The 115,343-nt window shown below is 58.3% G+C and carries 96 protein-coding genes and 3 pseudogenes (1 of these 99 running past the window's edge); 57 read left to right on the forward strand and 42 right to left on the reverse strand.

Annotated features, from left to right (window positions below):
* Together BLP23_RS34125 and BLP23_RS27955 are read left to right on the forward strand one after the other, a co-directional pair.
* Nucleotides 1-181 (forward strand): annotated as a pseudogene (locus tag BLP23_RS34125) (IS30 family transposase); the annotation flags it as partial.
* Between the two features lie 116 nt (nt 182-297).
* Nucleotides 298-1,467: pseudogene (locus BLP23_RS27955) on the forward strand (ISNCY family transposase); the annotation flags it as partial.
* A gap of 57 nt (nt 1,468-1,524) precedes the next feature.
* Here the strand turns inward: BLP23_RS27955 and BLP23_RS27960 are convergent.
* The 9 genes and pseudogenes from BLP23_RS27960 to BLP23_RS28000 all read right to left on the reverse strand — a co-directional run bounded on the left by BLP23_RS27960 (nt 1,525) and on the right by BLP23_RS28000 (nt 10,787).
* Nucleotides 1,525-1,809 carry a type II toxin-antitoxin system RelE/ParE family toxin gene (locus tag BLP23_RS27960; RefSeq protein WP_092587997.1) on the reverse strand — a complete coding sequence of 95 codons (285 nt, stop codon included), beginning with the start codon at nt 1,807-1,809 and terminating at the stop codon, nt 1,525-1,527.
* On the reverse strand, nt 1,806-2,054 hold the full coding sequence (locus tag BLP23_RS27965; protein ID WP_092587998.1) for a CopG family ribbon-helix-helix protein: 249 nt from the start codon (nt 2,052-2,054) through the stop codon (nt 1,806-1,808). Before BLP23_RS27965 ends, BLP23_RS27960 begins: the two co-directional genes overlap by 4 nt.
* Nucleotides 2,055-2,214: 160 nt before the next feature.
* Nucleotides 2,215-2,444, reverse strand: a pseudogene (locus BLP23_RS27970) (hypothetical protein); the annotation flags it as partial.
* A gap of 324 nt (nt 2,445-2,768) precedes the next feature.
* Nucleotides 2,769-4,625, reverse strand: coding sequence for an adenylate/guanylate cyclase domain-containing protein (locus BLP23_RS27975; protein WP_092587999.1), 1,857 nt, complete (start codon nt 4,623-4,625; stop codon nt 2,769-2,771).
* A 475-nt stretch (nt 4,626-5,100) separates the two neighbouring features.
* On the reverse strand, nt 5,101-6,381 hold the full coding sequence (locus tag BLP23_RS27980) for a DUF3422 family protein (RefSeq protein ID WP_092588000.1): 1,281 nt from the start codon (nt 6,379-6,381) through the stop codon (nt 5,101-5,103).
* A gap of 355 nt (nt 6,382-6,736) precedes the next feature.
* The gene (gene minE / locus BLP23_RS27985; protein ID WP_022717827.1) at nt 6,737-6,997 is read right to left on the reverse strand and encodes a cell division topological specificity factor MinE; all 261 of its coding nucleotides are present in this window, start codon (nt 6,995-6,997) and stop codon (nt 6,737-6,739) included.
* Nucleotides 6,994-7,809 carry a septum site-determining protein MinD gene (minD, locus tag BLP23_RS27990; protein ID WP_022717826.1) on the reverse strand — a complete coding sequence of 272 codons (816 nt, stop codon included), beginning with the start codon at nt 7,807-7,809 and terminating at the stop codon, nt 6,994-6,996. Before minD ends, minE begins: the two co-directional genes overlap by 4 nt.
* A 32-nt stretch (nt 7,810-7,841) precedes the next feature.
* Complete coding sequence (gene minC, locus BLP23_RS27995; protein WP_092588001.1) at nt 7,842-8,564, reverse strand: septum site-determining protein MinC; 723 nt, start codon at nt 8,562-8,564, stop codon at nt 7,842-7,844.
* Nucleotides 8,565-8,657: 93 nt separating this feature from the next.
* Nucleotides 8,658-10,787 (reverse strand): bifunctional diguanylate cyclase/phosphodiesterase, encoded by a 2,130-nt coding sequence (locus BLP23_RS28000; protein WP_092588002.1) that lies wholly within the window; start codon nt 10,785-10,787, stop codon nt 8,658-8,660.
* A gap of 274 nt (nt 10,788-11,061) precedes the next feature.
* On the opposite strand from BLP23_RS28000, the gene BLP23_RS28005 reads away from it, so the two are divergent.
* Nucleotides 11,062-12,975, forward strand: coding sequence for a diguanylate cyclase (locus tag BLP23_RS28005; protein ID WP_092588003.1), 1,914 nt, complete (start codon nt 11,062-11,064; stop codon nt 12,973-12,975).
* 392 nt (nt 12,976-13,367) lie between these two features.
* Here BLP23_RS28005 and BLP23_RS28010 read toward each other — a convergent pair whose 3' ends face one another.
* Nucleotides 13,368-14,123: a hypothetical protein gene (locus tag BLP23_RS28010; protein WP_092588004.1), complete on the reverse strand. Its 756-nt coding sequence runs from the start codon at nt 14,121-14,123 to the stop codon at nt 13,368-13,370.
* Between the two features lie 278 nt (nt 14,124-14,401).
* Here BLP23_RS28010 and BLP23_RS28015 point away from each other — a divergent pair, with 278 nt between their 5' ends.
* Together BLP23_RS28015 and BLP23_RS28020 are read left to right on the forward strand one after the other, a co-directional pair.
* Complete coding sequence (locus BLP23_RS28015) at nt 14,402-15,802, forward strand: sensor histidine kinase (RefSeq protein WP_092588005.1); 1,401 nt, start codon at nt 14,402-14,404, stop codon at nt 15,800-15,802.
* Nucleotides 15,799-16,449, forward strand: a complete 651-nt coding sequence (locus BLP23_RS28020) for a response regulator (RefSeq protein WP_092588006.1) — start codon at nt 15,799-15,801, stop codon at nt 16,447-16,449. The genes BLP23_RS28015 and BLP23_RS28020 overlap by 4 nt, the downstream gene beginning before the upstream one ends.
* On the opposite strand, the gene BLP23_RS34130 is transcribed toward BLP23_RS28020, so the two are convergent.
* Nucleotides 16,439-16,894, reverse strand: coding sequence for a hypothetical protein (locus BLP23_RS34130; RefSeq protein ID WP_208603210.1), 456 nt, complete (start codon nt 16,892-16,894; stop codon nt 16,439-16,441). The two genes, BLP23_RS28020 and BLP23_RS34130, sit on opposite strands and share 11 nt — an antisense overlap.
* Nucleotides 16,895-17,276: 382 nt before the next feature.
* On the opposite strand from BLP23_RS34130, the gene BLP23_RS28030 reads away from it, so the two are divergent.
* The 3 genes from BLP23_RS28030 (at nt 17,277) to BLP23_RS28040 (ending at nt 19,968) form a co-directional block, all read left to right on the forward strand.
* Complete coding sequence (locus BLP23_RS28030; protein ID WP_092588008.1) at nt 17,277-17,864, forward strand: hypothetical protein; 588 nt, start codon at nt 17,277-17,279, stop codon at nt 17,862-17,864.
* A gap of 271 nt (nt 17,865-18,135) precedes the next feature.
* Nucleotides 18,136-19,326 (forward strand): helix-turn-helix domain-containing protein, encoded by a 1,191-nt coding sequence (locus tag BLP23_RS28035; protein WP_233426837.1) that lies wholly within the window; start codon nt 18,136-18,138, stop codon nt 19,324-19,326.
* A 420-nt stretch (nt 19,327-19,746) separates the two neighbouring features.
* The gene (locus BLP23_RS28040) at nt 19,747-19,968 is read left to right on the forward strand and encodes a hypothetical protein (RefSeq protein WP_022717815.1); all 222 of its coding nucleotides are present in this window, start codon (nt 19,747-19,749) and stop codon (nt 19,966-19,968) included.
* A 145-nt stretch (nt 19,969-20,113) separates the two neighbouring features.
* On the opposite strand, the gene BLP23_RS28045 is transcribed toward BLP23_RS28040, so the two are convergent.
* The gene (locus BLP23_RS28045) at nt 20,114-20,776 is read right to left on the reverse strand and encodes a GntR family transcriptional regulator (protein WP_092588091.1); all 663 of its coding nucleotides are present in this window, start codon (nt 20,774-20,776) and stop codon (nt 20,114-20,116) included.
* 437 nt (nt 20,777-21,213) lie between these two features.
* Here BLP23_RS28045 and BLP23_RS28050 point away from each other — a divergent pair, with 437 nt between their 5' ends.
* From BLP23_RS28050 to BLP23_RS28075, 6 genes are all read left to right on the forward strand, one after another.
* Nucleotides 21,214-22,425, forward strand: a complete 1,212-nt coding sequence (locus BLP23_RS28050; RefSeq protein ID WP_092588092.1) for an NRAMP family divalent metal transporter — start codon at nt 21,214-21,216, stop codon at nt 22,423-22,425.
* 11 nt (nt 22,426-22,436) lie between these two features.
* Complete coding sequence (locus BLP23_RS28055) at nt 22,437-23,201, forward strand: LamB/YcsF family protein (protein WP_092588010.1); 765 nt, start codon at nt 22,437-22,439, stop codon at nt 23,199-23,201.
* Between the two features lie 21 nt (nt 23,202-23,222).
* Nucleotides 23,223-24,029: a putative hydro-lyase gene (locus BLP23_RS28060; protein WP_092588011.1), complete on the forward strand. Its 807-nt coding sequence runs from the start codon at nt 23,223-23,225 to the stop codon at nt 24,027-24,029.
* A gap of 7 nt (nt 24,030-24,036) precedes the next feature.
* Nucleotides 24,037-25,662, forward strand: a complete 1,626-nt coding sequence (locus BLP23_RS28065; RefSeq protein ID WP_092588012.1) for a 5-oxoprolinase subunit B/C family protein — start codon at nt 24,037-24,039, stop codon at nt 25,660-25,662.
* 9 nt (nt 25,663-25,671) lie between these two features.
* A complete protein-coding gene (locus BLP23_RS28070; protein WP_092588013.1) occupies nt 25,672-27,417 on the forward strand; it encodes an acetyl/propionyl/methylcrotonyl-CoA carboxylase subunit alpha in 1,746 nt (581 codons plus the stop codon).
* A gap of 289 nt (nt 27,418-27,706) precedes the next feature.
* Complete coding sequence (locus BLP23_RS28075) at nt 27,707-28,801, forward strand: GGDEF domain-containing protein (RefSeq protein ID WP_092588014.1); 1,095 nt, start codon at nt 27,707-27,709, stop codon at nt 28,799-28,801.
* Nucleotides 28,802-28,853: 52 nt separating this feature from the next.
* Here the strand turns inward: BLP23_RS28075 and BLP23_RS28080 are convergent, their stop codons facing one another.
* Genes BLP23_RS28080 through bcsN form a run of 5 tightly spaced genes read right to left on the reverse strand, consistent with a single transcriptional unit; the run spans nt 28,854 to nt 37,708 of the window.
* Nucleotides 28,854-31,121 (reverse strand): cellulose synthase, encoded by a 2,268-nt coding sequence (locus BLP23_RS28080; protein WP_092588015.1) that lies wholly within the window; start codon nt 31,119-31,121, stop codon nt 28,854-28,856.
* Nucleotides 31,118-32,164, reverse strand: a complete 1,047-nt coding sequence (locus BLP23_RS28085) for a family 8 glycosyl hydrolase (protein WP_092588016.1) — start codon at nt 32,162-32,164, stop codon at nt 31,118-31,120. The genes BLP23_RS28080 and BLP23_RS28085 overlap by 4 nt, the downstream gene beginning before the upstream one ends.
* Entirely contained in the window at nt 32,161-34,602 is a 2,442-nt protein-coding gene (locus BLP23_RS28090; protein WP_092588017.1) for a cellulose biosynthesis cyclic di-GMP-binding regulatory protein BcsB, read from the reverse strand. Before BLP23_RS28090 ends, BLP23_RS28085 begins: the two co-directional genes overlap by 4 nt.
* Complete coding sequence (bcsA, locus tag BLP23_RS28095; protein WP_092588093.1) at nt 34,602-36,791, reverse strand: UDP-forming cellulose synthase catalytic subunit; 2,190 nt, start codon at nt 36,789-36,791, stop codon at nt 34,602-34,604. Before bcsA ends, BLP23_RS28090 begins: the two co-directional genes overlap by 1 nt.
* 53 nt (nt 36,792-36,844) lie before the next feature.
* The gene (gene bcsN, locus BLP23_RS28100; RefSeq protein ID WP_233426838.1) at nt 36,845-37,708 is read right to left on the reverse strand and encodes a cellulose biosynthesis protein BcsN; all 864 of its coding nucleotides are present in this window, start codon (nt 37,706-37,708) and stop codon (nt 36,845-36,847) included.
* On the opposite strand from bcsN, the gene BLP23_RS34765 reads away from it, so the two are divergent.
* The 7 genes from BLP23_RS34765 to BLP23_RS28130 all read left to right on the forward strand — a co-directional run bounded on the left by BLP23_RS34765 (nt 37,686) and on the right by BLP23_RS28130 (nt 45,004).
* Complete coding sequence (locus BLP23_RS34765; RefSeq protein ID WP_233426839.1) at nt 37,686-37,895, forward strand: hypothetical protein; 210 nt, start codon at nt 37,686-37,688, stop codon at nt 37,893-37,895. The genes bcsN and BLP23_RS34765 overlap by 23 nt on opposite strands.
* A gap of 420 nt (nt 37,896-38,315) precedes the next feature.
* Entirely contained in the window at nt 38,316-40,007 is a 1,692-nt protein-coding gene (locus BLP23_RS28105) for a putative bifunctional diguanylate cyclase/phosphodiesterase (protein WP_092588018.1), read from the forward strand.
* A 91-nt stretch (nt 40,008-40,098) separates the two neighbouring features.
* Nucleotides 40,099-40,557 carry a ubiquinone biosynthesis methyltransferase UbiE gene (locus BLP23_RS28110; RefSeq protein ID WP_092588095.1) on the forward strand — a complete coding sequence of 153 codons (459 nt, stop codon included), beginning with the start codon at nt 40,099-40,101 and terminating at the stop codon, nt 40,555-40,557.
* Nucleotides 40,554-41,732, forward strand: coding sequence for a class I SAM-dependent methyltransferase (locus BLP23_RS28115; protein ID WP_092588019.1), 1,179 nt, complete (start codon nt 40,554-40,556; stop codon nt 41,730-41,732). The genes BLP23_RS28110 and BLP23_RS28115 overlap by 4 nt, the downstream gene beginning before the upstream one ends.
* On the forward strand, nt 41,729-44,089 hold the full coding sequence (locus BLP23_RS28120; protein WP_092588020.1) for a SpoIIE family protein phosphatase: 2,361 nt from the start codon (nt 41,729-41,731) through the stop codon (nt 44,087-44,089). The genes BLP23_RS28115 and BLP23_RS28120 overlap by 4 nt, the downstream gene beginning before the upstream one ends.
* Before the next feature lie 4 nt (nt 44,090-44,093).
* Nucleotides 44,094-44,648, forward strand: coding sequence for a slr1658 superfamily regulator (locus BLP23_RS28125; RefSeq protein ID WP_092588021.1), 555 nt, complete (start codon nt 44,094-44,096; stop codon nt 44,646-44,648).
* Nucleotides 44,649-44,665: 17 nt separating this feature from the next.
* Entirely contained in the window at nt 44,666-45,004 is a 339-nt protein-coding gene (locus BLP23_RS28130) for a slr1659 superfamily regulator (protein WP_022717797.1), read from the forward strand.
* Between the two features lie 250 nt (nt 45,005-45,254).
* On the opposite strand, the gene BLP23_RS28135 is transcribed toward BLP23_RS28130, so the two are convergent.
* From BLP23_RS28135 to BLP23_RS28150, 4 genes are read right to left on the reverse strand one after another with little or no spacing between them, the layout of a single operon-like run.
* Entirely contained in the window at nt 45,255-46,133 is an 879-nt protein-coding gene (locus BLP23_RS28135; protein ID WP_092588022.1) for a carbohydrate ABC transporter permease, read from the reverse strand.
* Nucleotides 46,123-47,061, reverse strand: a complete 939-nt coding sequence (locus tag BLP23_RS28140; RefSeq protein ID WP_092588023.1) for a carbohydrate ABC transporter permease — start codon at nt 47,059-47,061, stop codon at nt 46,123-46,125. Before BLP23_RS28140 ends, BLP23_RS28135 begins: the two co-directional genes overlap by 11 nt.
* 27 nt (nt 47,062-47,088) lie before the next feature.
* Nucleotides 47,089-48,309: an ABC transporter substrate-binding protein gene (locus BLP23_RS28145; RefSeq protein ID WP_092588024.1), complete on the reverse strand. Its 1,221-nt coding sequence runs from the start codon at nt 48,307-48,309 to the stop codon at nt 47,089-47,091.
* Nucleotides 48,310-48,359: 50 nt separating this feature from the next.
* The gene (locus BLP23_RS28150; RefSeq protein WP_407691813.1) at nt 48,360-49,688 is read right to left on the reverse strand and encodes an alpha-L-fucosidase; all 1,329 of its coding nucleotides are present in this window, start codon (nt 49,686-49,688) and stop codon (nt 48,360-48,362) included.
* 205 nt (nt 49,689-49,893) lie between these two features.
* Here BLP23_RS28150 and BLP23_RS28155 point away from each other — a divergent pair, with 205 nt between their 5' ends.
* Nucleotides 49,894-50,901 carry a LacI family DNA-binding transcriptional regulator gene (locus BLP23_RS28155; RefSeq protein WP_092588025.1) on the forward strand — a complete coding sequence of 336 codons (1,008 nt, stop codon included), beginning with the start codon at nt 49,894-49,896 and terminating at the stop codon, nt 50,899-50,901.
* A 90-nt stretch (nt 50,902-50,991) separates the two neighbouring features.
* On the opposite strand, the gene BLP23_RS28160 is transcribed toward BLP23_RS28155, so the two are convergent.
* The 3 genes from BLP23_RS28160 to BLP23_RS28170 form a co-directional block, all read right to left on the reverse strand.
* The gene (locus tag BLP23_RS28160; protein ID WP_092588026.1) at nt 50,992-52,329 is read right to left on the reverse strand and encodes an ATP-binding protein; all 1,338 of its coding nucleotides are present in this window, start codon (nt 52,327-52,329) and stop codon (nt 50,992-50,994) included.
* A complete protein-coding gene (locus tag BLP23_RS28165) occupies nt 52,326-53,066 on the reverse strand; it encodes a response regulator (protein ID WP_092588097.1) in 741 nt (246 codons plus the stop codon). The genes BLP23_RS28160 and BLP23_RS28165 overlap by 4 nt, the downstream gene beginning before the upstream one ends.
* Before the next feature lie 127 nt (nt 53,067-53,193).
* The gene (locus BLP23_RS28170) at nt 53,194-54,246 is read right to left on the reverse strand and encodes an alpha/beta fold hydrolase (RefSeq protein WP_092588027.1); all 1,053 of its coding nucleotides are present in this window, start codon (nt 54,244-54,246) and stop codon (nt 53,194-53,196) included.
* A 347-nt stretch (nt 54,247-54,593) separates the two neighbouring features.
* On the opposite strand from BLP23_RS28170, the gene BLP23_RS28180 reads away from it, so the two are divergent.
* Nucleotides 54,594-56,369, forward strand: coding sequence for a cytochrome c biogenesis protein DipZ (locus tag BLP23_RS28180; protein WP_167364011.1), 1,776 nt, complete (start codon nt 54,594-54,596; stop codon nt 56,367-56,369).
* Nucleotides 56,370-57,089: 720 nt separating this feature from the next.
* Nucleotides 57,090-57,368, forward strand: a complete 279-nt coding sequence (locus BLP23_RS28185; protein ID WP_092588030.1) for a DUF982 domain-containing protein — start codon at nt 57,090-57,092, stop codon at nt 57,366-57,368.
* A gap of 88 nt (nt 57,369-57,456) precedes the next feature.
* Here BLP23_RS28185 and BLP23_RS33925 read toward each other — a convergent pair whose 3' ends face one another.
* A complete protein-coding gene (locus tag BLP23_RS33925) occupies nt 57,457-58,056 on the reverse strand; it encodes a GGDEF domain-containing protein (protein WP_167364012.1) in 600 nt (199 codons plus the stop codon).
* Between BLP23_RS33925 and BLP23_RS33930 the strand changes: the two genes are divergently transcribed.
* Nucleotides 58,024-58,791 (forward strand): hypothetical protein, encoded by a 768-nt coding sequence (locus BLP23_RS33930; RefSeq protein WP_167364013.1) that lies wholly within the window; start codon nt 58,024-58,026, stop codon nt 58,789-58,791. The genes BLP23_RS33925 and BLP23_RS33930 overlap by 33 nt on opposite strands.
* A 45-nt stretch (nt 58,792-58,836) precedes the next feature.
* Here the strand turns inward: BLP23_RS33930 and BLP23_RS28195 are convergent, their stop codons facing one another.
* The gene (locus BLP23_RS28195; RefSeq protein ID WP_233426841.1) at nt 58,837-59,607 is read right to left on the reverse strand and encodes a transporter substrate-binding domain-containing protein; all 771 of its coding nucleotides are present in this window, start codon (nt 59,605-59,607) and stop codon (nt 58,837-58,839) included.
* Between the two features lie 518 nt (nt 59,608-60,125).
* Between BLP23_RS28195 and BLP23_RS28200 the strand changes: the two genes are divergently transcribed.
* The 3 genes from BLP23_RS28200 (at nt 60,126) to BLP23_RS28210 (ending at nt 63,208) form a co-directional block, all read left to right on the forward strand.
* Nucleotides 60,126-61,085, forward strand: a complete 960-nt coding sequence (locus BLP23_RS28200; RefSeq protein ID WP_092588033.1) for a helix-turn-helix domain-containing protein — start codon at nt 60,126-60,128, stop codon at nt 61,083-61,085.
* Between the two features lie 155 nt (nt 61,086-61,240).
* Nucleotides 61,241-62,749, forward strand: a complete 1,509-nt coding sequence (gene adh / locus BLP23_RS28205) for an aldehyde dehydrogenase (RefSeq protein ID WP_092588034.1) — start codon at nt 61,241-61,243, stop codon at nt 62,747-62,749.
* A gap of 72 nt (nt 62,750-62,821) precedes the next feature.
* Nucleotides 62,822-63,208: a DUF779 domain-containing protein gene (locus tag BLP23_RS28210; RefSeq protein WP_092588035.1), complete on the forward strand. Its 387-nt coding sequence runs from the start codon at nt 62,822-62,824 to the stop codon at nt 63,206-63,208.
* Between the two features lie 67 nt (nt 63,209-63,275).
* On the opposite strand, the gene BLP23_RS28215 is transcribed toward BLP23_RS28210, so the two are convergent.
* The 3 genes from BLP23_RS28215 to BLP23_RS28225 all read right to left on the reverse strand — a co-directional run bounded on the left by BLP23_RS28215 (nt 63,276) and on the right by BLP23_RS28225 (nt 65,251).
* Entirely contained in the window at nt 63,276-63,659 is a 384-nt protein-coding gene (locus tag BLP23_RS28215; RefSeq protein WP_092588036.1) for a VOC family protein, read from the reverse strand.
* A gap of 76 nt (nt 63,660-63,735) precedes the next feature.
* Nucleotides 63,736-64,968, reverse strand: a complete 1,233-nt coding sequence (gene chrA, locus BLP23_RS28220) for a chromate efflux transporter (protein ID WP_233426842.1) — start codon at nt 64,966-64,968, stop codon at nt 63,736-63,738.
* Nucleotides 64,940-65,251, reverse strand: a complete 312-nt coding sequence (locus tag BLP23_RS28225; RefSeq protein WP_092588037.1) for a PadR family transcriptional regulator — start codon at nt 65,249-65,251, stop codon at nt 64,940-64,942. Before BLP23_RS28225 ends, chrA begins: the two co-directional genes overlap by 29 nt.
* A gap of 477 nt (nt 65,252-65,728) precedes the next feature.
* Here BLP23_RS28225 and BLP23_RS28230 point away from each other — a divergent pair, with 477 nt between their 5' ends.
* From BLP23_RS28230 to BLP23_RS28335, 21 genes are all read left to right on the forward strand, one after another.
* The gene (locus BLP23_RS28230) at nt 65,729-68,290 is read left to right on the forward strand and encodes a GcvT family protein (RefSeq protein WP_092588038.1); all 2,562 of its coding nucleotides are present in this window, start codon (nt 65,729-65,731) and stop codon (nt 68,288-68,290) included.
* Between the two features lie 312 nt (nt 68,291-68,602).
* A complete protein-coding gene (locus BLP23_RS28235) occupies nt 68,603-69,301 on the forward strand; it encodes a CerR family C-terminal domain-containing protein (protein WP_092588039.1) in 699 nt (232 codons plus the stop codon).
* A complete protein-coding gene (hlyD, locus tag BLP23_RS28240) occupies nt 69,298-70,308 on the forward strand; it encodes a secretion protein HlyD (RefSeq protein ID WP_092588040.1) in 1,011 nt (336 codons plus the stop codon). Before BLP23_RS28235 ends, hlyD begins: the two co-directional genes overlap by 4 nt.
* Nucleotides 70,305-72,047: an ATP-binding cassette domain-containing protein gene (locus BLP23_RS28245; RefSeq protein ID WP_092588041.1), complete on the forward strand. Its 1,743-nt coding sequence runs from the start codon at nt 70,305-70,307 to the stop codon at nt 72,045-72,047. The genes hlyD and BLP23_RS28245 overlap by 4 nt, the downstream gene beginning before the upstream one ends.
* Nucleotides 72,044-73,192, forward strand: a complete 1,149-nt coding sequence (locus BLP23_RS28250) for an ABC transporter permease (RefSeq protein ID WP_092588042.1) — start codon at nt 72,044-72,046, stop codon at nt 73,190-73,192. The genes BLP23_RS28245 and BLP23_RS28250 overlap by 4 nt, the downstream gene beginning before the upstream one ends.
* Before the next feature lies 1 nt (nt 73,193).
* Nucleotides 73,194-74,306, forward strand: coding sequence for an ABC transporter permease (locus BLP23_RS28255; RefSeq protein ID WP_092588043.1), 1,113 nt, complete (start codon nt 73,194-73,196; stop codon nt 74,304-74,306).
* A gap of 61 nt (nt 74,307-74,367) precedes the next feature.
* Nucleotides 74,368-74,685 (forward strand): transposase, encoded by a 318-nt coding sequence (locus tag BLP23_RS35400; RefSeq protein WP_407691814.1) that lies wholly within the window; start codon nt 74,368-74,370, stop codon nt 74,683-74,685.
* Between the two features lie 117 nt (nt 74,686-74,802).
* Nucleotides 74,803-76,128 (forward strand): ABC transporter substrate-binding protein, encoded by a 1,326-nt coding sequence (locus tag BLP23_RS28265; protein WP_092588044.1) that lies wholly within the window; start codon nt 74,803-74,805, stop codon nt 76,126-76,128.
* Nucleotides 76,129-76,229: 101 nt separating this feature from the next.
* The gene (locus BLP23_RS28270; protein WP_208603212.1) at nt 76,230-77,195 is read left to right on the forward strand and encodes a carbohydrate ABC transporter permease; all 966 of its coding nucleotides are present in this window, start codon (nt 76,230-76,232) and stop codon (nt 77,193-77,195) included.
* Nucleotides 77,192-78,145: a carbohydrate ABC transporter permease gene (locus tag BLP23_RS28275; RefSeq protein WP_092588046.1), complete on the forward strand. Its 954-nt coding sequence runs from the start codon at nt 77,192-77,194 to the stop codon at nt 78,143-78,145. The genes BLP23_RS28270 and BLP23_RS28275 overlap by 4 nt, the downstream gene beginning before the upstream one ends.
* The gene (locus tag BLP23_RS28280) at nt 78,142-78,354 is read left to right on the forward strand and encodes a hypothetical protein (RefSeq protein WP_092588047.1); all 213 of its coding nucleotides are present in this window, start codon (nt 78,142-78,144) and stop codon (nt 78,352-78,354) included. The genes BLP23_RS28275 and BLP23_RS28280 overlap by 4 nt, the downstream gene beginning before the upstream one ends.
* Before the next feature lie 3 nt (nt 78,355-78,357).
* The gene (locus tag BLP23_RS28285) at nt 78,358-79,455 is read left to right on the forward strand and encodes an ABC transporter ATP-binding protein (protein WP_092588048.1); all 1,098 of its coding nucleotides are present in this window, start codon (nt 78,358-78,360) and stop codon (nt 79,453-79,455) included.
* Nucleotides 79,448-80,455, forward strand: coding sequence for an ABC transporter ATP-binding protein (locus tag BLP23_RS28290; RefSeq protein WP_092588049.1), 1,008 nt, complete (start codon nt 79,448-79,450; stop codon nt 80,453-80,455). The genes BLP23_RS28285 and BLP23_RS28290 overlap by 8 nt, the downstream gene beginning before the upstream one ends.
* 52 nt (nt 80,456-80,507) lie before the next feature.
* Nucleotides 80,508-82,163 (forward strand): dihydroxyacetone kinase subunit DhaK, encoded by a 1,656-nt coding sequence (locus tag BLP23_RS28295; protein WP_092588050.1) that lies wholly within the window; start codon nt 80,508-80,510, stop codon nt 82,161-82,163.
* Between the two features lie 28 nt (nt 82,164-82,191).
* Nucleotides 82,192-82,806: a dihydroxyacetone kinase subunit DhaL gene (gene dhaL, locus BLP23_RS28300; RefSeq protein WP_233426843.1), complete on the forward strand. Its 615-nt coding sequence runs from the start codon at nt 82,192-82,194 to the stop codon at nt 82,804-82,806.
* A complete protein-coding gene (gene dhaM / locus BLP23_RS28305; RefSeq protein ID WP_074071798.1) occupies nt 82,803-83,204 on the forward strand; it encodes a dihydroxyacetone kinase phosphoryl donor subunit DhaM in 402 nt (133 codons plus the stop codon). Before dhaL ends, dhaM begins: the two co-directional genes overlap by 4 nt.
* The gene (locus BLP23_RS28310; RefSeq protein WP_092588052.1) at nt 83,204-83,548 is read left to right on the forward strand and encodes an HPr family phosphocarrier protein; all 345 of its coding nucleotides are present in this window, start codon (nt 83,204-83,206) and stop codon (nt 83,546-83,548) included. The genes dhaM and BLP23_RS28310 overlap by 1 nt, the downstream gene beginning before the upstream one ends.
* On the forward strand, nt 83,532-85,139 hold the full coding sequence (locus BLP23_RS28315) for a putative PEP-binding protein (protein WP_092588053.1): 1,608 nt from the start codon (nt 83,532-83,534) through the stop codon (nt 85,137-85,139). The genes BLP23_RS28310 and BLP23_RS28315 overlap by 17 nt, the downstream gene beginning before the upstream one ends.
* A 1-nt stretch (nt 85,140) precedes the next feature.
* Nucleotides 85,141-85,551, forward strand: coding sequence for a hypothetical protein (locus BLP23_RS28320; RefSeq protein ID WP_092588054.1), 411 nt, complete (start codon nt 85,141-85,143; stop codon nt 85,549-85,551).
* 59 nt (nt 85,552-85,610) lie between these two features.
* Complete coding sequence (locus BLP23_RS28325) at nt 85,611-86,606, forward strand: dihydroxyacetone kinase subunit DhaK (RefSeq protein ID WP_092588055.1); 996 nt, start codon at nt 85,611-85,613, stop codon at nt 86,604-86,606.
* A gap of 878 nt (nt 86,607-87,484) precedes the next feature.
* Complete coding sequence (locus tag BLP23_RS28335; RefSeq protein WP_092588056.1) at nt 87,485-87,856, forward strand: transposase; 372 nt, start codon at nt 87,485-87,487, stop codon at nt 87,854-87,856.
* Between the two features lie 137 nt (nt 87,857-87,993).
* Here BLP23_RS28335 and BLP23_RS28340 read toward each other — a convergent pair whose 3' ends face one another.
* From BLP23_RS28340 to BLP23_RS28365, 5 genes are all read right to left on the reverse strand, one after another.
* Complete coding sequence (locus tag BLP23_RS28340; protein WP_092588057.1) at nt 87,994-88,419, reverse strand: pyridoxamine 5'-phosphate oxidase family protein; 426 nt, start codon at nt 88,417-88,419, stop codon at nt 87,994-87,996.
* 624 nt (nt 88,420-89,043) lie between these two features.
* The gene (locus BLP23_RS28350) at nt 89,044-90,486 is read right to left on the reverse strand and encodes a lipopolysaccharide biosynthesis protein (RefSeq protein WP_167364014.1); all 1,443 of its coding nucleotides are present in this window, start codon (nt 90,484-90,486) and stop codon (nt 89,044-89,046) included.
* Nucleotides 90,487-90,542: 56 nt separating this feature from the next.
* On the reverse strand, nt 90,543-91,541 hold the full coding sequence (locus tag BLP23_RS28355) for a glycosyltransferase family 2 protein (protein WP_092588060.1): 999 nt from the start codon (nt 91,539-91,541) through the stop codon (nt 90,543-90,545).
* Nucleotides 91,541-92,575: a UDP-N-acetylmuramate dehydrogenase gene (murB, locus tag BLP23_RS28360; protein WP_092588061.1), complete on the reverse strand. Its 1,035-nt coding sequence runs from the start codon at nt 92,573-92,575 to the stop codon at nt 91,541-91,543. Before murB ends, BLP23_RS28355 begins: the two co-directional genes overlap by 1 nt.
* Nucleotides 92,572-93,885, reverse strand: a complete 1,314-nt coding sequence (locus BLP23_RS28365) for a UDP-N-acetylglucosamine 1-carboxyvinyltransferase (RefSeq protein WP_092588062.1) — start codon at nt 93,883-93,885, stop codon at nt 92,572-92,574. The genes murB and BLP23_RS28365 overlap by 4 nt, the downstream gene beginning before the upstream one ends.
* Nucleotides 93,886-94,177: 292 nt before the next feature.
* On the opposite strand from BLP23_RS28365, the gene BLP23_RS28370 reads away from it, so the two are divergent.
* From BLP23_RS28370 to BLP23_RS28380, 3 genes are all read left to right on the forward strand, one after another.
* Nucleotides 94,178-95,530 (forward strand): polysaccharide biosynthesis/export family protein, encoded by a 1,353-nt coding sequence (locus BLP23_RS28370; RefSeq protein WP_139187129.1) that lies wholly within the window; start codon nt 94,178-94,180, stop codon nt 95,528-95,530.
* A gap of 70 nt (nt 95,531-95,600) precedes the next feature.
* A complete protein-coding gene (locus tag BLP23_RS28375) occupies nt 95,601-96,302 on the forward strand; it encodes a PIG-L deacetylase family protein (RefSeq protein ID WP_092588064.1) in 702 nt (233 codons plus the stop codon).
* Nucleotides 96,303-96,352: 50 nt separating this feature from the next.
* Nucleotides 96,353-97,528, forward strand: a complete 1,176-nt coding sequence (locus BLP23_RS28380) for a DegT/DnrJ/EryC1/StrS family aminotransferase (RefSeq protein ID WP_092588065.1) — start codon at nt 96,353-96,355, stop codon at nt 97,526-97,528.
* Between the two features lie 87 nt (nt 97,529-97,615).
* Here BLP23_RS28380 and BLP23_RS28385 read toward each other — a convergent pair whose 3' ends face one another.
* Nucleotides 97,616-98,980 (reverse strand): pectate lyase family protein, encoded by a 1,365-nt coding sequence (locus tag BLP23_RS28385; protein WP_167364015.1) that lies wholly within the window; start codon nt 98,978-98,980, stop codon nt 97,616-97,618.
* A gap of 387 nt (nt 98,981-99,367) precedes the next feature.
* On the opposite strand from BLP23_RS28385, the gene BLP23_RS28390 reads away from it, so the two are divergent.
* A complete protein-coding gene (locus tag BLP23_RS28390) occupies nt 99,368-100,423 on the forward strand; it encodes a glycosyltransferase family 4 protein (RefSeq protein ID WP_324613833.1) in 1,056 nt (351 codons plus the stop codon).
* Nucleotides 100,424-100,737: 314 nt separating this feature from the next.
* Here BLP23_RS28390 and BLP23_RS28395 read toward each other — a convergent pair whose 3' ends face one another.
* The 4 genes from BLP23_RS28395 to BLP23_RS28410 all read right to left on the reverse strand — a co-directional run bounded on the left by BLP23_RS28395 (nt 100,738) and on the right by BLP23_RS28410 (nt 108,189).
* Nucleotides 100,738-102,396: a GumC family protein gene (locus BLP23_RS28395; RefSeq protein ID WP_167364016.1), complete on the reverse strand. Its 1,659-nt coding sequence runs from the start codon at nt 102,394-102,396 to the stop codon at nt 100,738-100,740.
* A 587-nt stretch (nt 102,397-102,983) separates the two neighbouring features.
* The gene (locus tag BLP23_RS28400) at nt 102,984-104,261 is read right to left on the reverse strand and encodes a glycosyltransferase family 4 protein (RefSeq protein ID WP_233426844.1); all 1,278 of its coding nucleotides are present in this window, start codon (nt 104,259-104,261) and stop codon (nt 102,984-102,986) included.
* Between the two features lie 108 nt (nt 104,262-104,369).
* Nucleotides 104,370-106,517 carry a polysaccharide biosynthesis protein gene (locus BLP23_RS28405; protein WP_407691816.1) on the reverse strand — a complete coding sequence of 716 codons (2,148 nt, stop codon included), beginning with the start codon at nt 106,515-106,517 and terminating at the stop codon, nt 104,370-104,372.
* Between the two features lie 691 nt (nt 106,518-107,208).
* Nucleotides 107,209-108,189, reverse strand: coding sequence for an acyltransferase family protein (locus BLP23_RS28410; protein ID WP_092588069.1), 981 nt, complete (start codon nt 108,187-108,189; stop codon nt 107,209-107,211).
* Between the two features lie 501 nt (nt 108,190-108,690).
* Between BLP23_RS28410 and BLP23_RS28415 the strand changes: the two genes are divergently transcribed.
* Nucleotides 108,691-109,494 (forward strand): class I SAM-dependent methyltransferase, encoded by an 804-nt coding sequence (locus tag BLP23_RS28415; protein WP_092588070.1) that lies wholly within the window; start codon nt 108,691-108,693, stop codon nt 109,492-109,494.
* A gap of 71 nt (nt 109,495-109,565) precedes the next feature.
* Here the strand turns inward: BLP23_RS28415 and BLP23_RS28420 are convergent, their stop codons facing one another.
* Both BLP23_RS28420 and BLP23_RS28425 read right to left on the reverse strand, forming a co-directional pair.
* The gene (locus BLP23_RS28420; protein WP_407691817.1) at nt 109,566-110,117 is read right to left on the reverse strand and encodes a sugar transferase; all 552 of its coding nucleotides are present in this window, start codon (nt 110,115-110,117) and stop codon (nt 109,566-109,568) included.
* A 237-nt stretch (nt 110,118-110,354) separates the two neighbouring features.
* Nucleotides 110,355-111,488: a glycosyltransferase gene (locus BLP23_RS28425; RefSeq protein ID WP_233426845.1), complete on the reverse strand. Its 1,134-nt coding sequence runs from the start codon at nt 111,486-111,488 to the stop codon at nt 110,355-110,357.
* A 147-nt stretch (nt 111,489-111,635) separates the two neighbouring features.
* On the opposite strand from BLP23_RS28425, the gene BLP23_RS28430 reads away from it, so the two are divergent.
* The 3 genes from BLP23_RS28430 to BLP23_RS28440 all read left to right on the forward strand — a co-directional run bounded on the left by BLP23_RS28430 (nt 111,636) and on the right by BLP23_RS28440 (nt 114,315).
* Nucleotides 111,636-112,556 (forward strand): methionyl-tRNA formyltransferase, encoded by a 921-nt coding sequence (locus BLP23_RS28430; protein WP_092588071.1) that lies wholly within the window; start codon nt 111,636-111,638, stop codon nt 112,554-112,556.
* Between the two features lie 63 nt (nt 112,557-112,619).
* Nucleotides 112,620-113,600, forward strand: coding sequence for an ATP-grasp domain-containing protein (locus BLP23_RS28435; RefSeq protein ID WP_092588072.1), 981 nt, complete (start codon nt 112,620-112,622; stop codon nt 113,598-113,600).
* Nucleotides 113,593-114,315: an HAD family hydrolase gene (locus BLP23_RS28440; protein ID WP_167364018.1), complete on the forward strand. Its 723-nt coding sequence runs from the start codon at nt 113,593-113,595 to the stop codon at nt 114,313-114,315. Before BLP23_RS28435 ends, BLP23_RS28440 begins: the two co-directional genes overlap by 8 nt.
* Here BLP23_RS28440 and BLP23_RS28445 read toward each other — a convergent pair whose 3' ends face one another.
* Nucleotides 114,316-115,343 carry the 3' portion of an O-antigen ligase family protein gene (locus BLP23_RS28445; RefSeq protein ID WP_139187130.1) on the reverse strand. The gene runs 301 nt beyond the window's last position, so 1,028 of the gene's 1,329 nt are visible here — the last part of the coding sequence; its start codon lies off the right edge, out of view; its stop codon occupies nt 114,316-114,318.

Genomic DNA, 115,343 nt, shown 5'->3' on the forward strand with positions numbered 1-115,343 from the left:
CACCAATGGCCGGGTTCGCAAATGGCTTTCGCGAGAGGTGGATCCCCTGTCGATCAGCGACGGCGAGCTGAGAGACATCTGCGACCGGCTCAACTCGACGCCGCGGAAGTGCCTGGGCTACCGAACGCCCGCGGAAGTCTTCCGCAAGAAACTGCTCGCGCAAATGCGACGTGTCGGTTAGCGTCACACGTGCAGGTCGCAATTCGGCTTGAACTCACACCGCAAAGTTAAAGTGTCCTGTTTCTGCAAAGTAAGAATGTCACTCTCCCCGGGTTTTGATGACCTGGGAGATTGCGGATGGGACTGATTGCGATGAGCGAGCGTGATCTGCAGCGGATCGAGATTTTGTTGAAAGTGATCGACGGCCGCATGACGCTGGTGTCGGCGGCGCATGTGCTGGATCTGAGTACGCGCCAGGTGCGTCGTCTGCTGGAGCGGATCAGCACTGGCGGTGCGGCATCGATCCGGCACAAGGCGATCGGTCGGCCGTCGAACAACCGGATCAGCGACGGTGTTCGGGATTACGCCGTGACGCTGGTGCGCGAACGGTATGCGGATTTCGGTCCGACGCTGGTGGCCGAGAAGCTTGCCGAACGCGATGGATTGCGGGTGTCGCGCGAGACGCTGCGCACATGGATGGTGGATGCTGGCCTGTGGCTATCACGCAAGCAGCGGCGGACGTTTCATCAGCCGCGCTTGCGGCGTGAAGCCTATGGCGAACTGGTACAGATCGACGGGTCCGAGCATCGCTGGTTCGAGGATCGTGGTGATCCGTGCTCGCTGCTGGTGTTCGTCGACGATGCGACCGGCAGGTTGATGCAGTTGCGCTTTGTCCGCTCGGAAAGCGCCTTCAGCTATTTCGAGGCGCTGGCGCTTTATCTGAAGCATCACGGCGCGCCTGTGGCCTTCTATTCCGACAAGCATTCGGTGTTTCGGGTGGCGAAGAAGGACGCCAAGGGTGGCCAGGGCATGACCCAGTTCGGGCGTGCGCTTTCAGAGTTAAACATCGAGATTCTTTGTGCAAATTCGAGTCAGGCCAAAGGTCGCGTCGAGCGGATGAACCGGACGCTGCAGGATCGGCTGGTCAAGGAATTACGGCTGGCGGGCATCTGCGACATGGAGACTGGCAATGCGTTTTTGCCTGGTTTCATGGAGTACTATAACCAACGCTTCGCAATCGTCCCTGCCCGGTCCGAAGACCTGCACCGGCCGATGAATCTGGCACCGGAGCGGCTACAGGAGATCCTGTGCAAGCGTGAGCAGCGTTATGTCGGAGCGCAGCTGACGTTCTCGTTCGAGCGCCAGCGGATCATGCTGGAAGAGACCGAGGTGACGCGCGGCCTGGCGGGTCGCTATGTCGAGACCTATGCCTATGCCGATGGTCGATTGGATGTGCGCTGGAAGGGGCATTCCCTGCCCTACACGACATTCGACAAGGACCAGCGGGTGACACATGCGGCGATCACCGGGCAGGCTGATGAGCGGATCATCGCTCATCGCGTCGACGCGTTTTGTTGGTCGTGACTAGAGAACCTGCGGCCATTGCTGGTGGGCGTGCATGACGGTGAGGATCTCGACGTCTCGACTTATGCGGTAGGGAATGATGTAGGGAATGTCGGCCAGCACGAGCTCGCGCGTGCTCTTGATACGACCAGGCCGCCCACTGGTAGGGTACTCCGTTAACGCATCCACGGCAGTGACAATCCGCGCCACGACGCGAGCCGCCGGATCCGGATCGTCTTTCTCGATATACGCGCCGATCTCATCAAGTCGCCGCAACGCCCGCAGCGTCCAACGAATACGCTTCATGATTGGCGGGCAAATTTGACGTACTTCCTGACGACTTTCGCCACATCTTCATCGCTGGCGAACTCACCCCGGTCGGCATCGGTCAACCCGGCTTCAATCTCGGCAAGCTGCCATTCCTGCTGCTCAACGAAAGCTTCGATGGCCTCTGCAGCCATATAAGAGCGGGACCGATCCAGCTTCTCAGCGAGCTGATCCAGCTTGCTCGCGGTTTCATCTTTTACACGCACGGTAAACGCAGCGGTCATGGGATCTAACCTTCCTTGGTTCACTTTGATTATCGATGAACCGCACTGGTGCGTCAAGGTTCAAAACACTTCTTCAAAGCATCCGCTACGCGACTGATCCGGTTTTTCTGTGCTTAGAAACGTGCTGGTGGGGCCTGTAGCTCAATGGTTAGAGCCGTCGGTCGCTTTCATTGAGCACCTTGTTCATGCTGTAGAGGTCGTCGGCTGTGAATCCTGGCCAGAGGAAGTGCACAGCGGCCCAATGCACGAACTTGCGGTTCATGGCGCCGGTCGCCGTCAAACCTATGCCACCTCTTCGTCAGCATAGGCCACCGAAAGAAGCATGCCGCGAAGAAGTGGTGACAGCGCGGCGACATCGACGTCACCTTGCAGGTTGATTTCCGGAAGCATCGTGCGGCTTTGTTCCTACCCCGCCCCATTCAGGTGGAAGTGAGTATCAACCGGCGACGGAACAATTGCTACTGAGAAAGCTAAAGCCGAAGGGGTGCCTCTCACCCGCCCCCGCTCCGCCCTTTCAACCCGGCCCAGCCGGTCGGATCGGGGGCTGACCGGCAGAGCGAGCCGCGTGCCAGTGTCGCGTTTCTAACTGGCTGGCGAACTCGCAGCCCTATTCAGCCTTGACATGGGTGTAGCCAAAAAAAAGATAGTGTGCTCAGTTCGCCAAACTTGTTAGTTGATAGCGCCCAAGCTCGGCCAGATTCGCATGCGAATGTCCTACGGACTACTCGGAAGACCGGCGCGCGCAAGGTCTGCGGCGGCTTGATCGAGAATGGAAGTATCTCGGAAGTTCCAGGTCTGCCGCCACGACTGGATCGTCGCCCCCGGAGCTAACTTGAGCATCTTCTCGACGGCAGCTCGAGCGTCCGCTTGGCGCCCGAGACGCATGTACGCGATGGCTAGTTGCAATGGAGCGTCAGCGAATTCCGTGGTCTTCAGCGCCTCAACTGCGTCTTCGTTCTTACCAAGCACGATAAAGATGAAACCTCGCACGTAATTAACGAACCACGACAATCCCGGATCCCGCGCGGCGGCAGCGGCAGTCAACTCCAATGCCTTTTCCGGCTGACCGGCCTGTAAAAAAATGCTTCCTCCATCCGTGAGCGTGAAGGCGTTATACGGTGCCGCCGCGATGGCCCTGTTCATTGCCACAACGGCCCCGTCATGATCCCGCTTCAGCGTCAGGAGCCAAGCGTTGAGCCAGTTTGCCAGTCTCGTTACCTGCGGGCTTAGGTTCTTGTTTGCGAGGACTTTGTTCACTAACCGCTCCGCCTCCTGAAGATCTTCCTGCGGGTTAGCACTGTGGAGCAACGCAACTTTTAACCAGTGAGACCAACCCAGCTCCACGGTCAGCAAGGGGGAGCCTGGGAACGCCTGCAGCCCCTGGCGTGAAATTTCACCTGATCGCTCGAGACCTTCCTTCGTGTAAAGGTTCAACTGGCTTTCGGCGCGCAGGTAGTAGTCGTATTCCGCGAGGTTGGTGCTGTCCTTACCCCAAGCCTGACTGTAATCCGCTTTGCGAATGGCTCCGAATTCACCCGTCATCGCCCCCACGATCTTGCCGGTCAACTCATCCTGGAGCGCCCACGGGTCGGTTCCGGACTTGTCGAACCGGTCTGCCCAGACATGGTCCCCAGTCTTGGCGTTGACGAGTTGCGCAACAATGCGCACCCTATCGCCTTCCTTGCGCACACTGCCCTCGACGACATAGCCAACGCCCAACTCCTTGCCGATCTGGCGGATGTCGCCTTCCTTGTCCTCATATGCAAACGACGACGTTCGCGAGACCACGGCAATGTCAGAAAAGCGCGAGAGGATGGCGATGACGTCGTTCGCCACTCCTTCACCCAAGTAAGCTAGGCTCTTGTCGGCACTCAGATCCTTGAAGGGAAGCACAGCGACAGATGGGATCGTACTGGAAACTGGAGGAGAGCTCACTGTCCGCGGATAGTACAGCGCCATCCAGGCGGCCAGCACGACCACGATGGCTGCCGGGACTCCAAGTGCCCACCACAATCGGCTGATCCCGCGCTTGTGCAGAATGCGTCGGCGGGACGGGGCGTCGATGCGGACGTGGTAGACGTCGATAGGTTCCTCGATGTTCTTAACCTTCTGTCGCCCTGCGGAGTCGAAACGAAACGCGAGTTTTTTCTCAACCTCCTTCGCCACCTTACCTGAAATACAGATTCCGCCTGGAAGCGCGAGTTGCTCCAGTCTGGCCGCGACGTTCACGCCTTCGCCATACCGGTCGTCGCCATCCACGATCACTTCGCCGATGTTAATGCCAATGCGGACGTTGAACCTCTCCGCCTCGGCTACAGAAGCGTTGCGCTCTGCCATTCCGCGCTGGAGAGACACGGCACATTCGACAGCGTCGACCACGCTTCCGAATTCCGCGAGGAGGCCGTCACCCATGAGCTTGAAGACCCGCCCATGATGGCTCGCAATCTCGGGCTCAAAAAGCTCAGTGCGTCGCGCTCGAAGACGGTCAAAGGTGCCCGCTTCATCTCGCTCCATAAGTCTGGAGTATCCGACCACGTCGGCGGCCAGGATTGCAGACAATCTGCGCTCCATGACTTGGCTCCCACCATGAATTGTGCGGCAAACACTATACATGAATTCGTCCCATGTTTCACGCGAGCTACAGAGTAGTTAATGGCTGCTTCGCAGAGGACTTTATTCTTTTGAGGACTGCTATGCCGCCGTGGGATCGCGATCCGATGGTCTTTCTGGATCAACCCAGGGACGAAAAATCTTTCTGCTGGAAATTCTACGAACATTCTCAGCGGCCGACTTTGATAAACTGGCAAGTCTAAACTCACTGCCTGGAGCTCGGCCATCTCTTTCGAGTTCGTAGATGTCCGATGGCAACCACGTCACAACAAGACCAGATAGGGTATGCTACCTCCCACTCGAGAAGACGTAACACGACGATATGGCCATCCGCATCAGGCTACGCTCGACGAATATTTGCCACCAGAGTGCAGATGCCATTCTTATGTCGGGCAAATCTGACAGTGATCGTCTTCGCCAACCTGGGGTGGTTCCTTTATCGCGTGTCGTCTTCCTCCAAGTGGCCATGTCTGATATTCCGCACGACAAGCGAAATTCCCAAGACGACGACAGGCACGGAGATTGCCGTCACAATTTCTGATCCAAACTCGATGCCAAACAAGTGTACTCCTTTGGCGACATATCCAATCAGTCCGACGACATAGTACGATATGGCAGCAACGGAGAGGCCCTCAACGGTCTGCTGCAGGCGTAATTGCATTTTTGCCCTGCGGTCCATGGAGTTTAGCAGCGTCATGTTGATCCGCTCCAGCTCAACATCGATCCAGCTCCTTAGCAAGGATGTGGCACGAGCCAGTTTGCGCGAGAGATTTGCCTGACGCTCCTCTATGGATTGGCAGGTTCGCATCGCCGGTGCCAGGCGCCGCTCCAAGAAAGCACCAAGGCTCTCGCTCCCGGATGTCGCTGTTTCGGCAAGCGCCCGAATGCGCTCCTGGACAATTTCGTAGTAGGCCCGGCTGGCACCGAACCGGTAAAGACTCATCGCAGCATTCGCTTCGAGTTCGGCCGCCAGACGGGTAATTTCGGCAAGCAGTGGATCGGCTTCGTCGCGAGCGTGCTGCTTCATCCGCTGAGTGACCGCCGTCAGGCTAGCTTCTATCCGGCGGATCTCGGGTGACAGCGATTGTGCTAAAGGCAATGCCATCATTGCAAGTGTTCTATAGGTCTCAATGTCCAGAAGCTTCTGAACGAGCGCGCCACGCGAGCTGTCGGATAGACCGCGGTCAATAACGAGGATCTTTGTCAGGCCATCCCCATCTGGACGGAAATCCGTAAGAATGGTGGCCTCCCCGCTTCTGAGGTCACTGCGGCAAAGGCTCGTCCGATCGAAAACGGCGAGGTCCTTCTGTGTCTCTTCAGTGTCAGGTCTGATCTCCAGTCGTATTCCCGAGATGAAGGGTCCGGGTTGCGAAAATCCGTCACCGAATGGATGCACGGGGATCTCAGCCCCGAACTTTTCCGGAGCGGGGCTGTCCCAGAAATAGGTCGAGAATTCCGTGTGGCGTTCCCATCTCAGCGTTCCTTGTCCCCAGCTGATCGCATGGTGATTGGTTTCGTGAGACGGAGGCGGCGATCCGCTCGATTGGGAGAGCCGCTTTACGATATCATGATCCTGTTCGGGCCCGCTGTCCGTCAAGAAAGCAAGCTGAAAGATGACGCGAGGCACCGAAATAAGGGCGTATGGCCGAGCGTGGATTTCGCCCACCGCTCTTTCACGAAGAGCGGCCGGTCTGAAAGCAAAAACACCCCTGCTCATTTGACCCCCAGGCAACAGTTGAGTTTCTCACCCGTTGCCATGCCGCAAATGTCATGTAAATCAATTTGTTAAGCTAGGTCGAGTTTAATCGATTATAGGGCAGCAGTCCGCCTAAACGACGAATGTGTAAGCCGCCTCGCGACTTGCCTCCCCCGGCCAACTTCGGCACGCAATGCGGATCATATCAGCCGACCTGCACACGAAGGCCCCAAACGATATGCCGGAAGCGGCAGCGGGAGGGCGGCGTCTTCGGGCAGCCGACAGCCACCGTCGCGGCAGGCTCCCGCCCTCCCCTCGCCTACCCAGCTCTCAATACGCCACCACACTATGCAGGCGTGCGGCATCTTTGGCCGTTTCAAGCAGCTTGCGCAGCTGCCTTCAATGGGATCTCGACGTCGATTTCCAAAATCGACACGTGCTCATTGCGATCCATCTTTACTTGGACCTTGTCATTGTCGAGCTGTACGTGCTTGGCAATCACCGCAAGGATTTCCTCGCGCAGCAGCGATACAAGGTCTGAACCCGTCGACGAGCGTTCGTGGGCCAGAAGCACCTGCAGGCGTTCACGGGCCGCAGGAGCGGTTTTCTTCTTGCCGAAAAGACTGAAGATGTTCATGCGGCCCTCCGTCCGAATATCTTGCCGAAGAGACCGCGCTTTTCCCCGGGGATTGTGATCGGAACTTCCTCACCGGCAAGCCGGCGGGCGGCATCGAAATATGCCATCGCGGGTGCACAGCGGCTATCAGCGAGCGTTACAGGTGCGCCAATATTGGAGGCGCGTAGAACATCCATGCTTTCGGGAACAATGCCTAGCAGCGGAATGGAAAGGATCTCCAGGACGTCATCGACCTTGAGCATATCGCCCCGTTCGGCTCGGTTGGCATCGTAGCGGGTCAGAAGCAGATGCTTCTCCATCCGCTCGCCGCGTTCTGCCTTGGCTGTCTTGGCGTCCAATAGGCCGATGATGCGGTCCGAATCACGGACCGAAGAAACTTCGGGGTTGGTGACGACAACGGCGATATCGGCATGGCGCATCGCAAGGGTCGCCCCACGTTCGATGCCTGCGGGGCTATCGCAGATGATCCAGTCGAAGTGGCGCTTCAGGTCGGTCATGACACGTTCGACACCCTCAGGCGTCAAATTGTCCTTGTCGCGTGTTTGCGATGCCGGGAGCAGAAACAGCGTCTCGAGTCGCTTGTCGCGTATTAGCGCCTGGGGGAGCTTGGCATCGCCTTGTATGACGTTGATCAGGTCGTAGACGACCCTTCGCTCCGCACCCATCACGAGATCGAGATTGCGCAGCCCGACGTCAAAATCGACGACGACCACTTTTTCGTTCCTCTGCGCCAGAGCCGCTCCAAGCGCGGCGGTAGAAGTTGTCTTGCCAACTCCGCCTTTGCCTGAAGTGACGACGATGACTTTCCCCATCTTGCTCTCCTGTGTCCTAGCCGGCTTTCGGCTCAGATAAGTTTCTCTGCCATGATCGTGTCGTCTTCCAGCCAGAGCTGGACAGCTTGTCCTCGAAGGTTCGAGGCCATGTCTTCGGCGGTCTTGTAGACGCCATCAATCGCGACTAGCTCTGCCTCGAGCTTTCGGCAGAAGATCCGCGCGGACGCATTGCCGACCGACCCCGCCATGGCCCGGCCCCGCAAAGTGCCATAAACATGGACCGAACCGCCGGCGATGATCTCCGAACCGGAGGCAACAGAACCGACGATGGTGACATCGCCTTCCGGGAAAATCACTGACTGACCTGAACGCACGGGCTGCCGAATCACAATGGACTGGAGTGCCGGACGCGCTTCGCTTGCCGGCTGCTTGCTTTGCAGATCGATGATTGGCTCCGCTTTCGGAAGCTCAAAGTCGGAAACCGGCCGTCCGCCCTTCAGTGCAGGCGGCATGCCGGGCCCAAGGATTGACGGCCGCCCGCCCTCGATTCCCATGACGCTCACATTGCGTTGCGTCAATTCCGCAATAAGATCCTTCAGCTGCGATCGGTCGATCTGCAGGTCCGTGACATCAAGCACGATGGGCCGGCCCAAAAAGAATCCGGCTGAGCGGGCTGCGAGATCATCCAGCCTCGCCAGCCAATCATCGAGCGGGAGATCTGGAGAAAGCATGACCGCGAGGAAAGAGCGGCCCTTGATGCGGATAGAGCGAGCGTCAGTTAGCACTTTGGTCATCTATGTTAAGAAATCGTTGACCATGTCTACCGCGGCCATGGTTAACAAAAAGTTAACAGTATTAAGAAAGGTTTGCGCAGCCGCTGGGCAATGTCATGCCGCTGGATCTTCTAGACGAAGTCTCTCTGAAATCTCCCATGCCGACATGGGCTTTCCGACGAGATATCCCTGAAGCTGGTCACATCCTGTATCACGCAATATCGCTGCCTGGCGGGCATTCTCGATGCCCTCGGCGGTAACGGGAATATTAAGAGCCGTTGCCAAGGAGATGGTCGCGCGAAGTACCTCAATCCCGTTTTCAGCGTCTTCCACACCCGAAACAAGTGATCGATCGATCTTCATCCGATCGAAGCCAAATTGCCGCAATGCGCCAATACTCGCATAGCCGCAACCGAAGTCGTCAAGCGCGAACTTGATTCCGACACGTTTCAGCTGGTCGATGGACCGGCTGGCCTGAGCAGGATTCGTCATGAGGACGCCTTCGGTTATCTCCAAAGTCAGGCGGTTGGCGTCGAAATCATATTCCTGCAGAACCGCAATCACTTGCGCCCCGAAGTCCGGATTACACAGCTGGATTGGCGAGACATTGACGGACAACGTCAGGCCGGGCCAGGCTCTCGCATGGCAGATCGACGCACGCAGCATATGAACGCCGAGAGCGTCTATGAGGCCGGATTTTTCAGCAAGCGGGATGAAAACCTCCGGACTGATCTTTCCGGCGGCGCTTTGCCAGCGCGCCAAGGCCTCAAGGCCAGTGATCGCACCCGTGGCGGCAGAAACGAGCGGTTGAAAAACGGGTTCGATTGCTCCACTCTTTATGGCGTTTCTCAATTCGCCTTCCAGTTCGCCGATACGCACCCGTTCGCGGTCGAGTTCGGGATCGTATCCAACAGCTTGACCTCTGCCATTTTCCTTGGCGCGGTAGAGAGCCATGTCAGCCCGCCGAAGCAGTTCCAGAGGCGCCATGTCCTCGCTTCTGGTCGCGGCTCCGATGCTCGCCCCGACTTCGATCGTTCGCCCGTCGATTTTGAACGGCCCGGTAAAGAGGTTGAGAATTGCCTGTTCGAAGTCGCCGAGCGCAGCCGATCCGACTTGCACCAGAGCGAATTCGTCGCCACCCAGTCTCGCGGCAGCAAAGACTTCCTGGTGGCAGGTCGGCAACGCCTTCGCAACGATGCGTATCAGATCATCGCCGACCGCATGGCCCCAAGCATCGTTGACCGCCTTGAAGCCATCAAGATCAACGAGATAAAGCGACACCTCCGGCGCAGCCGAGCTGCTGAGATGCTCCAGCACATTTAAAAGGCCGTGTCTGTTGAGCAGACCGCTCAGATTGTCATGATTTGCTTCGAAACGCGCCACATCCGCCAATCGACGCAAGCGCCGCGCCTCGGAGGCGCCGGCGAAAAGGACGGCTGCCAGAAACAGGCAAAGGATGACCGCGGCGGCCAGTATGTAGGGATAGACAGTTGTAAAGACCGCGCTTCCAGGCGCTTTGCTGGGCCAGACAAGGTAGGCAACGGCAGCGCCGTCCATGTCTTTGATCGGGGCGCTCAGGAGGGCTGGTTCAGCCGCTGCCTGAAGCCGCAGCCCCTCAAGCTCGTGTTCAGTGGAGAACGTGCCTAGAACGTCGGGCGCGAGTTCCTTGTAGAAGCTCAATACGCTCAGCCTGGGGAGCTCGGCATCTGTTGAGAAGGGCTGAATTGCTTGTGATGCGACCAGCGCGACACCGTTTTCGGTTTTGAAGAAGTTGACCAGAGGAGCCTTGCTAGCAATCGCGGCAGCTTTGCTCTGTCGCGCGAAGGCCTCGCCAAAATATTCGCGCGGCCGGAAAGACTTGCCCTTCGCATAAGAAGAGATCACCCTTCCATCGGGGTCGATGACGATTGCACCGTCATACAGCGGATAGTCCTCGCTGGTCTTTCCCCAGTTGTCGTAGGCCCAGGCGGCGGCATCGGATGAGGCAATGGCGGCGTAAGCATCATCCCACACGGCATTGTCCGTTACGGTCCCGCTGAGGCGGGCCGCGAATGCTGCGATCGCGGCACCTGCAGCACGGGTGGCCCGCGCATCGTCGATTTCATTGCCCGACCGGGTCATGGTCGCGACAACGTGGGCCATCAGGCCCGTCAGCAAAAGAGCGACGGCAAGGAAACAGATGGTTGCAGCAATGATGCAGGACGTTTGAGCGCGAACATATTTCGCTGCAAAGCTGGACGACATGAAGGGTCCGAGAATCTGTGTTTAAGGATCATGTCAATGTGACGGCAGGAGACATCATGTCCGCAATGCGCTGCATTTCAGGTTTAGCATTCGACGATGTAAGCGCGCTTAAAGAGCGTGGTTAACGACAGGAGTAACCATCCAACGCAGACAGCGGCGTCGAAATGATAGCCCAGCCACCGGGAACCCAATGCAGACAACGCGTTAAGCTGCCCGAAAGAAAAAAAGCGTAGAAGTTCAAATTGATCCACGTTCTCGAGCTGCTGAAACGATCATGAGCACAACCTGGCAGATACTGACGGGAAACCTCGCCGTCGTTGCACTTGTCATGTCGCTGTGGGCTCATTTCTATTATCGATTCCGCGATCTTTCCGCGCTTCAGGCGAGGGTCGCCTTTGGTCTGACAATGGGCCTTGGCGCGGTTGCGTCGATGTTGCTTTCGATCCCTGTCAACTCCGGCGCATTCATCGATTTAAGATCGTCGCTGATTGCGATCTCCGGGCTGTTTGGCGGGCCGGTGGCAGCCATTGCCACGATGGCTGTCGCAGGCGCCTTCCGGATATTTGCGGGCGGAGCGGGAACCATCAACGGCGTTGCCGGTATCCTGCTGATCGGCGCAGTTGGTCTTGGCGCTCACATAGTCGTCCAAAACCGCAAGGTCGGAATCATCGATGTCGTGCTCTTGGCTGCTGCGGTTTGCGTAACACTCGTGGGGTCGACACTGGTCCTGCTAGGCTACGCCGGTGGCCAAGCACTTACGTCGATCATTGCACCCGCTGTCTTCTTGAATTCCTGCGCCATCATCATCTCCGGCCTTGTCCTGTTGCAGTTCGAACGCATTGCACTCGAACGTGATCTGTTGACGGCCGCCCTCACCCAGACATCCGACTACCATTACGTCAAGAATAGCCAGAGCCAGTTTGTCATCGTCAACCGTAATGTCGCCGAACATCATCACTTCAGCTCGCCGGCAGAGATGATCGGCCTCACTGATTTTCAGCTTGCAACGCAACGGCGCGCGGAAATCTTGTTTGCCGAAGAGCAAGAGCTCGTGCGCAGCGGCAAACCCGTGATCGATAAGATCGAACAGCTTCGCGAAGGCGAGCAGGAAAAATGCTACTCGACGTCCAAGTTTCCTTTGCGCGACGGAAAAGGCGAAATCATCGGTCTTGCTGGCGCCACGCGCGACATCACGGAACAGCGGCGCGTGGAGCATGAACTGACCGAAAGCCGCAACCTGCTGTCGCACGCGATGGCCGGCATGTCGGATGGATTTGCGATGTTCGGTCCTGATGGCACGCTGCTATTCTGTAACGATCAGTACAGGTGCCTTTTCCCCTTATCGGGTCCGGTGCGGATTCCCGGAGCCAACATTAAAGATATTCTGCGGAAGGTCGCGGAGACAGAGGAGCGGCGCAATCTGCCCAAGGAAGTGACAGACGACTGGCTCGACAACGCCGTCGCGCACCTGCATCAGGACAAGGACGAGGAGATTAACCTCTGTGATGGCCGCTGGCTCAGCTTGCGGACGCGATTGACGACAGACGGAAAAGCACTTGTTGTCGTATCCGACATCACAGCCATGAAGCAGGCCGAGCACTCGCTGCGTGAACTTGCCGAGCAAATGAAGAGTTTGGCGGAAACGGATGCTTTAACGGGGATCGTCAACCGGCGGGCTTTCGACCAGGCGATCGTCATCGAGCTTGCCCGGAGCACAAGAAACCGGACGCCGCTCAGCCTGCTTTTGATCGATGTCGATCGTTTCAAGGCCTATAACGACACTTATGGTCATGTTGCCGGCGACGAATGTCTCAAAGCCGTCAGCGATTGTTTACGCCAGGTTGTCAAGCGCCGCACCGATGTCGTCGCCCGCTTTGGTGGTGAGGAGTTCGTCGTTCTGCTGCCCGAAACCGACGAAGGCGCAGCCCAAGCGCTTGCCCGCAAATTCCTTGCGGGTCTTCGTGCGCTGGAAATACCGCATGCGGGAAGCGAATTCCGGTACGTCACTGCAAGTGTCGGCGTTTCGACAAAGCAAAGCTCGTCTTCCGAACTCGTATCGTCGGAACTGATCAAACGCGCGGACGATGCTCTTTACGATGCCAAACGCAACGGGCGCAACCAGATCAGCACCTGGAGTGCCCCAAAATTCGATGGGCGTCGGCAAAAGGGGCCGTCGTGCTCAAGATGATTGCAGCTACCAGGGCCTGATGCGCTTTTCATAGCGCTGCAGGATCTTCCGATGCCCGTTTTCAAGCCAGCGCACGAATTCTGCTCGTCTGTGAGAGCGACGGCTTCCTCACACCGTAAACATAGCCATTTGGCCCGAATCCCCACTGATCCCTCACGACCGTTGGACGCGTCGCGTTGCGCCTGAATCCAACAATTGGTTTGCGAATGTGAGCTTCCCGTCCTTGCGAAGGATGGTGATTATATCGCGCCTCTGGCAGCATTACGGCGCGCGAAAGAACCGCTGTCCCTGGACGGGAATCTGCAGGGCCAGCGTGGTGGTCAGAGGCGGGACCTCGCCGCTGCCGGCATGAATCGCGGCCGGCACCTTAGGTGCCGGCGAGTATCCGACCATCAGTTCGCCGGCTCGGCTGGCGTCTCCGTGACAATCGTGACTGTTGTCGTTGTTTCCGTGGTTGCTGGCTCCTCAACCGTATCCACAGGCTCCGGATCGGGCAGCGTTTCGCGAATCTCGTCGATCTTGCCGACTGCCGGTCCCACGCCGAGGATTTCCTTGGCTTCAGCAAGGGCATCGTCGCTCACCACGCCGCCTTTTGTGAATCCGGTAAGGGCCTCGCGCAACGCCTCATCACTCAGCGCCGGATCGGTCGGAACCACATCAGGCCCGCTTACCTTTTCGAATTCAGCATATGCCATGACGTAGGCCGCAACGGGAGCAAGTCGCGGGTCGTTGGAATTCAGGTAGGCGTGATAATTGCGGTTCAACGAACTCAGCCCAACCGTGTCCGATTTGGTGCTCTTCAGGCTTTTCTTTGCAGCGTTGCCGCTCTTGACGGGCTTATCCGCCTTTGTCGCCTTGCCAGTCTTTTTGTCATGAAAGAAGAGCGATTCGAGCGTCGGCGTGCTTGCACCCGACTTTGAACTCGTCTTTGAATGCGCATTGCCAGACTTGCCATGGTTCGAGCCCGCGCTGCCGCGGTTGCCTCCATTTCCATTTCCATTTCCGTTTCCACCGCCACCAGAATTGCCGTTGCCATTTCCGTCCTTGGCGAGAGCCTCGTTCGAGATTCCGACCGTAGCGCCCGCAAGTGGAGCGACGGTCATGGCAAGCGCAAGGATGCCCCGGCTGATCAGTTTTTTGATAGGCATGCGATATCTCCTCGTTAAAGCGGCGGCGATGAAAATCACGGCCAGCCGCGGGTGAGCGGCTTCAGTGAACGCAACGATAGCTTGCGCGGCGGCGCGATTCCATGATCCTCAGACCAATGCCACAGGGGGTAGGACTTAGGTCCGATGGATGGATTCCAAACGTCTGATAGTGGACGCTTGACAAGCTCGCCATTGACCGCCGCAGCGGAGAAGGTAGGTTATCTGCAAGATCGAAACGGGTCGCCCACGCAAATGCGACCAATCCCCGAGAATTACTCGTGCGTCGGCCCAACCTGATTTCAAAATGGAATTCGCAGTCGCTGGCCAAGCAGTTCCTGGTGATTGGCGGCATTGTCTCAGTTGGAGCGATGCTTCTGGTCGGGGCGTTCGTCACTCGCTTGATCGAAGACGCCGTTACGCGCAATTCTGCCGCAACGACTGCCCTTTACGTGGACAGTGTCATTGCTCCGCTGCTGCCTGACATGCAGACGAGCCAGGCGCTTGACGACACGGTCGCACGGGCTCTGGACGAGACGCTGGGGCAAGGTGCGCTCGGCGACCGGCTGTTGTCATTCCGTTTGTGGCGCTCGGATGGAACTATTCTCTATTCGAACGACAAGACCATGGTCGGAAAGAAGTTCCCGCTCAGTGATGAGCTCAAGACGGCCTTTGCCGGCAAGATGGCGGCTCAGTTCAACGAGCTGGACGATGTCGAGGATAAGGTGGAACGTCTTGCCGGCAAACCGCTTCTGGAGATCTACAACCCCGTCCTGCAGCCCTGGTCGGGACAGGTGGTCGCCGTTTCCGAGTTTTACGAAATTGCCAATGACTTCCAGCACAGCCTTAGCCAGGCACGGCTTCACACCTGGCTCGCGGTGGCGGGTTTTACGCTTGTGTTCTTCGCGACGCTTTCGGCAATTGTTCTAAGGGGTAGCCGAACGATCGAGAATCAGCGTCATGCGTTGAGGCAGCGGATTGACGATTTGTCCGCTTTGCTTGCCCAGAACGAGGCTCTCCGGGAGCGTGTCCAGCGCGCTTCCGAACGCGTCACCGCGTTGAACGAGAGCTATCTGCGGCGCATCGGCGCGGATCTTCACGACGGCCCGGCCCAACTCATAGCTTATGCTTCGCTTCGCCTGGATAGCCGCACCGTCGTCAGCGCATCGACCTCTCCTGTCACCCGCGAGCGGGAGATAGCATCCATCAAGGCCAGTCTCGACGAAGCCATGCGTGAAATCCGTACGATTTGCAGCGGTCTGGTCTTGCCGCAGATCGAGGCGGCGAGCCTTTCTGAAATATTGGAGCGGGGTGTTCACGCGCATCGCCAGAGAACCGGGACAATCGTCGACCTGGTGACGTCCAGCATACCTGTCTGTCTGTCGCCGTCGGCGAAAATATGCATCTACCGCTTTGTGCAGGAAGCATTGAATAATGCATATCGTCATGGCGGCGGCGCAGGCCAGCGTGTTATCCAGCGTCTGCAGGGAAATCGCGTCAGCGTAGAAGTCGCAGACGATGGACCAGGTTTCAGTCCCGACGATGTCGGACCTACCAGCCTTGGACTTGCTGGTCTCAGGGAACGCGTTGAAAGTCTAGGTGGGACGTTCGAGATCACATTTGCGGCGCCAGGTACGATCGTCAGGATGACACTCAACACCGAGGAGACCGAGCAAGTATGAGCGAAACGATAAGGGTCGCGGTTATAGACGATCACCCGCTGTTTAGAGAGGGTGTAACGAGAAGCTTGTCTGAGATCGATGGCTTCGAGGTGATCGCCGAAGGCGGTTCGAAGGATGACGCGTTGCGAATCGCACAGAATCTGCGGCCCGACATCATCCTCATCGACATTTCCATGCCAGGGGGAGGACTGAACGCGATTGGCCCGATCCTTGAAGCATCACCATCGCAGAAGATCATCATGTTGACGGTCTCTGAAGCCAACGATGATGTTACCGGAGCCTTGAAGGCGGGGGCGAAAGGTTATGTTCTCAAAGGCGTCGGCTCCAGAGCACTCGCCGACATTATCCGCACGGTAGCTGACGGGGACGGATACGTCGCTCCAACGCTGTCTGCCAAGTTGCTTCACAATCCATCCGAGCCCTCCAACGTTGACGCCATTGCTGCGCTTACCGCCCGCGAACACGAAGTCCTAAAGCTCGTCGCGACGGGCCTTAGCAACAAGGAGGTGGCCCGGAAGCTCGATCTGCACGAGAAAACGATCAAGCATCACATGACACAGGTCATGGCGAAACTTGACGTCAATAACAGGACCGAGGCGGCGATGGTCTTTCGCGATGCGATCGATCGAAAGCCGGTCAGGGACTGAATGATTGAAGCCGCTTCACATCATCAAAAGTAGCGCGCCGATTGACGATCGTGCGTCCTTTCGCATCCTTCATAATGTAGCGTCCCCTTTTGACTTCCTCGCTCATTCCATCGACGTGAAGCACTTCGAGCGAGGAATTGACATCGCCGCTTTTTGCCGACGCACCAGAGCTTTTTCCGGAAGAGCTGTTGCTCGAGCCGCTCTTCCCGTTGCCACCGCCACCGTTGCCGCCGCCGTTGCCGCCTCCGTTGCCGCCGCCATTGCCATTGCCGCCGCCATTGCCGTTCCCGCCGCCATTGCCGTTGTTTCCACTCTTGGCCAGGGCAGACTGGCTGGCCACGTCGAACGCGGATCCCGATATTTCAATCTTGTAGGGAAGGATTGAAAGGGAGACACCAACCAAACCCCAACACAACGTGGCTAGAAGATTCCGACGCGTAGTCATCGCTGTTACCTGACGCGGGGTCAGCGCCCAACGTCCTTTGTCAATTAAAGAGCGCACCTGGAGGATGGCGAATATTCGGCTCGGAGGCGGTGGGCAAAACCTGCGAAGCAAATTTACATGCAGCACCCAAGATCCGAAGCCTAGAAGGCCAGTCCAAGTTCTTGAGATTGCTCATGACGCATGCCGGCCGTCAACCCTGGAAGCGCCTGATAAAGGAAGATCAGACCTTTCCTGCGCACGGGATCCGACCTTCGTCGGCTTGCGGATAGGACCAAAGTCCGAGGACAGATGAGGACTGGGAGGGCATGATCAACCCACGAGAGATATGTGCTCGCGTACTCTCGTTGCTTGCTAATGTCCAGGTTGCGTTCCGGAGACCGTAATGATCCCTCAATGGCTGACGATTCTAAACCGGACCCACCCCCCGGGCGCGGTTAAGAGTTTCTCGGCTGCTGCATTTGAGCTTACGGCCGCAATTAACCTGCGCCTCGCCTTGAGGCTCATCAAACCGACAGCGGAGTGTCTGGCCAAAGCCGAAGAGGTTTACGAGCGAGCAAAGCTCTATTGCGAATTACGCGAAGCCGGTTCGGCAACGACCGTCAATGCGGAAAGGCAATTGGCCGACGCTTTAAAACTGCTGACAGCGGAAATGCGGGCGTGTGATCCTGGGCGAAGTGCCGATGCCATTCTCGCAGGACATATCTTGACGGACGAGCGTACCAATTCGTTCAACCATGCCAGGAGACCAGAACCGCCTGACACGGATCGGGAGGGCATTCCGCATGAAGTTGGAGGTTCCGATAATCTCCGCTTAACATCGTGCTGGTTAGATGGAGTTGCCGCGACAGTTGCGACTTCCGGCGACTCCGACGACCATCTACTCGCTCCGGTTCATGCGCCGGTGCCGAAACCGGACCCGCAGGCTTCGTGCATCCTCCACATGCCACAATCTAGACAAGAAATTACCTAGAGAATGGCCTAAACAGGATCATCGGCAGAATCAGACCAGTTCCTGATCGGGTCGACCGCACGGTCGGAGGTAGCAAGCTTGAAAATCAGACGCGGCCGGTTCGGGCCTCGCAGACTGGAACGCCTCAAGAGATGGCACGCTGCCGAGCCGGCCAGTGCTGTGCGGTCGTTGGAGGGGATAGCGTTCTCCGTCCCTTTCGGCGGATCCGGCGACAAAAACAGGTTTGGGGTGACTATTTAGCGCTGTCATGACGCCAGTTCGGGGGACCAGATTGTCAGATAATCGACGCAAAGAACCATCCGTACCCCCTGGTGCCGAAACCGAAAATGGCGAGCGGGAAGACGATACTGCGCCGGTAAAGGTCGAACGCCGTCGTTATCCGCGTTCGGCACAACCAAGCAATGAAGGGCCCCCGGCTACGCCAGCGTTGGAACCATTGCTGTTTTCCACACGCAGGCTGGAACCGGCAGATCAATTTGCGGCCTGGCAAGCCTATGTCGCTCCCCTTATAGACATCCGGCGTCCGGATTCCGCATCGCAAGAAGCGGAGTTTGTAGCCGATCATGCGGCCTGGAATCTCGGCGGCATGCTGGTCGTTCAACAAAGCACACCTGCCCACAGCTATATGCGATCGGAGGCAAAGGTGCGGTCAAATCTCATCGATCATTGGCACATATCAGTCCTGCGCAACGGCCGGACATGGACGGAAGTTGATGGGCATGTCTCGGAGGGCGAGCCGGGAAAGGTGGAGCTGCGTTCTTTGGGCCATCCCTTTCGAGGCCGATCAACCGAGGCACGTGTCCTTTCGCTTTATTTGCCGCGCGAACTGCTTTTCGATGTTCCCGCTTCCAGCGAAATCAAAAACAATATCGCCTTGTCGGGAACCTACACCAAACTGCTGATCGAATATCTGGATGGTGTCGAGGCAAACCTTTCACGTCTGGCTGCTGTGGACCTTCCCCACGTCGTCCAGACCACACGTGACATGATTTTGACCTGCGTTTCAGCATCGGCTTCGAATATCGCGGTACCCGAGCAACACAGCACCTTAGCTTTGATGGAGCGCGTGCGCCGCTTCGTCCAGCGCAATTTGATGTCGCCAGATCTCACGACGGATCGAATATGCCGGGAACTCGGTGTTTCGCGCACCCGCCTCTATCAGGTGTTCGAGCCGGATGGCGGAGTTCATCACTATATTCAGCGCCGGCGGCTTTTGTCTGCTCACGCCGCCCTGAGTGACGTCAGCAATCGGCAGCAAATCGTCGATATCGCCTTTGCTGTCGGCTTTTCTTCTGCTGCCCATTTCAGCCGGGCATTCAGCAAGGAGTTTGGTTACAGTCCGCGTGAGGCGAGAAATGTAGCCGTTCCGCTCTATCTTGGGCATGCTGTTGCGCCAATGTCAGAAGTCGAGAGCGCTCCTTCCTTCAACAAATGGTTAAAGACGCTCGGCCATAGTCGCTAGTCCAGGGCTCGTTTTAATCAGAGCAGGCGACCTGTGGCATTGATGATCTGATATGTCTTGGCGCACAACGTCGATCGTGTGCCGCCACATAAACGAATGCTCCGTTGTCCAGCCGATTTAGGTCCAAAACAGCCCGGCGGCCTCCTCGCGATCAAGCCTTTTTACTGGTCGCCCGCCCCGCCGCGGGACCGTCGGCATCTTTGCTTGACAGAATATCATCGCCAGCGAGGGTAAAATTCCGGATCGACGATCGTTGATTGCAAAAATGGACGCTGCTGCAAGTTTCGGGATGCGTGGCTAACGACACGCGACACTTAAGTTATTAGAAATGAAGCATAATAGCAGCTCAGACGAGAGAAGCCGGGTACATGAACAAATGTACTCTCCATGCAAATAGCGCAACCTACAGGGGGCATATCAATGGAATTTACCCGTCCGACAATACAGATCAGCAACCCGCAACATGGCGCAAGTGATCCATATCGAGCCGTCGAGCGCGAGGAGGTCCTTGCAGCGGCATTTCAAGATTTCGTGCAAAGGGCTCTTGCTGCGGGGTGGAAGGAGCCGGAGGTCGCTTTGACCTTGGCCGACATCGCCGATGACTATGTGATGGCGCTCGCGCGAAGAGTTGCGGCAAATTAGTATCGAGTATCCGTTCGCGTTTCGCACGACGACAAGCGCGAAATGGTGCCAGCAATTCTTCGGCAAGCCCGCCGGCGCTGCTGCTTCACGACGAAGCGGCTCGCCGGCGGCGTGCGTGGTCTGGGACCGGCTATTGGCTGCGGGATCATTTGCCGGGATCGATCCGCGAGAAGGCGGCGAGAACTGTGCGCTCAGACTGCATCAGATACTCTTCGAGCGCCGTAGAAGCTTCGGCCGTCAATCCCGCCTCGAGCTTTTCGAGAATAGCGCCATTGAGGTCGACATAGGGGGCGTGCAACAATTCGGGATCGGCGAGAAGGCCGAAGCTGAGACGCAGCTCTGCGGCGATCTGCGCATAGAAAGCATTGAGGCGCTGACTGTCGGCAAGATCGACGATCGCAGCGTGAAAGACCATGTTTTCGCTGCCGACCATTGCCCAATCCTTGCGATCTCGCGCGACCCTGGCGCGCTCGACCGCCGAGCGCATGCGCGCCACCGCCGGATGCTTGGGATAGGCCTTTGCAAGCGCCTGGCATTCGATCATGCGGCGCACACGGTAGATGTCGATGATTGAGGCCATGCTCGGCGTGGCGACAAAGACGCCGCGATTGGGCTCGTGGCGCAAGAGATTTTCCTTGGTCAAGAGCCGGAAGGCTTCGCGCAGTGAGTTGCGCGACACATCCAGGCCGGCGCTGAGCGCTGCCTCCGACAGCCGCTGCCCCGGCTTCAATTCGCCCGCGATCAGCATGTCGCGGATCTCCTCCGCCAGACGCGGCGCAAGCGCCGATATGGTATCCTGTTCTGCCATCAAAGCCCCTTGTGCGTGGAAATGGATGGAGCATCCGTTTCCTTGCGCATCGATATAGCGGTTCTCGCTCAATGGGAACAATGGGGTAAACGACACGGCCAATCGGGCCACCCGACAAACGTCGATCGCGGCCAGTCAGACATTTTCCTTATTGGCACGAAAAGTGACAAGCGCGCAGGCAGGCGTTGCAAAATTGGGTCTGGGGACTGGCCATCGCTCATTAAATGCTCAGATTGCTCAACACTTCAGCAGTATAGTAGAACGATAAGTTAATATCGTTGAACAATCTTGACATCTTAAAGAAACCCGACGACGCTGGCTCGTGTCAAAACTCACATGGCCCGCCCGAGGAACTGCGGGAGGGCCGCATAAGGAGAGGGTTTATGGAACAGCTATCTATTTCATCCACAAAGGGCGCATCGGCCGCATCGTCTGGCATGTCGCTCAAGTCGCGGCGCGCAGCACTAACGGCTGCGGTCTTCCTGATGGCTACCTCGGCCATTGGCCCGGGATTCATCACCCAGACGGCAACGTTTACCACCAAACTCGGCGCGGCCTTCGCTTTTGCCATCCTCTCCTCGATTGTCATTGATTTCGTCGTGCAGCTGAACATCTGGCGAATCGTGACACTTACGCGCATGCGTGCCTCCGATCTCGCCAATGCGGCAATCCCGGGCGCTGGCTATCTGCTTGCTGTTCTGGTGATCGTCGGCGGATTATTCTTCAATATTGGAAATATCGGGGGCACGGGTCTTGGTATCAATGCGATGATCGGGCTTGATCCGAAAATTGGCGGCGCAATCAGCGCGGTTCTTTCGATCGGCATCTTTTTATCGAAGCGCGCCGGCATGGCCGTCGACCGCTTCATCATCTTCGCCGGTATCCTGATGATCGCATTGACGCTCTATGTGGCCATCGTATCGGCCCCTCCGGTTGGCGAAGCACTATTCCAGACCTTTTTGCCGGCAACCGTCGATTTCGCCACGATCACCACCATCGTCGGTGGCACGGTCGGTGGCTACATCACCTATTCCGGAGCCCATCGCCTCCTCGACAAGGGCACGGTCGGCATCGAAAACCTCGGCGCCGTCAACCGCGCAGCGCTCACCGGCATCGCCGTCACCGGCGTCATGCGCTACGTCCTCTTTCTCGCTGTGCTCGGCGTAGTGGCCAGCGGTGTCGTCATCGATGTCTCAGGCAAGGGTGCCAATCCGGCCGCCCAAGCCTTTGAGGCCGCCGCCGGCGATGTGGGCATGCGCATCTTCGGCATTATCCTGTGGGCTGCCGCCATCACCTCGGTTATCGGCGCTGCCTATACGTCGGTTTCCTTCCTCACGATCTTCAAGCGGGACCTTAGTGAGAGAGCCCGCAATATCGCGACCGTGATCTTCATCGCGGTATCGCTGTTCTTCTATGTGATTATCACCACCCCGCCGGCTCAGATGCTGGTCTTCGTCGGCGGCCTGAACGGTCTCATTCTGCCGATCGGCCTGTCGATTTTCATCTATGCTGCCTGGGCTCGCTCTGACCTGATGGGTGGTTATCGCTATCCGCGCTGGCTGCTGGTGCTCGGCGTGCTGGCTTGCATACTCACCTGGTACATGGGCTACAAGTCAATCGGCCCGATCTTCGCGCTTCTGACCGCTTAAGGAGACCTGATATGACTGCCATCGATCTGAACAGCGATCTCGGCGAAAGCTATGGCGCATGGGGCATGGGCGACGACGCCGCGATGCTCGCCCTCGTCTCCAGCGCCAATGTCGCCTGCGGCTTTCATGCCGGCGACCCGCTCGGTATTCTAAGAACCGTCAGGGCCGCAGCTGAAAAGGGCGTTTTGATCGGCGCGCATGTCTCCTATCCTGATCGCGTCGGCTTCGGCCGGCGCGACATGGATGTCGCAAGCGACGAACTGACCGCCGACGTCATCTATCAGATCGGCGCACTGAAGGGCATTGCAGCGGCAGCGGGTGTCACCGTCGGTTACGTCAAGCCGCACGGCGCTCTCTACAACCGCATCGCTCGCGACCCGAAGCAAGGCCAGGCTGTGATCGACGCCATCAAGGCGGTGGATCCCTCCTTGGTGCTGATGGGCCTTGCAAATACGCCAATTCTCAAGCTCGCCCGCGACTGCGGCTTGAAGGCCGTGGCGGAAGCCTTTGCCGACCGGGCCTATACGCCCGATGGCGACCTCGTCTCACGCCGTGAACCGGGTGCCGTCCTGCACGATCCCCAGCTGATCGCTCGCCGCATGCTGCAGCTTGCCCATGAAGGTACGCTCGAAGCGATCGACGGCTCAACCATCAAGATCGACGCCCAGTCGATCTGCGTGCATGGCGACAGCCCCAGCGCTGTCTCCATCGCCAAGGAGATCCGCCACGTCTTCGAAGTCGACGGGATTGCCGTCCGCTCCTTCCTGTCCGCCTGACCGACCTGCGCGAGACATGCAATGATCGCCATCGAACATCTTCGCCATATCAATGCTGGGCCGGCTCAAAAGGCCCGCGAACGCTATCGGGCAGGCAGTATCGAGCCGACTTCGGGCGTCGCGCCGGGCTTCACCCAGGCCAATATGATCGTGCTGCCGCGCGACTGGGCCTTCGATTTCCTGCTCTATGCGCAGCGCAATCCAAAGGCTTGCCCGTTGCTCGACGTCTCCGATCCGGGTTCGCATGCGACCCTGCTTGCATCCGGTGCCGACCTTCGCACCGATCTGCCGCTCTATCGCATCTGGCTAGATGGAAAACTCGCCGAAGAGACAGCGGATGCGACGGCGGCCTGGGCCGAATATCCCGACCTCGTCAGCTTCCTGATCGGCTGCAGCTTCACCTTCGAGACACCGATGGCGGAGGCCGGGATCGAGATCCGCCACATCACGGACAAGTCCAATGTGCCGATGTATCTGACCAACATGCCCTGCCGGCCGGCCGGCCGCCTGCATGGGAACATGGTCGTTTCCATGCGGCCGATCCAAGCGTCGCGCGTGGCAGACGCCGCGACCATCTCGGGACGCTTCCCGGCAGTGCATGGCGCACCCGTGCATGTCGGCACGCCGGAAGCGATCGGAATCAAGGATCTCGCCACGCCCGAATTTGGCGATCCGGTGCGCATCGAGCCGGGCGAGGTCCCGGTCTTCTGGGCCTGCGGCGTCACCCCGCAGGCGGCGGTGATGGCCTCCCGTGTCCCCTTTGCGATCACCCATGCGCCAGGACACATGTTCATCACCGACATCCCCGATTCCGCCTATCACGCTTGAGGTTCCCATGCGTTTCCTGCCTGTCAGCCTGACAACCATGCTTGTCGAACTCGCCGATCTCGACGAGACGCTGGCGCTGTTTGCCTCGCTCAACGCTGATCCTTTGGAAGGTATCGAGGACATGGTGCCTGCGGCCCGCACGCTGATGATCCGCTTGCGGCCGGAAAAGCTGACGCCGGAAAAGCTGGCCGGCGAGATCGCGACACGCGATCTGTCGATGCGCGCGGCACCCTCCGACAAGCTCGTCGAAATCCCCGTTTGCTACGATGGCGAGGACTTGGCAGATGTCGCGGACCTTACGGGCTTGTCGATCGAGGACGTCATCCGCCGCCATACCCAAAGCGAATTCACCGTCGCATTTTGCGGCTTTGCGCCCGGCTTCGGCTATCTCACCGGCGGCGATCCGGCACTACAGGTGCCGCGCCGCCAGAGCCCGCGCACCAGGATCCCGGCCGGCTCGGTCGCTTTGGCCGGCGCCTTCAGCGGTGTCTATCCGCAGGCGAGCCCCGGCGGCTGGCAAATCCTCGGCACGACGCCGGAAAAGATGTGGGACCTATCGCGCGATCCGCCAGCACTTCTTCAGCCGGGCTACCGAGTGCACTTCTTCGAACTCAAAAAGAAAGCAGTCTCAACGACCAGGACCATCACCAAGACCCTGGTCGCCCGCCCACCAGTCGTCGCGTCGGACAGCCTTACGCTCAAGGTTCGTGCCGCCCCGATGCCGGCACTGTTCCAGGACCTCGGCCGCTTCGGCAAGACCGGCCAGGGGGTCTCATCTTCCGGGGCGCTTGACCAGGGTGCCCTCAAGGCGGCCAATCGCGTGGTCGGCAATCCGGCCGGCATGCCCTGCCTCGAAATCACGCTTGGCGGTTTTTCCTTCGAGGTTTCTGGCCGCACCGTCATGGCGCTCACCGGCGCGCCCTGCCCGATCGCCATCCGCGACGCAGCTGACCGCACGATTAGCGCCCGGACCTATCAGCCAATCTCGCTTGAACCGGGCGATGTCGTGACGCTCGGCCATGCACCGAGAGGCACGCGCAGCTATCTCGCCGTCCGCGGCGGATTTGCCGTTAGGCCGATACTCGGCAGCGCTTCGACCGATACGCTGGCCGTTGTCGGTCCCGATCCTGTCGCCGCAGGCGCAGTGCTGGCCATCAACAACGATAGCTCGGTCCTGACCAGCGTTTCGCTTCATGAAGCGCAAGCCTTCGACCATCCGGCAGCGGACGAAACCATCACGCTCGACGTGATCATGGGGCCGCGCAGCGACTGGTTCACCGAGGCTGGGATCGCCACCCTCTCCGGCCAACTCTGGCAGGTGACACCGCAGTCCAACCGCGTCGGCATCCGCCTTTGCGGCGATGTCCCGTTGGAGCGCAAGGACAAGGCGGAATTGCCGAGCGAGGGTACGGCGACCGGCGCAATCCAGGTGCCGCACAGCGGCCAGCCGGTCCTCTTCCTCGCCGACCATCCGCTGACTGGCGGCTATCCGGTCATCGGCACGGTCGCCGAATACCATCTCGATCTCGCCGGACAGATCCCCGTCTATGCCAAAATTCGGTTCCGGCCCGTGACGGCTTTCGCCGATATTCAGCCCGCAGGCTCGCGATCGGCGACGACTAAAATCAAGTGAGGAGACATCATGAAGAAAGTCCTGATCGCCAATCGCGGCGAGATCGCCGTGCGCATCATCCGGGCTTGTCGCGATCACGGCCTGCAATCTGTCGCTGTCTATGCCAATCCAGACATGGAGGCGCTCTTCGTCAAGCTGGCCGACGAGGCCTATGGGCTCGTCGGCGCCCGTCCGGACGAGACCTACCTCGACATCGACAAATTGATCACCATTGCCAAGCGCTCCGGGGCAGATGCAGTGCATCCGGGCTATGGGTTTTTGTCCGAACGGGCCGAATTCGCCCGTGCGGTGATCGATGCTGGCCTCACCTGGATCGGGCCCGATCCGCATGTCATTGAGGCATTGGGCGACAAAGTCGAGGCGCGGCGGATCGCGACCGTCGTCGGCGCGCCGCTGGTCGCCGGTAGCGACGGCCCGGTCAAGACGGCAGCCGAGGTGATCGCCTTTGCCGAAGCGCATGGGTTGCCTGTTGCCATCAAGGCTGCCCACGGCGGCGGCGGCCGAGGCCTGAAGGTCGCTTGGAGGATGGAGGAAGTAGCAGAGCTTTATGAATCTGCAGTGCGCGAGGCCAAGGCCGCCTTCGGCCGTGGCGAGTGTTTCCTCGAGCGCTTCCTCGACCGCCCGCGCCACGTCGAAGCGCAGGTGTTGGCCGACAAACACGGCAATGTGCTGGTGCTTGGCACCCGTGATTGCTCTTTGCAGCGGCGCAATCAGAAGCTGGTCGAGGAGGCCCCCGCCCCTTTCCTCAGCGACACCCAACGCCAATCGATCCACGATGCTGCGAGGAAGATCTGCGCTGCCGCCGGCTATTCTGGCGCGGGTACGGTCGAATTCCTGCTCGGCGGCGACGGCACGATCTCCTTCCTTGAAGTGAACACCCGCCTGCAGGTCGAGCATCCGGTAACCGAGGAGACCACCGGCATCGACCTCGTCATCGAACAGTTCCGTATCGCCGACGGCCTGCCGCTGCGGGTCACCGAGACGCCTGTCCCGCGTGGCCATTCGATCGAGTTCCGCATCAATGCCGAGGATCCAGGCCGAGGCTTCCTGCCAACCCCGGGTACAATCACTGTCTTCGACCCTCCCGCCGGGCCTGGCATCCGTGTTGACAGCGGCGTCGTCTCCGGCTCGACGGTGCCTGGCACCTTCGATTCGCTCATGGCGAAACTGATCGTCACCGGCGCCACTCGCGATGAGGCGCTAAGACGCGCCCGCCGCGCGCTCAGAGAATTCAGGATCGACGGCATCGCGACAGTTCTGCCCTTCCATCGCGCCGCGATCGAGACGAAGGCTTTTACGGGCGAAAACGGCTTCAAGGTGCATACGCGCTGGATCGAGACCGATTTTGCCAATCGTCTTGAAGCAGAAGCCCGGCCAGAGCCGGTTGCCGATCCCTCGGTAATCCGCACCCATATGGAAATCGACGGCAGGCGCCATGAGATCGGCATTCCGGTCGCACTGCTGGCCGGTCTCGGCGGGCTTGCCGGCCAGGGCACCGGGCCGGTGACTGCTGCGAGGGCGGAAGACACCTTGAGCGTGACTACGCCGATCTCAGGTACGCTGCAGGCCTTCAAGGTCGAGGATGGCGCGGAAGTGGCGGCAGGTGACCTGATTGCGGTGATCGAAGCGATGAAGATGGAAACCAGGGTGACGGCATTGCGGGCCGGCAAGATCCGGATCAAGGCCCAAGCCGGCGCCTATCTGCAAGCCGGTGCCGAGATCGCCCGCTTCGAGATCCCACCGTCTGTCAGATAGGCCCGCGAATTGAGCCGATATCGGGTGGCCGATCGGATGGTTGTCCAAAGGCAGGAACAGCAAGGCTTAAGCGCACCCAGTATGTGACTGGCTACCCCTGCCATGCCGGAGCGGATCAGCATACTAGCCGGGTGGCGGCCTCTCCGCCTGCGCCGGCGCGACCGGAGTCCAAAGCGCGCCTGTGGCACGTTCGACAGCGCGGTGCCCTTGTCTTGTGCGCGACGGCTGCCATCTATCGATGATCATTTGAAATCACGTACCGATATCATCGGACATTTAACGAAGAAGCATGGAAATCAGCGAAATCGTCGCCGCTTACATACGTGTCCTGGCGTTGGCCGTCCTAGTCGTTTATGGCTATGCTTGGGTCATTCGCACCATCAGCCAAAGATTGATGAGGGGCGTTGCGGCAGGCCTTTTGTTTGGCCTCGGCGGCATTCTTTCCATGAACGATCCGATCGTGATGAGACCGGGGCTCATCTATGACGCCCGGTCCATACTTCTCATTCTCTCCCCCCTCTACACGGGAGCGATTGGCACCATCATTGCCGCAGCAATGATGGGGACGCACCGTTTGGTTCTTGGCGGCGTCGGCGCGATGGGCGGCGCGGTGAGCGTCATCCTTGTGGCGCTCTGCGGCTACGCCAGCACGTTCATACCCCGTCACCGAGTCGGCACCGGCTGGCTGAGGTCGCTGTTGCTCGGTCTTGCAACGATTTCTTCATTCATCGTCCTTGTCTTTCTGCCTCCGGAGGTCGCCTGGGACCTGCTTCTGAGCGCTGCGGCTCCCGTCATGCTTGCCAACATCCTCGGCGTCCTCCTCCTTGCCGATCTGCTTGAGCGCGAAAAGCAGCGGGTCCGGATGGTGCGGGTGCTTGAGAATGAGGCGAGCGTCGACCCTTTGACGAAGCTGCCTAATCGCCGCGTCTTCCAGCGGGCCGCCGACCGCTGCGCCGAGGAGGCGAGCAATCGCGGGCGGCCTTTCTCGATCGTTATGCTCGACGTCGACCACTTCAAAAAGATCAACGATACCTGGGGACACAATGTGGGCGACACCGTGCTTTCACGGGTCGCCGACATCATTCGCCGGGCCGTGCGCAAGACCGATGTCGCGGCTCGCTACGGGGGCGAAGAGATCATCATTCTGCTTCCAAATACCGAAGAGGGCGACGCCTCAACCGTTGCCGAGAAGATCCGCCATGCAATCGAGTCAGAAGATTTGGTCGTCGGTGTTACCGCAATCAAGGTTACTGTCAGCATCGGCGTCGCGGTTGTCGATTCCAGCGGTACCAATATTCGTGCAACAATCGAGGCCGCAGACAGAGCGCTCTATCGCGCCAAGACGGCTGGCCGAAACCGCGTCGAACTCGCAAGAGCTGCGTGAGGACGATGGTTCTGCCGGGACGCCGACAGCGGCGCTGCGTGCAAAAGCGGTATCAGCCCGACGTCTCTGGGCGCGTGGCTCGCTTCAGGTCGGCAAGCCCTCTGTTGGCATCCTTACTGCCAGTGGCGGCGGCCGCGTTGAATATCCGTGCGGCATCGCCAAACATTTCGAGATTCAGATAGCAATAGCCGCGCAACACCATGAGATCGATCGTCTCGCGTTTGATCTGCGCTCGCTGATCGAGGTAGATCAGCGTCTCGCGATACCGCTTGGCTCCATAAGCGGCAAGTGCCCTGTCAGCAAGGATTGAAACCTGGAGTTCGGCTGCGCGCTCACGGCTCTGAGGCGCACGCGTTGCCGCAACGGCTGCATTATTGGACAGGCCGGCGCGCAGATAGGCGAGACTCTGTCCATAGGCGGCGTCTTCGCGCGTCTGCCGCGCAGACCCCTTCAAGGCTCTTTCGAAAGCGGCAACAGCTTCCATCGGACGATTGAGATCCATCAGGCACCAGCCGCGGCTGAGCGCGGCGTCGGGGCTGAGGAGGCTCGCATCCTTCGTGGTCGAGCAGCCGCGCGGCTTGCGGGTGCCTCGCTGCACAGTCACTGTCTCCATTGCTTCGGTTCGCACGGCCAAGCCCGGAGGCTCGGCTGCGCCTCCTCCGTAAGCCGGTTGAGTTGGCACAGCCGCACGCGCAACGCTTTGTGGAAGCCGGGCGGGCGGTTGAAGCGATGCCCCGACGGAGGACGCCGAGGGCGATGTCTCGTCAAGCGTGGCGATACGCTGAGAGCGGCCCGCCCACAGCCGCTGGACCTCCGCGACTCCCCTGCGATCGTTCAATTGCTCACGGGTGATGGCAAGACCATAGGCGGAAGGTTCGTCGTCCGGTTTCCAACGAAGTGCCGTTTCAAACCAGCGCGCTGCAGTCTGCGGTTGATTGAGCGCGCGCGCATACCAGCCGAACTGCTGCGCGGCCGGCACGTATTTCTGCGCAATGACCTCCTTTGCCATGCGACCAAGTACGTCTTCGCTTATATTGGCGGGCGGCTGCAAAGCCATCAGATTGGCAGCAGCGGCAAGATAGGTATCGGTGGCATCCTTGGAATCGCTGCGCCACCTGTACATCACATCCTCGGCCTCTTGAGGCGCCTTGCGGGCGACAAGCGCCAGTGCCAGGCCCTGTGAGGCGGATGCCGAATCCTCCTTGGCACGGGCTGCGCGAAACCACGTCTCCGCCTCCGGCGCGTTCTCGCGTCGAAGCTGATACCAGCCGAGCAAGAGCGCATCAGAAGCGAGCCCTTGAGTTTCCGCGAGACGCGCAACACGCGATACATAGTCTGCCGCGACATCAAGCTTCGGATCGGCGTTGCCGTCAGCGACGAAGCGGCGAGCGAGCTCGTCACGGATGCCATCGAACTCGCGCGCGCCGCTCACGGCGGGCTGCTCAAGGGCAAGCAGCCGCTGCATGGCCTGATAGGGCAGCAACGCCGAAGCCTTCTGGACGCTCGCAAGGCGTTCCTGCGGGTTCGTGCAGTTCTTCAGGATGTAGCTGTAGGCATCTACGCTGCGCGGTTCTTTCCCTGTATGGACGAAGGCTTCGGCGACGCGCCACAAGACATCGATATCGCTGCAGGCCAGAAGGCTCGGGGTCGCAGCGCCGATCTCGATAACTGTCGCGTACTGTTTGAGGTCGGACGCATTCACAAGCCGCGCCCGGGCTTCCGCGACATCCAGGCGATCGAGCAGGTCAGCGGGCGGCTGCCAGCCGGTATCAGCCGTCCGGCGGTCGGCGATAGCTTTGCGAAGCTCTGCATAGCGCCCCTCCGCATAAAGCTGCCACATGGTTTCGAGCTGCTTATCGCCGCTTTGCGGCACAGCCAGCGGATCGGCGGGCGGCACCCAGTTCGGATAAAGCGCTTGAAGACGGGAGATTTCGGCCTGCAGGCGGACCTTGTCGCCGCGGCTTGCAAAATACCGCAGCGCGCTTTCGTCGACCTTCGGCTCAGCTGCCGGTTGCGGCGCTGTCGGCTGATCGGCCGGCTGCCCCTTATCGGCAGGCTGCGGCTGAGCCGGGGGGACGGGCGCCTGCTGAGGTTGAGGCGCCTGAGCCGTCAGCACCGGTGCCGCCTCCTGAAGACGGTCGGCGACCGCCTGGACGTCGATCGGCGGGCTGCTGGGCGTGTCCGGTTGCATCTGACGGTCCGTGTGAAGGTTCGAGCGTCCGATGCCGAATTTCTCCACCAGCGCGGCACGGTCCTTCACCCCGGTTATTACGATGGCCACCACCGCTGCAGCCGATAATGCGATGAGGGACGACTTCACAGACACTCCGGATGTTTCTTCACGACAAGGGCCAGCCCGAGCAACTGCAGCGTGGACGGATAATAGAGCGCAGGCGAAAACTGCCGGGCAGTCGGAGGCAATCTCTTGCCGTTGACCACACAGGCCACAACATCGTTAACAATTCGATAACCCGGGTCGGCAAGCACCGTCTTCACGCTACCCGTGGCAAGATCGATTGTCGCCGGAGCACCATCTGCGGTCATTCCATGTTGCAGCCTGGAAAGCAGGACCTTGTCGGTAATCCCTGCCCTTGCGAGATATAGCGGGATGCGAACAGCGTTGTAGGCGAATTCCGCATCAAAACCTTCGGCTGGTGCGGGCCGGCGGGCAAGGCTTACCCATTCAGCAGGTAGTTTGCGCGGGCCGAATTGCAGGGATTTCACGAGTGCAAGGCCGTCATCGGACAGCTTCTGCCATCGGTCCGACGGCGCAAGCAGCGCCATCACCGGGATCGCCTCGAAGATCCAGTAGGAGGGGTTGACCACCGGCCCATCCCTGCGGCCGGGTGGTGTAAAACCTTCGACGCCGGGCAACAGCAGCGTACGGCCACCGGCCTCCACCACTGCTTCGGAAAGGAGCGCCTGGGCCATTCTGGCAGCGGCCTCAATATAATCGCTCCTGTTCCAGGAGGTGCCAGCGAGCGCAAGCGCATAGGCAATCAGCATGTCGCCGTCCGAGGCGTTGTTGGTGTCCGTCACATGCGGTTTGGCCAAAGGGTCCCATTTCCATACAGCAAGCCCATCATCGCGCAGCAGAAGCTCAGTGCGGGTGAAATACCATATCTGCTCGAAATCGGCGGGGCTGTTGGCGAGATAGGCAAGCAACAGACCGTAACCCTGGCCCTCGCTGTGGCTGATGTTGCCGTTGCCGTTGTCGACGACACGGCCGCTCGGATCGAGAAACTGCACCTTGTAGGCGGACCATGCCTTTGGATCGACGAGCACCTGTTGGGCCTGAAGGGGTTCGACAGCAATCGCAAAAGCGAGTGCACCAGCCAGCACCGTTGCCACGATCCTCTTCATTTGCCCCTGCCCAGTCTGCTCAGCATGCCCGACGTCGCCATGCCGAGGAGAATCGAAAGAACGACAAGCAGAAAGGCATAGGAGAGGATATTGGTGGAGAGCCAATTTGCGGCGATCAACCTGAAATTCGCAAGCGACCAAGGCTGCGAGGGCACGAAGTCGAAACGCGAGACCGGCACGGTTTCGATCTCACCGGTCTTGCCCGAATAGGTGGTGATGTGTCCGGAAATTTGCGGCCAGTTGCGCTGCTCCGTCACAGCATCGATACCCTCGCGCAGGTCTCTTGCCGAGGGGGCCGTTACGACTGTCCAGGTCCCGTCGCCGGTCGGGCTGGCGCCTTGCGCAATCATCAGGCTCGCCACATTGGAGGGAGTGAAAACGGCTTCTGCTCTCGGTACAAATTGCAGCGAACTCAGCGAGATGTCGAAGTTCTCGCGCAACCACTCCTGGAACGCCGTGACCTGACCGCGCCACGCGCCGCTGCTCACCTTCGAGCGCCATTGGTCGAAAGCGGAATTGGTGTCTGGCTGGACCACCTGCTTATCCGGCACCGGGCGCCAAGTGGCCTGGCTTGCCGTGGAGATATTCAGTTGGGACAAGACCGCCGCCGGTAATTGCGAGATGGAACCGATGAATACGGCCTCCTGATCACCGATCGTGCCTGGCGAAGCCGTCGGCTCGATGTTCATCGGGCGACCGGAAACAACCGCCATCTGACCAAGCAGCGTGGCCGCGGCAGAAAGCGTGTCGGCATCGATGCGGTCTATAAAGAGCGGCATCGGACCGGCAAGCCGTCCATAGGGATAGGCGGTACCGGCCATGGCGGCAAGATTGGGACGCTGCCCGACGCGGGCGAAATCCGGCATGCGGAACTCAGTCGTATCGAACAAGGCAAAGCGCGCCGTGGTCGAGGCGGTCGCACCGGGCACACATATCTTGTCATCGCTCGTCGTGAGGATTGCTTCAAGACTGAGTGAATTGAGGCCCGGCTTGAAGTGGCGCATGGCCACGCGGATCGGCAGGTGACGGAGGATGCCGCCGCCGGTCCCGGTAATCGGCATCGTCGAGGCGATATTGCCGTTGACATAGATGTCGATATGGCTGCCGGGAAGGACGCTGCCGGTATAGGCTGCGTCCAGCAGAACCGTCGCTTCCCCATAGGCATTCGCATAGAAGTCGGAAGGAACCGCGACATTGAAGTTCGTCCGAAAACGCCGACCGGAAAACTCTGTCGTCTTCACGCCCAGATCGGCAAATGTAAGCTGCGTGTCCTGGAGTATCAACGGTGCGTTGGGCGCGCTCCAGCGCTCGGTGGTCAGCGCATCGCGCCTGATGCCCGGGGCACGATCAGTCGGGGAGACGATGGTATCGATGGCCGAGGAGATTGCCTGCCACGAAGGGCCACTAATCAGGAGCACGGGCGAGCCAGTACGCGGGTCGGTGACGAATGTCGCAAGAGCTGCGGACTGAGCCGCCGGTGGCAGGTCTGGAAAATAGGGCTGCAGCTCGGAAGTCGTGCCGACGAGAACGGTAAGCTTGCCGGGACCGGCTGCCGGCAGCGTGTCGACGCTGAAGGAGATGGATTGGTTCGGCATACCACTCAGCACGGAGAGCCCCTGTGCGAGGCGAAGCAGCGGCTTCGTCGTGCCAGGCTGCTCAAGGGCTGGAACGAGGAGGTCGAATTCCGTTCTACCGGATCCGTCGACGCCGACCGCACGGATGGCATCCGTGCTTGACAGCTTTGCAGCGTCTTGCCCTTCGAAGCTCAGATGGGTCTGCGCAGGATCGATATTGGACCAGAGCTCATAAGTCGACTGGATCGTGCAATCCGTGCGGTGGCGCTGGCTTGCCTCGAAGGTCAAAAGATTTGCGCCGGGCTGTAACAGACCACGCGGAACATCGAAGCTGACTTGGGAGGGTGCGTCGGGTGAGCCGATCTGCTTTTGACCGATCGGACGGTTGTTGATGAGCACGGTGATCTGCGAGGATTCCGGCGCAACGACGATGGAATTCTGGTAGGCGAAATTGAATTTTGCCGGCGCGCCTGCCTGTTCTGGAGTGAGGTAGACGCTCCACGACTTTCGGTCGAATTCGCCCTCCAGACCGAATTTGTCGAAGGGAACGACGTAGCGGCGCATGCCGCCGGCCGTCCCCGCCGGGGTGCCGGCAAACTGGGCGGCTTGCGGCCGAGCGGAATTTGCAGAGCCGCGAAAAGATGGGGAAGGTATCGGCGGAGCGGCAGGGATGGACGGTGCGGCTGGAACCGTAACAGGCGGTGTCACCGTCGGAGCAGGCAATGTCAGGCGCGGCACCATGGGATGAAGACCGGCCGGGCGCTCAGGCGACATGTCAAAGGGCGCAGGCGCCTGTGCAGTCTGAGCCCAGGTGAGCGGCGAGGTGCTGATGAGAAACAGTGCAGCGGCAAGACCCGTCCTCATCAGCCGTTCGCCTTTGCCATCTGCTGCTGCGCTTCGCGCTCCGGCCGCATGCTGCGGAAGAAATAAATGAGCCCGCGGCTTGTCTGATACAGCGATAGGCCAAGGAACCAGATGGTACCGCGGATGAGGCCCGGATTACGGCGGCGCGATTCCTGAAACTGCGCCCATTGATCGGAATTGGCAAAGATCAAATCGGCGATCAGGCGATGATCAAGCGCGCTCTTCGGGATATACTGGCAGCCGACAGCCATGATATCGCCGTCCTGTTCCATGTTGCGAACGACGAGCGGCAGAGTTTCGAGGTCAGCACCGCTGTAAGGGCGGAAGCGGATTTCGCCTTCGGCGCCGATCGTCATGGGGTCGAGCTGCTTGTTGAAGACATGGAGACGCGCTCCGTGAACCGAGACGTCCTCGATCGAGGCGGTATGCCATTTGCCGTTGACGCCGAATTCGCAGCGCCGATTGACTCGCACACGCCGCGAAGCGGCACGCTCGCCGCGCTCCGACACCACGCCAAGCGCGCAGCCTGCCATGATGAGATTGATAAGGTTCCACCCGCCGACAACGAGCGTGACATCCGCCTTGTAGGGCTCGGCATAGATGCGATAGATCGTGATGGCGAGCGCAATGAGCTGCACGGCAAATATAACGAAAAAGGGCCTGCTGATTTCCGAAAGGCGGCTGACCGAAATCGATTCGTCCTTTGCCGTGACCTTGAAGGTTGGTTTTCGTGGATTGATCATGACGGAAATGACGGCAGGTAAGAGGTGGACTGTCTGCACATACTCGTAAAGTTCCGAAATCCACGGCCAGCGGAACGAACCATAAAGATAGTTCTGCATCATCAGGTTCACGAGCATATAGGCAAGCGTATAGGCCAGAAACTCGCCGCCGGAGGCTGTGAATATTTCAAGGTCGAAGAACAGATAGAAGAGCGGCGCGAACAGGAAGATCGTCCGCGGGAACGGGAAGAGCCAGAACAGCGTCGAGGACATGTAACAAAGGCGCTGGGGAATCGACAGGCCGCGCTTTAAGAGCGGAAACCGAAAGCGCAGGATCTGCATCATGCCTTGCGCCCAGCGGCTGCGTTGGCCGATGAAACTTGCGAAGGTGGCGGGCTGCAGACCGGCGATCAGCGGCTTGTCGACATAAATGCTGTTCCAGCCCGCGCCATGCAACGCCAATGCGGTCTCACAGTCTTCAGTGATGCTGATGCCGCTAAAGCCATTGGTGGATTGCAGGGCGCGACGGCTGAGAACTGCGGCCGAGCCACAGAAGAAGGCAGCGTTCCATTTATCGAGACCCCGCTGGATGATGCCGTAAAACATCTCATTTTCACTCGGCATCCTGTCGAAAGTGCGCAAATTGCGCTCCAACGGATCCGGATTGATGAAGAAGTGCGGCGTTTGCACGAGGAAGAGCTTCGGGTCGTCGTCGAAATAGCCGACCGTCTCGCGCAGGAAGTCCCGGGCGGGCGCGTGGTCAGCGTCGAAGACAGCGATGAGCTCGCCCGTCGAATGCTGCATGCCGTTGTTGAGATTGCCCGCCTTGGCATGTTCATTGCGCTCGCGCGTCAGGTAATTGACGCTGAGTGCCTCGCAGAGCTGCCTCAGTTCATTGTGCCGCGCAATGGCGGCCTGGGCTTCGAGCAACTTGTTGGAGTTGCGTTTTTGCAGCGTGCCGCCATCATCCAGGAGCCAGACATGCAGTTTATCGGCCGGATAATCCATTGCTTTTGCGGCAGCGAGCGTATTGCCGAGGAGATGGGCGTCTTCGTTATAGGTAGGCACGAAGACGTCGACATGCGGAAACCGCCCTTCCTTGACAGGGCGCGACCGGCGCGGCGGAAGTGGAGTCGCGACGATGAAGAGGCTGAGCGCCAGCATGGCGATGCTGTACATTTCGGCAAGATAGAGCAGCAGCCCGGGAATGAAGTTTTCGAGCTGATTGATGGGTGGCAGCGTATTCGTCGTGCGCCAATAGGCATAGCGCAGAACGACGGCAGTGCCGAAGGCAAGCGCGATCAGGCGCCATGTGCCCTCCCCCTTCAAGATCTTGATTATCGCCATGATCGTGACGACGGTGATACTGGCAATAAGCTGAGTCTGCAGGTTCACCGGCAACGTGATCAATACGAAGACGCAGAGCGAAACGATCGCCCAGGTGAAGATGCTTCGAGCCTTATGCATCGACGTCCCTTCAAAAGCATGGCCGGGCATTGCGGCGCCGGGCTATGCGTTTCCTATCTTCGGCACGCGGCCGTCATGGCCGCATCGCCTATGCAGTCGGGGGAAGGCACGGTGATGCCTGCCTTCGCCGCTTGTTGAACGGGGCCCGGAGCGGGCATCGGATCGGTATTGGCCCCTGGCGTTTCGATCGCTGGGTCCGGCAGCGGTACGCGCACCCCAATCGGCGCGGGCACAGGCGCTATTGCCGGCGCCTTGACCTGACGTGGCTGACGGCGGAGGGCCGCCGGGGCCGGTTCGTAGCCGATCTCAATGGCGCCAGCGCGGTGGCCGCCGTCGTCCGGGTAAACAGGGCTGCCGGCGCGGCCGAGAACTTCATCGGCGCCTTTTACCTCGCCGTAAGGATTCCATATCTCGCCATTGAGCGTGCCGGTGACCGTATAGCCATACATGACGCTTAAGAGCTGACGCTCGCTGGCGCGCGCGTCGCAAAGGCGAAGCCGCACCTGGATCATACCGAAATTGCGCGCTTGCGTATGTGCCGCCTGGCTCGATCGGATCTGCTGCCAGCCATAAAGGCAGGTATCGCCGGCGCTGCTGCGACCCGAGGCATAGGCGAACGGCCCATAGCTGTTTTGCAAGAAGGTGTTGTTCCTCGCCATCGCAACACCCGGCGCAGCCGCGAATGCTTCGCGAGAAATTCCCCTTTCGCTGATCATCTTGTAGGCGGCGCCTCCCGCCCCCGGATTGGACCCACTTGCCCCATAGAATTGCACTTTCAGGAAATTCTGCCCCCGCACGGAAGAGGACGTATAGAGCGAAAGCATCTGCTCCACGCCATTGCCGCGCCTGGTTTCGACGACACTTACGATGGCCGGGCCACCGGGGGGCGGAAGAATGAGTGCCTTTTCACTGGCCACCGTCTCGGGCGCCGAGGGCTGCCTGACGCTGCCGCTCGTCGACGCACAGCCAGCCAACAAGGCCGCGGTGACCACCGATATCAACCCCAGCAAGCGCATTTTAGGTGCCGCCGCAAAATCGTCTTTCCAGATATCCATCGGCACTGCGCGCAATGGATGTTCGAATCAACGACCGCCCGGCCGTTAACGAGGAATAAACGGCGGATACGGTTAATCGAACGTTAAAATCGGGCACCCTTGCGACAGTCAGCCGGCCGCAATGACACAGCAAGTTCCATAAACGCCTTTGCGTCTTCTCATGGTGCGGCGCGCCTGTTTTGCGCCGCCCGGTGAGATTGATCCTCAGGACTGACCGCGAAGATCTCAGCATTTTCGCCGCCCCGCGCCGCTACGGTCCAAAGTTGGTTTGTTATTATTTAGATAAGCTTTCTGTCATATACGGTCGAAAACCCGGTCGTCACACGGCCGCAAGATAGCGCGTTCTGGTAGAGCTCTGCGTTGACTGCAACGAGGCTCGCTCTAGTTCTGATACGGAACAGGTGTCGGTTCGGCAGGATGTATCGATAACGGACCACGTAAAGCGAGGCGGGTTAAGGAGGGTGACCCCATGCCGGAAAATCGTGCGAATTGGCCTGAGCCGGCTCCGCAGAAGTCCGAATTCGGCAGCCGCGCCGAGGGGCTGTTTTCGCTGTGGGATCACGATCTCAGGCTTATCGACTGGTCTGAAATGCTCAAGGAGCGCCTGAACCTTTCTGACGAGGCGCCCATAATTTTGGGGAATGTATACCCCGACCTGGCAAATCCCGATCTCGCTGCCCTCGTTCAGCTCGTCGTCAATAGCGGCAAACCGCGGACCATTCGTCTCGGGGCGAGCGAATCCGACCGGCGCAATCTGCTATTGTTCCAGGCCAGGGCCGGCCTTGCGATCGTCGAATTTGGCGGCGCTGACAATAATGAGACCGCAAGAGCGCAAGAGCTGGACCGGGCGTTACTCCTTCACCAGGCGACCCATGACGTTTTGACCGGGCTTCCCAATCGCCGCCAATTCAGCGACAAACTGGGAAATATTCTCCCAGTTCATGCAAAGGCGGGCCTTGCACTGATGCAGATCGATCTGGACGATTTCAAACCCGTCAACGATACGCTGGGCCATGGAGCCGGGGATATCGTCCTAAAACTTGCGGCCGAGAGGATTCGAAAGGCGCTTGGTAAAGACGAGACCGCCTACCGCCTTGCAGGCGACGAGTTCGCCGTCATACAGATCGCCCGCGAGCAGCCGGATGAAGCCGAAAGACTAGCAGAATCGCTGATCAGCGAATTTCGCAAGCCCTTCACGGTGGACGGAATTACCGTATTTGTCGGTGCCAGTATCGGCGTTGCAATTGCACCTCGCGACGGCAATGAGAGCGAGCAGTTGATGAAGGCTGCCGATGTTGCCCTTTATGCCGCCAAGAAGGACGGACGCCGGCGCGCGCGGACCTTTAATCCGAGCATGCTGCAGGTGCTGGAACAGCGAGAAGTGTTGAGACGGAGCCTTCGGGTCGCGCTGCAACACCGTGAATTCTTTATCGAATATCAGCCGCTGGTCGATCGGTCGTTGGCGATAGCCGGCTTCGAAGCACTGCTGCGCTGGCGCCACCCGATCCTCGGAGTGATCTCACCGATCGCTTTTATCCCGATGGCGGAATCAGACGGCCTTATGAGCGAAATAGGTCAATGGGTACTGGAAGAGGCGTGCCGGGAGGCTTTGACCTGGCCGGCCCACTATACTCTTGCGGTAAACCTATCTCCCGCCGAATTTTTAACCCCAGGTCTGACCGACCGAGTGTCCCAAACCCTCGACGTCGTTGGACTGCCCTCGGAGCGCTTGGAGCTCGAGATCACCGAAACCGTGCTGCTGGAGCGCACGATCAACAATCTTGATACCCTGAACACGCTCAACGTGCTTGGCATCCAGATTTCCCTCGATGACTTCGGGACCGAGTATTCCTCTTTGAGTTATCTGAAGAACTTCCCCTTCGATAACATCAAGATAGACAAGTACTTTATCAACGACCTGCCTGATGATCAGAAGAGCCAGACCATCGTGCGCTTCGTCATCGCGATGGCCCATGGGCTTGGCATGCGCGTGACTGCCGAAGGCGTCGAGACGGCCGAACAGGCCGCCTGGCTGCAGGCAGAGGGATGTGACCGGTTGCAAGGCTATTTCCTGAGCCCTCCTTTGGGGGCCGACATGGTTGATGAATTTATTCGCAAGCACGCTGACACGGGACCCGATAATGATCAGGTCAAATCCTGAAAAGTGAAGCGGCAATTCGCCGAGGAGGTGTCGGTTGACGAACCAAGAAGCGGCAATTGGCCCTACATTTGACCAGTTGCTCAGTCTGAAGATGGACATGGCGAGCTTTACCGCCGACTGGCTGCATTGCGATCAGTTGTCCAACTATGTCGCTCGAATGGTCAGCCATGACCGTCGCGATCCCGTGCGCCATTCCAACCTGCTGTCCTCAGCCCTTAACGAGCTCCTGGAGATGTCGTTTCGCTCAGAGGCGGATGATGGTGACTTCGTATGTAATTTTTATCGCTGTCAGCAGACCGAGCGCATCGAGCTGATCTTTCCTTGCCCGCCAGAACAGCGACAATTCTACAAGAAGATTGTCCTGGGACTAAAAACCGGCCAGGCCCTTAAAAATTATTGCAACTTGATCACCAGCGATGCCGCCTCCGATGGCCAGGCGATCCTGCTTGGCCTGGTTGTGAACTATGACGCGGAAATCCAGATCCGCGATTTTGGTATCGGCGCACTTGCATTCATTGTGGATCTGCCGCTCGAAAGGCTACTGAATTGACTGCACAAAGTCCTTCGCCTGTCTTTACAGCGCAATTCAACATCAACGATCAGGAATTCTCCCTCGCTGGCGTGCTTCGCCCTCATTCCACGGCTGAAATTGCCGACGATCTCTTGTTGCTGCGAAATGGAATCGAGACCGTCAGCGGTGTTTTATACGTCAATCTAAAGCGCGTTACGCATATGAACAGCACGGCATTTCGTGCCTTGACGCGGGTTTTGGTCGATGCTTCGCGTTCAAGGCCCGAAATCAAATTCGTGGTCGTCGCATCAAGCGTTGTCGCCTGGGCGGCACGGATGTTCCGGCATTTGAGCGATCTATCGCCGAACATTGCGATCGAGATCTACGACTCGGCTTTTTATCCCGGCCAGACATTCGTTGAAAACCAAAGCTTCATTCCAATCCTCAGAACGCAGACGAAGATGACGTGGCGGCATGAGCGAGAGATATTGCCGCGCCATGGGCTTCGCAACGGCATGGTGATTGCCGACATCTGTTGCGGCATTGGCGATTTCGCGATGCTGGTCAGAAAGGAGTTCGGCCCAGCAAGGATCGTTGCGCTAGATCATTCCTCGCCAAGCCTCGACTATGCCCGTGATGTTGCCGAAAGGTTCGATGTCCGCGATATTGAATACACCTACGGCGATGCATCGCAGATGCTGTTTGAAAGCGACCAGTTCGATTTCGTGACCTGCCGGCACTCGTTGCAAATCTTCGATCGCCCCGAAATGCTGCTCAGGGAGCTCTATCGGATCTGCAAACCTGGCGGCCGGGTTTACATCACCAACGAGAAAAACTCCCATTGCCTCGGAGAACCGCGCGCCGACAGCATCCAATGGACCTATAACGAGGTTGCCAAGCTCTTCAGTTATTTCGACATGGACGTCGAAATGGGACCAAAGAACTTGCGTCTTTTGCTGGATGCGGGCTTCGAGGCGGTGAAAATGGAAAGCTTCATGGTCACCAACCTCGACGGCGATCCCCAGGAGTTCGCAGACGTCATCGCGGCATGGCGAGATGTCTACGCAGGCGAAATGTCTGTCCGTAGAGGCGATTCGGCGGAATTCATCGAACGTTTCAGACAAGGATTCGCCGACCATATCTTTGCGGCGCTTCATCCAAAGGGCTACGCCGGCTGGCCCATTTGGGCAGCGTCCGGGCGAAAGCCGCTATGATGACCGCGCCGATCAGGAAGCCAAGCCTCGGTTTGCGCTCTTTTCGCGCGAAATTCATGATCGTTGTCGGTGGGGCGGTCCTATTTGACCTGCTTGTCAGCGGCGGTCTCGCCCTTTGGAATGTCCAGCGACTTTCTCGGGATGCGACGGCCGAAGTGGGTCACGGCCTTGAACGGGCAAGCCAAGACTATATCCGCTCGTATACCGATTCCACCGCCGCGCAGGTTGGCTTGCTTCTCCATCAGGTCCATTCCGACGTCAAGGCGTTGACAGGCGTGCTTCAGGGTCAGATCGATCAACCAACGAGGAACGGAGAGATTGGAGCCGCCATGGCAAGGGCAGCTCCAGGTGCGGTGACCGTAAGATTCGACCCCAAAGGTCAATGGGCGCAGAACCTTCCAGGGGCGCCGTCGGTCGTCAGCGTATGGGGCTACCTCCTGGACAAGGATCGCCATCCGCTGCCGCAGGTGCAGACCGATATCGAGACGAGTGCGGTCCTTGATCTTGTCGCCCCCGACCTCCTGAAAAACGGTGCATCGAAGCTGCAGATGTACTATATCGGGCCGAAAGAGCGCCCGATCTTCAGGACGGCACCTTATACAGATCAAGCACAGACGTTCGATCGGCTTTATCCCGGTCACAACAGCGCAGACTTTTGGGATTTCTTCTTTCCCGGTCTTTATGAATCCTGGCAGAAATGGGCAAGCGACCCTTCCTTGCGGCCGGTACCTGACAATATCACCCAGACCGCTCCCTATACCGACGCAATCACGGGAAAACTGATCGTCAGCTTCTTCCATCCGCTTTGGACTGCCGATCGGCGTAGCGTGGCGGGGGCTGCCGGAGCAGACATCACGCTTGACCAGCTCGCCGAAATTGTCGAGCGCGTGAAGGTCGCCGAAAGCGGCTTTGGCTTTCTAACCATGTCGGACGGCAACGTCGTTGCAATCAACCCTGCCGGGGAAAAAATTATCGGTCTTCGCTCGGCGAGCGACGCCACGAACAAGGGCGTGACCGGCCTTGACCGCTCTTTACGCAACAGTTCGCAAAAGGAGGTCGCCTCACTCCCGCTTGATGCCGATGGCGTCATAAGGCACATTTCGCTGAAGGAGAACGGCGAAGACGTTCCTTATCTTGTCGTTACAAAACAGCTAAACGCAACCAATCTTTGGATAAACGGACCGGTTCAGCGCGAGGTCATGTCGCTCGGCATCGTTGTCCCCGAGCGTGAAATCTATGCCTCCCTCACTGCCGCCAGGGATCAAATATCGCGGGCAACCAACCGAATTCTGATTTATCAGATCCTCGCGGTTCTCGTGTCGATGCTCGTCGTCACGGGGGCGGTCTTTGCGGCGTCAAAGCGTATTACAAGCGGGATCAGTGCACTGGCGGGTGCCGCCAAGCGCATACAGGCAAAGGATTATTCTGTCAGAGTCGATATACCCACCAAGGACGAAGTTGGCGAGGCTGGTCACGCGTTCAACCGCATGGCCGAGGAGATCAGCTTCCATACCGAAAATCTCGAGAACCTGGTTGCTGAGCGCACGCAGGAAATTGAGGCGGCCAAAGAAGAAATCTCGATCCTGAACGGCCAGTTGACGAGCGAGAACCTGCGCCTCGGTGCCGAACTGGATGTGGCTCGGCAGATTCAGCTTATGGTGCTGCCACGGGCGAAAGAGCTTGCGGCCATCGAGCAGTTGGAGATTGCCGCCTATATGCGCCCCGCCGACGAGGTCGGCGGCGACTACTACGACATCCTGCAAAACGGAGATCACCTGAAGATAGGCATCGGCGACGTGACCGGTCACGGCCTCGAAAGCGGTGTTTTGATGCTTATGGTGCAGTCCGTCGCCCGCGCGCTGCAGGAAGCCGGCGAAACGAATCCCTCAAGGTTCCTCAGTTACCTCAACCGCACGATCTACAAGAACATCGAGCGCACGAAAACCGACAAGCACGTCACGCTGTCATTTCTGGACTATGATGGCGAGCGATTGACGATTTCGGGCCAGCATGAGGATCTGATCGTCATTCGTCATTCCGGTGCGGTCGAACGGATCGACACCAGCGACCTCGGCCTACCAGTGGGACTTGAATCTGATATATCGTCTTTCATCGATACCCGCGAAATACCCTTTCACAAGGGCGATTTGATTGTTCTTCATACCGATGGCGTCACCGAGGCTGAAAATCCCGAAGGAGAACTGTACGGCATCGAGCGGCTTTGCGAAAACGCCCGCCGCCTGCACGGTCAAACAGCTGAGCAGGTGATGAACGGCATTCTCGAAAGCCTCATGGCCTATATCGGAACGCAAAAGATACATGATGACATTACGCTCGTCGTAGTGCGGCACAGGTGATGACATGACAACGGTCCTTTATGGCCAAGAGCATCTCGCTTCGTTTGACGCGACGCACGCCGTTCAGCTGCGGCTGCTCGATGGCCCGCTTGAACTTGCCTGGAAACACTCCAGTATGACGTCGGATTTCATCGCCGAGATGATGGCGCTCCGATTTCGACCTTCGAAGCGGCGCTATAATCAGGTCCGACAGGATATCGGCTACCTGACGAACGAACTGATCGAAAACGCCATCAAGTTTCGTGCTCCAGGCGAGATCGCGATCGAAGCCATGGCGGAAGACGACAACTTTAAGATGAGGATATCGAATTTTATCGACAGGCAGACGGCAGCCAGGTTCCAGCGGTTGCTGTCGAGCATAACGCAAGGAGACCCGAGCGATCTTCTCATCCAGCAGATCGAGGCGAGCGCTAAAACGGCCGGCAGCGGTTCCGGATTAGGATTGCTGACCTTGATGAGCGACTACAAGGCAGACCTGGCTTGGCTCTTCGAGGAGGACCGCCCCCACAACCGCGCAAAACTTGAAACATACGCCGCAATGCCAATTTCACCGTCATGAACCGCGAGAAAAGTGCTATGGAAATCAGAGAAGAAGCGTTCCGCGTCTGGTCCGAGGGCGGTACCGTTTATTTTGACGGAACCATGCGGCTGGCAGGCCCGGATGCCTACGCACCCATTCATGCTTTGGCCATGAAAGCGCTCGAAGAGGGGGCCGGTAAGGCCACTTTCGACGTGACCGGACTTCAATTCTTGAACTCGTCAGGTATAAACCTGCTTGCCAAATTGACGATCGAGGCTCGCAACCACCCGGACATTCATTTGACCGTACGCGGTTCTTCCCAAGTCCCGTGGCAGATCAAATCATTGCCCAACCTCAAGAAGTTGCATCCAGGCGTGGATCTGCGGCTGACCTGACATGTGTGCATCAGACCTATTCGACGCCCCGAGTGATCGATGGATACTCGCCTTCACCGTGCGGCTTGCTTAGCTGCGTTCATTCGGCGCTGTCGGGCAAGACAGATGCAAGCTCTGGCCTTGGCAAAGGCTGGAGCAACCATGTCATCACGGTGGCGACGAGGTGATGCCCCTTCAGAACGGTTCTGATGGCCAATTCGGGTGAAGTCGTGTTGGCTATCTGACAGATTTCGCCGCTATATCGGCAGGATTAGCGTCCGCCGAAGCCGGAGCCGATGGTGATGCCCCGATAGATCACCTTCTGCAGCACGATGGCCAGGACGATGCCTGGCAGCATTGAGATCGCTGCGCCGGCCATGATGTAGTTCCACGAGGTCCCTTGCTGTGTCTGGAACAAAGTGAGCCCCAGCGGCAGCGTGGCTTTTTCCATGCCGTTGGTGACGATCAGCGGCCACAGAAAACTATTCCACTGCCCCATGAAGGCGAAAAGCGCGAGCAGGCCGATGGCCGGCATGGCTAGCGGAACGATGATCGTAACCAGGATACGCAGTCGCGACGCCCCGTCGATCATCGCCGCCTCGTCGAGATCCTTGGGAATGGCGAGGAAGAACTGCCGCAGCAAAAACGTGCCGAAGGAGCCGAAAGCCACCGGCAGGATCATGCCATGGTAGGTGTTGACCCAGCCGAGCTTGCTGACCACCAGGAAGAGCGGGATGACCAGCATGACCTGCGGGATCATTAGCGTGCCGAGATAAGCAAGCAGCAGACCCTCCCGGCCAGGAAATTTCAGTCGGGCGAACGCGTAGGCGGAAAGACACGATACAGCAATCACGATCGCCGTGACGCCGCTGGCGACTACGAAGGAATTGAACAAGAAGGTACCAAACGGCAGGGAAACCAGGGCTTCGACGAAGGTTCCCCATTGATATTCCTGCGGCAGGATGCGGACCGGCACGGCCAGCACTTCCGCATTGGAGCGCACCGCGTTCGATACCATCCAGAAGAACGGAAAGAGGAAAAGCAAAGCGATCAGCGAAAGCGCTGCGTAACTGATGGCCGTGCCAATGCGCCGCAAGGGTCTGTTGCGCAATACAGAATGCGAATGCAACGGATCCTGCCTAATCGTCATAGTGCACCCATTTGCGCTGCATGCGGAACTGCAGGATGGTCAAGGCCATGATCATGATGAACATCACCCAGGCCAACGCCGAGGCATAGCCCATCTGGAAGTTGGCAAAACCCTTCTGGTAGATGGCAAAGCCGAGCGTGGCCGTCGCCGAACCCGGGCCGCCGCGAGTCATCGCATAGATCTCGTCGAACACCTGCAGCGAGGTGATGGCCGTCATCACGGTGGCGAAGAAGATCGTCGGCGAGATCAGTGGCAGGCGGACACGCCAGAAACGCTGCCAGGCGTTGGCACCGTCGATCGTCGCAGCCTCCAGATAGTGTTTCGGCACAAGGTCGAGTGCGGCGTTGAACATTACGACATTGTAGCCGACATTCGCCCACAGAGTGACGAGCACGATCGCCTGCATGGCCCAGGTGGTGCTGAGCAGGAAATTCGGAAGGCCGAGACCAACGGTGCGGACGAGGCTGTCGGCCAGCCCATCAGGCGTGAAAATGAGCAACCACACCACCGACGCCGCAATCGTGGGTGTGAAGGTCGGCAGGAAGAAGATGACCCGGAAGATCGCCTTGCCGAACTTCAGGCTCGATATCCAGACGGCAAGCGACAGCGAGACGATGATGTTCAGCGTCAGGTACTCGACAGCGAAGAATAAAGTGTTGCGCAATACGGTGTAAAAAGCCGGATCGACGGTGAAGAGGCGTACGTAATTCTGGAGACCGGCGAAGGACGGCGTCGAAATCAATTGCCAGTTCGTGAAGCTGAGCGCCAGCGACGCCAAGATCGGCAAGGCCATGAAGGCCATGAAGCCCAGGAAGCTTGGCAGCAGGAATAGCATGGCCGTCTGCGTATCTGGCGTGAGAAAGCGCCGCGGCAGGGCGCGCTGTACGGGTACTTCGGCGAGGACGCTTTCCGACACATCTTCCTCCATGCGCGGCAATTCCTGCCACAGCGAGAGCTATTGTTGTGCGAGGCTCTGGATGGTCTCCATCGTCTGCTTGGCGTCGGCGCTGCCGGCGAAGGCGGGCGGAAAATACTGGTTGAAGAGGTTTTCCACCGCTGCCCAGTTATTGGTGATTGCGTAGGGAATGGAATGCGCCAGGGAGTAGTCGAGGGCCTCGCCGCCGTTGGTGATGTCTTTGGCGGCCACCTGGTACCAGGACGATTGGGCGGCCGTGCGTGCCGGCAACGCACGCCCCTTCTCGGCAAGGTACGACAGCGCTTCGGGACTGGTGAGCACCTGAATTGCCTTCCACGCCGCATCCTTATGCTGGCTGGTGGTCGAAATGCCGAAACCGGAGCCTGCCGTAACGGCCGCCAGTTCGCCCTCGTCACGGGGCAAAGTGGTCAGACCGACCTTGAACTTGACCTGGTCCTTCATGCCGATGATCGACCAGGGGCCGTCGACATACATAGCGATGTTGCCCGAATTGAACCGGCCCTGGATCACCGTGCCGGCATCGTTGCCAGACGGCACGAGCGGTGCAATCTTATCATTGGCCGCAAAGCCGATCAGTCTGTCGGCTGCGGCAATCGCATCAGGATTGACGAGATCGAGCTGGCCGGCATCGTTAACGTATTTGTCGCCCCAGGCGGACGCCAGGACCGAGTAGTTGACCGGGGCGACGCCGAAGCCGTAGACGCCATCCTTGGTAAGCCTCTTGGCCGCGCCGGTGAACTCCGCAAGCGTCCAGCCCGGTTTCGGCAATGGAAGGCCGGCGGCCTCGAAAGCGTCCTGGTTGTAATAAATGACCCATGGACCGACGTCGTAAGGTAGGCCGTAAAGCTCTTTGTCGACCGACATGCCGCCGATGATCGAAGGGGTGAAGGCGCCAATATCGAACTTGTCTGCCTCAATCCTGGCATTGAGGGGTTCCAGCAGTGAATAGAAATTCGGCATGCGCAGCGACTGCATGGACACGATGTCGGCCAGTTGGCCGGACGCCGCCAAAACCGGCAATCTGGTCCAATAGTCGACCCAGCCGCTGGTCTGCAGCGTCACTTTGATATCTGGGTGCTTGGCGCTCACCATGTCGGCCAGGTGCTGCCAGGTCTTGGTGTCGGTTTCGGAGGCGGACCACATCTGCCAGGTCAAATTGACCTCGTCGGCTGATGCAGCCGTAACAAAGAGGCTGCCGCCGATTGCTGCAAGCAACAGCGCTTTCTTCACAACCTTCATGGGATTCTCCTCCCTCCATGAATGCAATGGACAATGAGTGGGATCGAAGGCTACGGCTTCAGGACAATTTCGATCACCGGAACAGTAACTTCCGGCCGTCGCACCGGCAGTTCGAGCGTGATCATGCCTTCCGGCACCATCACGCCGACATTGGAATCCACTTCCTTGATGGGGCTTAGCCAGCGCACCTCGCTGGCGTCGTGCAGGAACTGCGCATAGGCGATTTTGTCGGCGATGCCGTCGATGTGGATGTGGCGATAGGGCCAGTTGTAGACGTGCAGGTAAAGGCGGTTGCCGCGCTGGGTGTAGCGGCAACCAAACGGCGCCGGATAGGCCGACGGCCCTGCCCCATAGATCGAACGTCCGTTCACTGCCATCCAGTTCTGGTAAACCTCAAGTGCGGTAATGGCACGCGCATCGAGCGTACCGCGGCCGGTCGGACCGACATTCATCAGGAGGTTGCCCCCCAAGGCGACGGAATCGATGAGCAGCTTGATGATCTGTTCCGGGCTCTTCCAGGTGTCCTCGTCACGATGATAACCCCAAGAACCGCTGAAGGTATGGCAAGCCTCCCAGCGCACGGGCCGGCCAGCGATGGTGGGCGCGACGCGCGGTGTGTACTGCTCCGGCGTCACCATGTCTGGCAAGTGATCGCCATCGAGCGGCAAATCGAGACGGTTGTTGACGATGATGTCTGGCTGCAGTTCTCGCACCAGTTCAACCAGACGCTCGCTCTCCCAGTCGGCGCGCCCCTTGCCCGGCAGACCGCGATACTCCCGGCGCGGATAGCTGAAATCGAACCACATGATGTCGATGCGGCCGAAACCAGTCAAAAGCTCGCGCACCTGTTCGCGCATATAGGCGGTGTAATTGGCCATGCTGCGGTCGGCATTCAGCGCCTTCGCATCAGAGTGGTTGCGCAGGGGATGATGCGCGTCGATCGGAAAGTCCGGGTGATGCCAGTCGATCAACGAATAGTAGAAGCCAATTCTCAGTCCTTCGGCCCGGAATGCATCGACCAGCGGAGTCAAAAGGTCCTTGCCACAAGGCGTGTTCGTCGCCTTGTAGTCGCTCACCTTGCTATCCCATAGGCAAAAGCCCTCGTGATGCTTGGTCGTCACCACGACATATTTCATGCCGGCGAGACGGGCCCGGCGAGCCCATTCCTTGGGCTCATAGAGATCGGGATCGAAATTGTCGAAGTAGCGCTGGTACTGTTCATCGGTCAATTCCTCGCGGTTTTTCAACCACTCGTGACGTGCCCCAAGAGCGTAGAGCCCCCAGTGAATGAACAGACCCAGACGGTCGCGGCTGAACCAAGCATGCTTGTCCGCCTCTGCGGGTTCCAGATCTCCCGACTGACGCATCGAAATCGTCACAGGCATCTCCTCCCTCGTTCTTCGGTTCGACGTAGGATCGAACCGGTTCGACATCGATCATCTTCCTTGATCTTCTAGCTGTCAAGCAGGAATCAAGGATCACTTAATCAGAGAAACTGCCCAATTCTATGGAAATCGCCTGGCCTACCAGTTGCAGAGGCGGTTAGAATCTGACACAAGACGCTTATAGAACCGGTTCGATCACATGGCTACCATACGAGATGTCGCGCGCCTTGCGGGGGTTTCAATCTCGACTGTCTCGCTCGCGCTCAACAGCCCGAAGCGGGTGGGCGCCGAGACGCTTGACCGCATCCAGCAGGCGGTACGGTCAACCGGTTATCGCGTCGATCCGGTGGCACAGACGTTGGCGCGCGGACGCAGCTCGCTGATCGGCTTTGTTTCAGCCAATCTGGGGAACATGTTTTTTGGCGACATCCGCCGCGAGCTGGAACACCAGGCGCTGGAAAACGGCTATTTCGTCTTGATTGCCGATTCCTCGGGCAAAGCCGAGCTCGAACGGGCGCTGCTGGAGCGGCTGGAAGCGCAGAAGATGGCCGGCATCGTCCTGGCGGCAAACGGGCGCGGCGAGGACTACGCGGAATTCCTGCGGAACTTCAAAACTCCGATCGTGATGTTCGACCAGAAGGTGGAGGGCGCCGAGCGCGATTTCGTGGGCTCTGACAACCCGCTCACCACCGCCATCTTGACGGAGCACCTGCTGCAGCTCGGTCACAGGCGAATCGCCTTCATCTCCGGTCCTGCCGGCCTTTACACCGCCGACGAGCGCCTGAAGGGCTACATGGAAACGATGGCCGGTGCCGGCGTTGAGGTCGACCTTTCACTCGTGGTCGAAGGCGGCTATACGCGGGCCGGCGGCTATACGCAAGCAATGCGCCTGCTCGCCCGCCGTGATCGACCGACCGCCATCATCGGCGCCAACAACATGATGGGCCTCGCGGCGCTGCAGGTGATGCAGGAGATGGGCTTCCGCTGCCCGGACGACGTGTCGCTGGCGATGGTTGACGACGTTCCCTGGAGCAGCGTGATCACGCCTCGCGTCACGATGGTGGTGCAGGACGCCCAAAAGCTTGGCGAACTGGCCGCACAGCGCCTGCTGGCAAGAATCCAGAGCCCTGAGGGGGCGGCCGCGCCGCCGCAAGACATCATCCTGACGCCGACATTTGTGCGCGGTGAATCAACCAAGCGCCGCTAGGTAACCGGAGGACCGGCCCCATCCTTTCGTCATCGAAACAAGCATGCCCGCGCAACGGCCGACGGCTCGATCGTTTGGCAGCCCAGGTGGCTAGATGTCTGGACGTGAGGGTATGACGATCTCCGCCGCCAGTCCGCCTTCGCTGCGATTATAGAGCCTGAGTGATCCGCCAATCGCGCCCGTCAACTGCTGCGCGATGGCAAGGCCGAGACCGGTTCCGCCGGTTTCCCGGTTGCGGGACTGCTCGAGCCGGAAAAAGGGTTGAATCGCCGCCTCAAGCATATTGTCCGGGATGCCCGGCCCGCGATCCATAACTGTGATGGCGATATGGCCGTGCTCTTTCCGTTCGACGCCGATTTCGGCGGCGCCGGCGAATTTCAGCGCATTGTCGATGAAGTTCGACAGGATGCGGCGAAGAGCGTGCGGCTTGGTGAGAACGGTCCCCTGGACCACGCTGACGACAGTCACGGACTTTCCAGTATCCTGGTAGTCGTAAAAAAGGCTCTCGACGAACGATGCGAGATCGATGCGGGTGGTCTTTTCGCCACGGACATGCGCGCTGCGGGCATAGGCGATGCCATCCTGGACAAGGCGCTCGATCTCTCCCAGATCCTTCAAGAGCTTGCCCTTCTCGGGAGAATCCTCCGCCATGTCGGCGCGCAGCCGCATGCGGGTGATCGGCGTTTGGAGATCGTGGGAAATTGCCGCCAGGATCTGCACCCGTTCTTCGAGGTAATGGGCGATCCGTTCGCGCATCGCGTTAAAAGCCCTTGCAGCATGAGCGACCTCGCTCGGACCGGCTTCGCTCAACGGAGGCTCCTTTTTGTTCGGATTCAGCGCATCGGCGGCTGCGGCAAACTCAGCCAAAGGGCGTGTTGCCTGCCGCACCGCAAACCACGTGCAAAAAACGAGAAGCCCCATCTGGATCGCCAGCACATAAGGCAGCCAGTCGGCAATTGGCATAACGCCCCTCGGCGTTACATCGATTGTCAGCGGGGCGCCATCGCTCAGCGTCAAGTGGGCCTGCAAGCGCTTGCCCTCGCCGGGAACGGATTCGAGGCGCAGCGGGAAGCGATGGCCGACTGCCTCTTCGATCCTTCCGGCGATCTCGGCGCTGCGGCCAGACATGTCCGGTACACCGGGAAGGCCTGGTCCAAGCACCAGGCGGTAACTGCCGCGGCTTAGGCGATTCAGCCATTCGGCCCTTTCGCCCGCCGGCAGCCGGTCCAGGACGGCAATCGAGGTAGCAATATCGGTTTCGAGGGTGCCAAGCATCACAGCCTTTGCCGACATGTAGCGTTCGAGAAAAAGGACGCTGAAGGACAGACCATAGGCAATCACCAAACCCGACAGAAGGATGAGAAAAAGCCTGGCCCGCAGGGTCCTTGGCCATAGGCGGCCAAGAGGAGCGATGATTTGCCCATTCATCGCCGCAGCTCCACGATCTCAACGGGAACGGAGAAGACATAGCCTTCGCTGCGCACCGTCTTGATATAGGTGGATTCCCGCGCGTCATCGCCAAGTCTCTGGCGCAGGCGGCTCACCAGCAGATCGATCGAGCGGTCGAAAAGCTCCGCCTCACGGCCCTGCGTCAGATTGAGAAGCTGGTCGCGGTTTAGGACGCGCTGCGGGTGGTCGACAAAGACGCGCAGCAGCCGGTATTCGGCCCCGCTCAAAGCGATTTCCGTCCCCTGCCTGTCGAGAAGGTGGCGGCCCACCGTGTCGAGCCGCCAGTCGCCGAAGGCCAGCAACTGGCCGGCCTCGCTGATCTGAAGGTTTGGTGGCAACATCCGGGTCCGCCGCAACACGGCCTTGATGCGGGCAAGCAGTTCGCGCGCGGCAAACGGCTTCGGCAGGTAGTCGTCTGCCCCCATCTCCAGTCCGATGATCCTGTCCATCTCGTCGCTGCGAGCAGTCAGCATCAGGATCGGCGTCGCCTTGTGCTTGCCGGCTCTGAGCTCCCGGCACAGGACGAGCCCGTCGTCGCCGGGCATCATCACGTCGAGCACGATCAGATCGACCGCATTGGCCTCCAGAAAACTGCGCATCTGTCGGCCGTCTGCTGCGGCCGTTGCCCGGAGGCCGTTCTTTTTCAGATAGCCTGACAGCAGCTCGCGGATTTCACGATCGTCATCGACGATCAGGATATGGTCGACGTGGTCCATGTTGGGACTTTCAAATGCTCTATCGATATCAGCGGCATTCGGATGCCGGTTCTTCTTTAGACCCTGAGATCGCTGCCGCGAAGCCAAGAAAATATCATAGACGGTCTTTGCGGCAGCTATTGCCGGTCTAAAGGCGGTCGACATCCAGAACGGCTTGCGCAAACGCCTGCGGCGCTTCCTGCGCCAGGTTGTGGCCGATCCCGCCGGTGATGGTGCGATGAGCGTATTTTCCAGAAAATTTTCCGGCATAGGCGGCCGGCTCTGGATGCGGCGCGCCGTTTGCGTCCCCTTCCAGTGTGATCGTCGGCACGGCAATCACCGGTCGGGTGGAAAGCTGCCTTTCATAAGCATCATATCGGGACTCGCCTTCTGCAAGCCCGAGCCGCCAGCGATAGTTATGGATCACGATCTCCACGTGATCAGGATTGTCGAAGGCATCGGCCGACCTTTCAAACGTCGCGTCGTCGAAGTTCCACGTCGGTGACGCAGTTTGCCAGATCAATTTTGCGAAGTCCCGACGATTGGCCTCGTAGCCCAGTCGTCCGCGTTCGGTTGCGAAATAGAACTGATACCACCAGGCAAGCTCGGCTTTCGGCGACAGTGGTTGCTTGTTGACCTCCTGGCTGCCGATCAGATAGCCGCTCACCGAGACCATCGCCTTGCACCGCTCGGGCCACAACGCGGCCATGATGTTGGCGGTTCTGGCGCCCCAGTCGTAACCGGCAACAATCGCCTTCTCTATCGCGAGCGCATCCATGAGCGCGATTGCATCAGCGGCGATCGCCGCCTGCTGACCGTTGCGGGGCGTGTCGTTGGAAAGGAATCTGGTGGTGCCATAGCCCCGCAAGTAGGGGATGATCACGCGATAGCCTGCAGAAGACAGAAGCGGGGCGACATCGACGAAGCTGTAGATGTCATAGGGCCAGCCATGCAGCAGCAGGACGGCGGAACCGTTTGCCGGCCCCGCTTCCGCGTAGCCGACATCCAAGACGCCGGCCTTGATCTGCTTCAGCGCCCCAAAGGACGTGTTCGCCCCCGTTTCGACAGCGGGCCCCTTTGCAGCAGACGTCTGTGCCGGCTGCGCGTTGACGGCTCCGCCGATGCCGAATTCCACCGCAGCGACGGTCATGGCGGCCACGCCGAAGAACCTGCGGCGTTGGTGGTTGACTTCTTCGGACATTTGTCCCTCCGTTTGAATTGATCGCGATCGTAGAAGGCCGGCAGCATGTGTCACTGTTGTGTCCCGAACCAGCCGCTTTTGAATGTGGATGTAGCTTTCAGCGACACAGATACGTTCAGATACAAATGCGACCCGCACCGGATGGCCCCGGTGATATCAGTGTGAAACTCCTCCTCGGCGTCGATTTTGTCCTTTATCGCCCCCACGGGGACGATTCCTACATTTCGGTACATTTCCCCTCAAAGCCCGACATATTCGAGATACCTCACATCGGCCAGATTGCCTCTTGCTGGTCCAGGCACATCACCGTGCAGAGCCTGACCAAATGGTTTCAAAGGAAAACGATGATGACGATTCTTATCATTGCCTATCTCGGAGGCGTGCTGACGATCCTCAGCCCATGCATCCTCCCCATCCTTCCCTTCGTCTTTGCCCGCACCGGATGGCCATTCGCTAGAAGCACTTTGCCCATGCTGGCGAGCATGGCCGTCAGTTTTGCGCTTGTCGCCACGCTCGCGGCGGTCGGCGGCAGCTGGGCTGTCCGTGCCAATGAATATGGTCGCCTCGCCGCCGTCATGCTGCTTGCAGCTTTCGGAGTGAGCCTGCTTTCGCCACGTGTCGCATACCTCCTCGCGCGGCCGGCTGTGGACCTCGGAAACCGGCTGACCACCTCAGCAGGAAGCGCTCGTTCCGCGCCGACAATAGCAAGTTCGCTCGTCCTCGGCGCGGCGACCGGTCTGCTTTGGGCGCCTTGCGCCGGGCCTATCCTCGGTCTCGTTCTGACGGGAGCGGCGCTGCAAGGCGCCAATCTTGAGACGACATTCCTCCTCTTTGCCTTTGCTGCAGGCGCAGCCACCTCTCTCGCCGTTGCTCTGCTTGTGGGTGGAAAGGTCTTTGCCGTCATGAAGCGGTCGCTTGGCGTCGGCGAGCGAATCCGTCGGTGCCTGGGTGCAGCCGTTCTGGCCGGTCTCGCCGCAATCGCCCTCGGCCTCGATACCGGCGTGCTGGCGCAGCTCTCCTATGCCAGCACCGCGTCCTTCGAACAGGCCGTGCTCGAAAGGTTCCATGAGAGGCCGGCAGCAGGTGCGCCGTCAATGGTCGCCGGCAACGATGCAATCCAGCGGGCAGCCGATAGCAAGCGGCCGTTCCGCAGTGGGCTACCGGCGGAAGGCCGCGCGCCGGCGCTCAATGGAGCAGTCGAATGGCTCAATGCCGCGCCGCTCACCAACGAGCAGCTGCGTGGAAAAGTGGTGCTTGTCAACTTCTGGACCTATTCCTGCATCAACTGCATCCGTACCATCCCCTATGTCCGTGCCTGGGCTGAAAAATATAAGGACAAGGGCCTTGTGGTCGTCGGCGTCCACACCCCGGAATTCGCCTTCGAAAAGAGGATCGACAATGTCAGACAAGCGCTCGGCGGCTTCAACATCGGCTATCCGGTCGCCATCGATAACGACTACCGCATCTGGCGTGCCTTTGAAAATAGCTACTGGCCGGCCAATTACCTGATCGATGCCAAGGGCGAGATCCGCTACCACCGGTTCGGCGAGGGCAACTATCCGCAGACCGAGAAGGCGATCCAGGATCTGCTGCGCGAGGCCGGTAGCGAGACGGCCGCGAGCGCACCGGTCGTGCCAGACGCAAAGGGGGCTGAAGTCGGTCCCGACTTAAGCAATATCGGCTCCGGCGAAACCTATCTCGGCTACCGGCGCGCCGCGAATTTCGCTTCTCCCGAAGGGCTGCAGGCCGACGCCGCGCATCACTACTCTTTCGCTAAACCGACCCTCAATGAATGGAGTCTTTCGGGCACCTGGACGATCGGCGCGCAACAGGCGACGCTCACCCAACCGGGCGGCGGCATTTCCTACCGGTTCAGCGCCCGCGACCTGCATCTCGTCCTCGGGCCTGGCGCCGCCGGAAAACCGATCCGCTTCCGGGTGACGATCGACGGAAAGGACCCGGGCAACGATCGCGGCTCGGATATCGATGCGAGTGGAAACGGCACCGTCACGGCGACGAAGCTCTACCAACTCGTCCGGCAGTCTGCAGACGTCACGGTTCGCAACTTCGAGATCAGGTTCCTCGACCGGGGCGTGGAAGCCTTCGCTTTCACCTTCGGCTGAAGCCTCGAAACCACATCAATGCCTTCGTCCACAGAGTTAGCTTGTAGGCGTAGTTATATGAATTAACGTGAACTTTTTAAGGCTCGTAGCTTTCTCCCATTACTCGTCGCAGACTCATAAGGTGCGCAGCCACAGGCGGATTGAGGTGGGTTGGACCATACGAGGAGATTGGTTGCGCACTTGGCTAAAGACGACGGAAACCCTCGAAAAGCCACGCATATGCGGTTTCAACGCCCCGGCCGGCCTGCAGAACAAAGCGGCAAGTCTAGCCAAATTCATAGACCAGTGCCGCGATGCCGATGAGGCAAAGCAAGGCGAGAATGATGCGCTCTGTCCTCGGCGTCATAGCAGCCACCACATTGGCAGTGATCCCATTAAAAAGATCAGCGCTACCAGAGCGAGGTAAATTGCCCAGCCGAGACCTGGATGAAGGCCAGCCATCACATTACGCAAATATTGTAAAATGTCTGGGCTTGGGCGAGCCTTGTCTCCCTTGTCCTTTCCGCTTCGATCACTGCGTGGGCCAACCATTGAATTAACCCGGGCCCCGTGTTGCCTGTGACCGGCGCTCTACCAGCCACGAATATAGGCATGGGCAATTGGGTAAACGCACAACAAGCCTGTTTGTTTGACGTTGTGGTCTGATTGCGCCAATCGCCGGCATCGGGCACGGGTTTTGCAACGCGTGCTGGTACGGCGGTTTAACGGAGGCAAAGTGTTATGAAAGGCAACGGTTTGGCGTTTCGGCCGGTCGGTTTGGCGATGCATCGCATCGGCGAGTATCGGGTCGTTAACTCTGTGGGTCGTGCAGCCGATACGCTACTGCAGCACTGGCCGACCGATGACGGAGAGGATTTTTCTGAGGCCGTCATGGCATGCCTTGACGGATTAAACGACCGGATACCTCCGGAAGACGTGCGGGCAGCATTTATCAAGGCTGCCCATGAAGCGAACATTGTCGTCATCGAGTTGGTGAGACCCGCGCACTCGCGCAACTGATGCCCCCGCATGAAAGGACGAGCTGGCAGTAGAAAGCCGTGCGCAGCCTTATGTTGCCAGGACTGGTGAAACTGCAGTTGAAAGACGCTCAGCCCGCTTTTGAAATTCCCATATCGAGCGATGCGACCTGAACATTGTTGCGTCCGTTTTTCTTCGCGGTGTAGAGGGCACGATCTGCTCTTGCGACTATGTCTGGCGGCTGATCGGAAACACTGTTCGCGACAGCGACGCCCACGCTGGCGGTCAATCTCAGAAATGGCCCTGTTCCTGTCTCAATGTTGAGCTCCTGTACAGAACGCCTCAGCCACTCCGCGCGCTCAATCGCTTGCTCGAGCGAACACTCCTCCAAGACGACCACGAACTCTTCCCCGCCGTATCGCGCTGCAAGATGGTTGTGCCATGGCACCGATGTCAGCACATTCGCGACAGCCACAAGAGACCTGTCGCCTGCAAGGTGACCGAAAGTGTCGTTGACGGATTTGAAGTGGTCGATATCGATCATCATGATCGCAACGCCGGGCGAGCTTATTGCAGGACGGGTTAGGACTGCCGCCAAATAGCTTTCAAAGGTCCGTCGGTTCGCCAAGCCCGTCAAAGGATCTTTTTCAGCCAATCCTTGGAGGATCGAATTGGTGCGGTGCAAATCGTCGGATACTTGGCCGTAGGCAACGATCGCCGCATCAATCATCGCGAGTTCCGAAATGAGTGGAAGGCGTTCCAGCGTCAGGACCGCTTCGTTCCTGCCAATGCGTTCCAAGTTCTTAATCGCAGCGCCGATGGGTGCAGCAAGATGATGCTTGGCAGCAATGAGTATTGTGACGGCGAAAAGGCCGGGAACAATCAGGATGAGGAGCCAGCCAACCTGCATGTAGCCCGCACTGTTTTGGATTTCGCTGGCGATATTGTCCGCCACGACGGCAGCATCGCCGCTCAACTGGGTCCCCATCGCATCAAGGTCGCGTATGGCCCTCTCATAGGCCTGCGTCGCCAGCCGGTCGAGTTCATCAATGACGCGTGCGTCAATAGGATTGGCGGAGGGCGACGGTTGCGCCGAGCTTCCTTTGTCGCGGGCCTGCTGGCGAAGCTTGGCGATCGTCTTGGCTTCATCGGCGACTTTTTGAGATCTCTCAACCAGAAAACCGTTGTGATCGAACGAAAAGCCTTGCGCGAGAGCCTGGATTTGCAACTGGATCTGGCGCTCCAGTCTGCGGTCTTTCGCCAAGAAAATCGATCGAACAAGAGAAGAGAGACGCTCGATTTTTACCGCATTGCGCGTTTGCGTCAGGATCAGGGGGATCTGTACATCGCGCGTAAAGTTCGCCTGTGTCTCGATCCTTTTCAGAAAGACGAACGAAAAAACCGCTGCAATCAGCGTATATGCCACGACGCCAAGCAGAAGAAATCTTGCAACAGCGCTGAGTGAGAACTGACGCCGTTTCGGGGCGCTATTTTCTTCCATTCCATCGGCTCAATAAATGCTGAACGGGAAATAAGCGTCGTTGATGCGGTCGTAGACACCGTTGAGTTTGATCTGCTTCAGTGCGGCATTCACCTTCTGGATCAGGGCCGAGTTTCCCTTCTTCGCGGTGATGTGCGCCGAACTTTGAAGAAACTCGCTGGAGATTGGATCTCCCACATATCCAAAGCGCGCACCTTCCGTGGTCTGCAGGAAGCTCAAAAGTTCAATGGCATCGCCGATCAAGAGATCGGCCTGGTTGTCCAGAAGAAGACGTTGCGCACCGGGCTGATCCTTGGCCAGTACGGCCTTGCTTGCACCATAGGCCTTTTGCAAATACTCCGCCTGGATGGTGTCCTGTGCTGCCGCAATCCGGACACCGGAGAGGGCTGCCGGTGCACTATCCTGGAACTTTTCAGCGTCGCCGACCAGAACCGAATGAGAACGGTAGTATGGAGCGGAGAACTCCATTTTTTTAGCGCGTTCTTCGGTAAACGCCATGCTTGCGACGATCATGTCGTATTTATCATCCGACAAGCCTTGAACGATCTCGGTCCAGGGGACGGCGACAAACGTGCAATCAACCACCATTTGCTGGCAGAGCGCTTTGGCGATATCGACGTCGAAACCAGCAAGCTGACCGGATGCATCCTGAAAATTAAATGGTGGGTATGCGCCCTCGGTCGCGACCCGGAGCTTTTCGTTCGCCGTCGCGAGATCAATCGAGCCTGCAAAAAAAAGTACTGCTGCAAGTGCGAACCGGCCGATCATCTGTTCCCCCATCTTCCGTCCTTTGAACATATTAGAAGGAAATAGATAACAAACGATGATGGCATCCCATCGATTTCAACGAATTTGAGGCCAAATCCGAGGCCCCATTCGTCGCAAAAGACGCAGGCGACGGAGCTGATCGCTGCCCCCGGCCGCTTTGCACAGCGACACCCTTATGCTGTTGCGCACAGTGCGACTTGCGCGATTGGACGCATTCGAGACTGCCGTCACGCCGGAAACGCTTCGCCGGGTTTATGGAATCGTGGCCAAATTCGTCTCCTCCCGGTCCGGCACGCCGCTTTCGCGCCATCAACCAACTCAACCGAGCCTGGCAACGTTCGCCGCTCCGGAACAATCAGGCAGATGTGGCGTCATCGCCCCAATGACGCTGCGCCGGATGGACCCAGAGCACCAACTGTCGCACGACTGCGACAGTTCGACCGAGCCATGCGACAATCTTCATATTTCAGAAGCATTGCAGAAACCCCAGATTTCCGACAGATTGCTCTTGCGTTCCGTGGGAGGAGCCGATGCACGAACAATCCGCACATGCGGGTCATGTCTACACATCCGCGCAGCAGAAATCAGCGGCGGCAAGTTCACCAATTGTGGCTTCATGGCGGCGTTGCATGACCATGCATCAGCTGGCGCCGGAAGATGTGCGCACACCTTTGCGGCTCACCGATCACGAGTTTAGGCAGGCACGCGAACAATCGGAACAACTGATCAAGGATGCTGCAGACGAGCTCGACCGGCTTTTTACGACAGTCGGCAAGGCGGGCTGCTGCTTGTTGCTCACGGACCGCAACGGCATTGCGCTGGAACGGCGGGGCAACGCCGGCGACGACAAGGAGTTTTACGATCTCGGCCTCTGGACCGGATCGATTTGGACGGAGGCAAGCATTGGAACGAACGGCATCGGAACCGCGCTGGCCGACGAGCGCGCCGTTGCGATCTTCCGTGACCAGCATTTCTTCTGCTCGAATATCCGGCTCAGCTGTACGACCGCGCCTATCCGCGATCATCGCGGCCAGCTCGCAGCCGCACTCGACATTTCCACCTGCCGCGACGATGTCAACGAGATGACGCTGTCGATCCTCTCGCAGACCGTGCGCGACGCAGCCCTTCGCATCGAGCTCAATATCTTCCGGAGCGCCTTTACCGGCGCGCGTTTCCTGATGGTCCCCTCAGGCGTGAATTCGGCGGCCGCCTTGCTTGCCGTGGACAAGCACGACCTCGTGCTCGGAGCTACTCGCGCGGCGCGGCTGGCGCTGAAGCTCGACGACCGGCAGATTGCGGCGGGCGTTCCCGCAGCCGATGCGCTTCATGAAAGCTGCGCCGCAAACGGCGACGCGCTTCTGGAAGCAGAGCGTGCGGCGCTTTTGCGCGCCCTCACCCGAACCAACGGCAACGTCTCGCGGGCTGCGATGGATCTTGGCATGAGCCGGGCAACCCTCCATCGCAAGATGAAGAAGCTCGATCTCCACTGAACGCCTTGTTCTTTCCGAAGTGCGATAATCATGTCGCAAAGCTGCGACACTGTGCACTGCAACAATACCCCGCCAGTCTGGTTCGTTCGGCAAAAGGCGCGCAGATTTCCTCCACTGGTTCACTCCTGAACCTGGCTCATTCTAGGGAGGATGACATGCTGCATCAGAAGATCGTCGAATCGCCGTTCAAGTTGAAATACGGCAATTTCATCGGGGGCGAGTGGCGCGAACCGATCGAAGGAAAATATTTCGACAACATCACGCCGGTGACAGGCGGCAAGCTTTGCGAAATTGCACGTTCCGACGAAAAGGACGTCAACGCGGCGCTCGATGCGGCCCATGGGGCGAAGGACAAATGGGCGAAGACTTCACCAGCCGAACGCTCGAATATCCTGATGAAGATCGCCGAGCGCATGGAGGACAAGCTTGAATTGCTCGCCCAGGCCGAGACGTGGGACAACGGCAAACCGATCCGCGAGACGATGGCGGCCGACATTCCGCTGGCCATCGACCACTTCCGTTATTTTGCGGCCTGCATACGTGCACAGGAAGGCTCTATCGGCGAAATCGACCACGACACCGTCGCTTATCATTTCCACGAGCCGCTTGGCGTCGTCGGCCAGATCATTCCTTGGAACTTCCCGATCCTGATGGCAGCCTGGAAGCTTGCTCCGGCCCTTGCGGCCGGCAATTGCGTGGTTCTCAAGCCGGCCGAACAGACACCGGCGTCGATCCTCGTGTGGGCCGAACTCGTCGGCGATCTGCTGCCGCCAGGCGTCCTCAATATCGTCAACGGTTTCGGCCTGGAAGCCGGCAAGCCGCTTGCGACCAGCCCGCGCATCGCCAAGATCGCCTTCACTGGGGAGACTTCGACCGGCCGACTGATCATGCAATATGCCAGCCAGAACCTCATTCCCGTTACCCTCGAACTCGGCGGCAAGTCGCCAAATATCTTCTTTGCCGACGTCATGGCCGAAGACGACGATTTCCTTGACAAGGCGTTGGAAGGTTTTGCGATGTTTGCGCTTAACCAGGGCGAAGTCTGCACCTGCCCCAGCCGCGCCCTGATTGAGGAATCGATCTATGACCGCTTCATGGAAAAGGCCGTCAAGCGTGTCGAAGCGATCAAGCAGGGCAACCCGCTCGACAGCGCGACGATGATCGGCGCGCAGGCATCGAATGAACAGTTGGAGAAGATCCTCGCCTATCTCGACATCGGCAAGCAGGAAGGCGCCGAGGTCCTGGCCGGGGGCGCGCGCAACGATCTGGGCGGCGAACTTGCCAACGGCTATTACGTCAAGCCGACGATCTTCAAGGGCCACAACAGGATGCGCATCTTCCAGGAAGAGATTTTCGGCCCCGTGGTATCGGTCACGAGCTTCAAGAACGAGAAGGAAGCGCTGGAGATCGCCAATGACACGCTTTACGGCCTGGGAGCAGGCGTTTGGACGCGTGACGGAAACCGCGCATACCGCTTCGGCCGCGAGATCCAGGCGGGCCGCGTCTGGACGAATTGCTACCACGCCTATCCGGCCCATGCAGCATTCGGCGGCTACAAGCAGTCTGGTATCGGCCGCGAAACGCATAAGATGATGCTTGACCATTACCAGCAGACCAAGAACATGCTCGTGAGCTACAGCCCGAAGGCTCTCGGCTTCTTCTGAGGAACGGGTTGATCACAAACTACTGCCTTTTCCCTATTCGGGGAGGAGGCTTTTCGGCATGAAGGAACCAGCATGGAACCGACCGTTTCCGGTGAACCGCGCGTGCTTGCAACCGATGCGGCACTCGTTCTCATTGGCGAGATCCGCCGCGACCATCCCGATATCCTCTTTCACCAGTCCGGCGGCTGCTGCGACGGGTCGTCGCCGATGTGTTACCCGTCAAATGAATTCCGCGTCGGGGAGACCGATGTGAAACTGGGCGAGATCGGGGGCGTGCCTGTCTATATCAGCGCCCGCCAGTTCGAGGTCTGGAAGCATACGCAACTGATCATCGATGTTGTGCCCGGTCGCGGCGGCATGTTTTCGCTCGACAACGGGCGCGAGCAGCGTTTTCTCACCCGCTCGCGCCTTTTCGGCGGCGAGACCTGCGCCATCCCGGATACCAAGCGCGCCAGGTGATCAGCGCATCAAGCGCTCCCGGTGTCCCTGGCATGAGACCTCTATCGGCCGGGCATGTTGGCAAAGCTCATTTCTTCGACGCTTCGAACAGTTCGATCGGATTTCCCGCGGGGTCGTCGAGAAGAATCTGCTTGCCGCCCATTCCTTGCACGATTTCGTTCCGGAACCGTGCGCCGGCTTGGCGCAATGCTGCGACCTGCGCCTCTAAATCTGCAACTTCGATCTGAATGCGATTCCAGCCGCCGGGCTCCGGCTTGCGCCCATCCGGCATCGCCTGTGGCGCTCCGCCTGGTCCGGTCATTGCGCTGACGAGAAGGCGAAACCCATCCTTGGTGAGAATGGCAAAGCCTGGCGCGGGACGAAACGCGACAGAGAAGCCGAGATGCTGTTGGTAGAAATTGACTGCTGCGTCGACGTCGTCAACGATGTAACGCACGCTGATACCTGACATGGAACTTTCCTCCGTTATAGTTCTCGTTGCTTCACCCCCGATACTTTGGAAAATGCTTGCCCTTGCCCAAGGGCCTTCAAATGGGATGGAGGAGCCCACCGCCTGCTGCCAGCAGCAAGACGACGATCCAAGGTGGCATTTTCCAGACGACAAGCAAGAGGAACCCTGCGAGTGCGAGTGCAAAATCCACGGGCGAAAGTACGGCGTTCGTCCAGACCGGGCTGTAGAGCGCAGCACCAAGGATCCCGACGACGGCTGCGTTCGCGCCGCGCATGGCGGCCTGTGCCGCGGGCCGCAGCCGAAGCGCGTCCCAGAACGGCAGCATGCCGTAGACCAGCAGCAGGCCCGGCAAAAAGACGGCGACAAGGGCGATGACCGCCCCGACGAGCCCGTTGGGGGCCGGCCCCATGACCGCGCCGAGATAGGCGGCGAAGGTAAAAAGCGGTCCGGGCACTGCCTGCGCCAAGCCATAGCCGGCGAGAAAGGCCTCGTTCGTCACCCAACCAGGCGTCACCACTTCCGCCTGAAGCAACGGCAAGACGACATGTCCCCCACCGAAGACCAGTGAGCCCGAGCGATAGAAGGCGTCGAACAGCGCGACAGCCTCATGGCCGGTGAAACCTGCAACAAGCGGGGGAACCAAGAGCAAGGCCGCGAAGACGATGAGCGCGATCGCTCCGCCCCGGCGCGAGACTGGGAAGCTGAGACGTCCGGCCTGCACAGGGACGTCCGCGCGGCAAAGCCAGAGCCCGGCACCAGCACCAAGTGCGATCGCGCCGGTCTGGCCGAACGTTCCGCCGATGAAGACAGTGATCGCAACGGCTGCCAGCGCAATGCCGGCGCGCTCACGGTCAGGCGTAAGGACCTTCGCCATGCCCCAAATCGCCTGCGAGACAACGGCAACTGCTACCAGCTTCAGGCCATGCAGGAAGCCTTCTGCTACGGGTCCGGTGAGAGACGCGGCACCGAGCGCAAAAACAAGGAGGATGACAGCCGATGGCATGGTGAAAGCGAACCAGGCTGCGAGCCCGCCAAGCAAGCCGTTGCCGCGCAGGACACCGAGCGAAAAGCCGACCTGACTTGACGCCGGTCCCGGCAGAAATTGGCAAAGCGCCACGAGATCGGCAAAGCCGGCCTCGTTGATCCATTTGCGCCGCACCACCAACTCGTCCCGGAAATAGCCGAGATGTGCGATCGGTCCGCCGAAGGAGGTCAGCCCGAGCTTCAGGAAGACGCGAAAGACTTCACCGGGGTTGCCACGCGGGCGCTCGACTGCAAACTCAGGCAGTGTTGTCTGGGAGGATTTCACGAAATAGCTCCTTGGCTTTTTCCTTGATCTTTTCGAGAGCGACAAGGCCGTAGGGTGTAGCGTTGTAGATTCGCCGGTGCGTACGGCCTACGCGTTCGATACGTGAGGCCAGATAACCTTTTTTCTCCAGGGAGTGCAGCATGGGGTAGAGCGTCCCGGCGCTGACTTTGTAGCCATGCCGGGCCAGTTCCTCGATCATCCACAGGCCGTGCAGATCGCCCTCGGCGGCGTGATGGAGGACGTGGAGCCGGACAAAACCGGAAAGAAGATCCTGATATTCCATTCCTCGCCATCATAAATAGACACTCGATATTCGATATCGAGAACCGAAGGTAGTGGGAAATTGTTAGGGCTGCGACCCCGCCTGCACGAGCCGGTCGACAAAAACCCTTCGTAGGAAAATACCGATGGTCAGCGAGGCGATCTGCGCGACATCGAGAAAGTAGCCGAACCTAAACTGCAAGTGATATTCGAAACCGTTCTGCGACGACGATCGTCCTCGCAGCTGAGCTGCCGGCTTTCTCAACTCCCTGCCCGCAGATCCATGGTCTGCAGCTCTAGCTCAAAGAAATGAATCCGGAACCATCGAGGCTGGCCGGTACAGGACATACCGTGCCGGAGTGCAGGAGAATGGCTGCCCCCAGATGTCTTGAACAGGCGAGGCTTTTGACGGATCGCTACATTTTTATGTCGTGGATCGACTGTAGTCGCGTCATTGCGTGTAATAGATTCGGCGCAACAAAGTTCGAGGGTGCATGTGATGGCAGAATTTCCACAAAAAGCGAAAGTCGTAATCATTGGGTTGGGCGGCATTGTCGGCGCATCGATTGCGCATCACCTGATCGAACGAGGCTGGGACGATATCGTCGGCATCGATAAGTCGGGCATCCCGACCGACATCGGCTCGACGGCGCACGCCTCCGACTTCTGCTACACGACCAGCCACGACTATCTCTCGGTCTGGACGACGCAGTACTCCATCGATTTCTACGAGAAAATGGGCCACTACGCCCGCATCGGCGGCTTGGAAGTTGCACGCACCGGCGACGACACCTGGATGGAAGAGATCAAGCGCAAGCTGACCTCGGCCAAGGCCTTCGGTACCCGGGCATATTACGTCAGCCCGGCCGAGATCAAGGAGAAGTTCCCGCTGATCGAGGAGAGCATGGTTCAGGGAGGCTTGTTCGATCCCGATGCCGGCCTCGTCATTCCACGCTCGCAGACCGTCGCCGGCAAGTTGGTCGATGCTGGCGAAAAGGCCGGCAAGCTCAAGGTTTTCGGCAATACACCCGCCAAATCGCTGATCGTCGAGAATGGCCGCATCAAAGGCGTCGTCACTCATCGCGGCACGATCATGGCCGATCATGTCGTCGTCTGTGCCGGGATCTGGGGTCGCCTGATCGCCGAAATGGTCGGCGAAGACCTTCCGGTCATGCCGGTCGACCATCCGCTGACTTTCTTCGGCCCCTACAACGAGTTCGAGGGCACGGGCAAGGAAATCGGCTTTCCGCTTTTGCGTGACCAGGGCAACTCCGCCTACATGCGCGATACCGGCGACCCGAAGACCACCGAAGGCGGCCAGATCGAATGGGGCTATTACGAAACGACTAATCCTCGCCTTTGCCATCCGCGCGACATTCTGGAAAAGCATGAAGCTCGCCTCTCGCCCTCGCAACGCGACCTCGAAATGGAACAAATCATCGAGCCGCTGGAGCGCGCCATGGAGCTCACCCCGATCCTCGGTGAACTGGGATACAATGAAGGCCATTCCTTCAACGGCCTCCTGCAGGTCTCTGCAGCTGGCGGCCCGTCCTGCGGCGAAAGCCAGAAGGTTCGCGGCCTCTGGTACTGCGTCGCCATCTGGGTCAAGGACGGCCCCGGCTACGGCAAGCTGATGGCCGACTGGATGACGGACGGCCGCACAGAGATCGACCATGCCAGTATCGACTATGCGCGCTTTTATCCGCACCAGCTCGAGGAAAAATTCATCGAGGGCCGTACATTCGAGGCTGCCCAGAAGATCTACTTTCCCGCCATCCATCCGCGCGAGCCCTATGCCACCGGACGCAACGTCAAGCGCTCGCCTTTCTACGAGCGCGAGGTAGAGCTCGGCGGATACTTCATGGAACTTGGAGGCTGGGAACGCGCGCACGGCTACAAGGCGAACGAGCATCTGCTTGAAAAGTATGGCGACCGCGTTCCGGTTCGCGAAAACGAGTGGGACAACCGGCACTTCTGGCGCGTATCAAATGCTGAACATCTCGCCATGAGCGAGGATTGCGGTATCGTCAACCTCAGCCACTTCTACATGTTCGACGTTGAAGGTCCGGACCATGTCGAACTGATGGAATGGATCTGCGCAGCCAAGATCGGCGGTGATGCCAACGTCGGAAAGGGCATCTACACGCACTTCCTCGATGACGAAGGCATGGTCCGTGCCGACCTGACCGTGATCCGCATGGCCGACCGCTGCCGCGTCATCGACGGCGCCGATGCCGGCCCGCGCGATTTCCATTACGTGAAGCGCATCGCCGTGGACAAGGGCTTCAACGTTACCGTCACCGAGGTGGCAGAGAAGTACATCACCATCGGTATCTGGGGTCCGAATGCGCGTGCAACGCTGAAAAAGGTCGTCGCCGATCCGGCCGGGCTTGATCCCGAAAACTTCGCCTTCGCGGCAATCAAGCCGATCGAGATCGCCGGCAAGTCCGTCACTGCCTTCCGCATTTCCTATGTCGGTGAACAGGGCTGGGAACTGCACATGAAATACGAGGACGGCCTTTCTGTCTGGGATGCGCTGCGCTCCACCGGCGTCATGGCCTTCGGCGTGGAAACTTATGCCAATTCCCGCCGCATGGAAAAGAGCCTGCGCCTGCAGAACGCCGACCTGCTTACGCAGTACAACCTCATCGAATCCGACCTCGCCCGTCCGAAGGTCAAGGAAGCCGACTTCCGCGGCAAGGCCAAGCATCTGGAATACAAGGCTCGCGAGCACCAGCCGGCCATGCTCTGCACGCTGGTGATGACCGACAATGTCGACAGGAGCGGTGTTGCCCGCTACCCGGTCGGCTCACTGCCGGTGATGGATCCGGCCACGGGCGAAACGCTGGTCGACGAACTCGGCCGCCGCTCCTATACGACGTCGATTGCCTATGGCCCGACCATCGGCAAGAACATCGCGCTGGCCTTTTTGCCCTGGTCCTATTGCCAGGTGGGCCGCGAGCTCGAGGTCGATTACTTCGGCGAGACCTATCCCGTCGAAGTCGTCGCCGTCGGCTACAAGCCGCTCTACGATCCGGATAACTCGAAGCCCCGGAGCTGACATCAAGAACAACGGGTTCAGCGAACCCGTTGCCTCGTCCCATGACGGACGGGCGCTACGTGCGCACGCCAGCACAGCGCGGTCGCTGCGCTAAAGCACAAACAACGAGGCTGATAATCTCGGGTGCAAACGGGCGGAAATCGTCGGCACCAGCACCACAGACGCTATGATTGTCGGGCTCAAGTATACGATCCGCGCCCGCCGCCAGAAAAGAAAAGCCGGGGAAACGGCGCGTCGCGGCCTGTGCTATCACTCATACCGATGTAATTCATTCGATTGACTTATACTTGAAAACGCCATATAGTAGCCCTCATGAACGAAACCGGCACCAAAAACGCCGAGGCATCCCGAAGCGAGATTACCCGCGAGAGGCTGCTTGCGGCGGCACTTGACGTATTTGGCCGATACGGCTTTGACGGCGCCAGTACGCGCAAGCTTGCCGACACGGCAGGCGTCAACCTACAAGCCATCCCCTATTACTTCGGCAGCAAGGAAGGACTTTATCTCGCAACCGCCGAATACCTCGCGGGAATTGTCGCCGGACATGTCGCCGGCATCCGCCATCGCGTCGGCCGCCATCTTGCGGAAATCGATGAAACGAACACGCCGTTGAATGCGTCGCAGGCACGGCTGTTTCTGACGGAGATCGTCGAAACAATGGTCGTTCTTTTCGTCAGCAAGGAGTCGGAGGCCTGGGCCCGCTTCATCATCCGCGAGCAGCTGGAGCCGACGGCGGCTTTCCAAAGGGTCTATGCTGGCATCATGGGACCGATGATCAACATGGCACGGCGGCTGATCGGGGCGATTTTGAAGGACGATCCCGCCTCCGAGAACGTGCGTTTGCGGACCCTCTCCTTCGTGGGCAGCCTTCTGGTATTCCGGATGGCGAACGCCGCAGTGCTCGCGCAGATGGAATGGGATTCCATCGGTGAAGAGCAGATCGCAACGCTGCAGGCTCACGCGCGCAACCTTGTCGCGCTGCTCGAACCGGCGAAAGGAGAAACAGAATGAACAAGATCATTCCGGCTGCGATCCTTCTCGCCGGCGCAGCCGCAGCCGGCTGGTGGTACGACGTGCCGTCGAGGCTCGGCTGGGCGCCGCAAGAGGCAAAGGAGTTCACACTCTACGGAAATGTCGATATCCGCCAAGTTTCGCTCGCTTTCCGGGTGAGCGGCCGGCTCGAAGAAGCACGCGTCGATGAGGGTGATGCCGTCAAGCGCGGTGTTGTTCTGGCGCGACTGGACAATGAACCTTACGATTATGCGGTCCGTTCGGCAGAGGCAACCGTCGCTGCGCTGCGTGCCACACTCGACAAGCTCAGGGCCGGTCCGCGGCCCGCAGAGATCGCGCAGGCAAGCGCATCTTACAATGAAAGCCTTGCTGACCTGAGAAACGCCAATCTTGCTTACGACCGCGCCCGGCAGCTGCGGCCGCAGGGTACAGTTTCTCAGGCGGGTCTCGATCAGGCGACGGCTGCAAGAGCAATGGCTGCGGCACGTGCGGAATCGGCAAATCAGGCGCTCGTTTTGTTGAAGGAAGGCAGCCGCGCCGAAGATATCGCAGCTGCGGCAGCGCAGTTGAAAGCGGCCGAAGCAACCCTTGCAACGGCGCGGACATCGCTTGGCGATACGGAGCTTCGGGCGCCCAACGACGGCATCATCCTGTCGCGGATCAAGGAGCCCGGTGCAATCGTATCGCCCGCCGATGCCGTCTATGTGCTATCGCTGACCGAGCCTGTATGGGTCCGCAGTTATGTCGCAGAAGTGGAACTCGGACGGATTCATCCGGGCATGAAGGTCAAGGTCACGTCCGATACCAAACCGGATCAGGCCTATGAGGGCAGGATCGGCTTCATTTCTCCGGTTGCGGAATTCACGCCAAAATCTGTCGAGACGCCGGAACTTCGCACCGACCTCGTCTATCGTCTGCGCGTCGTCATCGAAAAACCCGGGCCGGATCTTCGCCAGGGCATGCCGGTGACGCTGCGCCTTCCATCATTGCAGGCAGCGAAAAAATGAGCGCCGCAGAAAGACCTCGCGATATCGCCGAGCTCGTACACCTGAAGGACGTGACGAAGCGGTTCGGCGAGGCAAAACCGGCACTTGATGCAATTTCGGCCTCGATCCGCGGCGGCGAGATCACCGGGCTCGTCGGGCCTGACGGAGCAGGCAAGACCACGCTTATCCGCCTGATGACCGGTCTCATGCTTCCGGAAGGAGGCACGGTCAAGGTGCTGGGCTTCGAAACGCGCGACGGATCGGCTGCCATCCAAGCTTCAATCGGCTACATGCCCCAGCGCTTCGGGCTTTATGAGGATTTGTCGGTCCAGGAAAATCTCGATCTCTACGCCGACCTTCGCGGGCTGCCAAAAAGTGAACGGGCAGCGACCTTCGATGAACTTCTGGCCTTCACGGACCTGAAACGCTTCACAGGCCGTCTTGCTGGAAAGCTCTCGGGTGGCATGAAGCAGAAGCTCGGCCTTGCTTGCGCACTTTTGAAGAAACCCCGCCTTTTGCTCCTTGATGAGCCCGGTGTGGGTGTCGATCCGATTTCCCGGCGCGACCTTTGGAAGATGGTCGAGAATTTGACAGGGGAAGGCATCGGCGTCGTCTGGTCGACGGCCTACCTCGACGAGGCCGAGGCCTGCGATCGCGTCCTGCTGATGAATGAGGGCAAGCTGCTTTTCTCCGGTGAACCGAAGGATCTGACGGGCCAGGTCAAAGACCGTGTCTTTCGGATGACCGGTGTTTCGGGTCGGCGCCGTCAGCTGCTTGCGAAGCTTCTCGACGAGGACGGCGTTATCGACGGTGTTATCCAGGGTGAAGCGATCCGGCTGGTAACCGCGACGGGCCACGATGGCATGTTTGCCGCAGCCAGTATCGCAAAAGTTAGCCCCGCAGAACCGCGTTTCGAAGATGCTTTCGTCGACCTGCTGGGCGGAGGTCCAGGTGGTCGCTCGAGGCTTGCGGAGGCGCAGCAGCCTCTGACGGGCAAGGACGACAAGCCGGTGATCGTAGCGAGAGGTCTCACCAAACGCTTCGGCGACTTCACAGCAGCCGACGACATTACGTTCGATATTCCCCGCGGCCAGATATTCGGGCTGCTCGGACCGAACGGTGCGGGCAAATCAACGACTTTCAAGATGCTGTGCGGACTTTTGAAGCCGACGAGCGGCGAAGGCCGGGTGGCTGGCTTCGACCTGCGCCGCGATGCGGCACAGGCACGCAACCGCCTCGGCTACATGGCGCAGAAATTCTCGCTTTATGGCGATCTCAGCGTCGCGCAGAATCTCGATTTCTTTGCCGGCGTCTATGGACTGAGCGGCCAGCGCAAGCGCGAGCGCACGCAGCTGATGACCTCGATCTTCGATCTTCAATCGCGTCTTGCGATGTCCGCTAAGGACCTGCCGCTCGGGCTGAAGCAGAGGCTGGCACTTGCCTGCGCCGTCATGCATGAACCTGAGGCGCTCTTTCTCGACGAACCCACCTCGGGCGTAGATCCGATTACGCGCCGCGAATTCTGGACACATATCAACGGGCTCGTAGAAAAGGGCGTCACCGTCCTCGTCACTACGCATTTCATGGACGAGGCCGAATATTGCGACCGCATTTCGCTGATCTATCGGGGCCGTTCTATCGCACTCGGTACGCCAGATGAGCTGAAGGCCCGTTCCTCAAATGCCGACAACCCCGATCCGACGATGGAGGACGCGTTTATCGCGCTTGTTCAAGCCTCGCAGGAGAGGATTGCGGCATGACGCTCCCTGCCCCCGCACCAGTGTCCCGCTCCGGCCGAACCCGCCGTTTTGCAGCATTGGTTCGCAAGGAAAGCCTTCAGGTCATTCGTGATCCGAGCAGCATTCTGATTGCATTTGTGCTGCCGCTGATCCTGCTCTTTCTATTTGGTTACGGCGTTTCGCTAGACACGACGCGGACGCGGGTCGGATTGGTCATCGAAGAAACAACACCGCTGACGAATGATCTTGCGGCAAGCTTCCAGGCATCCCGCTATTTTTCCGTGACCACCGGCCGCGACAGACGGCTCTTCGCAGAAGACCTGGTGCGTTCCCGCATCCGCGGCATCATTGTCATCCCGGCGGATTTCACCCGGAATTACGCAGCAGGCAGTCGGCCGCAGGTCCAGGTGATCGTCGACGGTTCCGATCCCAACACCGCCAATTTCGTGCAGAACTATGTCCAGGGCGCCGTGGCAAACTGGCGGCTCCAGCAACAGTCCGAAATTGCCGCAGGCGGGCCGCCGATTTCCGCGGAGCAACGCTTCTGGTTCAATCCGGAGCTGACCAGCCGGTCATTTCTGGTGCCAGGTTCCATCGCAATCGTCATGACGCTGGTTGGAACGCTTTTGACATCGCTGGTCGTTGCCCGCGAATGGGAGCGGGGCACGATGGAAGCGATGATGGCAACGCCGGTGACGGCCGCCGAGTTGCTTGCCGGCAAGATACTCCCCTATTTCCTGCTCGGCCTGACATCGATGACACTTTGCGTGCTGCTTGCCGTCTTTCTGTTTGGCGTTCCGTTTCGCGGTTCCGTCCTGGCGCTCTATGCCCTGTCCGCCGTTTTTCTCATGCCGGCGCTCGGGCAGGGCCTGCTGATTTCGGCGGTCACCAAGAACCAGTTCCTTGCCTCGCAGCTGGCGCTGATTACGGCCTTCCTTCCCGCTTTCCTGCTGTCCGGTTTTCTCTTCGAGATCAATTCGATGCCGACCGTGATCCAATGGATCACATTCATCGTGCCGGCGCGTTATCTGATCCCCAGCCTACAGACCGTGTTCCTGGCCGGCGATATCTGGCCTATGTTCCTCCGTGCAATCCTCGTGATGTTTCTGATCGGCTCTGTCTTTTTCCTGCTCGCCGCACGCAGCACCAGAAAGAGGATTGCTTAAGATGTGGTGGACGCGTCTGAAAGCGCTTATTGTCAAAGAACTGCTGGCCGTACTCCGCGATCCGAGAGGCCGTACCATCCTGATCGGTCCACCGATCGTGCAGCTCCTTGTCTTTTCCTATGCGGCGACGCTCGAGGTTCGAAATGTCGACGTGATGCTCCTCAGCCGCGACAGCGGCTATTGGGGGCAAGAACTCGTGCGGCGCATCGAGGGTTCGCCGACATTCCGCAAGGTGATCGTCGCCGGCACGTCAGCCAGCGTGCGGGATGCTATCGATCACCAGACGGTAACCGCCGCAATCGAAATAGGCGCCGATTTCTCACGCAGGATCGAGGCGGGAGAGCCGGCCGACCTACAGGTCATTCTTGACGGCCGGCGCTCCAATGCATCGCAAATCGTTTCGGGATACATCACGCAGATTGTCGCGACATTATCCGCTGAGACGCCTGCAGGTGTCCGAGGAGATGCCCGTTCCGTCACGACAGTCCCGCGCAACTGGTTCAATCCCAACCTGATCTTCCAATGGTTCATGGTGCCGAACCTGATCGCCAGCATAGCGCTGCTCATCGGGCTTATCGTCACCGCCCTTTCGATCGCTCGCGAACGCGAGCTCGGTACCTTCGACCAGTTGATGGTCTCGCCGCTTCGCACCCATGAGATCCTGATCGGCAAGCTTGTCCCGCCGATGATAATCGGGCTCTTTCACATGACGGTCTATATCCTAGCGGCGATCTTCATCTTCGGGGTGCCGCTGCGCGGTTCGCTGCTGCTTCTTTACGGCAGTTCGCTCTTCTATCTCGCATCGGTCGCCGGCCTAGGCCTCTTCATCTCCGCCTTATCGATGACGCAGCAGCAGGCAATTCTCGGCGCGTTCCTGTTCATGGTGCCGGCCATGCTTCTTTCCGGCTTCGCAACGCCGATCGAGAACATGCCCGACTGGCTGCAGCCGGTCACACTGATCAACCCGCTGCGCTACTTCCTGGTGATTGTAAAAGGCATCTTCCTCAAAGACATTCCCCTCATGGAGGTGTGGCACCAGACATGGCCGCTTTGCGTGATTGCTGCCGGAACCTTAAGCGCAGCCTCGTGGCTGTTTCGCAGAAGGCTCGATTAACATCTTCCCCCGCTTGCAGATCGCGCAGGGAGCGCAACCGTGGAATATCCGACCGTCAGGCATGTCTCCTTCTGCGCGAGAGCCGCCCGGAAATACCGGGCGTTACCACAGGAGCGTCTTGTGGTCGCCGTCCTACCTTGCGGCAAGCTGTGGCGGCGCACCGCTTTCGGTGATCGCCGAATATGTCAGATCCCAGAGGGAAGCGGCCCAAGGCCGCTCTCGCCTTCCTCCCCGGCCTGAACGCCCGGGTATTCCCGCGAGGTTCAGGATGATCATTGCCCCTGCGGCACTTCCCTTATCGCGGCTACGACACCTTCGGTCGGCGCACGGGCCAAGGCATGTGCACTGTCGCGATTTTGTCGCTTGCATTGTTTACTAAAATACATTTTACTAAACACATTGCTAAACATGAACATTGGGAAGTTCATGTGAGCATTCCTTAGAAGTGGGTGAATTGCGACGCCGGTGGGAGCCGGCCTGGTTCTGGGAGGAACTTATGCAAAAGAAATCGAAAGCCCTTCTCGGGCTCGCCTCGGCGCTCATGCTGTCGTCGGCATTGCCCAATCTTGCAACAGCCGATGAACTGACACTGTGCTGGGCCGCCTGGGACCCAGCCAACGCGCTCGTGGAACTGTCAAAGGACTTCACGGCCAAGACCGGCACGACGATGAAGTTCGAGTTCGTGCCATGGACGAGCTATGCCGACCGCTTTCTCAATGAACTCAACTCTCACGGCAAGCTCTGCGATCTGATTATCGGCGACAGCCAATGGATCGGCGGCTCAGCGGAGAATGGACACTACGTCAAGCTCAACGACTTTTTCGACAAAGAAGGCATCAAGATGGATGACTTCGTGCCGGCAACAGTCGTGGGCTACTCCGAGTGGCCGAAAAACACCCCGAACTACTGGGCGCTTCCGGCCATGGGCGACGTGGTCGGCTGGACCTACCGCAAAGACTGGTTCGAGCGTCCGGAACTGAAAAAGGAATTCAAGGAGAAATATGGCTCGGATCTCGCCGCGCCGAAGACCTATGATCAGCTGAAGCAGATTGCCGAATTCTTCCAGAAGCGCGAGATCGACGGAAAGACCGTCTACGGCGCTTCGATCTACACCGAGCGGGGCTCGGAGGGCATTACCATGGGCGTGACCAACGTCCTCTATGACTGGGGCTTCCAATATGACAATCCCAAGAAGCCCTACGAGATGGAAGGCTTCGTCAATTCTGCCGACGCGGTAAAGGGCCTTGAATTCTACAAGTCCCTGTTTGATTGCTGCACTCCGCCGGGCAGCTCAAACGTCTACATGGTCGAATCAGCGGATGCCTTCAAATCCGGCCAGGTCGCCATGCAGATGAATTTCGCCTTTACCTGGCCCGGCCTTTACAAGGACGAGAAAGTCGGCGGCGATCGCATCGGCTTCTTCCCGAATCCTGCCGAAAAGGCGCACTTTGCCCAACTCGGCGGACAAGGTATCTCGGTTGTCTCCTATTCCGACAAGAAGGATGCCGCGCTTGAGTACATCAAGTGGTTCGCACAACCTGACGTGCAGGCCAAGTGGTGGGAGCTGGGCGGCTTCTCCTGCTTGAATTCCGTCGTCAACGCGCCCGGCTTCGCCGGCAGCCAGCCCTACGCTCAGGCATTCCTGGACTCCATGGCGATTGTCAAGGATTTCTGGGCCGAACCGAGCTACGCGTCGCTTCTCCAGGCCATGCAGAAGCGGGTTCATAATTATGTGGTCGCCGGCAATGGGACCGCGCAGGAAGCGCTCGACGGCTTGGTGAAGGATTGGACCCAAGTGTTCGAGGACGACGGCAAGATCTAGTGTCCGGCTGGACACGTGGAATTCTTGTCTGGACGGCGGCCCGGATCGGCAAAGGAACCGGGCCGCATGATGTCTCACATACGCAGAGACCAGGTGACATCTTGAACATCTCCAATTCCATCGTCGAGAAGGCAGCGGATGCGACTGCAAGGGTAACGCCGATTTCGGTGGGCCGGCGCGTCCGCGGCCTGTCCGATCGAGCGATAGCATGGCTGTTTATCGCGCCCGCCATCGTCCTTTTGCTCGCGATCAACATCTTTCCGCTCATCTGGGCAATCTATCTTTCCTTCACGAACTATCGTGCCAACCGGCCGAATGCCGCTGTCGAAGGGGTGGGTTTGAGAAATTACGAGCGCGTCCTGACCGATCCGGACATCTGGCAGGCGATGCAGACGACAGCGCATTTCGTCTTCTGGACGATCGTCCTGCAAACCGTTATCGGCTTCACACTCGCCTACCTGATCGACCGCAAATTTCGCGGCCATGCCTTCTGGACGACCGTCATCCTGATCCCGATGATGCTGTCTCCGGCTGTCGTCGGCAATTTCTGGCGTTTCCTCTACGAGCCGCAGATTGGCCTTTTCGCCTATGCGGTCTCCTGGCTCAGCGGCATTCCGACGTCGGATATCCGGATGCTTGGCGACGTTTCGCTCGCGCCTTGGGCGATCATCATCGTCGACACCTGGATGTGGACGCCCTACGTGATGCTGATCTGCCTCGCCGGCCTGCGCTCGATCCCGGACTATATCTACGAGGCCGCGGAGGTCGACCGTGCCTCGGCATGGCGTCAGTTCTGGTCGATCACGGTGCCGATGGCGCTGCCTTTCATCATGCTCGCCGTCCTCTTCCGCGGCATCGAGAACTTCAAGATGTTCGACATGGTAACGCTTTTGACCGGCGGCGGACCAGGCTCCGTCACAGAGGTCGCCTCGATCACGCTAAAGCGCGCGGCCTTCGAGAGCTGGGCCACCGGCCGTGCTTCCGCCTTCGCTATCGTTCTCTTTGTCGCCGTGTTCGGTCTCGCCAACATCTACGTCAAGGCTCTCAACAAGGTAAAGCAACGATGAGCTCCGCGAACTCCGCCCATTCGGTCGTTGAGCCGAGCTTCACCAGCAAGCGGATCGCCGGCGCAGTCGTGATCCTCTACGCGCTGATCACTCTAATACCGCTGGTCTGGATTTTCCTGACCAGCATCAAGTCGCCGCCTGATTCCATCAGCTACCCGCCGAAGATCGTCTTCACACCGTCGCTTGAAGGCTATTGCAATCTTCTGACCACGAGAACGCGGCAGACGCCTGAATACATTGCTTCCTTGCCCGAGCCGACGGGCACCTGCGATGAGGTGACCCGCAAGCGCAACATGGTGATCGCCGGCCCCTCGAATTTCTTGCCGCGCTTCGTCAATTCACTGGTGATCGCGTTCGGATCTACTTTTCTCGCCGTCTTGCTCGGCACTATGGCAGCCTACGGCTTCTCGCGCTTCCAGATGCCGCTCGCCGACGATCTTTTGTTCTTCATCCTGTCGACGCGCATGATGCCGCCGATTGCCGTCGCGATCCCGATCTACCTGATGTACCGGGAGCTTGGGCTGTCCGACACGGCATTGGGGATGATCCTGCTTTACACGGCGGTCAATGTGTCGCTCGCCGTCTGGCTGCTCAAAGGCTTCATCGACGAGATCCCGCGTGAATACGAGGAGGCCGCGATGATCGACGGCTACACCCGGCTGCAGGCCTTCCGAAAGGTCGTGCTGCCGCAGGCAACGACCGGCATCGCTGCAACCGCCATCTTCTGCCTGATCTTCGCCTGGAACGAATATGCCTTCGCCGCACTTCTGACATCGGGCAGCGCGCAGACTGCACCGCCATTCATCCCGACTATCATCGGCGAAGGCGGGCAGGACTGGCCGGCCGTTGCAGCGGGAACCACCATCTTCCTGATCCCGATCCTGGTCTTCACCATTCTCCTGCGCAAGCAGCTGCTGCGCGGCATCACCTTCGGAGCGGTCCGCAAATGACGCACCTGATCGAAACGCCCCGCCCTGCCCGTCCGAAACGGCCTTTTTTCCTACGACGCGGTCCGATGGAAAACATCGCAACGGTGGTGATTGCGGCAGGTTTCCTGATGCTGTTCCAACCCTTCCTGCTGGTGCTCTACACCTACTCGCTGGTCACACTGCTTATAGGAACAGCGATGTTCATCATCGTCTCGAAATTTGCGGAGTGAACCATGGCGGAGATCAGAGTAGAAAATGTCTGCAAGCAGTTCGGCAGCTTCGCTGCGGTCGAAAGCTCGAGCTTCGTCGTTCATGATGGCGAGTTTCTCGCCCTGCTCGGGCCATCGGGCTGCGGCAAGACCACCACCCTTCGCATGATCGCCGGCCTGGAACTGCCGACTAGCGGCAAGATCTACCTCGACGGCGAAAACGTCACCTTCAATCGCGCCAGCGCCCGCGACATTGCCTTTGTCTTCCAGCTCTTTGCGCTCTATCCGCACATGAATGTGCGCAAGAACATCGGCTTTCCGTTGCTGTCTCAAGGGATGCCGAAAGCGGAAATACGTGAATGCGTCCAGGAGACCGCCCGACTGCTACAGATCGACCATATTCTCGACAGGTCCGTCTCCGGGCTTGCCGGTGGCGACCGCCAGCGCGTGGCGCTCGGCCGCGCTATCGTTCGGCGCCCGAAATGCTTCTTGATGGACGAACCGCTCGGCACACTCGATGCGGAGTTCCGCGAGGTCATGGTTCATGAGCTGCGCGAATTGCACAACCGCATCCACGCGACGACGGTTTACGTCACGCACGATCAGCATGAGGCGATGGCGATGGCCGACAAGATCGCCGTCATGAACCATGGTGTCATAGAGCAGTTCGGGACGCCGCAGGAAATCTACAGCAAGCCTGCGACCATGTATGTCGCGGACTTCATCGGCTCTCCGCCGATGAACTTCATGCGCTTTACCTCCGGCCTTCAGAAGGGAGACCGATCCATCTCAATTGATGGCGTCGATGTCGCCGTTCCCGAGGTTCACCAGGACTTGCGGGTAGGCGAGCTGGCGCTTGGCGTGCGGCCGGAGCACATCCGCTTCAGCGATGCCTCGGCCCTGCGCGGCGCCGTCTATGGCAGCGAGTATCTTGGAACAAATCAGATCGTGGCGATCGAAACCCGCAGCGGATTGATCAAAGCCCGCGTTCCGGCAAACCGTAACTTTCGCATTGGCGAAACGGTTGGTCTCGAATTCAACCCTGTCAATCTTGCGCTCTTCGACTGCCAGTCGGGCCGTGCGGTCGCTTCATCGGTCTATTCGGAGGTCCGGCATGGCTGATGTCGTTCTCAAAGACCTCAACATGCGTTTCGGCGACACGCAGGCGCTCAGCAAGCTCGATCTTTCGATCCGCGATGGCGAATTCGTCGTGCTGCTGGGGCCGACTGGGGCCGGCAAGACGACGACGCTTCGCCTGATCGCCGGCCTAGAGCGGCCCGACAGCGGCCGTATCGAGATCGGCAGCCGCAACGTCGCTGGCCAATCGCCGGCCGAGCGCGACGTGGCTTTCGTGTTCCAGCAATATTCGCTTTATCCGCATATGACGGTTTACGAAAACCTTGCCTTTCCTCTTAGGGCGCCGGTTCGAAAGTTGAGCAACGACGAGATCGATCGGCGCGTTCGCAAGATTGCGCAGATGGTGAGGATCGACCATAAGTTGGAAAACCGCTCGACCCGCCTTTCCGGCGGAGAGATGCAGCGCGTCGCAATCGGGCGGGCGCTGGTGCGCGAACCCTCGATCTACCTCATGGACGAACCGCTTTCGTCTCTCGACGCCAAGCTTCGGGCGGAGCTTCGGCTGGAACTCAAGCGCATCCAGAAGGACCTGGGCTCGACAATGCTCTATGTGACCCACGACCAGGTGGAGGCCATGACGATGGCGGACCGCATCGGCATTGTCGCGGAAGGCAGGCTCCTGCAGGTCGGCACGCCTCGGGAAATCTACGGCAATCCCGCCAGCCTTCATGTTGCGGCCCGTCTGGGACAACCGCATATCAACCTGCTGCCTGCCGATCTACTGCCTGGCGCAAGTCCTCCCAAGGGTACGAAGACAATCGGCGCACGCACTGAGCATCTCGACATCATCGTCGGCAAGGATGCAAACGCAGAGGTCGACTGGATCGAGCACCTGGGCGACCAGAATCATTTGCATATCCGTGTCCGTGATCACAAGCTCGTCACCCTTGCCGATCCATATCTCTCAATCAGACCGGGCGACAGGATTAACCTTACACTCCGCGACCCGCTCTATTTCGACGCGAGCGGACAGCGGCTCGCTTGAACGAAGAAACTGAACCGAAGCAGGCATACAAAAAACAGACGGGTCTCAATCAATGAAACATTTCTTCAATCGTCGGAACGACATCGTCACAGAAGCTCTGGACGGCCTGCTGCGCACAAGCGGCCCGAGCCGCCTTGTCCGTCTGGACACATTCCCTGAAATCAAGGTGATATTGCGCGCGGACTGGGACCATTCGAAAGTGGCAATCATTTCAGGCGGTGGTGCGGGACATGAGCCTTCGCACGCCGGATTCGTCGGCAAGGGCATGCTAACGGCAGCGGTATCCGGCGAGATCTTTGCTTCGCCAAGCGTCGACGCGGTCCTGACGGCGATCCGCGCCGTTACCGGACCCAGGGGAGCCCTGTTGATCGTCAAGAACTACACCGGCGACCGCTTGAATTTCGGCCTCGCGGCCGAAAAGGCCCGCGCCGAAGGTTTCGACGTTGAGATGGTCATTGTCGCGGACGACATCGCGATCCCGGATATCAACCAACCGCGCGGCGTCGCCGGCACCTTGTTCGTTCACAAGATTGCCGGATATTACGCCGAGATCGGATCGGACCTGAAGACGGTCGCCGCACACGCCACATCCGCAGCAACCGACATCGTCTCGCTCGGGATGTCGCTTTCGACCTGCGATGTACCGGGTCAGTCGCATGAGGACCGCCTTGGCGCGATGGAAGGCGAACTTGGCCTTGGTATCCATGGGGAACCGGGCGCCGAACGTATCGCACTCCAACCGGTCGCCGATATCGTTGCCACTATGACCGAGCGGCTTGCCGCAAAGGTGGACGCTTCTCGAAGCCACGCCCTGCTCATCAACAATCTTGGCGCCGTCCCGCCCCTCGAAATGGGCGTGATCGCCAATACCGTCCTGTCTTGCCCCTTCGCACGCTGCGTCAAATTGACTATCGGGCCGGCGCCAATGATGACGGCGCTCAACATGAACGGTTTCTCGCTCTCGCTGATCCGGTTGGATGACACCCGCGAGGCGGCTTTGACGGCGCCGGTCGAACCCCATGCCTGGGTACCTGCAGTCAAACATCATGGGATCAAGGTCATTGCGGCTCCCCAAACGGGTGCCAATCCGAATGGAACAGCCGTGGCCAGCGACGACGACGCGAGCCATCGCCTGATAACAGCACTCTGCGAGCACCTGATCTCTCTCGAAAGCGAGCTCAACCGTTTGGACGGCCGCGTTGGCGACGGAGACACTGGCTCCACGGTCGCAACCGGCGCTCGCAGCGTGCTTGCCCGCATCGACACTTTGCCGCTCAAGGAGCCCGCCGCCACCCTGGCTTCGGTCGGCGACATTCTCAGTATCAGCATGGGGGGCTCGAGCGGCGTTCTGCTGTCGATCTTCTTTACCGCCGCAGCCAAGGCCATGGCGGTAAAAGCCGATATTGCCGCGGCCTTACTTGCCGGGCTCGATCGGATGACGTTCTATGGTGGGGCCGGGATCGGCGACCGCACGATGGTCGATGCGCTGGCCCCGGCGCTCGCAGCCCTCACCTCCGGCAGCGTCGCGGCGGCCGCGAAGGCGGCCATGGCAGGTGCGGAGTCGACGAAGGCGATGAAGAAGGCAAAGGCCGGACGCGCCTCGTATGTCGGAGAGAAGGATCTGGAAGGCGTGCCGGATCCTGGTGCGGTGGCGGTCGCGGGCGCATTCGAGGTCGCCGCAGCCGTTGCGGCGACAGCCATGGCGTAAAAGCTCGCCGCCGTTGGGAGGATACGAGGTGCAGGCAGAACCGGTGCTTGTTTTGGGACTGATCGAAGCTTGCCGGGCGGTCATCACGGCAAACACCGATCACCTTTGCGCGCTTGATTGCGCGATCGGCGATGGAGACCACGGCAGCAACATGCAGCGCGGATTCGAGGCGGTGAGCGCGCAAGGGGCTGTCCTTTCTAACCTCCCCTTCCCCGATGCCGTGGAGAAGATAGGAATGACTCTGGTGATGAATGTCGGCGGTGCTGCGGGTCCTCTTTACGGGACACTGCTGATGGAAATCGGCCGGGAGCTGCGCGCCCGGGACGGGATTGACGATTTTCCGATCGTGCTGAAAAAGGCGATCGATGCGGTTGCAAGGCGCGGACGTTCGCATGCAGGCGACAAGACGTTGCTCGACGTGCTCTATCCGGTCCAGGATGCGCTTGCCCAATCTTCGACGCTGATCGATGTCGCGCGGCGTGCCGAACTCTCCGCCGATCTGACCGCCGCCATGAAGGCCATGCGCGGCCGCGCGTCTTATCTCGGCGATCGTTCGATCGGGCATGTTGATCCGGGGGCATCAAGCTGCGCGCTTTTGACCACGGCAATCTGCCATTACTTCGGGGAGAACCATCGAATATGACGACTGGAACGACCGCAAACGTCGGAATCGTAATCGTCTCCCACTCGCCGCTGGTCGCACGAGGTATTGCCGACATGGTGCGGCAGATGGTGGGTGACTGCGTCCCGCTCGCCTGGTCGGGAGGCAATGTTCGCGGAGAGCTCGGCACCGACGCCGGCGGCATCCTGCGGGCAATTGAAGCGGCCTGGTCGAATGCAGGCGTCGCCGTCTTCGTCGATCTCGGCGGGGCGGAAACGAACAGCGAGATGGCGATCGAGATGCTCGGCACGCCGCGGTCGGCGCTCGTTGCGATCTGCAACGCCCCTTTGGTGGAAGGCGCCGTCATCGCGGCGGCGGAAGCTTCCGGCGGTGCTTCGCTCGCAAAAGTCGTCGCCACAGCCGAGGAGCTCTCACCCTGATGAGCAGTGAATTGCGAATAGAGACGACGGAGGCCAAACGATTGCATGTCAGCTGCCAGACGGACGTGGAAGTCAAGCATGGCGTTGGACTGCACGCGCGCCCGGCCGTGACATTCACCCGGCTAGCAAAGTCGTTCCCATGTTCGATCGAAGTCGCGGTGAATGGCAGCGATGTCTGGCTGAACGGCAAGAGCATTATCAAGATCATGAGCGCCAGAATCCGCAAGGGATCAGTTCTGCGCATAAGAGCTGACGGCATTCTGGCGGAAGAGGCAATCAAGGAATTGAAGGAACTCGTCGAACGCAATTTCGACGAGGACAAGAAACATGGCCGAACAGGATAGGCTAAAAGCAACGAGCGCTTCTTCCGGCGTCGCCTACGGACCGGCGCATCTGGCGGGACTGCCTGGTCCCACCCCTTCGTCCCAACCGCAGTCCGCTTCAGGATATCAGGCGCTCATCGACGCCATCGGTTCATCGGTCGGCGAGCTTGAAGCCCTTGCCGGGAGGTCGGATGCCGAAAGCCGCGACATCATCGATTTCCAGATCGAAGTTCTTCGCGACCCGACGATAGCGGAGATGGCTGAAGCGCGTATGAATGCCGGAGAAAATATCGTCTTCGCATGGGCGGGTACGCTCGACGACTACATCGGCGAATTGGAAACGGCAGACGAAGAGCAGGTCCGGGCGCGCGCCGTCGATATCCTTGACATCAAGAACCGTGTGCTCTGTGTATTGGCCGGAACACCCATCGCGGATTTTCCGGCCGGCTCGATCTTCGTTGGCAGGGATATGGAGCCGAGCCGCTTCCTGGCACATGATTGGTCGGGGGGCGGAGGCATCGCGCTCTTCAATGGCAGTGCCATCGGCCACGTCGCGCTGCTCGCACGGGCGAAATCGATCCCGATGGTCGTCAACGCTGGGCCTTTTGCCGTTTCGGAAGGCGATTATATTCGTGTCGATGCCGACAGCGGCGCCGTCACCGTCCATGCCGACGATGCAGGCGCCGAATCTGCTTCGCCGCAATCGATTTCCAGGTTCACGGATGCAAGTCCTTGTGACAATGGCGAGGTCTGCACGGCCGATGGCACGCGAATTGTGCTGTCGATCAACGTCAACGACCCGGCCGAACTGGCCTCAGTTGAGCCGGTGACGACGGCAGGCATTGGATTGATGCGGTCGGAATTTGCGGTCTCGTCGGTCGCGGATGCGGCGAGTGAAGAGAAGCAGACTGTCATCTATCGTCACCTCCTGAAATGGGCGGCAGGCAAGCCGGTGATAGTCCGCATGCTGGATATCGGCGGCGACAAGCCGCTTGCCGGGCTCGATGTGCCGCCTGACGGACCGGCGACGGATCTGCGGGGCATCCGGCTTTTGCTCGCACACCCAGAAATTGCCCGCGTTCAGACACGCGCCCTGCTGCGTGCCGCAGTCTACGGCGATCTTCGCGTGATGCTGCCAATGGTGACCTTACCCTCAGAGATCGACGAGATGCGAAGCATATTTCACGAGGAAGCCGTGCGGCTCGCCAAACGCGGCATGCCTCACCTTATCCCTCCGATCGGCATGATGGTGGAAGTGCCGGCCGCTGCACTGATGCTAGACACCTTTGAAACCGCGGATTTCTTTTCGTTCGGGACCAATGACCTCACACAGCACCTCGCCGCTTCCTCTCGCGACGGCGCCAACTCCACGATCTTTGATAGCGCTACCATACCGGCGCTGTTTCGTTTTCTTGAAGGAGCGATGCAACTTGCGGCAAAGGGCGGTAAACCTGTCAGCATCTGCGGCAACATCGCGGGCGATCCGCAATGGCTTCCGGGATTGCTTGCGATCGGCTTGCGGCACTTTTCCGTGGCGCCCGTACAGCTTCCCGCGATAAGATCGGCGATCGTCGGATTAAGAACCGATGGAACAAAGGCAGCCGGAGAGTAAAATGGCGCGCGACGACACCGAAGACGCCATTATCGCCTACAAGTCCATCCTGGCGCAGATCATCGACAATCGCCCCTCCGGGACACGCCAGCGGCTTGCCACGGAGCTCGGAAAACACCGAAGCTTCGTTACGCAGATCACAAGCCCGACCTATGCGACGCCGCTGCCGGCCCGGCATTTGGCGACGATTTTTCGGGTTTGCCACTTCAGTTCCACCGAACAGGAGCGTTTCCTGAATGCCTATCAAACGGCGCATCCGGGAAAACTTCCGGAGCTTGGCTATTCCGAAAAGTTGCGGCAACTTTCCATCATGGTTCCCGATTTCGGCGACGAGAGGAAGAACCGCCTGCTGGAGGAGACGATCTCTGATTTGGTGCAGAAGATCGCCGCGCTTTCCACAGGAACGGATTGATCGGCATTTCGCGGATCGGCTGAGGACCGCAAACATATCGCCGCCTTGGGGAGGGCTGGATGAAGAAATTCATGAACACTGCGGAAACCATGGTCGCCGAAAGCCTGGAAGGCTTCGTGCGCGCCCATGGGGAATTCGTCGTGTTCGGCGCAGGGCGAAAATGCGTCCGCCGTCGACACTTCACACCGGGTAAGGTCGCACTCATCTCCGGAGGTGGCGCCGGTCATGAGCCTATGCATATCGGATTTATCGGCAAGGGAATGCTGGATGCGGCATGCGTCGGGCATATTTTTACCTCGCCGACGCCCGACCAGATCATAAGCGCCATAGAGGAGGCGGACACAGGCGCCGGATGCCTGCTCATCATCAAGAATTACGACGGCGACATCATGAACTTCGAGATGGCGATAGAAATGGTCGCCTACCGGCACAGGATCGAAACTGTCATCGTCAGCGACGATATCGAGACGGCGAGAACCGGCGAAGGCAGAGGACGCCGCGGCGTCGCAGGCACACTGGTCGTCGAGAAAATCGTCGGTGCGGCTGCTGAACGAGGCCTGCCGCTCGAGGAATTGAAGCGGATCGGCGACCGGCTGAACGGACGTATCCGAACAATGGGGGTGGCGCTTAGCGGAGTGACGATACCACAGATCCAGCGCACGACATTTTCAGTCAACACAGACGAAATGGAAATGGGCGTCGGCATCCATGGGGAGCCGGGCCATTCGAGACAACCCCTCCTGGCCGCCGACGCCATCATCCGTCATCTTTGCGAAACAATCTGCGCAGACATCTCCATCCTGCCGGATACGAAGGCCTTGCTCTTTGTCAACGGCCTTGGCGGCACTCCGCCGGCCGAACTCTACCTTGCTTACAACGCTGCTCACCGTTTCATGGAAGAGCGGCTGATTCACATCAAACGCGCGCTGGTCGGCACCTATGTTACCTCGCTCGATATGCAGGGCCTGTCGGTCACACTGGCTTTGCTGACCGACGACGAGATCGCTTTATGGGACTCGCCGGTGGCAACGGCAGCGCTGAATGTGTCGCCGTGACAGGGCATGCCGCCGTGTCCGCGTTCGCCGAGATCTTCCCATGGATTGTACATTGGAGGTTCTCGCGACCGGCAAGGCTGGCGGCGGGAGGCATGGGCAACGGCCTGACGAGGTTAAGGCATGGATCGTTTCGGAGAGCTTGCGACCTTTGTTGCCGTGGGTCTATGCCGCAAAGCTCAAACCCGCAGCCTAATAGAACCGCTTGGGCTTCACTCGCCGTAGATGCCAATTCCAATGGTGGCAGTGGCGACGTACACGCAGAATCCAACAGCTAGCCCAGCAAAAACTCCGGCAGCCAAGGTGGTCCTCCTGGTGATAACGATGGCTGCAGCAAGTGGTCCAAGTAGCAAACCGAGCGATTGCACAACACCTAGCGCGCCATAGTCCATATTGTGGACTGACTGCTGGACAACATAAACCCAGACTAATATGCCGCCGAAGACGATTGAGCCAGCACAGGCTCCCAAAATCCAGCCATGCCGTCTCCACACATTGCGCAATTCCCAAAGAGCGGGAAGCAGCGCAAGTGCCCACGGTATGAGATCAGTTACTGTCCACATTTACGAAACTTCACATGAAGATGTTTCTCGTCTGTGAACCGACCGTTCGAAGCCGTGACCCCGGAACACCGTTTACGAGAGATCGACAGGAGGAGCGGTCATTTCTGGCAAGAGCGGATTTTCTGATTCTGGCGGACAACGGATCACGATTCTGCCGGCACACACCCCAAACGCGATCCGGCGGCGTCGGCCTTGGCCGATTGAAATTTCGTATGTCTCTTGTAAATGGAGCATAGTAATCGGTGTTTTGCTGCCACGTTGTTCTGCCTGCCTTGATCTGTGATGGGCTTTCCATGGAAGACCGAAGGGAGTTTCTCCATGGAGAGTACGTTGGAGGTTCTCACGACCAGGAGGTCCGGACGTGATGGTCATCGGCAGTGGCCGGACGAGGTGAAGGCCAGGATCGTGTCGGAGAGTCTGCGTCCGGGCGTGACGGTGAACGATGTGGCGGAGCGTTATGGGCTGAAGCCTAACCATCTGTCTTCGTGGCGCACGGTGGCGCGGCAGGGCAAGCTGGTTTTGCCTGCGCCCGAGGATCCGATGGAATTCGCGGCGATGGTGGTCGAAACGTCCGATGCAGCGCCCAGCCGCCCTGAGATCGTCTTTGGTTCTGTCACCATCCGCCTGGAGGAAGGCGCGTCCGCCGCCGGGATCGTGGCTGTCGCCCGTGCGTTTCCGGCCTCGGCATGATCTTCCCGTCGAACCGCGTGCGGATCATGGTGGCAACGAAGCCGACCCTCCGCGATCCTCTAGGTTATCTTGCCCTCAAGGCGGGTGTCACGATTTAGCCGACGCCCTCGGACGGCGACCCGAAGCCGTTGCGTCTTTCAGAATTGAATCTCGATCAGCTCGGGAGGCTCCTTGTTGAAATCGGAATATCGAATCCACCGCGGCGTCGCTTTGAACATCACGGCCCCTCTCTCGATGAACTCCCTGTCGGCCGGAACGCTGTTGAGATAAGCTTCCTGGTATTGTTCGATATCCGCGGTAGGAACCCTTGTTGCCTCACCCTCGTATTGAACCGTGATATTGTCGTTCCATCCGACTACGAACGCGACGCCGGGACGCTCCGCGAGATTGTCGAACTTTCGCGTGTCCTTGAAAGTGCTGAACACGATCTCAAGATTGTCGCGCACCGAGAAGTCGACCGTAGCAGCCTCCGGCGTTCCATTACGATGGCAGGTCGCGATGACCGCCAAAGTGTGCTTTCTCAGGAATTCAAGGATCATGCGTTTCGTATGAAAATCGTCCATTGTCTCGTCCCTCAGTGAGTATTCTCGATTTTTGTGCAGTCCCATTCGACAGCCCGCCGGCCTCAGCGGAGTTTGGCCGCCAGCGCCGCGAGCTTGCGAGATATGCGTTCACCACCCGACCCAGCCATTGATGCGTCCGCTCTAATCTCGTGCCTTCCAGGACGATTAACACATTGCTCCCCCTCGTTCGATGGTCGTCGAGACCGTGACCTGGACCTCGAGCGGACTGATTGTGGTTTTGTTCCGCTTCGTGCGCGCCTCAGCAGTTCAGACTGCATGCAAGCGAGGAAGTGGTTGCAGAGGTGCTCTCCCACGTCATCGGCCGGCAGGGTCCTGCGCCGAACATCATGAAGACGGTCAAGGTTCTAAAAGAACGCAAGATCGCCGACAGGACGTTGCTTCACCTGCATGGGGATGACCGCTCTTGGCGCATAGTTGCCATGCCACTCGGTTCTGGTCCTCAACGCCGAATCTAGGTTTTCTCTCAACGTGCGCGTGGCACACCACTTACGGAGCATACGAGCAGATCGCGGCCCTTTCAGCGCAGAACCGGGCGATAGCGGGCAGCCGTCGCGTGTGCCTTCTGGAGGCGGCGAAAGACGCCCACAAAGGCGATGAAACATTTCAACCAGAGCGCAGCAATGAACGAATTGCACTGCGCATATGGCCGCTAAATTCAGCACCCTCTTTGCCAATCAGATTGATCGGCAGGCGATATGCGAAGCAAAGCGAAAAGAGGCACAGAAACAGGATCTCGGAAAATAGTACGATGCTCGCATGCGCATTTTCGAGCCGCAGCACGTAAGCGATGACAAAGCAAGGAATGCCAACCATAGCCGATACACGCATACCGTATCGATGCTCTATGATTAATTCCATAAGCGAGACGCGGGCTGCTTGGCAGGCAAACGCGGTGATTACGCAAAAATATACAAAAATTGCAAGTCCCACTGCTGTCGCCACTGCTGATAGTCCATACCCTACAACTAACAAAGTGCCGCAAACTGTCAGGCACGCATAAACAGCTTGCGATAATATGAGCGCGCGCATGGCCGCGGTTGCGCGCAGCAGAGACCCGCTCACTCGTGAAGCCAACCTAAAGTACATTCCGATAGCGAGAAAGGAAAACACGGGGATTACCTTCTCCCATTGCTTTCCGAGCAGGGTCAAAACAATTTCCGGAGCGAGAATATAGATCACTGCACTCATTGGCATTCCAAAAAGAGCGGTTAGACCAACGCCTCGCAGGTATGCTTTCTTGAGCCGCTCTGGGTTAGACTGCACTTGCGCCATCGCAGGAAAAACGACCCGATCCGCCATACGGGCATAAACGTCCGTCGGAAGACTCATGAGACGATATGCTCGTGAGTAGAGCCCAAGGTGAACTGCATCCAAAGATCGGCCGACGATGGTGATGTCTGCGCGAAGCGCGATAAAGTTGATTACACGTGATGCAGTAAAGCCCGATCCCTTTCCCATAAGGCGACGGCTGGATTGACGATCAAATATCGGTCGAAGATTCGGTTTAGCGGCATAAACCAGAACGAAGGACAGAAAACTGGCCTCACATATCGACGCCGCAGCAAGGGCCCAATATCCGAAGCCCGCAAATGCCAAACCGATGCCGGTCGTGCCGTATGCGAGTGTCTTGGCCGCAATCTCGCTCATTCGGATACGGCGCATCTCCAGTCGGCGTAAGAGCAGGCCCTCAGATATCGAGGTAAATGCTTGAACGATGATTATGAACGACAATACTCTAACAACATCTTCCGAAGCGGGCATGTTCATGAATCGAGCAAATGGCGCAGCGCAAGCCTGCGCCAAAAGGAAGAGAATGGCAGACGAGATCAGCACTAACGTGAGTGCCGTCCGCTGCTCAACTTCTGTGAGGCTAGGCAATTGAACGATCGTCGCGCCAATTCCGATTTCACGCAGAAGATTGCAAAATGAGAGGAACAAGATCGCCGTTGCCATGATGCCAAAATCCGCTGGCGACAGCAGGCGTGATAGAATGGCCATGTAAGCCAAGTCGATCGCTATGCCTGCGCCTTGGAATATCGAGGTCATCGCGACCTCGGATCGGACTTTGTGGCTGAGACCTTTGTTCCCGGGCTCTGACGAAATCATCTAGATCGAGCGGCCCTGTCCGCGCGGGGAGCTGCCGCCCAGCCTTTGAGTAGGCGCATAAGACGATTGGCAAGCGGAGCCAGTGGCCTCAGCCATGGCGCGAATAAAATGACGCGCGTAAACCAAGCTGAGATGACTGGCTTTTCGTTAAAAGCTGCCTTTAGCAAATGCCTTGCATCATCTTCCAGCCCAATTAAGGCTCGCCGCCTCGCCTCTGAGGCGAGGCTTGTCGCGAGATCCTTTGACCGCGGCCGCATCAACGCGGAAATCGGCCCATTCATGTCCAAGGGATCGGGCCTCCCTGCCATGCGCTCTCGCGCACAATACAAGGCGAAATCTCTGCAGCTCATCGCCACTGCCAACTTGCGCGGATCGCCGGTTACGGAATCCTTGCGCTTCCAAGCCTTGTATAAAATCTCGGGAACGACGGCCATACTCCCATAGTCCGTCATGCGCAGCCACAGATCGAGATCCTGACGATATACGAAGAATGGTCTATATCCCCCAGCTCTTTCATATATAGAGCGTCGCATAAGGACCTCGCCCTGCGAAAAAGGATTGCCGTTAAAGAGTTGTGCTTTTATATCCTTATGGACGAGCGGCTTAACGATGTAACTCCTCGAAGCTATGTCTGATACGACTTCGCGATAGCAGCCCACCGCAACGACGTCGGGATTCTCTTCCAAAAATCGAACCTGGCTCTGCAGCCGCGTTGGATAGGATATATCGCCTGATCCCTGCACCGCGATGAATTCGCTATCCGTGCAATCGATAGTTGCAATCATAGTCTTCGTAAACCCTACATTGCGTTGCGTCGAAACGTGTATTTTATCCGACTTATATTTCAAAAGCGCCTGATAGGTGCCGTCTTGCGACCCATCGTCAACGAAATAAGCCTCGAAATCCTGATATGTCTGATCACGAATTGCCGTGACAGTCTCATCGGCCAATTGAGCCCTGTTGTAGTATGGGGACACGACGACCACGCGAGGCATCAAATCCACTTTCCTGATTGAACCGAAAGATGAGCTGGTTGGAGCAATCCGTCGGGACGAACATGACGAACTTCGCAGTCCATTAAAAAGCCGCTTCGTTCAAAGATCGTCCTTCTTATTAAATCGATCAGGCCCAGCACATCCGAGCTCGACGCACCGCCGAGGTTGACGATAAAATTGCCATGACCGGGGGCAATCTGAGCTCCACCTATGCGACGTCCCCGCAAGCCAGCATCCTCGATCGCTTTTCCGGGAGGGCCAACCACGTCATACATCTTGGGGTCACTGAGGAAAACGGAGCCGCAGTTTGGGAGCCGAAGGGGGAATTTCTTTCGTCTCGACACCATAATTTCTATCATCCTCCTTCGCACGTCCGCCTTGCTAGCGGTGGCAAACTCAAAAACTGCTTCCAAGAGGACCAGTTCCGGCCGCTGCAGGTTGGATTTTCTGTATGAGAATCCACACGCGTTTCGATCCAAGATGTTCAATTTGCCATCAATGTCGACGACGGTTGCGCTTACTAGGTTGCTGCCGATCCCCTTTCTCTGGCTCCCACCGTTCATAACAACCAGGCCGCCCAGCGTTCCAGGAATTCCCACCGTGTGCTCTGCACCTGTCAATCCTGCACATCCGACTTTTCGGGCAAAAACAGGAGTCCAGATTCCGGCTTGAGCGACGACGTGTGTGCCGTTGATTTCAATCTGCGACATTCTTCGACCGATCCGCAGAACAACACCTCGAAAACCTGCATCATCAAAGAGAAGGTTCGTGCCATCGCCAATCACCAAGAATGGCACTCTCTCCGCACCGAGGCACTGCAAAACCTCGCTGACCGCGCGCGCATCGAGCGGTTCAACGACGACGTCGGCCGGCCCGCCAATTTGCCATCGTCCGACATCCTTCAGCGGGACATGAGATGAAATCTCAACGTTCCTGATTTTCCCGAGAAGCGACGAAATATCCCTGGTTGATATCTTCGGAGTGTCCACAGTCAGTTCCACGGTGACCAACGCGCCATTTCCGCCTGTCTTCATTCGGCGAGGACGTCCCCACCCAGCGATGTAACTTTCTCGATGAATCGATCGTAGCCACGTTCTATTTGCCAGGCATCGCGCACGACCGTCTCTCCGTCGGCGACGAGACCGGCCAGCGTCAGGGCGATGCCTGCGCGAAGATCACGTGCTGTAACTTCCGCGCCACGCAACCTGGTGCCGCCGCGAATGCGCAGGAGATTATCCTCGATGGAATAGTCAAGTCCCATCAAACCCATCTCTTCCGCGTAGAGGTAGCGTCCCGGAAAGCGCAAATCAATTATCTTGCTCTCTCCGCGTGACATAGCGCCGAACGCTGCAAAGAGAGGCTGCATGTCCGAATTTATCCCTGGATAGGCGCCCGTACTGATCTCCACAGGATAACAGTTGCCGCCGCGAACGATTATGCTCTCTTGACCAGTATAGACACGCGCGCCGCTTTCCTTGAGGTGTATGAGGGGGACCTCCAAGTCCGATAGCGGAAAGCCATGGATCTCAACATCGCCGTTCGTGATGCACGCCCCGACCAACCACGTTAGAGCTTCCATGTTGTCGCCAATGACCCTATGTCGAACACCTGTGAGCCCTTCTCGACCTTCAATTTCGATACGCTCCTGACCGAACACCTTGATCTTCGAGCCCATCGTTCGAAGCATGGAGATCAGATCGATTATTTCAGGACGGATATGCGGGTTCCAAACGGTCGTAACACCACGGGCCAATGCGCCGCACAAAAGAGCGTTCTCGGTAGCGCCGGTTGAGCGGATCGGCAAACGGATGTCGGCGCCTGTCAGACCTTTCGGTGCATAGGCTTCGAGATTGGTGTCTGTTTCTGTAACGGTCGCACCAAGTGCCTCCAAGAGCATAACATGCAGGTCATACTTTCGTTCGCCGAGTTTGCAGCCCCCCGGCAGCGGCACAGAGCCTCTTCCGGTACGAGCCGTTAGGGCACCCAATATCAACAGTGTGTTGCGAATTGAGCGACCCCTCCACACCAACTCCGACGGCGGGGGAACAATTTCCTCGATATAGGCAATGTCGCCGTCGACAACACAATGCTTTCCAAGCGCCTCCAGCATCCCAAGATGAACTTGGGCGTCCAAGAGCATCGTCGGGTAATTCGAGATCTCGATTTTACCAGATGTCAGCAGCGAGGCTGCGAGAAGACGCAAGACACTGTTCTTCGCTCCACTGACTAAGACTTCCCCTTCGAGGCGGGATGCATGGACGCGATATTTCGACACGTGCCGTTCGCTGTGTGTTTGAGAAAGCGGCTGATACGCTCCCGACTCAGCTTTGGTTTCAATGAGCATCTCTCAACTCCTGGTGAAGCTCTCGATTTCGCCTGGCTAGGATTCAACAGAGCATCAGTAATGCGCATCGGCTGGTCGCAGGTATAACGCCGCATCCTCATGTTAGAATATTACTGGCAAAAAATCTAACCTTAAAAAGGAATAAACATTTCCGAAAACCGAATAATGCGATACAATAAATACACTTTTAAATTGACTTGCAGACCTCGCGCATCGAGCTGAATATAATACTGACGGGCTATAGAGTTAACATTTCATAGCCCAAATTATATAGACGCTTCGATAATATCGAGTGCGCCGTTTAACATTTATTTACTTGACGTTAAAAGTAGCAGCTTTCTTAGATAGAGATCGAATCCACGTCGGTTGCACGACAACCAGTGCGTCAATGGGGGACATGATGTCAGCTCATCCTTGGGTGAAAAGCGGCGCAGTTTCCGGCGAACGCAATGCTTCTCGCCGGGCTATTTGGGTCGCCATTGCAATGCTTGTTGCGGTCGCGACTGATACGCGATCAGAGGTTTACCAGCTGCAGCCCGGAGACGTCGTCAATTTTGATTTTCTTGACGACGCCCTACTGCCAGTCCTGTTGACAGTTGATGCGGATGGGGCTGCGCAATTTCCCTTGGTCGGCGGCGTTGAGATCGGCGGGCTCAGTGTTAACCAGGCACTGGAAAAATTACGCACCGAATACAAGAATCGGCAGATCTTGGTCGATCCTAAAATTGCTTTGAACATAGCGACCTACAAGCCGGTTTTCGTACTGGGCGAGGTCAAAAACCCCGGATCCTTTCCATTTTATCCGGGCTTGACGGTCGAACAGGCTGTCGGCCTTGCAGGTGGAACTTTGACGGCGGCGTCGAGTGCGGCAGACAAGATCATGGCTCGCGCGCGATTGCGTGGGGTGATGGACGGCGCCGAGGTGGAAATCGTCCATGAAGCGATTTATGCTGCGCGCTTGGCCGCCCAGTTACGCGGTGCCGAAACCATAGATTTGCAAGACGCTCCAGAAAGCGCTCGCCCCTATCTCCAAAGAACATCTCTCAAGAGCGTGCTGGAAATCGAAGAGAAGATCCTGAAGACCGATCTGATCACGACACAGGCTCAAGTCCAGATTCTGACACAAGGGATTGCCGAAACAGAGGCAGGTTTGAGGATTCTCGCTCAGCTTGAAACCGAACAAAAAGGCGTCGTCGAGATGAACGAGCGAGATCTTGAACGTGTGACCGCGCTACGCAAGCGCGAACTGAATACGGAGACCGAGATCGCGCGGGTCAAGAATACGACTTCGAATGAGAAAACCCAGCTTCTGGAGATATACGCGGAGACGTCCCGGTCGAGACGCGAACTCGGTAATCTCAAGCTGGAACTCGCGAAACTGCAGGCAGATCGGGAGAAAGACATATTGCTGAAGCTCCAGGAGCGCGAAGCGGCGATCAAGAAGCTCGAATCCACGCGCCAATCCGCCGAAGAGCAGTTCTATCTCATTGCTTCGGTAGCCGCGGACGAAAGAGATCGCGACCAGATCTCCTTCACTTACGAGGTTCGCCGCCCCAAGAGCGGGGTCAATACCGTGATCGATGGCGCGCCATTCACGGAGCTGCTTCCGGGGGATGTCGTCGCCGTCTCGATCGCGGGCATGTAACAATCCGAGGAGCGAACGTGGACCCGAGCATCAGCGCCACCTCTCTATATGAACGCGGGATCGAAAACCGATGGAAAAAGGCGGCGCGCACATGTTGAGCGACGTCTTCGGTAGGACGCTTGTCATCGCCCCCCATGCGGACGACGAGGTCCTCGGGGCAGGTGGCACAATTGCACGGCTCGCTTCGGAAGGAGCCGAAGTTCGGATCGTCATCGTAACCGAGGGTAAGCCGCCGCATTACGCATCCGAGGCCGTATCTCGCGTGAGGGAAGAGGCGCGCCGGGCGCACGCGATCCTTGGTGTCGGCAGAACCGATTGGATGGGTTTCCCTGCAGCCGGTCTGGCCGAGACGGCCGTCTCCGATTTGAACCGCGCGTTGTTCGAGATCGTGTCGGCATATTCCCCACAAACGCTTCTCCTCCCTTTCGTCGGAGACATGCATGTCGATCATCAGATCGTATTCACGTCTGCGCTCGTGGCGGCAAGACCTCATCAGGAGCAATATCCAAGATTGATTCTGGCATATGAGACGCTCTCGGAGACGAATTGGAACGCGGCCTATGTGACGCCCAGTTTCGTTCCACATGTCTTCATCGATATCGAGGAGCATCTTGAAACCAAATTGCAAGCGATGTCGGCCTTTCAATCGCAGCTCCGGCCCACCCCACATGAGCGCGCTATCGAAACCTTGAGGGCGCTAGCGACGTTGCGCGGCGCAACCGTCTTCAGTCAAGCAGCGGAAGCCTTCGTGATGGTTCGTCAGGTTCTGTGACGCAGGAACCAGTTTCGGAAGCGGATATCGCATCTAACACGGAGGGCAAAATGGCGCGTTGGCCCGTTTTTGATGAAGAGCAGATCGAAGCCGTCGCCTCCATGCTTCGGACCGGTCGGGTCAATGCCTGGACAGGTCCCTATGTCGCGCAGTTCGAAGAAGCATACGCCGCCTTGCTCGGGGTTGAACACGCCATCGCCCTCACAAATGGAACCGCTGCTCTCGAACTCGCACTGTTCGCCCTCGGCTTAGGCGCTGGGGACGAAGTTATCGTGACCCCACGCAGTTTCGTCGCATCAGCTGCTTGTGTACCCTTTTGCGGGGGTGTGCCGGTCTTTGCAGATATCGATCAGGACAGCCAGAATATCACGACAGCCACGATAGCAGAGAAAGTCTCATCGAGGACCAAAGGCATCATCGCCGTCCATCTTGCAGGATGGCCGTGCGACATGCCCGAGATCATGGCCTTTGCCCGCGAAAGAGGTTTGTGGGTCATTGAAGATTGCGCCCAAGCACATGGCGCGGAAATTCACGGGAAGCCGGTCGGGTCGTTCGGCGATATTGCGGCCTTCTCGTTCTGCCAGGATAAGATCATCACCACAGGCGGCGAAGGCGGCCTCATTGCCATGAACGATACAGCACTTTGGAAGAAAGCGTGGAGCAGAAGGGATCACGGAAAGTCATATGATGCCATTCAGCAAAAGTCGGGTCGAAGCGGTTTTCGATGGCTCCACGAGTCCATCGGCACCAACTTGCGGATGATGTCGTATCAGGCGGTCCTTGGCCTCAACCAACTCGCCCGTCTAAAGGAATGGCAAGCGGTACGAGAAAGAAACGCCCACATTCTTATCGCAGCGACTGCCGACCTCGACGCTCTTCGAACACCGGTGCCGCCTGATGGCATTCGCCATGCATACTACCGCTTTTATACGTTTATTCGTCCGGATCGATTGAAGATAGGCCATGATCGCGACCAGATTCTGTCGAGCCTGAATACCGCAGGCGTTTCCTGCTTTGCCGGAAGCTGCTCAGAGATCTACCTCGAAAAAGCATTCGCTAACCTGGTGCAACCGGCGGGAAGATTGCCTGTCGCGCGAAAACTCGGCGAAACAAGCCTGGCTCTCCTTGTCGATCCCAGCTTGAGCGAAGAGGCCGTTCTTCAAGACGCCAGAGCGCTGCGGGAAGCTGTCCTTGCGGCGACCGATAGCGCCAGAAAGTCGGTGTAAGCCAACAGTCGCCCGCAGAACTGAGATCGGACGCTTCTGCAGCGACCTGCTTACCGACCAGCCGGTTCCTGCCGGTCGGCGCCTGCATCATCGTGGATACCGACCAGCGATCCGTTCTTCCGAGAGCCACTCCATGAATTCGTCGAAATGGGCTGGGCCGTCAGGGTTGCTCACCGCCCAGGCATCACTCACCCCGGGCTTGGCGGCAAATTTGGCCTCGACGGAGTCGGCCATCCCGTCCTGATCGTCGTCCCTATAGGGGGCCCCGGTTTCCATCGACGGAATCTGACCGGGTTCGCTTACCATCCTGCCGTCGCCCTTCTCCCCCTCCGGTCCCATATCGTTGGCCCAGCCCTGATCGAGACTGTCGCGCGGGAACGCGCCCGAGCGTGTTCGAACGTTATGGTAAGCTTTTGCTGCCGGAGCGATCGCAGTCACGCTTAAGGCGCAGGGCGGACTGGAGACAAGGAAGCGCTCCGTATCGGGCGCCACGGTGACGATCGTCTTGGGAGGCGGCGCCCAGGTTACATTGCCTTCCTGATAGATCTGCGGATTCGCAACCCTGGCAGCATCTTTCGACCGAATGGCATAGGTCAGATCGTTTGTACTCGGGCCTGCTTTGAAATAATTCGCGGCGTATGCAATCGGGGTTCCCCCCGGAAATTGCGAGAAAATCTCCGCCCACTCGGATCGCGCATTGAAGAAGACGTTATTAACGATCTCGATACAGGACTGTCCGAAGTGATTGTTGTCTGGATTCCGATCATTATTCGACAGACACAGGTTCCTGAGAAATGTCAATTTTTGCGGCGCCTGTGGATCGGATCCAAGCAACGTGCATTTGCTGTGTTTGTTGAGGCCCTCCGCAAGGATCGAATTTGCGATCGTGACCTCCGTGGCGTCGGCGTGGGTACTGATGTTTTCATCCGTTGCCCAGGAAACCGAGACGTGGTCGACGTATACCCTTTGGCTGTTCTCGATGACCAGCCCGTCAACGTTTTTGACAGTGTTTGGGAGCTGCGGCCGGATGCGAATATGTCTAACGATAACGTCTTTCGTTCCTTTGATGCCCAGCAGCGTATTTTTTCCCTTTTTGTCGGGCCGCTCAATCGTCAAGACTATGCCGCCGCCGGGTGCCGTCTGCCCGAGGATGGAGACTAACGCATTGTCACTTCGAACGATTAGAGTTCGCTTGAGCTTGATCGTACCGCCAATCTGGAAGACGCAGTTTCTCGGACCCGCGGCCTCGATGCACGCTCTGAGGCTTCCGGGTCCGCTGTCTTCCAGATTTGTTACAGCGATGATCGCGCCGCCTCTTCCGCCTTGCGCACTCTTTCCGTAACCTTCGGCACCAGGGAACGCATCGGACGCTGCGTTTGCCGCCTGCGTGTGACCGACAGCCTCCAGGCAGATTAAACTGAGTGCTAGTAGGCACGTTGCAGCGTTGAACATTGGAGAGCACCAGGGCCTTTGCCAATGCATACCATCTCTTGCGTCCATGCCGTTCGCATCCAAAGCCACCATTTCACAACCCAATAACAGCTGAAAAGAGCGTGCCTCGCGCTATCGTTAGTTAGCCGCTCAGCTGGACGAGAATGAACACTTGTCGAAGCGCGCCCTGTCGAATTGGGCCGGGCTCCAGTACAATCAATAACTAATTAGGGTGATATCAAATATCGCTACATTCGGCGATACTATTGCCAATCGGTTTACACAGGTAAATCCATGAATTCGAGGCCAATAGTCGTCGTCTATCCGTTTGTCGGAGATAAATTCGGCGGAAGCGACATCTCAGCAATCAAGCTGATTGAAGCGCTTCAGCCCTCCGAGGTGCGGCCCGTGGTCGTCGTCCATAGGCCAAACGGAGATTTCGTAAAATATTTGGACCAGCGTCAGATTGGCCATCTGACGGTGGAGGTGTCGGTGCTCAGACCTCGATATCGCGGCGCCACCGGAAGCGCGGCGGCAGCAGGCTACCTTTATACCGTCGCCCGATTGATCCGTTTTCTTCGCCGGCACAAGGCCGATATCGTCCACACCAACGACGGGTCGATTCACGCGACATGGGGGCTCCCAACCGTGCTGTCCGGAGCACGCCTACTATGGCACCATCGCGGGGACCCGGCGGGAAGGGGCATAAACCTTCTCGCGCCGGTTATTGCCAGTCACATCGTTACTGTCTCCAACTATGCAAAGCCGACCTCACCTCTGCTACCCATCAGCGCCCGAACCTCGGTGATCCATAGTCCTTTTGACCATCCAGAGCCCCTGCTTGACAGAGAGGAGTGCCGTATGGATCTCGTGCGGGAGCTCGGACTCGATGAGAAAACACGCCTCATTGGATTTTTCGGCACACTCATCGATCGCAAGCGGCCGATCCGCTTTGTCGAAGCCATACACGCGTTTTGCGCGCAGCATCCTGAACTGACGGTCGCAGGTTTGCTGTTTGGCTCGCCCAAGCATTGCGGCGAGCGACTTGATGTCGAGGTGACAGCACGTGCGCGCGAGTTGGGCATAGAAAAGGCGATTCACCTGATGGGTTTCCGCTCGCCGATCAACCGTCTGATGTGCGCCATGGACATTCTACTTGTACCGGCAATAAACGAACCGTTCGGAAGAACCCTCATCGAAGCGATGCTAGTCGGGACGCCAGTTGTCGCGACGAACCACGGCGGAAATCCCGAAGCAATCGTTGATGGAGAGACCGGCTATCTGGTCGAGCCCGAAGTGCCGAGCGCCTTTGTGCCGCCGATGGTCAAGCTCTTGAAGGATCCGTCTGAATGGCAGCGCGTGAGCGCAAACGCGCAAAAATCTGCTTTGGCACAATACGGAATTCGTCCTCATACAGAAAAAATAATGCATATCTATCGCGAGCTTACCGGCAGAACCGCATGATCAATGCTTTGGTCAAACCCTGCATAAGTGAGCACTGAATTGCCCATCTGCGGCAATGCGCGTTCCCCAACGGACCGTCGCCGGCCATTTGATCCAGGTATCAAGGGATTTCGAGCGCGAGACCCTCAGGCGGCCGACAGCCTGTTTTTCGATGGCGGGTCGCTCAAACGCAATCCTTACGAGCGTGCTTTTCTTGTTGTTCAATCTCTGCCATCGAATGTTTTGCAATGCGCTGACCTACGACCTTCTCGAACGATATGATGGACTTCGTTTCCAGTGTTTCAACTATCCAGGGCTTCTCATCCGAAGCTCATTTATGCGGTTGCTTTCTGGCGAAACCGCGCTTTCACCTGCGCCCACAGCCCGGAATTCACCAGCGTTGCATTGCCGGCTTCAGACATCTCGGCTTGGTTGAGAACTCCTCCAAGTATGAAGGGTTGATTGACCGAAAGGCGGTTCAACGCATTGACCAGCTTTCGTTCCGTGGTGTGTCCCGCCGAGACGACCACAACGATGGAATCCACATGGGCGGCGAGCCAAACGGCCCCTTCCTCGTTTTCCAAATTAGGCGCGTCGATGATGATCAAATCATACATTTTGCGCAAATAAGAGCAAAGTGGTCCCGAATCGTCGGCGGTGAAGCTTGCGAAGACGACGTCAAGGCGAGGATGGGCCGGCGAGGTCATGCTCGAGATGCATAAATCGGGTGGATCTGCGATCTTTGGCACCAGGCGAGGCGCGGATATGCCAAGGAGAGCGCCCGCACCTTTCGCTGATGAGTCAAAGTCAACCAGAACCGTGCGAAGATTGCTCGTTGCCGCCGCGGCAGCCATGCCTAGAGCGAGCGCAGTCTTGCCCTCACCAGGCGACGGTGAACAAAGCATCACGATCTTTCCACCAATCGAGCGTTCGATTGTTCGCCACGCAAGACACAAATTTCGCATTGCCTTTCCGAAGGGCGAGGTTGGATTGTCGACGGTAAATTCGAATGAGCTGGCACCGTCCCGGAAATGCCGGGTCACGCGCGGAACGGTCACCAGATTCGGCCGGCCCAGAATGTCTTCCAGGTCGTTCGAGCGATACAGGCGATCGTCCAGCACATCGACAATGATGACAGTCAGGACCGCGAGGATGAGAGAACCCATCGACCCCGACACGACAACGAGAGCCGGCTTCGGAAACGTAGGGCTTGTCGGCACTTCCGCATAGGACGCGACACTCGCTGACGCTTTGTGTTCGCCCCGCTCGGGATCTAAATCCCCCAGTCGAAGCACGACCTGATCATAACGCTTTTGTTCGGCCAGCAAGTCCCTCTCAAGTTCGCGCCTGCGGATTTCGGCAAGGCTTCGCCCTTGTATCTGCTTCTGGAGCATCGCGACATCGGTACTAAATTTGGCAGCGCGGACCGCCGCGACCTCTGCGCTATTTGCCAATTCCTGGACAATTCGTTCTGCTTCGTCCGTCATCATCCGTCGATTGGCTTCGAGTTCGGCGTCGGCATCAGCGACCAACGGGTGGTTCTTGGCGAATTTAGAGCTAAGCTGCGCCTTCAGTCGTTCCAGGCGTGACTGCTCAGTGCGAAGACGATCCAACGGCTCAGACGCGACTACACGTACAACGGACGAAACATCGCCCGACGCAATCAGTGCTTTGGCCTCGAGATACTTCGACCGCGCGGCGGTTTCGTCAGTACTCGCCACTGTAAATTGCTCATTCAGAAGCTCCAATCGCGACCTGAGAATGTCATCCTTGGGATCGAAGGTGAGATCGCGATTGGCCGAAAACGCGGCTATCTCACGTTCCATTGCCGCTATGCGACTGCCAAGTTCCCTCGCCTGACCTCGAAGGTAATCGATCGTGTTCTTCGTTGCTTCGTCCGTGAGCTTGGCAGTCCAATCGACATAATGTTGAGCAATGGCGTCGGCGATCGCCGCTGCCTTCAGCGCCCTTGTCTGCCGCACCTGGATCGTCATCGCAAGGCTGTCACCATTGCGGTCGACGGTGAAGGAGCCCAGCAGTGCCGATATGGCCCTGTCGCGTTGAACGCTCTTCGAAACCAGCCGGCTGCGGACCATGTCGGGGTTCTGCTTCGGGGCGAAGAACTTGGTCGTGGCAGAAACGAGAAGGCTGATACCTCCTTCATTTTCGTCGTCACGACGCGGAAGGTAGGTATTGTAGTCGGGATCGCTCACCAGGTCGAGCGCGTCCACAACCGTGCCTACGAACACCCGCGATTTGATTACGTCCAATTCCGTTTCCATTACGGATTTGTCCCGCTCCTGTTTGCGGAGTTCCTCGACCGCCTCGTAGGGACGGGCATCATTCCGATCGAAAACAATGGCAGACGAAGCAACATAGACCCTTGTCATAAAGACGGCGGTCAAGACTGTGAGAACCAGCCCGCCCACAAGGACTGACCCAAAGGACCATCGGTGCCTGCGCACCAATTCTAGCAGATCGACAACCCCATAGCCTGGACGCGGGCGGAGCAGGCGCCGCTGATAAGTGATGCTGTGATGCCTGCCCGCCGGCGATGGAACGAGCCCATGCGGTGTTATTTTCACCCTCTCCAAGAGATGACCCTCCCCGTTGCATCGAGCTGTTGGTTGATCGCGTCAGCTTGCGTTGCCTCCCGCCCACAGGCTCCTGCAGCCCTTCGGCTCGCATGGTCATGATTTGAGAGACCCATTCGATCAATGAGAATTTCGTTGATTGAGTGGACATCGAACCTGGCGCAGGCCAGTTCGCGCGAACGCCGACCCATCTCAGCTGCCAGCCGAAGCCGGTCGGCAAGCAGAGACATGGCGCTAAAAAGGCTGCCTGCGCTTCGCGGCATGACAAGGTAACCGTTCTCGCCGGGTTCGATGGTGTCCCGGCAACCCGGCAGGTCCGTTGTAATAATCGCGCGCCCGACGGCCATCGCTTCCAGGATGCTGCGGGGTATTCCCTCTCGGTAGTAGGAGGGGAGGACGAATATGTTGCACTTCGCGAGGAAGGGGCGGACATCGTTTGTCTCGCCAAGATAATCTACGATCCCCTTTTCGATCCACTCCTGAACCTGCAGCCGCGATATTGCCCCCGGATTGGGATCAAACGGTCCGAGAAGTTGGAATTCGGCATTCGGCCGATGCTGCTTCAAGCAGCGCGCCGCCTCCACATATTCGAAGACGCCCTTGTCCTTGATCAGCCGGGTCACCATCAGAAAGACAGGCTTTTCGATTGGGGCGGGTGCGAAGGCGTAGTGATCGACATCCACGCCGGAGCCGGCAACGCGATGAATGACGGAAACGTTGTGGACCAATGAATTTTCAATGATGTCCGAGCGGTCGGCATCATTATAGACAAAAACCGCCTTCGCTCCCGCCATTGCCAGCTGATAAAGCCAGACGCACAGTCGTTTAATCCAACGGCCCTTTAGAGTCCTGAGGCTCGCTTCCGAAAAAACATGCCCCAGACCGGTTACAAGAAAGCAACGCCTCGGAACGCCCGCTGAGCGGGCTGCGATTCCGCCGTAGACGATCGGTTTCATCGTATAGGGGACCACGACGTCAGGCCTTATTTTCTTAATAAGTCGGCGGATCTGGAGGAATGTCGCAATGTCCCTGACCGGGCTCAAGCTGGCGCGGGCCATAGGGATTTTCGCGAACTCAACTCCGATCTTGGAAAGATCGGCCTTCACGTCCGGATCGTCTTCTGGACCTGCAGCTATCACGACATGGCCGGCGCGGACCATGGATTTCAAAAGTTCCAAACGGAAATTCGTCAACGAACGGCTATAGCTGGACAGCACCAGAATGCGCTGGCTTCGTTCCTGCTGCCGCCAAAGCAAGCGATCCAATGGAGTGCAATCCGTTGGTGCCGCATCTACATTCAACACAGTGGTCTCCAAGCAAGATCCAATAGACTAACTTCGTGGGAGCGACCGGTGCCTGCCGCTGATTGCGTTTCATTGCAGCCGTGATGGGCTGACCCACCCAGACACCTCAGCACTTCCTCCATCAGTCTCAGCCACAAGAGCTGCAAGTAAGTTGTCCGGGAGACCCACGTCATGATCCTCTCCCTCGCGAGTACTTTCATCTTGCATTGGAGCCAGCGCCGCACCGGCCAATGCGGGGCGCTGCCACGCATAACCTGGGACAAGGCTGCTGATGAGCGCGAGCACCATGGATGCATCGCCCAATTCGGCGAAGCGCTCCAGCCGGGCGAACGTCGTGCGAAGCTTGGAAAGGGGCACTGGCCGCGGAATTGCACCGAAAACCCCCGGAACAGGTGACGGAACCGGAGTATCATTCATATCGAAAAGCTCCTCGTAGCACTTTTCGCCGGGACGCAGCCCGATGACCTTGATCGCTATGTCCTTGTCGGGAACAAGACCTGCAAGCCTGATCATCCTGCGTGCGATGTCCATGATCTTCACCGGTTTTCCCATGTCCAGAACGAAGATCTCGCCTTTCCCGATGTCGCCCTCGAGCCCGTAGGCGGAGGCCTGGAGGGTAAGTTCCACGGCCTCCCGAATGGTCATGAAAAACCGCGTCATGTCGGGATCGGTCACGGTCAACGGTCCGCCGCTGGCGATCTGTCTCTTGAACAACGGGATGAGGGAGCCGCTCGAGCCAAGAACATTGCCGAACCGCACGGTCATGTAACGAGGCCCGCTTCCCCGCTCCACGCCTTCGAGGTCGAGCGCCTGGCAATAGAGTTCCGCGAGACGTTTCGTTCCTCCCATGACGCTTGTCGGATTGACCACTTTATCAGTAGAGATCTGAACCATCGCGAGGGCGCCGATCTGCCTGGCGGCATTGGCGACGTTCATGGTGCCGATCACGTTTGTGAGCGCGCCCTCACACGGATTGATCTCCACCATCGGCACGTGCTTGAGCGCTGCCGCATGGAAAACCAGTTCCGGCCTATACTCTTCGAAAACGTCGTTGACGCGGTTGGCCCGCCGAACATTGCAGAGACAGGTTGCGCGGGGCAACGTCGGGAAGCGTTCCGCAAGCTCAAGGTCGATTGTGTAAAGATTGAACTCGCAATTTTCGACGAGAACGAGCTGCGACGGCTCGCAGGCGGCGATCTGAAGCGTGAGTTCGGAGCCGATCGAGCCGCCGGCACCAGTGATGAGAACCCGGCGCCGCCTGATGAGCCGCAGGATGGCATCCCTGTCCAAAGCGGCCTGCGGCCGTTCCAGCAGGTCCGTCAGCTCGATCGATTTGAGTTCGAATCTGTTTGCCCGCTTGGCGTTCTTCAGCTCCGTCATCTGCGATAAACGGGAAACGGCGATGCCGAGCGCTTCGGCCTGTCTGATGAGCTTTTCGCAGACTTCCTCACCAAACACGGAAGGTGCCTCGGTGAAGACAAGGTGCCGCGGGAAGGAATTGGAGAGGCGCAGTTCCCTAACAACCCTCTCAAAATCCGTAAGGGCGCCCATTATCGGTACGCCGCGCAGCATAATCCCTTCGCAGGCGCCAGTCGGCTCGATGATGGCAACCGGACGATGGAAGCAACTGCGGTCGCGGCTCACGGCACGCAGATAGAGATCCGCAGCATCTCCCGCACCGACCAGCAGCGTTGGAATCTTTTGCTCCCGTTCGGGCGCTTGCTTCAGCCAGCCGGCGTTATCCGGCAGGGACAATTCGTTAATGCGAAAGCTCAGCCGCGACGCCGAAAGGAATAGTGAGAGCAGGAGCGCCTCGAGAAGCAAGGCCGCGCGCGGGATATCTTCCAGCCTTGTTATGAAGAATAGTACGCAGACCAAAAGGGCCGTGGTTATGAGGACTGCCCGTAGGATTGTCCAAAGGTCGGAGATCGAACCGTATCGCCAATTGCGGCTATAAAGGCCGGCCATGGGAAAGACCACGATGCAAATCGCAAGATACTGCGGACCCGCAAACAACAGCGTTTTAATCAGCTCCGGACTTGCCTGAACCTGCTCCAATCCATAGCGCGCGACGAACGCAAAGCTCAGGGCAAAGCATGCAGACACGAGGTCAGTCGCAAACAACAAGGGTGCCTGCCTAACCTTGCGAACGTGAGAGCGGGCCGACTTTTTTGACAAAAGAACCGCCGCCCTGACCGCAGAATCGGCATAAGCAATCGCGGCCTTCCAGGCCGCCAACACGTCGTCCCGTCTAGCGCCCATCTCCTGCCGCCGAGCAGAGATGACTTTTTCGCCCCGTTCCATGCATGCATCCCCCGTACAACTGCAACGCGCGTCGTCGTCGACGCGAATAGCAAGATAAACTCCGATGCCTTGCGAATCCCGACGTTAATCGGTAAAACATAAGCGTACCGTGACGTCTCCGTGACAGTTTTAATCAAGTCTTCTATTTATCGTAGGACGGTACATCAGCAATTTTTTTTGTAAAGCCACATTATATTAAAGCTATTTGATATTAATACTTTGATATACTGATTAATCATTTAGTTTTATATACGCTTGCGCTAACATTACATCGACAATCTCCAGACGAATTCAATTATAACGTGTTTTTCCGTTCGCGCAGGCGGGTGCTTTTGCCGCCAGGATGCGAGGAAATGCCGTGCCACTCGCTGAACGTTCAACCGCGCTGCAATTGTCGGTTGATCAACCGTATGGAGATTCCCGTTTCAAGTCTCACGTTCTCTTCTCACGGTAATACCTATGATGTGTACGGATATAATACGCGCTGGGGCTCAGCGACTAAGCGTGTGGGCTTGGCGGAGGCATTATATCTCGCATCGCCGTGAAGGAGGCCCTCAAGCAGACCATCACGCTATAACAGTTGCAGTCGCATGCAAGCCCAACGTCACGCCAATCTAGCGGACGCGAGCAAGCGATCGTACCCTTGCTGTAGGAAGTACGCCGCGACAGCGGTTATCGGAACCCCTAGGGCGACAATTAGGATCAACGGATCCAGCCCAATTGTAGCCGAAAGTGCTTCCAAGATCCTGTATACGGGACGGTGCAGAAGATAGGCGAAGAAGCTGGCATAGGCCGCTCGCTCAATCCACATCGTCGCCGTATCCGAGAGGTCGTCAAGCCGCCCCGTGGTTAAGCAAAACACGGAGACCGAGGCGAGCACAGCCCAAGGCAAAAGGACAATATCTGTCCCATTGATCGGCGCAGAAAGCGTGGCGACACAAGCGATAGCGGCCACAAGCACTACCGGCCAGACCGCTTTGGGCGGAGGTGATCCAGACAAAACAATCCCAGCGACGAAGCAGGGGAAGTAGATCATCAGCCGATTGTCCAGAACCTCCCAAAACCAGTCGGCAGCCAGCAATCCCAATAGGATTATCGCTGATACAATCAACAACAACGTCAGTGATTTCCGTCTGATCCAGAGCAGCGCTGGCGCACACAGGTAGAAGAGCATAATCATATTGATGAACCACAGCGTAACCGCTGCCGGTTCATCCAACATAGCCACCAGGAAGACGCCTTTAATCAGCGGAAGATGATCTCCAATATTCATCACGAGGAATATCAAGCTAGCTCCAACGAATGGTACGTAAATCCTCCAAAAACGTCGCCTATAGAAGTCGAAAAGATTGCGGCCGCGGCCTCCTTGTAGGTAGCCAGATAGAAGCACGAAAAGCCCCAGAGCGGCGACCGTCACCATCAAGGTCACGGCGTTCTTGCCTACTTCCCTGACTGGCGAATATCCTATCGGATGCCACACGCCAACGATCCAAAGGACGCTTACTGCCCTTAAAAAGTCAACAGTCGTGTTTCGCGCTGGTATTGCTGCAACTAGCCCTAGGTCGTTCTGATTGCCGTGTTGCATAATCCAATTGCCCCCCGGCGCACGTTAGAAATTCATCGGCGTCGCGGCCCATTGTGTCAAGGTGGCCAAGGTATAAATTCGTTGACGTGGTTTGATGCTCACCTGGTGAAAAGACCTGACCATGCTGCCCAACCCGGAAAGTTCTCGTCATGCCGGAGATTTACGAAGCGCAAGGGTTGCGAGATCCGAGCGCGGCCTGGAATTGTTTGGTGCCCGGGTAGCAGATGGCACATCTTTCGCCAGCCGCGTCTTCAATGGAGGATTTTACCTGACCTCTACCGTCGACCCCAGTTACGATCGGCTCGCGGCTGCGATGAGGAAAGGGCGCGAACAGGCTGTCCAACATGACTGCAAAGGAAATACTGCAACCAGCCCACTTGCATATTAGTAATCTATAAATAATATAGTCCTGAAATTTCTTGGGGGCGTTTGTCTGCAGCGGCCTGCGATATACTGACTGTAGCCCCATTCGCCAGCGCGCTCGGCCCGAAATAGGAGCAGATGATGAAGGCCGCGTTTAAGTCTGTTGCCGGTTACGCTCTGCGACCATCGTTGTGGCCGACCATCCCATCGCTGGTTTCCCGTACACTGTTTCCTGCTGAAGGTGAGGCAACCGGCCACCTCGCGAAAGCTCGTTGTGCAAGTGAGGCTGTCGAATATGATCGACTTCCTTCTGTCATGTCCGGATTTGTTTGGACCCCGTTCGAGGATGCGCAGCCTGAACTCGCGCGACTAATAGCTAAGGCCCGAAGTGTCGCCCCCCAATACATTGGAGGCGGAGCCGATATGTCCTTCCTTTATAGCATGGCCGAATCGTTGAACGCCAAGCAGGTTGTTGAAACTGGAGTCGCCTTGGGTGATTCCAGTCTCGCTATTCTTGCGAGCGTTTCCAAACGAAGGGGGGGAAGGCTTATCAGCGTTGATAGACCCTACCTGCGCTTTGGGAGCGAAAAACATGTTGGCGCAGCGGTTCCTCCACACCTTCGCAATTGTTGGGAACTTATCCGAGAAGCCGACCGCAGCGGGATAGGCAAGGCACTAGGGCGCTTATATCCGTTGGACATGTGTCACTACGATAGTGATAAAAGCTATTCAGGACGAATGTTTGGCTATAGCCGCCTCTGGCAGGCGCTGAGGCCTGGCGGTGTGTTTATCTCCGATGACATTCAAGACAATCTCGCTTTCTTCCATTTCTCAGAAACTGTTCAGCATAAATACTTCGTTGTGAAAAGCAGGAACAAGTATATTGGTTTCATGGTAAAAAGAGCCACTGACAGGTCATATATTGAGGATACCCGGGGTTAAACATTTCCTTGCAGGCATAATAATGCTCTCGGCAATTTGACGGGCGTCCCTCGTCGATTTTCAAACGAGCTTTACTCTGGTCCCTTACCGAGCGTATTGCGACTACTCGCAGCAACAACGGCCGCGGCAAGACGTTTCTCGTTCCGTCTCTCGCCGAAAATCATAACCAAAACGGTCTTAGCGATTATCTCGGCATCCATTAGGCATGTGCGGTTCTCGATGTACCAGATATCGAGATCAACCTTTTCATCGTCAGTGAGCTTGGTGTTCCCATTTATCTGTGCCCAGCCGGTTAGTCCGGGCCTCACTGAACACCGCAAGATCCCGCGCTCGCCAAGGGCATGTATTTTGTCCAAGAGTATCGGTCTTGGTCCTATGACGCTCATGTCGCCAATGACGATACTCCACAATTCGGGCAGTTCATCCAGCCGGGAACGTCGCAAAAGCCCGCCGAATTTTGAAGTGCGTTCGTCGTCGCTCAAGAGCTTCCCGTCAGCATCCACATCGGTGGTCATTGACCGGAACTTCTTCATCCTGAATGGTCGACGCGCTTTGCCAGCTCTCTCCTGACTGAACATGATAGGTGAACCGAGAACGATCCTTACGGCAATAGCCAAGATGATGAGGACTGGCAGTGCCAATAGTCCTGCGGTAACGGAAAACATCACATCGAACAGCCGTTTCAACATCGCCAGCCACCTCGAAGCGTCGAATCCGTAATACCTGAGGCTCCAGCTCATATCCAACACCGGACTTGCCTGGAGCATTGAAAGGCGCCCGACAAATATTGCTTAAAAATAGTAAGCTTGCCAATAAAAGAACGAAGGCAATCGGCATTAGCCCGTAATGATTATGCAGTTTTACAGAGCGATGTTATTTTCTCTTTCAACTGCTGCCTTGCATTGGTTCAGAAAATAGTCGTATTTCCGCACTATTATGCCCAGGTCGTACTCTTCTTCGATACGCCGTCGTGCCGCCGCCGCATATTCAGCATATCGAGCAGTTCCACCGTCAAGAAGAGTTCGTAGCGCCGCGGCCAGCGCCTCCGGATCCTGGGAGGGGACTGCCAGGCCGCCGTCGCCGATGATACTTGCAGCGTCACCAACATCAGTCGTGACAACAGGTAGCGCATAGCTCATCGCCTCCGCCAGGACGTTCGGAAAGCCCTCTGTTCTCGAAGAGAGAGCGAGAATGTCGATCGACCGATAGAAAGCAGCCATGTCATCGACTTCGCCCAAGAGTTGGACATTTTCTCGCGTTAAGCCTGCGGACAAGATCATCTGTGAGACGGCTGGATTGCTCCAGGACAGGCCACTTCCCGCAGCCACGAATGTCAGTCCCTGATGTGTTTGAAGAAGGCGAGCCGCGGCCCTGAAGAAGGTCGGATAATCCTTCTGTGGATGGAAGCGCGCTGCAATGCCGATCCGCTTGGCCGATCGAGGCTGAGGGGTCACGGATTGCGGCAGTTCAAAGCCGTTCGGTATGACCACGGCATTGTGCGTTCGATAACCAGCCGCCGCATGCATTTTGAGCGCCCTCGCTGAATTGAAGACGAAACCCTCCGGATGCCAGGATAGCCACTTCGCCACAGTCACAGCGGCACGCGAACTCCGGGTGAAAGACGTCCAATCATCCAACGACTGACGGACGTTCCAGATCACTGGAGTGCTCCTATGTGCCAGCAAGGCCGCGACCGTGCCAACAATCATCGCATGATACATCCAACACACTACGACGGGTGGCCTCTCCTGCCTGATGAGTTTGGCAAGTTTCAGCGAGGCGTGTGCGAGAGACGTCAATTTTGTGGTTTCGAGCGATACATACTCGACACGGGGATTGCTCGAAATTTTGAGATTTCGCTCCGAAATACCCATGAGCGAAACGACCACTATACGCTGGTCGACCGAGGCATGCAGCAGCCGTGCCAGCATTGTCTCAGCGCCGGCATTTGCTGTGAAATTGGTAATGATATGCATGACATCTGCCTTGGCCATAGTGCCCCTCAGCGCGTGGCAAGACGACAGAGCCCGCAAGGCCTCTGGACAGGAATTGCGCGCTCGTGTTTTTATACCCTCTAAAGAGCCTCCCGTGAAGGCAAGCCTTGCTTGAATACAACATGACTCGCTGTCGTGGGCCCCAGAATGCGGATCGTTCTCGTCGGAGCAGTGGAAGGTTCAAAAGTCGCCCTTGCAGCGCTCGTATCCTCTGAGCGACCGCCAGCGCTTGTCATAACCCTGCCGCCAGCCGCTGCTGATCGTCACTCGGATTTTGCCGATCTCAGTTCGATGGGCCGCGAGAGCGGCATTTCCATTTTTCATACGACGAATGTGAACTCTACCGAGACCCTGGCGAAGATTGCCAGTATCGGTCCGGATGTGACCCTTGTCGTCGGATGGTCCCAAATATGCGGACGCCCATTCCGCGAGCTTGCAAGCATCGGCACGATTGGCTTTCATCCCGCCGCTCTTCCACGGCTAAGGGGACGGGGCGTAATACCTTGGACCATTCTTCGCTCCGAACAGACGACGGGATCGACACTTTTCTGGCTGGATGACGGCGTCGATTCCGGACCGATCCTGCTTCAGCGCGTCTTTGACGTAGCCGATAATGAGACGGCCCGCAGTCTATACGAAAAGCACCTGCTGAATATTCGAGAAATGGTCCCCCGGGCCGTCAGGATGGTCGAGTCCGGCAACCCGCCTAGGATCCCCCAGGATGACGAGAAGGCCTCCTATTGCGCGAGGCGCCGGCCCGAAGACGGCTTGATCGACTGGGGCCTGCCGGCCGCTGACATCACGCGCTTCATACGTGCGGTCGGAGACCCCTACCCCGGCGCATTTACCCATGCTGGAAACGAGAGGATATATATCGATGCAGCCGAGCTATTCCCCAATCCGGATCGCTACATAGGCCTTCCCGGACAAATTCAAACGGTCAGCGCCACCGGTTTTCTCGTTATGTGTGGCGACGGCAATTGTGTTGATGTCAGCGCTTGGCGCCCCGAAACATCGCGGCCGCGGATGCATAGCCACTTGCGGTCCGGGACCTCGCTCGAGGCTTAGCCGAAATAAGCATCATTCAGTCTGAAAAGCCGTCGCAGCTTCGGACATCTAAAAGGATACGGGATGACGGCAGCAGCGATCAAGATCCTAGTTTCATCCGCCGGTCGACGGGTCGCCCTCATCGACTGCTTTCGCAGGGCAGCGAAAGAGATCGGCATATCCCTGGCGGTGGTGGCATGTGATCTCGATCCAGGAATGAGCCCTGCCTGCCGATCCGCCGATGCGAGCTATGCTGTCCCAGCCTGTGACGATCCGGGCTTCGTTTCAGCGCTGCAAGAAATTGCATCGCGTGAAAAAATCGATCTGATCGTTCCGACGATCGATCCCGAACTTGCGGCTCTCGCAGGGGCGATGGACGATTTTGCGGCACTTGGCTGTCGCGTTCATGTCAGCCAACCAGCGGTGGTCGACATCGTTCGCGACAAGCTTGTAACGATGGCTGTGCTTGCGGCGGCGGGAGTCCCCGTCCCGCGCACCATCGCGCTTGAGGAGTTCGCCTCGACCAGCGAATGGTCTTGGCCGGTCTTTGTCAAGCCGCGGTCTGGAAGCGCCAGCCGCGCGATTAGCGTTGCAGGTTCGAGAGATGAGCTGCCCGCCAAGGTCAGCGAACCGATGATTGTGCAAGAACATCTGACCGGCGCGGAATACACGGTCAACGGTTTTGTCGACGCGGGGGGTAGACTGCAGACAGCCATTACACATCGTCGCGTTCGTGTCAGGGCCGGCGAGGTCGAAAAAGGCATTACCGAGCGCCGGCCGCAACATTCCCGCATCGCGCATGATATCGTCGCCGCGCTGCCGGGCATCAGGGGTGCATTCTGCTTTCAGATTATGGATGACGGCGCAGCCGGCCCCAAGGTGATCGAGATCAACGCACGGTTCGGAGGAGGCTATCCTCTGGCCGACCATGCGGGCGCGCAATTTGCAAAATGGCTGCTCGAGGAAGTCTCAGGCTTACCTGCAAGCTGCCATGACAACTGGCATTCGGGCGTGTTGATGCTGCGCTACGACGAAGCGATCTTCGTGGATGGTGAAGATGAGTGAACGACAAGGTGGTGTTCTGGTCTTCGATCTGGATGACACACTCTATCTCGAAAGCGACTTTGCCAAGAGTGGCTTCGAGGCCGCGTCCGCCTGGCTGCATCGAGAAATGGGTGTTGCGAATTTCGCCGATCATTGCCAGGCGATCTTCGCTACCGGCAGACGTTCACGCGTGTTCGATGAAGCGCTCGCCGCTGCAGGCATGGCCGGCGACCGGACGTTGACTGCAAAGCTGATTGACGTTTACCGGCAACATCATCCGCGCATAGCGTTGGCCCCCGATGCGCTGGAATATCTTTGTAATCCTGCCAGGAAGGCGCGCTTGGCCCTCATAACCGACGGTTACGCAGCAACACAAATGGCAAAGGTCAAGGCGCTGGGCCTTGAGGAAATCCTAGACCACATCATTTATACAGATGTCTGGGGCCCAAAGTTTTGGAAACCGCATCCGCGGGCGTTCGAGGCTATCCAAGAATGGTCAGGCGTGCCGTGCGCGGAGCTGGTTTACGTAGCTGACAATCCCGCCAAAGATTTTATCGCTCCGCGGCGTCTGGGATGGAGGACGATCCAGATTGCACGGATCGGCCGCATCCACATGGCATACGCCACCGAGCCTGACCATGGACCCGATGCGGTGATAACTAGTCTTCTTGATCTCGACGCGTGCCTCGCGACGCTCCGCACGTCACAATTTGCACTCACGACCCCTCCTAAGTGACTACGCTTGCGATCGTTTCACAAAGGCCTGCCCTAGCACGGCAGGAATGAGCAGCGGAACCGGCCAAAAACGTCCATACATATGAGTCATCGCGTTGCCCATAGCCAAAAACGCCGCAACGGTCGCAAAGATGCAGATCGCGAACGGAAGGCCGTTTTTGATGCGACTAGCCGCAAGCGCCGGCCCCAAGAGGCTGATCACCATGGCGGCAAAGCCAAGGGCCGCGATGAAGCCCCCCTCCGTCCAAAGAAGCAAGTAAATATTGTGTACGGGCTTCTGTATAGCGCTGCTTACTCTGTACTGATCCGCTCCAATCCCGAGCAACAGCGTGGAGCCCGTTTGACCGGCCGCCTCCTGTATGAGGTCAAAGCGACGACCAAACGTTCCCGCCTGGCTGATGTCTCCTGTATCGACAGCGGTAAGCACGCGTTTTTGGAAAACGTCCGGCAGATAGTCGCGCAACGGTGTCATCGCGACAAGTGGAATGCAGAGGCAGAGAGCGGTGGCAGGCACAACCGTTCTCCACGTAAGATTGAACAAGAGAAAGATTGCAATGCCGATCCCACAGCCAATAAGCCCGGTATTAGAGCCAGTCAGGAGAAGGCCGTAGGTCATGACGATAAACGCGCAAATCGCGAGAAACCAATTTAATTTTCTTAAGGAAACGAGCAGAAGCAGGACTTGAATTGCGAGCGCTATGACGGCGGCGCACGCATTTTCTCTTTCCATCAATCCGTTAAAGCGTCCGCTCCCGGTGACGAACTGCGTATTTGTTTCTCCAATAACATGAATGAGGTAAATGCCGTGGATACAAATTGCAAGTATCGAAAAGACATAAATCTTTGCGGCTGCTAAGAGCTCTTCGTAGCTCCTTCCACCAAACAAAAGCAGCACAATGAAATACGCGTAGAAATACTGCAGGACGACCACGAGTCCGCGTTCCGGCCCTGGGCTTACGATGCTGCTTGCAGTCAACCCCAAAAGCAGCAAGGCAAGCCCAAAACACCAGGCGGCCGTGCTCAGCTTGC

Source organism: Rhizobium mongolense subsp. loessense (assembly GCF_900099775.1).
Lineage (GTDB): Bacteria > Pseudomonadota > Alphaproteobacteria > Rhizobiales > Rhizobiaceae > Rhizobium > Rhizobium loessense.

What these genes read in the sequence shown, in the direction of transcription:
- BLP23_RS28085 (WP_092588016.1), bottom strand. Translation starts at nt 32,164, where the DNA reads ATGAAGAGGATCGTGGCAACGGTGCTGGCTGGTGCACTCGCTTTTGCG.
- BLP23_RS28235 (WP_092588039.1), top strand. Translation starts at nt 68,603, where the DNA reads ATGAACGAAACCGGCACCAAAAACGCCGAGGCATCCCGAAGCGAGATT.
- BLP23_RS28340 (WP_092588057.1), bottom strand. Translation starts at nt 88,419, where the DNA reads ATGGACGATTTTCATACGAAACGCATGATCCTTGAATTCCTGAGAAAG.
- BLP23_RS28110 (WP_092588095.1), top strand. Translation starts at nt 40,099, where the DNA reads ATGGACATGGCGAGCTTTACCGCCGACTGGCTGCATTGCGATCAGTTG.
- BLP23_RS28210 (WP_092588035.1), top strand. Translation starts at nt 62,822, where the DNA reads ATGGAACCGACCGTTTCCGGTGAACCGCGCGTGCTTGCAACCGATGCG.
- BLP23_RS28185 (WP_092588030.1), top strand. Translation starts at nt 57,090, where the DNA reads ATGAAAGGCAACGGTTTGGCGTTTCGGCCGGTCGGTTTGGCGATGCAT.
- BLP23_RS28125 (WP_092588021.1), top strand. Translation starts at nt 44,094, where the DNA reads ATGACAACGGTCCTTTATGGCCAAGAGCATCTCGCTTCGTTTGACGCG.
- BLP23_RS28070 (WP_092588013.1), top strand. Translation starts at nt 25,672, where the DNA reads ATGAAGAAAGTCCTGATCGCCAATCGCGGCGAGATCGCCGTGCGCATC.
- BLP23_RS28165 (WP_092588097.1), bottom strand. Translation starts at nt 53,066, where the DNA reads ATGGACCACGTCGACCATATCCTGATCGTCGATGACGATCGTGAAATC.
- bcsA (WP_092588093.1), bottom strand. Translation starts at nt 36,791, where the DNA reads ATGCATAAGGCTCGAAGCATCTTCACCTGGGCGATCGTTTCGCTCTGC.
- BLP23_RS28295 (WP_092588050.1), top strand. Translation starts at nt 80,508, where the DNA reads ATGAAACATTTCTTCAATCGTCGGAACGACATCGTCACAGAAGCTCTG.
- BLP23_RS28435 (WP_092588072.1), top strand. Translation starts at nt 112,620, where the DNA reads ATGACGGCAGCAGCGATCAAGATCCTAGTTTCATCCGCCGGTCGACGG.
- BLP23_RS28055 (WP_092588010.1), top strand. Translation starts at nt 22,437, where the DNA reads ATGACTGCCATCGATCTGAACAGCGATCTCGGCGAAAGCTATGGCGCA.
- BLP23_RS28160 (WP_092588026.1), bottom strand. Translation starts at nt 52,329, where the DNA reads ATGAATGGGCAAATCATCGCTCCTCTTGGCCGCCTATGGCCAAGGACC.
- BLP23_RS28425 (WP_233426845.1), bottom strand. Translation starts at nt 111,488, where the DNA reads ATGGCCAAGGCAGATGTCATGCATATCATTACCAATTTCACAGCAAAT.
- BLP23_RS28365 (WP_092588062.1), bottom strand. Translation starts at nt 93,885, where the DNA reads ATGCTCATTGAAACCAAAGCTGAGTCGGGAGCGTATCAGCCGCTTTCT.
- BLP23_RS28290 (WP_092588049.1), top strand. Translation starts at nt 79,448, where the DNA reads ATGGCTGATGTCGTTCTCAAAGACCTCAACATGCGTTTCGGCGACACG.
- BLP23_RS27980 (WP_092588000.1), bottom strand. Translation starts at nt 6,381, where the DNA reads ATGAGCAGGGGTGTTTTTGCTTTCAGACCGGCCGCTCTTCGTGAAAGA.
- BLP23_RS28395 (WP_167364016.1), bottom strand. Translation starts at nt 102,396, where the DNA reads ATGACGATCCAGGTGCGGCAGACAAGGGCGCTGAAGGCAGCGGCGATC.
- BLP23_RS28245 (WP_092588041.1), top strand. Translation starts at nt 70,305, where the DNA reads ATGAGCGCCGCAGAAAGACCTCGCGATATCGCCGAGCTCGTACACCTG.
- BLP23_RS35400 (WP_407691814.1), top strand. Translation starts at nt 74,368, where the DNA reads ATGTCTCCTTCTGCGCGAGAGCCGCCCGGAAATACCGGGCGTTACCAC.
- minE (WP_022717827.1), bottom strand. Translation starts at nt 6,997, where the DNA reads ATGAACATCTTCAGTCTTTTCGGCAAGAAGAAAACCGCTCCTGCGGCC.
- BLP23_RS28030 (WP_092588008.1), top strand. Translation starts at nt 17,277, where the DNA reads ATGATCCCTCAATGGCTGACGATTCTAAACCGGACCCACCCCCCGGGC.
- BLP23_RS28410 (WP_092588069.1), bottom strand. Translation starts at nt 108,189, where the DNA reads ATGCAACACGGCAATCAGAACGACCTAGGGCTAGTTGCAGCAATACCA.
- BLP23_RS27965 (WP_092587998.1), bottom strand. Translation starts at nt 2,054, where the DNA reads ATGACCGCTGCGTTTACCGTGCGTGTAAAAGATGAAACCGCGAGCAAG.
- BLP23_RS28000 (WP_092588002.1), bottom strand. Translation starts at nt 10,787, where the DNA reads ATGTCGTCCAGCTTTGCAGCGAAATATGTTCGCGCTCAAACGTCCTGC.
- BLP23_RS28040 (WP_022717815.1), top strand. Translation starts at nt 19,747, where the DNA reads ATGGAATTTACCCGTCCGACAATACAGATCAGCAACCCGCAACATGGC.
- hlyD (WP_092588040.1), top strand. Translation starts at nt 69,298, where the DNA reads ATGAACAAGATCATTCCGGCTGCGATCCTTCTCGCCGGCGCAGCCGCA.
- BLP23_RS28140 (WP_092588023.1), bottom strand. Translation starts at nt 47,061, where the DNA reads ATGGAGGAAGATGTGTCGGAAAGCGTCCTCGCCGAAGTACCCGTACAG.
- BLP23_RS28105 (WP_092588018.1), top strand. Translation starts at nt 38,316, where the DNA reads ATGCCGGAAAATCGTGCGAATTGGCCTGAGCCGGCTCCGCAGAAGTCC.
- BLP23_RS28065 (WP_092588012.1), top strand. Translation starts at nt 24,037, where the DNA reads ATGCGTTTCCTGCCTGTCAGCCTGACAACCATGCTTGTCGAACTCGCC.
- BLP23_RS28200 (WP_092588033.1), top strand. Translation starts at nt 60,126, where the DNA reads ATGCACGAACAATCCGCACATGCGGGTCATGTCTACACATCCGCGCAG.
- BLP23_RS28130 (WP_022717797.1), top strand. Translation starts at nt 44,666, where the DNA reads ATGGAAATCAGAGAAGAAGCGTTCCGCGTCTGGTCCGAGGGCGGTACC.
- BLP23_RS28415 (WP_092588070.1), top strand. Translation starts at nt 108,691, where the DNA reads ATGATGAAGGCCGCGTTTAAGTCTGTTGCCGGTTACGCTCTGCGACCA.
- BLP23_RS28045 (WP_092588091.1), bottom strand. Translation starts at nt 20,776, where the DNA reads ATGGCAGAACAGGATACCATATCGGCGCTTGCGCCGCGTCTGGCGGAG.
- BLP23_RS28320 (WP_092588054.1), top strand. Translation starts at nt 85,141, where the DNA reads ATGGCGCGCGACGACACCGAAGACGCCATTATCGCCTACAAGTCCATC.
- BLP23_RS28020 (WP_092588006.1), top strand. Translation starts at nt 15,799, where the DNA reads ATGAGCGAAACGATAAGGGTCGCGGTTATAGACGATCACCCGCTGTTT.
- BLP23_RS28120 (WP_092588020.1), top strand. Translation starts at nt 41,729, where the DNA reads ATGATGACCGCGCCGATCAGGAAGCCAAGCCTCGGTTTGCGCTCTTTT.
- BLP23_RS28430 (WP_092588071.1), top strand. Translation starts at nt 111,636, where the DNA reads ATGCGGATCGTTCTCGTCGGAGCAGTGGAAGGTTCAAAAGTCGCCCTT.
- minD (WP_022717826.1), bottom strand. Translation starts at nt 7,809, where the DNA reads ATGGGGAAAGTCATCGTCGTCACTTCAGGCAAAGGCGGAGTTGGCAAG.
- BLP23_RS28225 (WP_092588037.1), bottom strand. Translation starts at nt 65,251, where the DNA reads ATGGAATATCAGGATCTTCTTTCCGGTTTTGTCCGGCTCCACGTCCTC.
- dhaM (WP_074071798.1), top strand. Translation starts at nt 82,803, where the DNA reads ATGACGACTGGAACGACCGCAAACGTCGGAATCGTAATCGTCTCCCAC.
- BLP23_RS28350 (WP_167364014.1), bottom strand. Translation starts at nt 90,486, where the DNA reads ATGACCTCGATATTCCAAGGCGCAGGCATAGCGATCGACTTGGCTTAC.
- BLP23_RS28380 (WP_092588065.1), top strand. Translation starts at nt 96,353, where the DNA reads ATGGCGCGTTGGCCCGTTTTTGATGAAGAGCAGATCGAAGCCGTCGCC.
- BLP23_RS28310 (WP_092588052.1), top strand. Translation starts at nt 83,204, where the DNA reads ATGAGCAGTGAATTGCGAATAGAGACGACGGAGGCCAAACGATTGCAT.
- BLP23_RS28155 (WP_092588025.1), top strand. Translation starts at nt 49,894, where the DNA reads ATGGCTACCATACGAGATGTCGCGCGCCTTGCGGGGGTTTCAATCTCG.
- BLP23_RS28060 (WP_092588011.1), top strand. Translation starts at nt 23,223, where the DNA reads ATGATCGCCATCGAACATCTTCGCCATATCAATGCTGGGCCGGCTCAA.
- adh (WP_092588034.1), top strand. Translation starts at nt 61,241, where the DNA reads ATGCTGCATCAGAAGATCGTCGAATCGCCGTTCAAGTTGAAATACGGC.
- BLP23_RS28325 (WP_092588055.1), top strand. Translation starts at nt 85,611, where the DNA reads ATGAAGAAATTCATGAACACTGCGGAAACCATGGTCGCCGAAAGCCTG.
- BLP23_RS28440 (WP_167364018.1), top strand. Translation starts at nt 113,593, where the DNA reads ATGAGTGAACGACAAGGTGGTGTTCTGGTCTTCGATCTGGATGACACA.
- BLP23_RS34130 (WP_208603210.1), bottom strand. Translation starts at nt 16,894, where the DNA reads ATGACTACGCGTCGGAATCTTCTAGCCACGTTGTGTTGGGGTTTGGTT.
- BLP23_RS28195 (WP_233426841.1), bottom strand. Translation starts at nt 59,607, where the DNA reads ATGGGGGAACAGATGATCGGCCGGTTCGCACTTGCAGCAGTACTTTTT.
- BLP23_RS28050 (WP_092588092.1), top strand. Translation starts at nt 21,214, where the DNA reads ATGTCGCTCAAGTCGCGGCGCGCAGCACTAACGGCTGCGGTCTTCCTG.
- BLP23_RS27960 (WP_092587997.1), bottom strand. Translation starts at nt 1,809, where the DNA reads ATGAAGCGTATTCGTTGGACGCTGCGGGCGTTGCGGCGACTTGATGAG.
- minC (WP_092588001.1), bottom strand. Translation starts at nt 8,564, where the DNA reads ATGACCAAAGTGCTAACTGACGCTCGCTCTATCCGCATCAAGGGCCGC.
- BLP23_RS28170 (WP_092588027.1), bottom strand. Translation starts at nt 54,246, where the DNA reads ATGTCCGAAGAAGTCAACCACCAACGCCGCAGGTTCTTCGGCGTGGCC.
- BLP23_RS28230 (WP_092588038.1), top strand. Translation starts at nt 65,729, where the DNA reads ATGGCAGAATTTCCACAAAAAGCGAAAGTCGTAATCATTGGGTTGGGC.
- BLP23_RS28145 (WP_092588024.1), bottom strand. Translation starts at nt 48,309, where the DNA reads ATGAAGGTTGTGAAGAAAGCGCTGTTGCTTGCAGCAATCGGCGGCAGC.
- BLP23_RS28355 (WP_092588060.1), bottom strand. Translation starts at nt 91,541, where the DNA reads ATGCCTCGCGTGGTCGTCGTGTCCCCATACTACAACAGGGCTCAATTG.
- BLP23_RS28385 (WP_167364015.1), bottom strand. Translation starts at nt 98,980, where the DNA reads ATGTTCAACGCTGCAACGTGCCTACTAGCACTCAGTTTAATCTGCCTG.
- murB (WP_092588061.1), bottom strand. Translation starts at nt 92,575, where the DNA reads ATGAAGACAGGCGGAAATGGCGCGTTGGTCACCGTGGAACTGACTGTG.
- BLP23_RS28280 (WP_092588047.1), top strand. Translation starts at nt 78,142, where the DNA reads ATGACGCACCTGATCGAAACGCCCCGCCCTGCCCGTCCGAAACGGCCT.
- BLP23_RS28285 (WP_092588048.1), top strand. Translation starts at nt 78,358, where the DNA reads ATGGCGGAGATCAGAGTAGAAAATGTCTGCAAGCAGTTCGGCAGCTTC.
- BLP23_RS28275 (WP_092588046.1), top strand. Translation starts at nt 77,192, where the DNA reads ATGAGCTCCGCGAACTCCGCCCATTCGGTCGTTGAGCCGAGCTTCACC.
- BLP23_RS28005 (WP_092588003.1), top strand. Translation starts at nt 11,062, where the DNA reads ATGAGCACAACCTGGCAGATACTGACGGGAAACCTCGCCGTCGTTGCA.
- BLP23_RS28180 (WP_167364011.1), top strand. Translation starts at nt 54,594, where the DNA reads ATGACGATTCTTATCATTGCCTATCTCGGAGGCGTGCTGACGATCCTC.
- BLP23_RS28265 (WP_092588044.1), top strand. Translation starts at nt 74,803, where the DNA reads ATGCAAAAGAAATCGAAAGCCCTTCTCGGGCTCGCCTCGGCGCTCATG.
- BLP23_RS28010 (WP_092588004.1), bottom strand. Translation starts at nt 14,123, where the DNA reads ATGCCTATCAAAAAACTGATCAGCCGGGGCATCCTTGCGCTTGCCATG.
- BLP23_RS28135 (WP_092588022.1), bottom strand. Translation starts at nt 46,133, where the DNA reads ATGACGATTAGGCAGGATCCGTTGCATTCGCATTCTGTATTGCGCAAC.
- BLP23_RS33925 (WP_167364012.1), bottom strand. Translation starts at nt 58,056, where the DNA reads ATGATTGATGCGGCGATCGTTGCCTACGGCCAAGTATCCGACGATTTG.
- BLP23_RS28250 (WP_092588042.1), top strand. Translation starts at nt 72,044, where the DNA reads ATGACGCTCCCTGCCCCCGCACCAGTGTCCCGCTCCGGCCGAACCCGC.
- BLP23_RS28075 (WP_092588014.1), top strand. Translation starts at nt 27,707, where the DNA reads ATGGAAATCAGCGAAATCGTCGCCGCTTACATACGTGTCCTGGCGTTG.
- BLP23_RS28255 (WP_092588043.1), top strand. Translation starts at nt 73,194, where the DNA reads ATGTGGTGGACGCGTCTGAAAGCGCTTATTGTCAAAGAACTGCTGGCC.
- BLP23_RS28215 (WP_092588036.1), bottom strand. Translation starts at nt 63,659, where the DNA reads ATGTCAGGTATCAGCGTGCGTTACATCGTTGACGACGTCGACGCAGCA.
- BLP23_RS28375 (WP_092588064.1), top strand. Translation starts at nt 95,601, where the DNA reads ATGGAAAAAGGCGGCGCGCACATGTTGAGCGACGTCTTCGGTAGGACG.
- BLP23_RS28315 (WP_092588053.1), top strand. Translation starts at nt 83,532, where the DNA reads ATGGCCGAACAGGATAGGCTAAAAGCAACGAGCGCTTCTTCCGGCGTC.
- BLP23_RS28335 (WP_092588056.1), top strand. Translation starts at nt 87,485, where the DNA reads ATGGAGAGTACGTTGGAGGTTCTCACGACCAGGAGGTCCGGACGTGAT.
- BLP23_RS28090 (WP_092588017.1), bottom strand. Translation starts at nt 34,602, where the DNA reads ATGAGGACGGGTCTTGCCGCTGCACTGTTTCTCATCAGCACCTCGCCG.
- BLP23_RS27975 (WP_092587999.1), bottom strand. Translation starts at nt 4,625, where the DNA reads ATGGAGCGCAGATTGTCTGCAATCCTGGCCGCCGACGTGGTCGGATAC.
- BLP23_RS34765 (WP_233426839.1), top strand. Translation starts at nt 37,686, where the DNA reads ATGAGTGCCTTTTCACTGGCCACCGTCTCGGGCGCCGAGGGCTGCCTG.